At 36.0% G+C, this 93,359-nt stretch carries 83 protein-coding genes, 2 tRNA genes and 2 pseudogenes (1 of these 87 cut by a window edge); 47 read left to right on the top strand and 40 right to left on the bottom strand.

Annotation, left to right across the window (positions count from 1 at the left end):
- Positions 1-87 precede the first annotated feature (87 nt).
- Positions 88-1,290 (bottom strand): N-6 DNA methylase, encoded by a 1,203-nt coding sequence (locus ACN1CN_RS10645; protein WP_419135640.1) that lies wholly within the window; start codon positions 1,288-1,290, stop codon positions 88-90.
- 272 nt (positions 1,291-1,562) lie between these two features.
- Between ACN1CN_RS10645 and ACN1CN_RS10640 the strand changes: the two genes are divergently transcribed.
- Positions 1,563-1,862 (top strand): helix-turn-helix domain-containing protein, encoded by a 300-nt coding sequence (locus ACN1CN_RS10640; protein WP_419135639.1) that lies wholly within the window; start codon positions 1,563-1,565, stop codon positions 1,860-1,862.
- Here ACN1CN_RS10640 and ACN1CN_RS10635 read toward each other — a convergent pair.
- The 11 genes from ACN1CN_RS10635 to trxA form a co-directional block, all read right to left on the bottom strand.
- Positions 1,843-3,183 carry a tyrosine-type recombinase/integrase gene (locus ACN1CN_RS10635; RefSeq protein WP_419135638.1) on the bottom strand — a complete coding sequence of 447 codons (1,341 nt, stop codon included), beginning with the start codon at positions 3,181-3,183 and terminating at the stop codon, positions 1,843-1,845. The two genes, ACN1CN_RS10640 and ACN1CN_RS10635, sit on opposite strands and share 20 nt — an antisense overlap.
- A gap of 333 nt (positions 3,184-3,516) precedes the next feature.
- Positions 3,517-3,750 (bottom strand): hypothetical protein, encoded by a 234-nt coding sequence (locus tag ACN1CN_RS10630; RefSeq protein WP_419135637.1) that lies wholly within the window; start codon positions 3,748-3,750, stop codon positions 3,517-3,519.
- 381 nt (positions 3,751-4,131) lie between these two features.
- Positions 4,132-5,715 carry an MFS transporter gene (locus tag ACN1CN_RS10625; protein WP_419135636.1) on the bottom strand — a complete coding sequence of 528 codons (1,584 nt, stop codon included), beginning with the start codon at positions 5,713-5,715 and terminating at the stop codon, positions 4,132-4,134.
- Position 5,716: 1 nt separating this feature from the next.
- Positions 5,717-6,769, bottom strand: coding sequence for an HlyD family secretion protein (locus ACN1CN_RS10620; RefSeq protein ID WP_419135634.1), 1,053 nt, complete (start codon positions 6,767-6,769; stop codon positions 5,717-5,719).
- A gap of 83 nt (positions 6,770-6,852) precedes the next feature.
- Positions 6,853-8,142: a TolC family protein gene (locus ACN1CN_RS10615; RefSeq protein ID WP_419135633.1), complete on the bottom strand. Its 1,290-nt coding sequence runs from the start codon at positions 8,140-8,142 to the stop codon at positions 6,853-6,855.
- Between the two features lie 315 nt (positions 8,143-8,457).
- On the bottom strand, positions 8,458-9,279 hold the full coding sequence (locus tag ACN1CN_RS10610) for an AraC family transcriptional regulator (protein ID WP_419135632.1): 822 nt from the start codon (positions 9,277-9,279) through the stop codon (positions 8,458-8,460).
- A 194-nt stretch (positions 9,280-9,473) separates the two neighbouring features.
- Positions 9,474-9,547 (bottom strand) — tRNA-Asp (locus ACN1CN_RS10605).
- A 578-nt stretch (positions 9,548-10,125) separates the two neighbouring features.
- A tRNA-Asp gene (locus ACN1CN_RS10600) sits at positions 10,126-10,199 on the bottom strand.
- A gap of 86 nt (positions 10,200-10,285) precedes the next feature.
- Positions 10,286-11,212 (bottom strand): DUF58 domain-containing protein, encoded by a 927-nt coding sequence (locus ACN1CN_RS10595; RefSeq protein ID WP_419135631.1) that lies wholly within the window; start codon positions 11,210-11,212, stop codon positions 10,286-10,288.
- On the bottom strand, positions 11,209-13,788 hold the full coding sequence (locus tag ACN1CN_RS10590) for a M1 family metallopeptidase (RefSeq protein ID WP_419135629.1): 2,580 nt from the start codon (positions 13,786-13,788) through the stop codon (positions 11,209-11,211). The genes ACN1CN_RS10595 and ACN1CN_RS10590 overlap by 4 nt, the downstream gene beginning before the upstream one ends.
- A gap of 194 nt (positions 13,789-13,982) precedes the next feature.
- Positions 13,983-14,300, bottom strand: a complete 318-nt coding sequence (trxA, locus tag ACN1CN_RS10585; RefSeq protein ID WP_012023423.1) for a thioredoxin — start codon at positions 14,298-14,300, stop codon at positions 13,983-13,985.
- Between the two features lie 244 nt (positions 14,301-14,544).
- On the opposite strand from trxA, the gene ACN1CN_RS10580 reads away from it, so the two are divergent.
- From ACN1CN_RS10580 to ACN1CN_RS10545, 8 genes are all read left to right on the top strand, one after another.
- The gene (locus tag ACN1CN_RS10580; protein ID WP_419135627.1) at positions 14,545-17,007 is read left to right on the top strand and encodes an AsmA-like C-terminal region-containing protein; all 2,463 of its coding nucleotides are present in this window, start codon (positions 14,545-14,547) and stop codon (positions 17,005-17,007) included.
- A gap of 451 nt (positions 17,008-17,458) precedes the next feature.
- Positions 17,459-17,680, top strand: a complete 222-nt coding sequence (locus tag ACN1CN_RS10575; protein WP_419135626.1) for a helix-turn-helix domain-containing protein — start codon at positions 17,459-17,461, stop codon at positions 17,678-17,680.
- Complete coding sequence (locus ACN1CN_RS10570) at positions 17,670-18,749, top strand: DNA cytosine methyltransferase (RefSeq protein ID WP_419135625.1); 1,080 nt, start codon at positions 17,670-17,672, stop codon at positions 18,747-18,749. Before ACN1CN_RS10575 ends, ACN1CN_RS10570 begins: the two co-directional genes overlap by 11 nt.
- Positions 18,730-20,856 (top strand): sensor histidine kinase, encoded by a 2,127-nt coding sequence (locus ACN1CN_RS10565; protein ID WP_419135624.1) that lies wholly within the window; start codon positions 18,730-18,732, stop codon positions 20,854-20,856. Before ACN1CN_RS10570 ends, ACN1CN_RS10565 begins: the two co-directional genes overlap by 20 nt.
- 5 nt (positions 20,857-20,861) lie before the next feature.
- Positions 20,862-21,464 (top strand): hypothetical protein, encoded by a 603-nt coding sequence (locus ACN1CN_RS10560; protein WP_419135623.1) that lies wholly within the window; start codon positions 20,862-20,864, stop codon positions 21,462-21,464.
- The gene (locus ACN1CN_RS10555) at positions 21,457-22,065 is read left to right on the top strand and encodes a hypothetical protein (protein WP_419135622.1); all 609 of its coding nucleotides are present in this window, start codon (positions 21,457-21,459) and stop codon (positions 22,063-22,065) included. The genes ACN1CN_RS10560 and ACN1CN_RS10555 overlap by 8 nt, the downstream gene beginning before the upstream one ends.
- A 146-nt stretch (positions 22,066-22,211) precedes the next feature.
- The gene (locus ACN1CN_RS10550) at positions 22,212-22,850 is read left to right on the top strand and encodes an HNH endonuclease (RefSeq protein ID WP_419135620.1); all 639 of its coding nucleotides are present in this window, start codon (positions 22,212-22,214) and stop codon (positions 22,848-22,850) included.
- Positions 22,851-23,061: 211 nt separating this feature from the next.
- Positions 23,062-23,376: an HPF/RaiA family ribosome-associated protein gene (locus tag ACN1CN_RS10545; protein WP_264526063.1), complete on the top strand. Its 315-nt coding sequence runs from the start codon at positions 23,062-23,064 to the stop codon at positions 23,374-23,376.
- 54 nt (positions 23,377-23,430) lie between these two features.
- Here ACN1CN_RS10545 and ACN1CN_RS10540 read toward each other — a convergent pair whose 3' ends face one another.
- On the bottom strand, positions 23,431-24,087 hold the full coding sequence (locus ACN1CN_RS10540; RefSeq protein ID WP_419135618.1) for an oxidoreductase: 657 nt from the start codon (positions 24,085-24,087) through the stop codon (positions 23,431-23,433).
- Positions 24,088-24,581: 494 nt separating this feature from the next.
- Here ACN1CN_RS10540 and wrbA point away from each other — a divergent pair, with 494 nt between their 5' ends.
- Positions 24,582-25,742 (top strand): NAD(P)H:quinone oxidoreductase, encoded by a 1,161-nt coding sequence (gene wrbA / locus ACN1CN_RS10535; protein WP_419135617.1) that lies wholly within the window; start codon positions 24,582-24,584, stop codon positions 25,740-25,742.
- Positions 25,743-25,968: 226 nt separating this feature from the next.
- Here the strand turns inward: wrbA and ACN1CN_RS10530 are convergent, their stop codons facing one another.
- On the bottom strand, positions 25,969-26,637 hold the full coding sequence (locus ACN1CN_RS10530; RefSeq protein ID WP_419135616.1) for a hypothetical protein: 669 nt from the start codon (positions 26,635-26,637) through the stop codon (positions 25,969-25,971).
- Positions 26,638-27,011: 374 nt separating this feature from the next.
- On the opposite strand from ACN1CN_RS10530, the gene ACN1CN_RS10525 reads away from it, so the two are divergent.
- From ACN1CN_RS10525 to ACN1CN_RS10505, 5 genes are all read left to right on the top strand, one after another.
- Positions 27,012-27,503 (top strand): nuclear transport factor 2 family protein, encoded by a 492-nt coding sequence (locus ACN1CN_RS10525; RefSeq protein WP_419135614.1) that lies wholly within the window; start codon positions 27,012-27,014, stop codon positions 27,501-27,503.
- Positions 27,504-27,765: 262 nt separating this feature from the next.
- Complete coding sequence (locus ACN1CN_RS10520; protein ID WP_264526058.1) at positions 27,766-29,148, top strand: ammonium transporter; 1,383 nt, start codon at positions 27,766-27,768, stop codon at positions 29,146-29,148.
- A gap of 295 nt (positions 29,149-29,443) precedes the next feature.
- Positions 29,444-30,121, top strand: coding sequence for a tRNA (guanosine(46)-N7)-methyltransferase TrmB (gene trmB / locus ACN1CN_RS10515; protein WP_173964829.1), 678 nt, complete (start codon positions 29,444-29,446; stop codon positions 30,119-30,121).
- A gap of 40 nt (positions 30,122-30,161) precedes the next feature.
- A complete protein-coding gene (locus ACN1CN_RS10510) occupies positions 30,162-30,797 on the top strand; it encodes a LysE family transporter (protein ID WP_264526057.1) in 636 nt (211 codons plus the stop codon).
- A 167-nt stretch (positions 30,798-30,964) separates the two neighbouring features.
- Positions 30,965-31,291, top strand: a complete 327-nt coding sequence (locus ACN1CN_RS10505; protein ID WP_419135613.1) for an MGMT family protein — start codon at positions 30,965-30,967, stop codon at positions 31,289-31,291.
- A 163-nt stretch (positions 31,292-31,454) separates the two neighbouring features.
- Here ACN1CN_RS10505 and ACN1CN_RS10500 read toward each other — a convergent pair whose 3' ends face one another.
- Together ACN1CN_RS10500 and ACN1CN_RS10495 are read right to left on the bottom strand one after the other, a co-directional pair.
- A complete protein-coding gene (locus ACN1CN_RS10500) occupies positions 31,455-32,780 on the bottom strand; it encodes a sensor histidine kinase (protein WP_419135612.1) in 1,326 nt (441 codons plus the stop codon).
- A 67-nt stretch (positions 32,781-32,847) separates the two neighbouring features.
- Positions 32,848-34,194, bottom strand: coding sequence for a sigma-54-dependent transcriptional regulator (locus ACN1CN_RS10495; protein WP_291284878.1), 1,347 nt, complete (start codon positions 34,192-34,194; stop codon positions 32,848-32,850).
- 159 nt (positions 34,195-34,353) lie between these two features.
- On the opposite strand from ACN1CN_RS10495, the gene ACN1CN_RS10490 reads away from it, so the two are divergent.
- The 3 genes from ACN1CN_RS10490 (at position 34,354) to ACN1CN_RS10480 (ending at position 39,018) form a co-directional block, all read left to right on the top strand.
- Positions 34,354-35,601: an efflux RND transporter periplasmic adaptor subunit gene (locus ACN1CN_RS10490; RefSeq protein WP_419135610.1), complete on the top strand. Its 1,248-nt coding sequence runs from the start codon at positions 34,354-34,356 to the stop codon at positions 35,599-35,601.
- Positions 35,602-35,733: 132 nt separating this feature from the next.
- Positions 35,734-36,441, top strand: a complete 708-nt coding sequence (locus ACN1CN_RS10485; protein ID WP_264526052.1) for an ABC transporter ATP-binding protein — start codon at positions 35,734-35,736, stop codon at positions 36,439-36,441.
- Between the two features lie 147 nt (positions 36,442-36,588).
- Entirely contained in the window at positions 36,589-39,018 is a 2,430-nt protein-coding gene (locus tag ACN1CN_RS10480) for an ABC transporter permease (RefSeq protein WP_419135609.1), read from the top strand.
- 60 nt (positions 39,019-39,078) lie between these two features.
- Here the strand turns inward: ACN1CN_RS10480 and ACN1CN_RS10475 are convergent, their stop codons facing one another.
- The gene (locus tag ACN1CN_RS10475; protein WP_419135608.1) at positions 39,079-40,698 is read right to left on the bottom strand and encodes a L,D-transpeptidase family protein; all 1,620 of its coding nucleotides are present in this window, start codon (positions 40,696-40,698) and stop codon (positions 39,079-39,081) included.
- 418 nt (positions 40,699-41,116) lie between these two features.
- On the opposite strand from ACN1CN_RS10475, the gene ACN1CN_RS10470 reads away from it, so the two are divergent.
- From ACN1CN_RS10470 to ACN1CN_RS10455, 4 genes are all read left to right on the top strand, one after another.
- Positions 41,117-42,247, top strand: coding sequence for an Mrp/NBP35 family ATP-binding protein (locus ACN1CN_RS10470; RefSeq protein ID WP_264526049.1), 1,131 nt, complete (start codon positions 41,117-41,119; stop codon positions 42,245-42,247).
- Between the two features lie 89 nt (positions 42,248-42,336).
- Positions 42,337-42,576 (top strand): NifU family protein, encoded by a 240-nt coding sequence (locus ACN1CN_RS10465; RefSeq protein ID WP_026982674.1) that lies wholly within the window; start codon positions 42,337-42,339, stop codon positions 42,574-42,576.
- A 216-nt stretch (positions 42,577-42,792) separates the two neighbouring features.
- Entirely contained in the window at positions 42,793-43,275 is a 483-nt protein-coding gene (locus ACN1CN_RS10460) for a hypothetical protein (protein WP_264526048.1), read from the top strand.
- 59 nt (positions 43,276-43,334) lie between these two features.
- The gene (locus tag ACN1CN_RS10455) at positions 43,335-43,652 is read left to right on the top strand and encodes a 2Fe-2S iron-sulfur cluster-binding protein (protein WP_026982672.1); all 318 of its coding nucleotides are present in this window, start codon (positions 43,335-43,337) and stop codon (positions 43,650-43,652) included.
- 90 nt (positions 43,653-43,742) lie between these two features.
- Here ACN1CN_RS10455 and ACN1CN_RS10450 read toward each other — a convergent pair whose 3' ends face one another.
- From ACN1CN_RS10450 to ACN1CN_RS10435, 4 genes are all read right to left on the bottom strand, one after another.
- Positions 43,743-44,246 carry an SMI1/KNR4 family protein gene (locus ACN1CN_RS10450; RefSeq protein WP_419135606.1) on the bottom strand — a complete coding sequence of 168 codons (504 nt, stop codon included), beginning with the start codon at positions 44,244-44,246 and terminating at the stop codon, positions 43,743-43,745.
- A 121-nt stretch (positions 44,247-44,367) separates the two neighbouring features.
- Positions 44,368-45,357 (bottom strand): aspartate-semialdehyde dehydrogenase, encoded by a 990-nt coding sequence (locus tag ACN1CN_RS10445; protein WP_264526046.1) that lies wholly within the window; start codon positions 45,355-45,357, stop codon positions 44,368-44,370.
- Between the two features lie 165 nt (positions 45,358-45,522).
- Complete coding sequence (mscL, locus tag ACN1CN_RS10440) at positions 45,523-45,936, bottom strand: large conductance mechanosensitive channel protein MscL (protein WP_264526045.1); 414 nt, start codon at positions 45,934-45,936, stop codon at positions 45,523-45,525.
- A 68-nt stretch (positions 45,937-46,004) separates the two neighbouring features.
- Complete coding sequence (locus ACN1CN_RS10435) at positions 46,005-48,476, bottom strand: bifunctional UDP-N-acetylmuramoyl-tripeptide:D-alanyl-D-alanine ligase/alanine racemase (protein WP_419135605.1); 2,472 nt, start codon at positions 48,474-48,476, stop codon at positions 46,005-46,007.
- Positions 48,477-48,849: 373 nt separating this feature from the next.
- On the opposite strand from ACN1CN_RS10435, the gene ACN1CN_RS10430 reads away from it, so the two are divergent.
- Positions 48,850-49,455: a hypothetical protein gene (locus tag ACN1CN_RS10430; RefSeq protein ID WP_264526043.1), complete on the top strand. Its 606-nt coding sequence runs from the start codon at positions 48,850-48,852 to the stop codon at positions 49,453-49,455.
- On the opposite strand, the gene ACN1CN_RS10425 is transcribed toward ACN1CN_RS10430, so the two are convergent.
- A complete protein-coding gene (locus ACN1CN_RS10425) occupies positions 49,450-50,163 on the bottom strand; it encodes a porin family protein (RefSeq protein WP_264526373.1) in 714 nt (237 codons plus the stop codon). The two genes, ACN1CN_RS10430 and ACN1CN_RS10425, sit on opposite strands and share 6 nt — an antisense overlap.
- A gap of 221 nt (positions 50,164-50,384) precedes the next feature.
- On the opposite strand from ACN1CN_RS10425, the gene ACN1CN_RS10420 reads away from it, so the two are divergent.
- The 4 genes from ACN1CN_RS10420 to ACN1CN_RS10405 all read left to right on the top strand — a co-directional run bounded on the left by ACN1CN_RS10420 (position 50,385) and on the right by ACN1CN_RS10405 (position 56,656).
- Complete coding sequence (locus ACN1CN_RS10420) at positions 50,385-50,738, top strand: hypothetical protein (RefSeq protein WP_263362458.1); 354 nt, start codon at positions 50,385-50,387, stop codon at positions 50,736-50,738.
- A 157-nt stretch (positions 50,739-50,895) separates the two neighbouring features.
- Entirely contained in the window at positions 50,896-53,103 is a 2,208-nt protein-coding gene (locus ACN1CN_RS10415) for a TonB-dependent receptor (protein WP_419135604.1), read from the top strand.
- Positions 53,104-53,246: 143 nt separating this feature from the next.
- A complete protein-coding gene (locus tag ACN1CN_RS10410; protein ID WP_419135603.1) occupies positions 53,247-55,355 on the top strand; it encodes a prolyl oligopeptidase family serine peptidase in 2,109 nt (702 codons plus the stop codon).
- A 308-nt stretch (positions 55,356-55,663) separates the two neighbouring features.
- Positions 55,664-56,656 carry a Gfo/Idh/MocA family protein gene (locus ACN1CN_RS10405; protein ID WP_264526040.1) on the top strand — a complete coding sequence of 331 codons (993 nt, stop codon included), beginning with the start codon at positions 55,664-55,666 and terminating at the stop codon, positions 56,654-56,656.
- Positions 56,657-57,000: 344 nt separating this feature from the next.
- Here the strand turns inward: ACN1CN_RS10405 and ACN1CN_RS10400 are convergent, their stop codons facing one another.
- The 3 genes from ACN1CN_RS10400 to ACN1CN_RS10390 all read right to left on the bottom strand — a co-directional run bounded on the left by ACN1CN_RS10400 (position 57,001) and on the right by ACN1CN_RS10390 (position 63,268).
- Positions 57,001-57,969, bottom strand: coding sequence for an outer membrane beta-barrel protein (locus ACN1CN_RS10400; protein WP_264526039.1), 969 nt, complete (start codon positions 57,967-57,969; stop codon positions 57,001-57,003).
- Between the two features lie 177 nt (positions 57,970-58,146).
- Positions 58,147-62,682, bottom strand: coding sequence for a DNA polymerase III subunit alpha (gene dnaE, locus ACN1CN_RS10395; RefSeq protein WP_264526038.1), 4,536 nt, complete (start codon positions 62,680-62,682; stop codon positions 58,147-58,149).
- A 166-nt stretch (positions 62,683-62,848) separates the two neighbouring features.
- Complete coding sequence (locus tag ACN1CN_RS10390; RefSeq protein WP_291284891.1) at positions 62,849-63,268, bottom strand: DUF417 family protein; 420 nt, start codon at positions 63,266-63,268, stop codon at positions 62,849-62,851.
- 603 nt (positions 63,269-63,871) lie between these two features.
- Between ACN1CN_RS10390 and leuC the strand changes: the two genes are divergently transcribed.
- The 4 genes from leuC (at position 63,872) to leuB (ending at position 68,848) form a co-directional block, all read left to right on the top strand.
- Complete coding sequence (gene leuC, locus ACN1CN_RS10385; RefSeq protein ID WP_419135602.1) at positions 63,872-65,266, top strand: 3-isopropylmalate dehydratase large subunit; 1,395 nt, start codon at positions 63,872-63,874, stop codon at positions 65,264-65,266.
- 153 nt (positions 65,267-65,419) lie between these two features.
- Positions 65,420-66,016, top strand: coding sequence for a 3-isopropylmalate dehydratase small subunit (leuD, locus tag ACN1CN_RS10380; RefSeq protein WP_419135601.1), 597 nt, complete (start codon positions 65,420-65,422; stop codon positions 66,014-66,016).
- Between the two features lie 120 nt (positions 66,017-66,136).
- The gene (locus ACN1CN_RS10375; protein ID WP_291284893.1) at positions 66,137-67,657 is read left to right on the top strand and encodes an alpha-isopropylmalate synthase regulatory domain-containing protein; all 1,521 of its coding nucleotides are present in this window, start codon (positions 66,137-66,139) and stop codon (positions 67,655-67,657) included.
- A 129-nt stretch (positions 67,658-67,786) separates the two neighbouring features.
- The gene (leuB, locus tag ACN1CN_RS10370) at positions 67,787-68,848 is read left to right on the top strand and encodes a 3-isopropylmalate dehydrogenase (RefSeq protein WP_419135600.1); all 1,062 of its coding nucleotides are present in this window, start codon (positions 67,787-67,789) and stop codon (positions 68,846-68,848) included.
- A 125-nt stretch (positions 68,849-68,973) separates the two neighbouring features.
- Here the strand turns inward: leuB and ACN1CN_RS10365 are convergent, their stop codons facing one another.
- Both ACN1CN_RS10365 and ACN1CN_RS10360 read right to left on the bottom strand, forming a co-directional pair.
- Positions 68,974-69,324: an RNA recognition motif domain-containing protein gene (locus ACN1CN_RS10365; protein ID WP_068844832.1), complete on the bottom strand. Its 351-nt coding sequence runs from the start codon at positions 69,322-69,324 to the stop codon at positions 68,974-68,976.
- Positions 69,325-69,458: 134 nt separating this feature from the next.
- A complete protein-coding gene (locus tag ACN1CN_RS10360) occupies positions 69,459-69,941 on the bottom strand; it encodes a DUF6252 family protein (protein WP_419135599.1) in 483 nt (160 codons plus the stop codon).
- Positions 69,942-70,137: 196 nt separating this feature from the next.
- Here ACN1CN_RS10360 and ACN1CN_RS10355 point away from each other — a divergent pair, with 196 nt between their 5' ends.
- From ACN1CN_RS10355 to ACN1CN_RS10340, 4 genes are all read left to right on the top strand, one after another.
- Positions 70,138-70,707 (top strand): 30S ribosomal protein S16, encoded by a 570-nt coding sequence (locus tag ACN1CN_RS10355; protein ID WP_291284896.1) that lies wholly within the window; start codon positions 70,138-70,140, stop codon positions 70,705-70,707.
- A 15-nt stretch (positions 70,708-70,722) separates the two neighbouring features.
- Positions 70,723-71,247 carry a ribosome maturation factor RimM gene (gene rimM, locus ACN1CN_RS10350; protein ID WP_202702131.1) on the top strand — a complete coding sequence of 175 codons (525 nt, stop codon included), beginning with the start codon at positions 70,723-70,725 and terminating at the stop codon, positions 71,245-71,247.
- A 199-nt stretch (positions 71,248-71,446) separates the two neighbouring features.
- Entirely contained in the window at positions 71,447-71,797 is a 351-nt protein-coding gene (locus tag ACN1CN_RS10345) for a four helix bundle protein (RefSeq protein ID WP_419135597.1), read from the top strand.
- Between the two features lie 141 nt (positions 71,798-71,938).
- Positions 71,939-72,646, top strand: coding sequence for a tRNA1(Val) (adenine(37)-N6)-methyltransferase (locus tag ACN1CN_RS10340; RefSeq protein ID WP_264526030.1), 708 nt, complete (start codon positions 71,939-71,941; stop codon positions 72,644-72,646).
- Here the strand turns inward: ACN1CN_RS10340 and ACN1CN_RS10335 are convergent.
- The 4 genes from ACN1CN_RS10335 to ACN1CN_RS10320 all read right to left on the bottom strand — a co-directional run bounded on the left by ACN1CN_RS10335 (position 72,643) and on the right by ACN1CN_RS10320 (position 78,718).
- Complete coding sequence (locus ACN1CN_RS10335) at positions 72,643-73,935, bottom strand: HlyD family secretion protein (RefSeq protein ID WP_419135596.1); 1,293 nt, start codon at positions 73,933-73,935, stop codon at positions 72,643-72,645. The genes ACN1CN_RS10340 and ACN1CN_RS10335 overlap by 4 nt on opposite strands.
- A 3-nt stretch (positions 73,936-73,938) precedes the next feature.
- Positions 73,939-76,131, bottom strand: coding sequence for a peptidase domain-containing ABC transporter (locus ACN1CN_RS10330; protein ID WP_419135594.1), 2,193 nt, complete (start codon positions 76,129-76,131; stop codon positions 73,939-73,941).
- Between the two features lie 731 nt (positions 76,132-76,862).
- On the bottom strand, positions 76,863-77,060 hold the full coding sequence (locus ACN1CN_RS10325) for a hypothetical protein (protein WP_264526027.1): 198 nt from the start codon (positions 77,058-77,060) through the stop codon (positions 76,863-76,865).
- A gap of 86 nt (positions 77,061-77,146) precedes the next feature.
- The gene (locus tag ACN1CN_RS10320) at positions 77,147-78,718 is read right to left on the bottom strand and encodes a vitamin K epoxide reductase family protein (protein ID WP_419135593.1); all 1,572 of its coding nucleotides are present in this window, start codon (positions 78,716-78,718) and stop codon (positions 77,147-77,149) included.
- Between the two features lie 260 nt (positions 78,719-78,978).
- Between ACN1CN_RS10320 and ACN1CN_RS10315 the strand changes: the two genes are divergently transcribed.
- Genes ACN1CN_RS10315 through ACN1CN_RS10290 form a run of 6 tightly spaced genes read left to right on the top strand, consistent with a single transcriptional unit; the run spans position 78,979 to position 79,917 of the window.
- Positions 78,979-79,116 (top strand): rSAM-modified peptide, encoded by a 138-nt coding sequence (locus ACN1CN_RS10315; RefSeq protein ID WP_264526025.1) that lies wholly within the window; start codon positions 78,979-78,981, stop codon positions 79,114-79,116.
- A gap of 20 nt (positions 79,117-79,136) precedes the next feature.
- Positions 79,137-79,283, top strand: a complete 147-nt coding sequence (locus ACN1CN_RS10310) for an rSAM-modified peptide (RefSeq protein WP_264526024.1) — start codon at positions 79,137-79,139, stop codon at positions 79,281-79,283.
- A gap of 19 nt (positions 79,284-79,302) precedes the next feature.
- A complete protein-coding gene (locus tag ACN1CN_RS10305; RefSeq protein WP_419135592.1) occupies positions 79,303-79,446 on the top strand; it encodes an rSAM-modified peptide in 144 nt (47 codons plus the stop codon).
- A gap of 20 nt (positions 79,447-79,466) precedes the next feature.
- Positions 79,467-79,610: an rSAM-modified peptide gene (locus ACN1CN_RS10300; RefSeq protein ID WP_264526022.1), complete on the top strand. Its 144-nt coding sequence runs from the start codon at positions 79,467-79,469 to the stop codon at positions 79,608-79,610.
- 19 nt (positions 79,611-79,629) lie between these two features.
- Positions 79,630-79,767, top strand: a complete 138-nt coding sequence (locus ACN1CN_RS10295) for a TIGR04149 family rSAM-modified RiPP (RefSeq protein ID WP_264526021.1) — start codon at positions 79,630-79,632, stop codon at positions 79,765-79,767.
- A gap of 3 nt (positions 79,768-79,770) precedes the next feature.
- On the top strand, positions 79,771-79,917 hold the full coding sequence (locus tag ACN1CN_RS10290) for an rSAM-modified peptide (protein ID WP_264526020.1): 147 nt from the start codon (positions 79,771-79,773) through the stop codon (positions 79,915-79,917).
- A 15-nt stretch (positions 79,918-79,932) separates the two neighbouring features.
- Here the strand turns inward: ACN1CN_RS10290 and ACN1CN_RS10285 are convergent.
- Together ACN1CN_RS10285 and ACN1CN_RS10280 are read right to left on the bottom strand one after the other, a co-directional pair.
- Positions 79,933-80,175 (bottom strand): annotated as a pseudogene (locus ACN1CN_RS10285) (helix-turn-helix domain-containing protein); the annotation flags it as partial.
- Between the two features lie 588 nt (positions 80,176-80,763).
- Positions 80,764-80,853, bottom strand: a pseudogene (locus ACN1CN_RS10280) (tetratricopeptide repeat protein); the annotation flags it as partial.
- Positions 80,854-81,842: 989 nt separating this feature from the next.
- On the opposite strand from ACN1CN_RS10280, the gene ACN1CN_RS10275 reads away from it, so the two are divergent.
- From ACN1CN_RS10275 to ACN1CN_RS10250, 6 genes are all read left to right on the top strand, one after another.
- Positions 81,843-83,024, top strand: coding sequence for an acyl-CoA dehydrogenase family protein (locus ACN1CN_RS10275; protein WP_264526018.1), 1,182 nt, complete (start codon positions 81,843-81,845; stop codon positions 83,022-83,024).
- A gap of 86 nt (positions 83,025-83,110) precedes the next feature.
- Complete coding sequence (locus ACN1CN_RS10270; protein WP_291284906.1) at positions 83,111-83,893, top strand: DUF3050 domain-containing protein; 783 nt, start codon at positions 83,111-83,113, stop codon at positions 83,891-83,893.
- Between the two features lie 67 nt (positions 83,894-83,960).
- The gene (locus ACN1CN_RS10265; RefSeq protein WP_419135589.1) at positions 83,961-84,692 is read left to right on the top strand and encodes an SGNH/GDSL hydrolase family protein; all 732 of its coding nucleotides are present in this window, start codon (positions 83,961-83,963) and stop codon (positions 84,690-84,692) included.
- A 176-nt stretch (positions 84,693-84,868) separates the two neighbouring features.
- Entirely contained in the window at positions 84,869-85,696 is an 828-nt protein-coding gene (locus ACN1CN_RS10260) for a DUF6597 domain-containing transcriptional factor (protein WP_419135587.1), read from the top strand.
- A gap of 69 nt (positions 85,697-85,765) precedes the next feature.
- Positions 85,766-86,725, top strand: a complete 960-nt coding sequence (locus ACN1CN_RS10255) for a nitrilase family protein (RefSeq protein WP_419135585.1) — start codon at positions 85,766-85,768, stop codon at positions 86,723-86,725.
- 80 nt (positions 86,726-86,805) lie between these two features.
- Positions 86,806-87,312, top strand: a complete 507-nt coding sequence (locus ACN1CN_RS10250) for a GNAT family N-acetyltransferase (RefSeq protein WP_419135584.1) — start codon at positions 86,806-86,808, stop codon at positions 87,310-87,312.
- Here the strand turns inward: ACN1CN_RS10250 and ACN1CN_RS10245 are convergent.
- From ACN1CN_RS10245 to ACN1CN_RS10215, 7 genes are all read right to left on the bottom strand, one after another.
- Positions 87,309-88,328, bottom strand: coding sequence for a hypothetical protein (locus ACN1CN_RS10245; protein ID WP_419135582.1), 1,020 nt, complete (start codon positions 88,326-88,328; stop codon positions 87,309-87,311). The two genes, ACN1CN_RS10250 and ACN1CN_RS10245, sit on opposite strands and share 4 nt — an antisense overlap.
- Positions 88,306-89,820, bottom strand: coding sequence for an NAD(P)-binding protein (locus ACN1CN_RS10240; protein ID WP_419135581.1), 1,515 nt, complete (start codon positions 89,818-89,820; stop codon positions 88,306-88,308). The genes ACN1CN_RS10245 and ACN1CN_RS10240 overlap by 23 nt, the downstream gene beginning before the upstream one ends.
- Before the next feature lie 88 nt (positions 89,821-89,908).
- Complete coding sequence (locus tag ACN1CN_RS10235) at positions 89,909-91,429, bottom strand: polyamine aminopropyltransferase (protein WP_419135580.1); 1,521 nt, start codon at positions 91,427-91,429, stop codon at positions 89,909-89,911.
- The gene (locus ACN1CN_RS10230) at positions 91,422-91,637 is read right to left on the bottom strand and encodes a DUF350 domain-containing protein (protein WP_173965304.1); all 216 of its coding nucleotides are present in this window, start codon (positions 91,635-91,637) and stop codon (positions 91,422-91,424) included. The genes ACN1CN_RS10235 and ACN1CN_RS10230 overlap by 8 nt, the downstream gene beginning before the upstream one ends.
- Positions 91,638-91,646: 9 nt before the next feature.
- Positions 91,647-91,826, bottom strand: coding sequence for a hypothetical protein (locus ACN1CN_RS10225; protein WP_419135579.1), 180 nt, complete (start codon positions 91,824-91,826; stop codon positions 91,647-91,649).
- A gap of 6 nt (positions 91,827-91,832) precedes the next feature.
- Entirely contained in the window at positions 91,833-93,065 is a 1,233-nt protein-coding gene (locus tag ACN1CN_RS10220) for a DUF4178 domain-containing protein (RefSeq protein ID WP_419135578.1), read from the bottom strand.
- A 3-nt stretch (positions 93,066-93,068) separates the two neighbouring features.
- Positions 93,069-93,359, bottom strand: the 3' portion of a protein-coding gene (locus ACN1CN_RS10215) for an S-adenosylmethionine decarboxylase family protein (RefSeq protein WP_419135577.1). The gene runs 72 nt beyond the window's last position; only the last 291 of its 363 coding nucleotides appear in the window; its start codon lies beyond the right edge, outside the window; its stop codon occupies positions 93,069-93,071.

Below are 93,359 nucleotides of genomic sequence, written 5' to 3'. Positions count from 1 at the left end.
GTTTTTAATCGTTAATTAACCACAAAACCTGGTGGTCAATTTGCTCCGGAATCAGGTGGTCAGTTTGCTCCGGAACGGGTGGTCAATTTACTCCGGAATTAGGTGGTCAAATTGACCGGTTTTTCCAGCTGGGTCTAGTATTTGTACTTTGTGTACTTCAACTTCAGTTTCAACTTCTTTTATTTTGGCGTCCTTTGCTTTGGTTTGGGTTACTGCTTTTTTCTTGATTTTGATTTTGCTTGTATCAGCTAGACCTTGCGGTAAATCAAATTCAGTCTTTAAAATATCATCAACGGCACGAACAATAAAATTTACTACAGGTTGAGGCGTGTACCAAACTCCACGAGCTTTTCTTAATGCGGGATTGTATTCTCCTAAGAAAGTTTCGTAAAAGTGAACTACTGGGTCTTCCTGTTTGGTACTTCTACCAAAATTTTTCATGATTTTTGCTACATCCGAAGCAAGGAAAATGCTCACCAATTCATCGACTATCCATGTTAAACGGATATCTAGGTCAAAACCTGCAATGTCTTGAAATAATTTTCTAAGAAACGGATTTGATTTTGGGATAAGCTCAGCCGCTTCAATTCTTGAGAACGTTGGCAAAGTTGGGTCATGGTATCGAGCCGCAAACATTCCGTAAGCGATAGTTTGCGAATAGATATCGGCAAACGCTTTGTTGTCTATGTCGTGAATCAGCATTTGTTGAAACGAAAGCATCCGTGATTTTAACTGTGAGCGGTGTTCTTGTTCGTCATCATGATTTAGAGACTTCTCGATAACGTTAGCCATCAGTTTTGCTTTTCCCGCCATCATCTGAGCCAGTTTGGTTGGCGATTTGATGCTCTGAGTAACAGTTAATGCAAAGTTTTTAATAAGCTCTATAAACTGTTCGAAATTTTCGGTTAATGGTAAGAGAGCACCATCTTCAATTTTAGCAATAGCAATTTTGGTAGTTAGCTCACCATCTTTGTAAAAATGAAAATCCATGTAATCAGTAAAAATCAAATTTGACAACCCTGATTTATAGCGTTCAAATTGCTCTTTTAATGTTTTGCTACCCAAGTCAACTCCAATATCTTTTGCTTCAATATAACCCACGGGAATGTCCTTACGGGTCAAAACATAGTCGGGTGCTCCACATGCGACTCTAGCAGGTTCATTTGTTACCAGAACATCTGGCAAAATTGCCATGATAAGGTTTTGCAAATCGCCACGATAAGAATGTTCTCTTGCGTTTCCTGTTTTATAGAGCGTTTCGATTTTAGTCAGATATTGTTGGATGGTCATGGTAAAAATTTTGTTTGGCTAATATAGCTTTTTCCTTAATATTTTGAATATAGAAGAGCCTCAAACGTAACTTTTTTTGATTGGGTACTTGACACTATCAACTTAAATTCGTATCTTCGTAAGGATAGCACTCTCAATGCTATTTCTAGTCAAATTGGGTTGATTCTTTATTTTGGCTACTAGTGAGAAGGTAATCTTCTCAAAACCTCTAATCGAGGAAAAATAACTCTCGCTACCTTTATAAAAAACTGAGATGTGGTAGCTGTGTTTACATGTTCACTAGTAGTATTATTAACCAAGATGCGCTACAAGCGCAAATCAACAATGAAGTCGAAAGACTTACAGCAATAAGATTCGAAGAATTTAAAAATAACTTATTGCAAGAATTATCCAAAAATTATTATTTTGTTGATAATTTGTTCAACAAGAAAAAAGTAGCGGAAATATTAGACATATCCGTTAGACAAGTTGAAAATCTAGTAGATAGTGGCAAATTGAAAAAATGCGGGCTAGGTAGAAGTGTTAAGTTTAGAAACACCGATGTTAATGAATTTATAAAGTCATTAAACTAGACTTTTCATTATAGTATTTTGCCCAATGCTCCCCTAATCTTTGAGCGTGTTGTTTTGCGGTTGTTTTAATATAAGACAAAAACTGTTTCTCTGTTTGATGTCCAGTGATTTTCATTATGGTCAGAGTATCTATTTCACCGTACAAATTGGTAGCAAACGACCTTCTGCAAATGTGGGTCGTGACCAATTCGTATTTATGATAAGACCCGCTTATTTTACGATGGATTTTTTTACCATGTATATCTAGTCTTGACTTTCCGTGTTCATCTTTGATTTCCATCATTTTAGAACCGATTACTTTTTCATTAAAGCCAACTTCTCTAGCAACATCTTTTATATAGTTGTTGAGATTTTGCTCACTAATGTGTCTAGGCAAATCTCCTTTTCTCTTTTCTAAAATTAACTTAACATAAGGGTGTATAGCTATCGTTACTGGAATATTAGTCTTAAAATTTCGGTTATCTATAAAGCCATTTTTGAAATCCTTTTTAGTTAAACTTAAAAGGTCAGAAACTCTTAGACCTGTCCATACACCTATAATAAGCCAATCTCTAGCATTATCTAAGTAACTATCAAGTTCAAAACGATGTTTCATTATTTTTAAAATCTCCTCTTCATCAAAATAGATATCTTGGGTCTTTAAAGATGGTGAATAAAATTTTTTGTCTTTATAAATCGGATTTACTTTGAGACCTGAAAGTTCAACATCTCGAAGAAATGCTTTAAGATTATCAATAATGCCTCCTATAGTATTCTCTCCTAAAAACTCCACTGAACGAAGGTAATTAATCAGCTCTTTGTGAAATATCAAGTCAATTGAATCAATTTTTGCTTTTTTATTATTGTATGCTTCAAAGGATTTTAATTTGTTGGATGAATTTTGATAGTCTTGAGCAGTTCTTTTCTTCAACACCTTACCCGTACTTATGTTTGTTTTGTTTTCCGCTTCTTTTGAAAACTTATCAGAGAAGGCGGTTAAAAATATTTTTGCGTCACCATCATTTGAACTAGGTTTATTATGAAAAACATTTATAAGCTCCTTCAGCCATTTCGTAGAAATTTTAATACCTTCATGATTATCATGATTGTATTGGTCAATTATTTCAGCTTTAAGCTCAATTAATTGAGTGTTAATCTTATTTCTAAAACCATCAGAATCAAAAGTTGTTTTAATTTTTTGTTTCGGTTGACTCCATTCCTTTTTCGAAACTAAAATCCCAATTGGAGTTTGACAATCAAAACCTTTACCTTTAAACCTAACATAAATCTGAGTAGGGTCTGCCATAGAGTCTTTCTCTATCTTAAAATTAACTGTAGCCATAATTCAAAGATAAAATATTTCCCCCGTATTTCCCCCCTAATTTATGTATAAATGTGCAAGTCAGTGCGAGAATAAAAATTAAAAACGCTGTTAGATACTGATAAATAAGGGTTATTTAATAACTACATTCGAATGAATTTGCATAGAAATACATGCTTGTGCTCCTATTATCCGCACCGAAAAAAAGCTTCTGAGAAATCAGAAGCTTTTTTGTTTTCCATTAAACCCGACAGGTTTTAAAAACCTGTCGGGTTTAAAATACAAACTGTTGTCGAATTTCTTGTGTGATTTCTCCTTACGTCGAAATGACAAACTAGGCGTAAAAATCCTCCTTCACTTCACATCCAAATAAGGATCTAAAACTTCTGCCAATTTGCTCAGCCAATAAAAATGATCATCGATGCGGTTTAATTCAGACTGTATTGTTTCGCATTCCCTCATTGCACATAAGGAAAGAACATGATTTATTTGACGAATACTTTTTGCCATATCTCTAGGATCAATCGCATTATTAAAAAATTCTATTAATCTGGTTTCGGTTTCTTTTGAGAAGTTTTCTGTCGTCATGATTTCTAAATTTTAAGAACACCACAAAAATCTGCAGATTTTATTTTCATTTAGACGCATATTTGAGTCCATCTCTATTTTATTTTTTCGTATAGAAAAAGCCCGTGTAATCAGCACGGGCTTTCATCATCATCAATCGAAAAAAAAAGTCAGGATCATCACTCCCTGACTATGGGGTTATTTTAAAGACATTATCAACCAATCCAAACCTCATTTTTACACACTCGCAATTCGACAAAGATTGGCGACATTTGGAACGGAGTTTCTTGTGTGATTTGCTTCGCCTGTTCGCTATCACTCGAGTCTCATTCTTCGGAATGACAAGATGGCGCAGAAACTTTGTGCAAAAAACTCACAACTCATAACTCATAACTCAAAACTCTAGCTAATCCAAATTTTCTTTTTAAACAGGTTTGCTGTGTGTCGTAAATGCTGGTTCAAGCCAATCAAGACCACCAAAATCACTAAACTATACCCCACAACGGTATAAATTTCCATATCCGATAATAAGGTAGCCTGTTTAGCAACGGTCGTAAAAACCTTTTTCAAGGCCAATGTATTGGCATTATCGGCCGAATATCCTTTTGCTATAAAACTCTGTGTTGTTGCAGCAATGGTTTGCTGTGCTTCGGGATTTTCGCCTGTTACAAATTGGCTTAATTTCAGGAAGTGTTTTTTATTCAGGAACACCTGAGCATTCTGCATGATACAAAATCCGATAGTACTTCCCCAAAAACGTCCTGAGACTCCGATAATTCCGGAGGATGTCATCAATTTTCCCGGAACAGCCGTAACCGTAAACAAAACCAAAGGCACGAATAAAACTCCAACCGCAATCCCCTGCAAAACGTACGGAATCAAGATATCCGACAACGAAACATCAGGCACGAACAAAAACGTAAACCAAAAATGATATACCGCCAAAAGCGCAAAACCTATCATAAAAATGTATTTGGTCGCCATAGATCGCATCAGAAAAATAGCCGCTAAAACCAACCCAATTACATTCCCTAATCCGTTTATATATTGCACTCCGGCAACGCGCGACGGGTCCCAATTCCAAATCGTAAACATTACACTATGACACAAACTCAAAGTCGCTCTGGCAATATAGAACAGAAAAAACAACAGAAACCCAATTCTCAGATTCGCATATTTAAAAACTTCAAAATTAAAACTTGGTCGTTTTACCAGTAATTGCCTGAAAATAAACAACCCTCCTGTAATCAAACATATTATTAAAGAAAGAATCAATTGAGACGATTCGAACCAATACTTTCGTTCAGCATACACAAAAAAATAAGCCCCAGTTATTATCGATGTTAATACCAAAACAAAACTCAGAAAGTCAATTTGATACAACGGGATTTTTTTAGTGATTCGGTGGCTATTAAAGGTCACCAGAATCAAAAAGACGTTAATAATTTGAAGCATTCCCGAAACATAGAGCATGTATTTCCAATCGTAATGATCAAGGAACCAAACCGCGATATTCATAATAAAGGGCGTCGCCAATAAAAGCGATCCGTAATAAAACGAAAAACCAACAATAATGGCATTTTTAGAATTAAAACGTTCTACCAGCAACTGCCTCAAAATCATTACCGGCAAAGCCATTAAGATTCCTTCGAGGATTCTTAACATGATAAAAACCGCAAAATTGGTTACATATCCTGATGCAATTATCGTTACGGCAATCAAAACATACAACATCATTAAGTAGGTTTTTGCCGGAAAATAATTCGAAAACCTACTCTCGATAAGGATCGTCGCCAATAAAGTTCCGTAGGTCACACACATCGCAAACTGCAAATCCTCGGCTTCAATATCCAGAAAACTCGCAGCATAAGTCACGTTTGAACTATATACCCCCAATAAAATCATGGAATGCAGCAAGCAGACAAACAAGATAATAATGATCGCCCAATTAGGAACCCAGGACTTAAAAATACTTTTATCTTCCATTTTATTGGTGTTCGGCAATAACCGTAATATTCATTCCGGCTCTTAAAAAATCGGCTTGTTTGTCGGTTTCTTTTAATTGAATTCGAACCGGAATCCTCTGTTCTATTTTCACAAAGTTCCCTGTCGCATTATCAGGAGGCAATAACGAAAATCGAGCACCACTGGCAGGTGACAATGACTTAACAATTCCTGTAAATTCTTTGTCCTTTAAAGCATCAGCCTTAATTTGAACCTCCTGACCTACGGTTAAATACTGCAATTGCGTTTCTTTAAAATTTGCGGTAATCCATTTTTCTTTACTCACAATCGAAAGCAATGATTGCCCTTCTTTAACCATTTGTCCCGGCTGCAAAATTCTTTTTCCAACCCAGCCATCATAAGGCGCCGTGATTATGGTGTACGAAAGAAACAATGCCGCATTATCAGCAACAGCTTGCTTAGACTCAACAACCGTTTGCATGGTAGGAACATTTGCCTGCGCCTGAGAAGTACTTAAATTGGCAGACTGAATCCTCTCTCTCATTTCCTGAAAATGTGCCTGCGCCGACTCATAATCGGCTTTTACTTTTTCTAATTGCTGAGAAGTCGCTGCCTCCTCCTTCACAAGAGCTTTGTATCGGTCGTACTCTAATTTGGTTTTCCAAAGATTGGTTTTCGCTACCGCCAATTGTGATTCTCCAATTGCAGTTGAACTTGCTGTTGTCGCCACATTTTTCTGGGCTACCACACTGCTTTGTTTCGCACTTTGAACATCAGCCAAAGCCACATTCAGTTTTGATTTGTACTCTCTGTTATCAATCACCACCAAAGTATCTCCCTTGTGTACAAACTGATTTTCCTCAAAACGAACTTCCTGAACATAACCTGTAATTCTGGACATAATTGGTGTAACGTATTGCTCCACCTGAGCATCATTGGTTTCTTCATGATTTTGACTGAACACATAAAACCAAATTCCTAAAATGACTCCGCTTACCACCAACAGGCAGGCAATTATTGTTATAATAATATGAAACGACTTGTTTGCTCTGGTTTCATTTTTAATCTTTACCATAAATTCTATATCTTTTTCTATTCTCTACTCTCTTGCTTCTATTCTCTTTCTTCTATCTTCTTGCCTCTATCCTCTCCTCGATCTTAAATCTCTCCCGGCAACATCCCGGCGGTACGCAGCAGTTCGTAATGTTTCATCACAGCGTCAATTCGGGTTGAAATTTTGTTGTATTTTGCCTGTAACAGCGCATTGTCTGCATCCACCATTTCGGTAATCAAAACCAGTTGATTCAGGTATTTTAGTTTTACGATTCGGTAATTTTCATTGGCCAATTCTTCGGCTTTATCGACAACTTTAAACTTCTCAACGATTTCCTGATATTGCGTATGATTCCTGAACAACTCGTCCTGAATTTTATCTTTCACAATCTCTGACTGCATTTCCTGCCATTGAATTCTGGTCGTCGCCATCTGAACCTTAGTTTTGTTTTTATACAAACCCGAAATATCAAAACTGGCTTCAATTCCCACTTGTCCTAAGGTGTACAAATACGGATTTGGAGGAAAAAATTTGTAGTTGGGATAATTGAAACTATAGTTCCCAAAGAAATTAATACTCGGATAATAATTTCCTTTTGCCAATTTCAACTCCGTTTTTTTGATCGCTATTTCCTGACTTGAGATTCGCATTTCTTCGTTCTGCAAAGCATGATTCATATATACTTCATAAGGATCAAGGCCTTGCATTTCATCAATATTTGCCGTTGTGTCGATTGTTATTTCCTCTTGTTCCGGCAACTGAAGCAATGTTTTTAAATCATGCAGTGCAATTTTGATGTTTTTAGAATTGGTCAACGCATTCAATTCACGATCCGAAAGCTGCAATTCTGCGCGTAATACCTCATTTTTGGTTACCGTTCCGTGTTTTTTCAGGGACTGAACTTCTCTTAACCGATTTTGCTCTTCTTTGATATTCTCGGCAATGATTTGCTGAAGTTCCATCATTTTATAAATCCCCAAATAGGTCCCAATCACTTCTAACTCGATATCATTTTCGGTCTTCTCCTTTTTGATTTGAGCGATTTGATTTTCCTGATTGGCAATTTTAATCGCATTGTTGATTTTATTCCCAACATACAATGGCATTTTAAATGTTGTTCCAACCTCGTAAATCTCAGGGATGGTCCTGGTAACTTCTTTACCTTTTAAAAAACCGCCTTTAAATTCGGTAATATTGGTTATTCTCGAATAAGCGCCGTTCATCTCAATTTCCGGCAGTCGTAACTCTTTATTTTCTTTGATGTTTTCTTCAGAAAGTGTTACTTCGAGTTTAGATTTGAGAATGTTTCGGTTATTCTCTTTCGCAATTTTAATCGCCTCATTTAATGAAATCGATTTTACTTCTTGCGCATGTAGCGTGGTGAATCCGAGCATAAATAAGACATAAGCTCTATTTTTCAGGAAACACTGTAGTGCGGAAATCTGTTTTTTAAGGAACATGAATACATAAATAATTTATGATGCAAAGTTCCAGCATTTTTTTGGTGACTGATAATTCTAAAAAGTCAATAACATATTCATTTCAGACAAATGTTAAAATATTATTTCCTAACAAAATTTCACTAAAACAATAACAAACAGACTGTTATAAATAAAATTTACTTTTTGATTATTTTAAAAAACTCCGGCAGATTGAGCAGATTAAGTAGATTTATCCCTCTATATCCATGATCTACAATAGAAAATAATCTATCTGCTTTTTAAAATATCCTCTCCGTTTAAGTAATCGGAAGGACGTTGTCCGAGGATTTTAAAGAATGTATTACTAAATGTCGGCACACTACTATATCCTACTTCCTGAGCGACTTCTTTAACTGAAAGTTTTCGATCCAACAGAAGCTCTATGGCTTTTAGAATTCTTCGAATCGTATAATATTGAATAAAGGACATGTTGAGATCTTTTTGAAACAAGCGATACAAAGAGCGCTCACTGTACCCAAACTCATGCGCAACAGCTGCAAATAGGATAGTCTCCCCAAGATTATTCTCGATATAACGCAGAATTTTTCCCAAACGCGGATCTTTTGGCTGCGGTAATTCTAAAGGTAAGTTGGTCAGACAAATTTGTGGTAATATTGCTTTAATCGCTTTGGCAATGGCAAAATTCGGACTTCCTTTCTTGAGATCCCCATTCCATCGATTGGTAAAAAGCATCATTTGCAACAATAAATTATTGACCGGATAAATCCCTTCACTCTTATAAAAAACATCTTCGTCTTTTTCGACAGGAAAATACAGATTACGCATGGTAACACTTTCCGACTTTGGCTCAATACTGTGCTCCACCCCACTCGGAATCCAAATAAAATGTCTTGCCGGTAAAAAATAGGTTTTGGTTTCGGTCGTTACAAAAACGACATCACCTTCAGCATACAACAACTGTGCTTTATCGTGTTTATGTGTAGGCACAAACAATTCGCCCATCAAATCGTGGTGGCAGTAAATGCTCTTTTTATCGGCATCTACTTTTTTGATGTAATATTTATCTAATTTCTGACCGGAATATTCCATTGAAGTTTGATACGATGTCTCTTGCGATATTAAAGATAAGAAGAAATAGAATTTAAATTCCAAATAAAAAATTCCAAACTCCAACACGACTATATGTTTTATTAGAATTTGGAACTTTGAAGTTTGCAATTTATTTTAGAAAGTTTTCTAAAACAAAAAAGCCTTTCCGTTAAGAAAGGCTTCTCCCAATATTGCGGTCTGGACGGGACTCGAACCCGCGACCCCATGCGTGACAGGCATGTATTCTAACCAACTGAACTACCAAACCAACTGCGTTATTGCGAGTGCAAAAATACAACAGATCTTTGATTCTACAAGCTTTTTTTGCGAATAAATTTTAAGAAATTTTTAATTGATTAGATTCCAATATTTTAAAATTCGCCTGTCAAATCAAAAAAGAAGAACTTTCTTTCTTTTTGACTTCAAAGAACCCAAAACGGAAAGCGCCAACTCCGCAAAACTTAAAAAACTTCGCGTAAACCTTAGCGCACTTTACGGCTAAACCAAACAAGCAAAACCAAAAAATCCGCAAAGCCCATAAAAAACCTTGCGAACTTCGCGCAAACCTTAGCACCCCTTGCGGCTAAACCAAAAACCAAAAAATCCGCAAAGCTTATAAAAAACTTTGCGGACTTTACTTAAATCTTGGCGCTCTTTGCATTTAAAAACAAAAACCAAAAGTGTCCTAAATCAAAAAAGCCATCCACAAAAGTGGAAAGCTTTTCATTGGTCTAACTACTAAACCAGCTACGAGTTACAAAGTCGTAGCAAAACAACACAACTAATCTTAGATACCGTATTTGGGCAAAAAAGCCTTTCCGTTAAGAAAGGCTTTTCCCAATATTGCGGTCTGGACGGGACTCGAACCCGCGACCCCATGCGTGACAGGCATGTATTCTAACCAACTGAACTACCAAACCTCTGCGTTATTGCGGTTGCAAAGATAGTACAGAATTTCGTTTCTGCAAGTGTTTTTCGAAAAAAAATTAAATATTTTTTCAAACTTTTAGCCAAAGTTTTGTTTTTCAACCAAATATGTCGTCAATATTTTTTCAAAATCATCCCCCACATTCACCGAAACATACTTAATTTGATTCTTAGCACAGGTTAAAGACAGTTTCTTGAAATACTCCTCTGCCCTTTTTTCGTATTCTGCTTTTACATTATCCGCAAAAAGCGATACCTCTTCGCCTGATTCTAAGTCGATAAACTTGCGTGGCGTGTTATCAAAGTCAAATTTAAGCTCTGTTTTATCATCGACCACATGAAACAAAACAACTTTGTGTTTGTTGTGTTTTAAATGCTGTAAAGCGTTAAAAAGCTTCTCGTCGTCTTCTGACTGAAACATATCCGTAAATAAAATAATCATCGAGCGACGGTGAATCTTCTCAGCGATTTGATGCAGATAGGTAATCGTATCGGTGCTTTTTTTGACTTTTGGCTGCTGCAGCAATTCTTCCAGTTTATTGAGCAACATTCGATGGTGACGATCACTTCCTTTTTCGGGAGCATAATATTCGTAGCTGTCGGAGAAAACACTCAACCCTACAGCATCACGCTGCTTCTTAAGGATATTCATTAAAACAGCCGACGCCAAAACAGCAAAACCAATCTTCTTCTCATAAAAAGGCTGATTTGGTCTGAGCTCCGGATAATGCATCGACGATGAGTTATCTACAATTAAATGACATCGCAAATTGGTTTCTTCCTCAAAACGTTTCGTGTACAAACGATCTGTTTTAGCAAATAATTTCCAATCGATGTGTTTGGTGCTTTCTCCGGCATTATAGACTTTATGCTCGGCAAATTCAGCCGAAAACCCATGAAACGGACTCTTGTGCATTCCCGAGATAAACCCTTCTACCACCTGATTCGCCAACATTTCGAGATGCTGGAAACTGGAGACTTTCTCTATTTCCGATTCAATTTTCATTCGGTTTCTTTTTTAATATTTTGCGCACGATACAAACCATCGGTTGCCTGCAATAATTTTCTTTTCAAAATAGGACTAAACTCCGGATTCTCTTTCAGGAATCGCTGCACTTCATCAAAAGCATATTTCGACGAATATTTCCCAACGGTGTTATTCAGCCAGTCTTTAGGAAAAAAGATATCTCCGGTACGCTGAATTTCTTCCACCAAATCTAACGAAAATCTAATGTACTTTTGAGCACTTTCCTGACGCAACGGATGATTGATATTCGCTAAACCTACAGCAACCCAGGATTCTTTTTCTCTGTTCGCATCATCTTTTAAAGATTTCACAAAAGCATCACGAACCGATTCGTCTTTCGATAAAGACGGAAGCAGGAATTCAAATCGCTTTTGCTTGTCGGGATTTGCAATCGTAATTCTGGTTTTGTTTAAAATTTCATCTGCTTTTTCATGTTTAAATATAGCCAAATTCATAGCCATATTGGTATAATCGTCTTCATTTAGTTTTAAGCCCGGAATCACGGTTTCTTTACTCCAGATTTTATACAATTGCTCCTTATCAGTAGCCGAATAAGCAACTGAACTAAACAAATTAAACAAAGTCTTCTTGATATTACTTGGCAAACTGGCCTGCAAACGCCCATATACAATAGCTGAAAGTTCTTTTTGTCCTATACTTTGCTGTTTTTCCGTCAGGAACTTCCAGAAAACAGCACTAGTTTGATTGGTGATAATTTTCAAAACCAATTCGTTTTGTTCCTGCTGAATTCCTTTTAAAAAACAAGCAAAAGCTTTTGCAGGAGCAATATTCCCCGTTAACGTATTTTCGTAAATATTAATATAAGTCGAAGCCCTTGCCACCTCATCTTTCAATGTTAAAACAGACTCTAAATTATTCCCGTCAAGTGGAAAAACACCGTATCCAAAACCATTATAATTGTAAATAACAGCCAATGGTTTCTCAAGTCCAACGGCTTCTTTCAGCAACAGACTTTTATCTTTTATAGTAACATTGATCACTTTTACACTATTAGGATAAACCAGACCAATGTCAAAAATCTGAGGCCATACATTTGCAGATTGATCCTCTGCCTGTTGTGTAATTTCAAAAGTTAAAATTCGGTTTTGAGCATCGTATTTAATTTGATCTTTAAAAATTGCCCTTCCCGATTTATTCACCCAAACCGCGCTCCATTTTTGCATATCGAGTGGTGTTTCGGCGTCGAGAATTTCGACCAGATTGTTCCAGTCGGCATTGTCGTTGGCGTATTTTTTAATGTATTTTTCGATTCCTTTCTGAAAGGCTTCTTTCCCCATCGAAGCTTCTAACTGCCGCATCATTATGGGTGCTTTGTTGTAAATGATCGCTCCGTATAACGAACCCGCATTTTTTAGATTGGCTAAATTTTGCTTGATCGGATGTGTCCCCAGCGAACGGTCTTCACCATAAGCACTTGGATAATGAGCTGTTAAAAATTGTAGATTATGATTTACTTTCGGGAAAATCGGATTCATAATTTTGTCTGCCATAAAATTAGCAAACACTTCCTTCATCCAGACATCATCAAACCATTTCATCGTCACCAAATCACCAAACCACATGTGTGAGGTTTCGTGCGCAATCAATTTGGCACGGTCCAATTTCTCACTGTCTGTAGCGCTATTATCCAAAAACAAAGTAGATTCTTTGTACTGAATAGCTCCTACATGCTCCATTCCGCCATACTGAAAAACCGGAATTGAAGCAAAATCCAACTTCTGAAACGGAAATTTATAACGGGTATATTTTTCCAGAAAATCTAACGATTGCTGGTGCAAATTAAAGATGGTGTCAGTGCTGCTTCTTAATTTTTCTGCGTTGTTTTCGCGATACAGCATCGTCATTTCCCGATTACCGGGTTTCTTCGTCACACTTTTGAACTTTCCGGCTACAAAAGAAAACAAATAGGTACTCATTTTATCCGATTCTCCAAAAGTATAAGCGGTAAACTCTCCTTTCTCCGTTTTCTCTTTCACATCGGCTCCTGCCAAAACCGACCAGTCTTTAGGAACGGTCAAACTCAACTTATAAGTTGCTTTGATATCCGGTTGATCAAAACACGGAAATAAGGTACTTGCCCGATCCGGAACCAGTAAGGTATACAAGAAATCATCATTACGATTTAAAGATAGATTTCCTGCTATAAAAGAAATACCAATTGTATTTTTTCCTGAGTTTAAAGCTTCGGTAGGAATAACAATATGCCCATTTTCATGAACAATTGAAACCGGTTTACCATTAACCTCAATTGCTTTTATATTTTCTGATTTCTCTTTAAAATCCAAATACACACTTCGATAAGGATGATCTAATAAAGCCAATTCTAAAACAAGATTGGATTTAATTTCCTTTTCTCTCTGTCCTGGAATTTCAAATGAGAGCGTATATTTTACATTGGAAATTTCTTGTTTTCGGTAAGTCGCTAACTCCTTCGAAACGCCTTTATCTAAAAGATAAATTTCCTTTTGTTTCGATTGAGAAAAACCAATTGTAGTACATGCAAGAATACAAAGAGAGCTATAGAGAATTTTCATTTTTAAAGAAATATAAGATTCGTTAAAAATAAAAAAAGTTTGCCAGCAATTTTACGAATTGGCACGAATTAAAATTCTTTTTGCCACAGATTACACAGTAAGAATGATTTTTTTAATCTGTGGCAAAAACCTTTAAACATAAAAAAGGTCCGACTTTCGTCGAACCTTTTTTATATAAATCATAATCTTTACGATTACAACAAAGCGTCTAAACTATCTGCGTAGGTTTGTTTTGGAGCTACTCCAACTTGTTTTCCTACTACTTCACCGTTATGAAAAACCAAAACGGTAGGTATGTTACGCACACCATATTTTGCAGCAAATTCCTGGTTAGCATCTACATCTACTTTACCAACAACTACTTTACCTGCGTATTCATCGCTTAATTGGTCAATGATTGGACCAACCATTCTACAAGGACCACACCATGCTGCCCAAAAATCTACCATTACTGGTTTGTCTGATTTCAAAACTACTTCATCAAAAGTAGCATCTGTTATTGCTAATGCCATAATTTCTTATCTTTTAAAATTATCGTCTGAATTGTTTCGTTTCAAACTAGACCACAAATTTAAAAATTAAATGCAAATGAAACACCATAACCAAATTAGTTTTCATTATAAATGTATTGTCATTAATTATATTAATCCGAAAACGCAAAATCATAAGTTTTAACCTACGCAGCTGTGGATTTTATCTTTTTAGAGAAACGTCAGTTTTTTACGTTATCTTTAAAGTTCTTGAAAATTCTTCCAGATGAAAGCTACTTTACTCTACATAAAAAACTTTTTTCAATCGATTCATTTTAAAAAATATGCCAGGCGTTTTTGCTTTTTCGTTCTGGGACTTATTGCTTTACTGCTTATCACTTGTGGTGGATTGTCTGTTTATTTTAATCGGAATAAAACCGAAATTATCGCTAAGATCAACACCAAAATCAATGAAAACATCAACGGAAAATTCCATATTGGCGATTTTCATTATAAATTTCTAACTGGTTTTCCCAATTTTACTTTGGCCTTAAAGGAGGTTGAAGTCAAAGACAATCAGTGGGCCACACACCAGCATACTTTATTAAAGGCTAAAGAAATTGAGGTGCGCCTGAACATTTGGAGTTTGGTACATGACGAAATCAACATTCATAAAATCCTGATCAACGACGCAGCGATTTACGTGTATAAAGCACAAAATGGCTATTCGAATGCCGATATTTTTAAGCCGAAAAAGAAAAAAACACCGGAAAACAAATCGGATACCGAGACTACAATCGACCAGATCGAACTAAACGGAGTCCACTTTACGTTAAACAATCTGCTGGGGCATAAACTGTTTGATTTTGATCTCGAGCGCTTACAGTCAAAAGTAAATTTTGATGGGGACAACTGGCAAACCGATGTTTTTTTAAACACCCAAATTAAAAGCCTTGCCTTTAATACCGTACACGGAAGTTTTGCAAAACAAAAAGAACTCAAAGGTACTTTTTCCGTTTCCTACTCCGCTGCAAATGAAAAAATTGACGTTGTTACCAAAGGCCTGAAAATTGGATCAGATGCTTTTGACATTACCGCTTTTTTTAATCTTGCCAAAGGAAATGCACTTTTCGGAATCAATATTGGGACTACTATTTTATGGCAAAATGCATCCAATTTATTATCGGCAAACATCAGTTCTAAGCTTAACCGATTTAATTTACAAAAACCAATCGATGTTAATTGTGACATCAAGGGCGATTTTAATGCCGAAGGGGACCCCAGAATTGTTGTTCAGGCCATTATCAAAAACAACGAACTGAGCATTCCGGACGGATTGATTAAAAACTGCCACTTCAAAGGGATTTTCACCAATAATTTCAAACCTACAGCCGGTTATAACGATGCTAATTCGGCTATTATTTTAACGAATTTTGCGGGCGAATACGAAAATATTCCGCTCACGATTCCGCAATTGTCCATCAATAATCTCGAAAAACCACTGGCTACCGGAAACGTAAGTTCTGATTTTGATATCGAAAGGCTCAACGAAATAAGCAACGACAAATGGATTCAGTTTACGGCAGGTCACGCCAAAGCCAACTTAAAATTTCAGTTTGATATTGTCGATTTGTACATTACGAAACCTCGTTTTATTGGTAAAATAGATGTCGATGACGCTTCTTTTCATTATATTCCAAAAAATGTTCATGCCGTTAAAACTAATATTCACCTTGACTTTACCGAGAAAGCTTTACTGATCAAGCAAATTGCCTACAAACACAATAAGAATACGATTTTCGTAGAAGGAAAAATTGACAATTTCCTCAACCTCTATTATGATGCTCCCGAAAAAATGGTCGTAAACTGGAAGATCTATTGCCCAAATATTGATTTGAAACAATTTCTGGGCGTTTTAGCGACTTCTCAAAAAGTAAAAGCCACAGCCAAAACCACCAAAAAACCAACTATTTCAAATCATCTACGAACGGTAATCGACAGATGTGTGGTGGTCATCGACATCAAAGCCGATAAAATCAATTACAACAAATTAACCGCAACCAATACTACGGCTACGGTACAAATGATCGATTCGAGACTGGTCATTAAAAACGGTTCTCTGCAAACTTCGGGCGGAAGCATCACCTTTAACAGTGAAGTAAAACCAAGCGGAAAAAACTTCGCTTTTAGCTCAAACGCCAACGTAAATCGGGTTGATATTGCGAGTTTTTTAAAGTCGTTCAACAACTTCGGAATTCAGTCTTTTAGTCCCGGTAATATCAAAGGAAAGCTAAGCAGTCAGGCCAATGTAACCGGATTCATTAACGGCAATGGCGAATTGATCACCAATTCGATGCACGGCAATCTGACTTTCAACGTCAATCAGGGCGCTTTGTTAAACTTTGAACCTATTGTGAAAATTGGCAAGTTTGCTTTTCCATTCCGCGATGTCAAGAATATTACGTTTAGTGATTTATCCGGCACACTAAAATTGCGCGGAGAGCAGGTCGATGTAAATAATTTCACCATTAGTTCGAGTGTTTTAAACCTTGATGCCGAAGGTGTTTACTCTTTTGGGCGAGGCACCAACCTTGCTCTCACCATCCCCCTCCGAAACTCCAAAAACGACATCAAAATCGCCACCAAAGCCGAACGCGATGCCGTCCGCGAACGCGGAATCGTCTTACATCTAATGGCACTCGACGACGAAGGAAAAATGAAAATTAAATGGGGGAAGAGGGATAATTAGTTTTTTATCACATTCTTTCAACGCAATCTTGTCATTTCGATCGAAGAGAGGCCCGAGCGATAGCGAATTGACGTAGCAAATCATACAAGTAACTCGACAAAGATTTGCCACTCTGAGCGAAATCGAACAGTCATTTGCAACTTGAAATTTGTGATTTAAAATATTGTAATTTGAATATCCAGGAGCTATTTACTTCGTCAGTTCGCTTTGGCTCGTGTCCTGGTGTCCACTATATCTTTTGCGGTGAACCCCACCGCAAAAGGATACCGTTCCAATCAGGGCTAGGGGTTTTGGCTTTCATGAGAAGTTTAGAAATATTAAATAACTCGGGGCAGAAATGATTGGCGTTTTTTTATCGATTTTTTGAAAGAAAAACGCATCAATATTCCAATATGGAATACCCAGATTAAAATAAGAATATTGCTATATGGAATATTGAAAAAAAATCCTGATGAATGAAAAAAAAATCAATCAATTTATTTCGCACCAATTAGTAAAAGCACGAGAAGAAATGGGCTACACACAAATGCAGGTGCAACAAGATAAGATTATTAATCAAAGTAATTTGTCTAAAATTGAAAATGGTGCAAAAAGAATTAGTGCCGCTAAACTTTTTGTTCTAGCAAATTATTATAAAAAACCAATTACTTTTTTCTACATAAATGAAATCTAAAAAAAAACTTTTTGCAATTGATATCTTTAGCGGAGCTGGTGGAATGAGCATTGGAGCATCTATGACTGGAATCGAAGTTGCTGTTGCTGTAGAATATGATACACATGCTGCTGCAACTTTTAAGGCAAATCATCCAAACTCTGAAATAATTACGAAAGACATAAGAGAAGTTACATTTGACAAAAAATATAAAAATCCTTTTTTACTTTTTGGAGGACCACCGTGTCAAGGTTTTTCAACTTCAAATACTAAAACACGTAATTCAGAAAACACAAATAATTCATTATTTCATGAATATATTAGACAAGTTAAGGAGTTAACTCCGGAATGGTTTGTTTTTGAAAATGTTGAAGGAATCAAATCATTTGAAAAAGGAACTGTCATTACTAAACTAGAAGAAGAATTTGAAAAATTAGGTTATAAAACTAAATGGAATGTGTTAACAGCTTCTGATTACGGTGTTCCACAAAATAGAAATAGATTTTTCATGATTGGAAATAGATTGGACGTTGATTTTATATTTCCTGAAAAACATGAAAAAACCGTCACCGTAAATGAAGCTATTGAAGATTTACCTAAATTAAAAAATGGTGATTTTCATGATATTTTAGATTACAAAAAAATTGAGCCCAATTCATATGCAAAACTTATGAGAGGTGCTTCTGAGAAAGTATCACAAAACTATGTTTCAAAAAATAAAGAATATGTTTTAGAGAGATATAAACATATTAAACCAGGTCAAAATTGGCAAGCAATTCCTGAAGAGTTGATGAAAAATTATAAAAATACAAAAAATTGCCATAGTGGTATTTATAAAAGACTAGATCCAAATATTCCTTCCGTTGTTATAGCTAATTATAGAAAAAACATGTTAATTCATCCTTTTGAAAATAGAGGTCTATCAGTCAGAGAAGCCGCCAGAATTCAAAGCTTTCCAGATAATTTCGAATTTAAAGGGAATATTTCATTTCAACAACAACAAATAGGAAATGCAGTTCCTCCATTATTAGCCAAAGCTATTTTTGAACAAATTATTAAATTAACACCTAATGGCAAAAACAAAAAATGAAGATAAATTCTTAAAGTTTAACTTCGATGTAAGTGCATTTAGACTTTTAGGAAGAGAATTAATAACAGATAGAATAACTGCACTATTTGAATTAGTTAAAAATTCTTATGATTCAAACGCAAATACTGCCACAATAGAATTTATAAACATTAATCCTCTAAGCAAAGAATCGAAAATTATAATCCGTGATGATGGATTTGGCATGGATTATAGTGACATAAAAAATAGATGGATGGTAATTGGAACGAGTAGCAAACGAAGAGAAAGAACAACTCCTGAACCATACAATAGAATAGTTTCAGGAAAAAAAGGTATCGGCCGATTCGCAGTTGATAAACTTGGCGCAAAATTAATTTTAAAAACAAAGAAAAAAGGCACTAATAAATTATTTTGTTTAGAAACTGATTGGGTTAATTATTCAAAAATTGAAAATAGCCAGATGTCTTTAAATTTTGAAGATTCAAAAGATTTTTTTACAGATATTAAAAATAGATATTGGTTAGAAGATGGAGAAATTGATTCACAAGGAACTAGTCTTGAAATATCCGGAATAGAAGAAGAATGGTCAGAAAAAGATATAGATAGAGCTTATAAAGAATTATCAAAGCTCATATCTCCAAACAATGATAGTAAGTTATATCCATTTCACATAAATATAAAATCAGAATATGAAAAGTATAAAAATGTTTTTATTAAACCTCAAATAATTGATTTTGCAAGTTTAAAATTTGAACTATCTTTTAATTTAGAAAATAATACTCAAGAAATATTACAATTTAAAAATAATCAATTAAATATAATTAATGTTCCCATAAGAGATTGTGGTCCTTTAAAAACCACAATATATTATTTTGACAGATTAGCAAAAGATAAATATAAAAAGCATTTCAATGTTGAAATCGACGGTATTAAGATATATCGAGATGGATTAATAACAACTCCATTTGCAGAATATGTAGATACTCAAAACGAACAGAAAGACATATTAGGTCTTGATAAGAGAAGATGGTCAGGTTTTTTTGATAGACTTGGAACAAGAGATTTACTAGGTTATATAGAAATAACAGATAAATCAAACCCCTTTATTGTTGAATCTACTAATAGGCAAGGATTTGTAGACAACAAACAGTTCTATCAACTTAAGAAATTCGTCATTGAGCAGATTCAACAAATTGAAAATTTTTTAAAGAATCAAAGAAACTCTTCAAGAGAAACTACTAAATCTGGATTAAGTGGAGCAAGTGACAATATAAAAGATTTAAAAAGTGATATTTCTAAAATTAAAAATTCTTCAAGCCCTGAAGTAAAAGAAGTTTTAACTAACATTGAAAAAAACCTTACAAAATTACAAGGAACGGTTAATAAGAGTATTAATGATTTTAACAAATCAGAAGAAGAGAAAAAACAAATTGAAAATCTTTTATTTAGTTTAGTTTCTTTACAAACTTTTGCCGCAATGTTTTCTCATATGGCAAAGCATACTATTGGTCATATTATTACAAGTGCTGAATATTTCAATAACAATTTTCCAAATCCAAAATTAGAAGATAGATTTTTAAAAATTTCTAAAAAAATCTATTCTGAAATGATGAAATTAAGAACTGGAGTCGACTTTATGCTTAAATATGCTAAATCAGATAGCGATTTTGAGGAAATAAGTATTAAAGAATTAATTGAAAATCTTTTTAATAATATTTATGAAGATATTTTATCAAAAGAAAAAATACAAACAGAAATAATCTTAGATAAAGATTTAATTTTAAATTACAATAGAAAGGCAATTGAAGATATATTAGATAATTTAATTTCAAATTCTATAAAAGCACTGAAACATCAGACTAATAAAAAAATAAAATGTATTGGAATTGTAAATAAGAATGATTTTACTTTAATTTTTTCTGATAATGGATCGGGGATTGAAGAGCAAGATAAATATAGAATATTTGACATATTTTTTACAACAACAGCTGAAGAAGGCGGGGCAGGAATGGGACTTTATATGACTAAAACTCGAATTGAAGCAATGGGTGGAGAAATTGAAGTTATAGAAAATGAATTTAAACCTACAGGCGCTTCTTTTAAAATCATATTACCTTTTAAAAAATAACAATTATGGAAGTAACATTTGTAGTTATTGATGATACAATTTCAATTAAAGAACATCCTTTACTCTATACTTTAGAAGATAGGGGTTTTAATATTTTGTTTTTTTTGAAGCCGGAAGAAGGTTTACATTTCATTATGAATCATTTGGAACTAAATATGATTGTTCTTTTAGATATTCAATTTTCTGCAACAGATCTTGAAAATGGTCATTCAATTTTGAAAAAAATAAATGAAAAGTCAGAATTAATTCCTGTAATCCTTTGGAGCGGTATAAATGAAACAGAGGAATCATTCAGTGATTTTATTAATAATAATGCGTCAGGTTTTATTAGGAAAGACTCAACAATTCAAGAGTCATTAATCGTAATTGAAAAAGCATTAAATTTTCTAAAAACAAGTCTAGATAACATAATTGAAGATTGGATAATTCAAAAACCTGAAGATAAGGATATTCCAGTTTTTTTTACTGCTAATGGATTATCCTTATCGCTAAATCAAATTTTGTATGAAATAAGGAACCAAACTGATTTAGGAAAATCTTTTTCCAAAAAACTAAATCAGCTAACAATACATTTATTACTTCGTAAACTAGAAAAATTAAATGATTGATATTCTTTTAGCTTTTGACAACGACGACATTACTGCTGGAACATTTTTAACAGAATGTCGTGATGATATATTGAATTTTTTTAATGGTAAATTTTTTCCTTTATCTGTTATTAATAGTAACGAACTAAATGAAAAGTACATTAACATAAGTACTATTGATTTAAAGTCATTCATTTTTGTAACGTATTGTCATGGTAATGAAACTTGCTTGGCAGAAGGAGGAGCTAATATTTTTCTTTCAGAAACAATCAATATCACGAATTTTTCTAATACTTTTTTTTATACTGTTTCATGTAGTAGTGGACATACACTTGGACATGAGTTGGTGAAAAATGGTTGTCAAAGTTTTTTTGGATATAAGAATCAATTTAATTTTTACTCAGGTTTTTCCTGTTTTCAGGAATGTGCGAATTATGGTTTATTTCTTTTTATTAACGGTATGCCTACTGACGATGTTTATTCACAAATGCTCCAGCATTATGATGACCAGATCAAAAAGGTTTATAAAACAAATTCATTTATAGCTTCATTATTGTTGGATAATAGGGACGCACTTGTTAAAATTGGAAACAATATAACCATAAATGATTTAATAATTTGAACAAGCAGAAAAACCTCTGGACTAGTGAAGATTTAATACTTGCTTTTAACTTGTATCTCAAATTGCCTTTTGGGAAAATGAATAAAAGTACACCTGCGATAATTCAACTTGCAAACTTAATTGAGAGAACACCAAGTTAGATAAGCATGAGATTAGGAAATTTTGCAAGTGTTGATCCTTATCATCAAGAGAGAGGAGTTGGAGGTTTAAAAAACGGAATGAACCAAGTTCAACCAATTTGGGATGAATTTTACAATAATCAGGAAGATTTAATCTTCTTAAGTGAAGACATACTTGCTAAAGAAGAGAATACATCAATTGAAAAGAAGTTTGAAGATATCCTTTTCGACATAAAAGATCTAAAAGGACAAGACATTATTAGAGCTGTAAGAACTAGAGTGAACCAATCTGTTTTTAGGCAAATGGTTTTGTCCAATTATGATAATAAATGTTCAATCACAGGAATTGACATTCCTGAATTATTATTCGCCAGCCATATAATCCCTTGGTCTAAGAATGAAGAACATCGTCTAAATCCTGAAAACGGGATTTGTTTTTCAGTGCTTTATGATAAAGCATTTGACAAAGGTTTGATTGGGATAAATACGAACCATGAAATAATCTTTTCTGATTCAATTAAAAAGAAAAAAGAAACTGAGTTCTTCAACAGATATTTTGCTTCAATTGAGAATCAAAAAATTAATGTCGCTCAAAAGTATTCTCCGAGAAAGGAATTTCTTGAATATCATTTAGACACAATTTTCAACAAACAAACGATCTCGTAAAAAAAGCCACTTCACAGTTACATTTCTATTAGGATTCTTCAATTTTAGGAAGGACAAACTTTGCGGAATCTCTGGTGTGATTCCTCGTTCCTCGGAATGGCAAACCGAGCGCAAAAAAAGCACAATTAATTTCTTAATGTTTTATTAACCTACTTGTGTTTTTACTTAAAAAAAGATAGCTTTGAGAAACAATCATTAAATATAAACCCATATGAAAATTCAGATCAATACCGACAAGAACATCGAAGGACACGAAAGATTAGAAGCTTATTTCTCTGGCGAATTAGAAAAAGGTTTAGCGCGTTTTGAGGAAAAAATAACCCGCGTCGAAGTACATTTTGGCGATGAAAACGGAGAGAAATTTAGCTTAAACGATAAAAAATGTGTGATTGAAGTTCGTACTGCAAAATTACAACCAGTAACTGTTACAGAACATGCCGATACACTCGAAAGAGCTTTTAGTGGTGCATTGGCGAAGGCAAAAAAATCTCTTACTACTACTTTCGAAAAAATGAAAGCGTATTAATTTATATCCCATCCATAAAAAAGGCCTTATCTCTAATCCGGATAGGGCCATTTTTTATTTTAGCAAAGCCGTCATTTCTGCCCAATGCAATATTTTTACTTTCTGATCTAATTGCGCTGCACTTTTTACCATTGCTTTGGCGATATCTTCGGCCTCTATTCCTTTGTATTTGCTTAGCCCTCCTACAAACAACGGGTTGATCAATTTGAATATTCCAATGAATAGTTTTTCCATCGGTCGGCTTTCTTTTCGGTCTCCTAAAATCATCGACGGACGAAAAATATAAGTATGTTCTAAATTCAGGCTGATGATCCCCTGTTCGGTTTCCCCTTTTAATTTGGTATAAAATATAGATGATTTTGCATTTGCACCAAGTGCCGAAACCAGAAAAACAGCTTTTGCTCCGTTTTCTTTCGCCAGTTTTGCTGCCAAAATCGGGTAGTCGTGATCTATTTGATAGTATAACTTTCTATCGGGCGTTTTCTTTTGCGTGGTACCGAGAGCGATAAAAACTTCATCGGCCTGAATGTCTTTCACCACTTTGGATAAGGAATTAAAATCAGCTATAAGCGTTTTTAGCTTTGGATGCTGGATGTTTAAATCTTTCCTTACTACAATTATTACTTGCTCATAGTTGTCATTGTTCAACAAATTTTCGAGAATATAAGAGCCAACTAGCCCGCTTGCTCCATACAGAATTGCTTTTTTCATAAGTAAGGCGATTTGTTTGCTCGAAGTTAATTTTTTTTGCCACAGATTTCACAGATTAGAATGATTACTTTTTTTTTCTCGCAGATTGAGCAGATTTTTTTAATCTTTTAAACTAAAACTCCAGCGGAGTGTTATATCTATAGCTAATTTTAGTATGCGCTATTATAATCCAGCTCCGGCGGAGCGACATATAATTTTTAGTACGATTCCATATGTCACCCCGATGGGGTTCTGTTGATGTGTATTTTTTAATTTCCTATAAATTTATCGCCCCGCTGGAGCTCTAAATATATAGTTTCGATTTTTTTTATAAATATATTCGTCAGGATGGGATTTAAAATAAATTATACCCAAAAATCTTAATTAAGATAATAATAACGCTTTTTGATATTGTAAGAAGTAATTTTGCAATCCCAAAAGAGGAACTTGGTTTTTGAAATAGAACAAGTTTCTTAATTGAGATTATCCATTACAAATTATTAAAAATTACCCTCATGAAAAAGCAATTACTCGTATTATTAATCGCAGTATTTATAGGCTTTGGCGTAAATGCGCAAGTAAAATCATCTGAAACAAATGTGCTGGTTTTGATTTATTCTCAAAATGGCGGAACTTATAAAATGGGCAAGTCTATTGCCGAAGGAGTTCAGGAGTATCCAAATACAAAAGCAATTTTAAAACGTATTCCTTCTATCAATCCGAAAGAAAAATTGAATGCTGATGTAGAGAAATTACCAATTGCAACTATCGAAGAGCTTGCAAATTATGACGGAATCGCTTTTGGAAGCCCTGTTCATTTTGCTAATATCAGTGCCGATATGAATCACTTCTTCGGTCAGAGTATTCCGCTTTGGACTTCAAGGTCTTTAGAAGGAAAACCAGCCACTGTGTTTATGTCGGCAGGATCGGGAGCAGGAAAAGAAGCTGCGATTTTATCGTTTTGGAATATTCTTGCGTCTCACGGAATGGTGATCGTGCCTACCGGGATTATGGGAACAGCTACGTTAGACAAAATGGTTCCGCAAGGAAATACCCCGTTTGGCGCTACTTCATTGGCAGGATCTGTTGGAACACGTCCGTCACAAAGCGAATTGAATTTGGCTAAAGAACAAGGGAAAGCGTTGGCCAGAGTAGCTTCGGGATTGAGAAATACAGAAAGTGGTAAAGTGGTAAAAACAACTACCGTTGACGTTAAAAACGATATCAACAAAACATTAAAAGACAATAATATTGTACTTCCTGAAGCTCCTAAACCTGTTGGAAATTATGTTCCGTTTACGATTTCAGATCATAAAGTATACGTTAATCAGGTGGCTTTAAAGGACGGTAAGATTTTGAATCCGGGTAAAGTTGGCGCAACGGTTACTGATGATCAGGCAAAAGAAGCTACCTACCAAACGATGCTAAATGTAATTGCAGTTTTAAAAGAGGCTTGCGGTGGCGATTTGAACAAAGTAAAACAATGTGTACAGTTGACCGGATATTTTAATACCACTCCAGAATATACACAACATGCAGCCCTTATGAATTCGGCTTCAAACCTGACGGCTTTGGTTTTTGGAGAAAAAGGAAAACACGCCAGAGCAACCATTGGAGCGGCTTCGTTACCGATAAATTCGGCTGTTGAAATTCAGGCGATTTTTGAAATTGAGTAAAAGAATCTTTATAGATTGTTATCCTTCGACTACACTCAGGAGGACAAAATTAGAGTGAAAACTGAGACTGAAAACTGTTTTTCGCGTGAGGGATAGAGCTAAGCTACCGAAGTAGCAGCGAAAGCCCGACAGCAATATAAAAAGGGGCGACTAAGCGATTGCAATAGTCAGCCCCTTTTTATATTGGTGGCACGCCCAGATTATGATTTACACTATCCCGGCTTTCTTATGATTTTGGTAACGGTGCCCCTACTGCAATATCGCAGCGGTGTCCCGGTTTTCCGTGTGCCGGATTCTTTCCATCTGCCACAGCGGTTTGTTCTGTACTCAACAAAGCCGGAACAGCATTATCTGTTGCAGGCGGTGTTACGGTAAAGGTTTGCGAAGTAGTTCCACTTTGAGCTGTATTGGCAGCTGCCGGTTGCTTAGCCGCAGGAGAGTTTAAAGGTGCTCCAACCGGAATATCACAGCGGTGTCCGGGTTGTCCGTGTGCCGGATTCATTCCTTTGGCCACTTTTGCCGGTGTAGTAGTGGTTGTAGTTACTATATTCTGCTGACCCGGTTTTACCTGAACCGTTTGTGCTGGCTGCACAGTTGTTGTTTGTCCTTGTGTCGGAGCCGAGTTTAATGGCGCACCAACCGCAATGTCACAGCGATGTCCGGGTTGCCCGTGTGCCGGATTCATTCCGCCATTGGCACTCAAAACCGTATTTGGATTTGCAGCTGCAGCTGCAGGAGCCTGCGCAACTGAATTTACTTTTGTCGTGTCTTTTGCCAATCCCAGTTTTACCAATTCAGAATTTGGGGTATTTTCCTGAGGCTCTAATTCCTTTTTACAGGAGGTTAAAAAAATTGAGGAGAGGACCAATGAGGTGATGAGTATTTTTGGATTCATGATGTATCGATTTTAAAGCTATCAAATATACTAAATCATCTTATACCATATAAGTGATGTACGATAATTTACGTTTTGCTTGGTGATTTGGGCTCGCAAAGACGCGAATACGCAAAGTTAATGTTTCGTGCAGGTTTTAAAATAAAAACGTTGCGGAATTACTTGCGAAGATTTGCTTCGCCTGTTCGCTATCGCTCGGGTCTCCTTCGTCGAAATGACAAACGGTGCGTTTAATCCTTTTTAAGTTTTCTCTTTAAATAAAAAACTTTGCACCTCTGCATCTTTGTACCTTTGTCCCTCTGTCCCTCTGTCCCTCTGTCCCTCTGCACCTTTCAAAGAATATTTGTTATCTTTAAATCCAAAACAAACCTCTTATGAAAAAATCAATCTTACTATTATTATTTGTTACTGTTTTTGCAAACGCGCAAACTTCCGAAAAAGACAAAGTCAACCAAACTATCGATGCCTGGCACAAAGCAGCTGGTGAGGTAAAATTTGACGCCTATTTTAATTTAATGGCTGATGATGCGATTTTCATTGGCACTGATGCTACAGAAAACTGGAACAAAAAAGATTTTAAAGTTTGGGCGAAACCTTATTTTGACAAAGGAACTGCCTGGAATTTTACGGCTTTAGAGCGTCATATCTTTTTTGACAAAACCGGAAAAATTGCCTGGTTTGACGAGTTGCTTAACACTCAAATGAAAATTTGCCGCGGATCGGGAGTTTTGGTTAAAGTAGGGAAAGACTGGAAAATACAACATTATGTTTTATCGATGACGGTTCCTAATGAAGAAGTGAATGCTGCGATCAAAATTAAGGCTCCACTTGAAGACGTTTTGATTGCAAAGCTTCAAAAAAAATAAACATTTTTGGGTTTTCTTTTTATAATTCTAACTTTTCTAGCGCTTTAGAGAATGTAGTGGTGATTTCATTATAATGCAATTGGCAATTTTACCCATTTTTGAGAAGGGCAAAATAAGATACTCTCAAAAAAACGGGTCAGACTTTGCAGAATTGACTAAAATAAAAACTATACCCTTATTTTTAAAGCCTTAAAAAGAAGAATATTCATTTTTTCATAACTTTGACCCTATAAAAAATAGGGTTAAATAAAGTATTTGAAAAATGAAAATAGAAAAACGCTGGATCATTTCCTTTATTATTATAAGTATTGTATGTATTACAGGGGCCTTTTGGCCAACTGTAACCGAAAATAGTTATGTATTAGCTGAATTTGGCACAACCGATCATATCGTTCCTGCCGATGTTGCCTGGATGTTAACCTCCTGCTGTCTGGTTTTGATCATGACTCCGGGATTATCCTTTTTTTACGGCGGAATGGTGGGCAAGAAAAATGTGATTTCGACCATGCTGCAGAGTTTTATCTGCTTAGGGGTTGTAACGCTTTTGTGGGTTGTGGTTGCCTTTAGTCTGGCTTTTGGCGATCCCGTAGGTCTTAACCTCGGAGGTCATTTTTATAGTTTTTTTGGAAACCCAACTACTTTTGCTTTTATGGATTATGTGGGGGTTTTGCCTCATAAACAATTGGCCAGCACAATTCCGTTTATGCTTTTTGCCTTGTTTCAAATGAAGTTTGCGATTATCGCTCCGGCAATTATTACCGGATCCTTTGCCGAGCGCGTTCGTTTTATATCGTATTTACTTTTTATCAGTTTGTTTACCATTTTTATTTATGCACCATTGTGCCATTCCGTTTGGTATCCAACAGGTATTTTAGGAAGTTATTTTGGCGTAAAAGATTTCGCCGGAGGAACAGTGGTACACATGAGTTCCGGATTTGCCGCTTTGGCTGGTGTTCTGGTTCTGGGTAAAAGAAAAAACAAACAGCATATTCCCACCAACATTCCCTTTGTATTATTAGGAACCGGAATGTTATGGTTTGGGTGGTTCGGATTCAACGCCGGCTCGGCTCTTGCGGCCAACGGAACGGCCGCTATGGCTTTTGCAACCACTACAACCTCATCGGCAGCAGCCATGCTGACCTGGGTTTTCTTTGATAGAATGAACGGCAGAAAAGTGTCGGCTCTTGGCGCCTGTATTGGAGCTGTTGTAGGTTTGGTGGCCATAACACCGGCTGCGGGATTTGTATCGGTTCCTGAAAGTATGTTTTTTGGATTTGTAACAGCCTTGGTTTCTAATTCGGTTGTAAATTGTCGTTTCTCGAAAAAATTTGATGATACACTTGACGTTTTTGCTTGTCATGGTGTAGGGGGAATTATGGGAATGATTTTGACCGCCGTTTTTGCTCATGGCGAGGACGCAAGTTTACTGCATGGCGGCTGGAATGTATTTGCACACCATATGATGGCATTGGTTTTGGTTTCAATTTTTACTTTTTTCGGAGCGTATTTTCTCTTCAAAGTGACCAATTTTATTATTCCGCTGCGTGTTTCCGAAGAAAACGAACATATTGGACTGGATTTATCCCAACACGATGAAACGCTTGACCCTAAATTAAAAGCTATTACTGAAGTCCATTACGGTTAATTCTTTTACCACAGATAAATGGATTAAAAAGATTTTTTATGTTTTAAAACTTAAAAAAGCCTTGCTCAATCTGTGTCTTCGCGATAGCGAATCGGTTTGATCCGTGTACAAAGGTCACGCAAAATCAGACGCTGATTATACGGGTTTGCTATCGCAAAAACGCTGATAAAAACGGATTCTTTCTAAAAATTTAAAACTTGAAGAATTCTCAAAATTTGCAACAAAAAATTTAAAAACATACGACCTGTATTCAATTCGTTTATATTCCTTAATTTTGCTGAAAATTTTTGTAAAAGTGGGAAGTAAAAATAAACTAAAAAGATTCAGAGAAAACGAAACATTTCAAAACGTTTTTCAACCAACCAGAGAAGAAGTTGTAGGTGATTTAATGCCTTTGAAAGGAAAATGGAATTCTGATTTCTTTAAAAATGACAATCCATTAGTTTTAGAATTAGGATGTGGAAAAGGAGAATATTCTGTTGGATTAGCAGAAAGATATCCAAACAAAAATTTTATTGGAATTGATATTAAAGGAGCCCGTTTCTGGAGAGGTGCTAAGACCGCTGTAGAAAACGGATTACACAATGTTGCATTTGTTCGAACTCAAATCGAATTGATCAATCATATTTTTGCAGACCATGAGGTAGACGAAATCTGGATTACTTTTCCGGATCCGCAAATCAAATACAAAAGAACAAAACACCGTATGACCAATTCGGAGTTTTTGAAGTTGTATAAAAAAATCCTCAAAAAAGACGGAGTCGTAAACTTAAAAACCGACAGTGAATTTATGCACGGTTACACACTGGGATTACTTCACGGCGAAGGTCACGAGGTTTTATATGCCAACCACAATGTCTATAAAAACGAAGGAAGCCCGGAAGAGGTTACTGCATTCCAGACTTTTTATGAGAAACAATATTTAGAAATTAACAAGGCAATTACGTATATTCGTTTCAAAATTAAAGACTAATTTAATTTAAAAACGTTTTTCAAACCCATTAAACAACTGAATGGCATTACTTACCCCATTACTTTCAGGTTTTCTTGCCGCTTTCATTGGGATTATTCCTCCAGGTCTGATCAACATGACTGCAGCCAAAGTAAATTTGAAAGAGGGTAAAAAGAATGCCTTATGGTTTGTTGCCGGGGCTGTACTGGTGATCTTTTTTCAGGTTTCTATAGCCGTTTTATTTGCGCAGGTGATCGACAATCGACCGGATGTGGTGACCTTGTTGCGTGAAGTAGGATTTGCTATTTTCTCGGTTTTGACGATTTACTTTTTGTTTATCGCGAAAGAACCCAAAGCCAAAAAATCAAAGATTAAAAAGAGCAGTAAAAAAAGCCGTTTCTTTTTGGGAATGCTGCTTTCCGGACTGAACTTTTTTCCAATTCCGTATTATGTGGTAGTGAGTATTACACTCGCTTCTTACCACCTTTTTGTATTCGAAAACAACATTATTTTTACCTTTGTATTCGGATCTGTTTTAGGCTCATTTGCTGCTTTGTACAGCTACATCGGTTTCTTTGGAAGAATCGAAAAGAAAACAGATTATCTGATGCGAAACATGAATACGATTATTGGAAGCATCACAGGATTAATAGCGCTACTAACGCTTTTTAATATTTTGAATTATTATTTTAGTTAGAAAAATTATAGAGCACTAATCAAAAAGATTTCTTTTTATTACGCTTATAAAATTTCAAAATGATTAATTTTATCATGATGAAAATACTATAATTTTCATGCCGATGCACTAATAAAGCGGACAAAAAAATCCCTTTAATCCTTTTAATCTGTGGCAAAAACCAATCTATGGCTGAAGATAATTTTTTTGAAAGAGTTTATGAGATTGCCAGGCAAATTCCGCACGGAAAAGTAACTTCATATGGTGCAATTGCCAAAGCTTTAGGCACCGCCCGCTCTGCCCGAATGGTAGGCTGGGCAATGAACGCCTGTCATAACAGAGATGATGTTCCGGCACATCGTGTGGTTAACCGAAAAGGTCTTCTGACCGGTAAACATCATTTTGATGGAACCAATCTAATGCAGCAGCTACTCGAAAACGAGGGCATCGAAGTGATAGACAATCAGATTATAGATTTTGAAAAACACTTCTGGCAACCCAAAATCGAACTTTAAAGTTTTTTAACCGCAAGGAACGCAAAGAAAGCGCAAGGGACGCAAAATTTAGTCCCAAACGGCTCTGCACCCGTCTTCCTTCTGCATCTTAAAGCCCAAAGAGGACAATCATAATTTGATTGTGTGAACCGTATATTTCTTATTATTTACTCTTTGATCTTAACTAAATCAGACAAATCACAAAGCTGGTTCGGTCTTCATCGGTTTGATAACTCAGATAGCCTCCATGCGCTTCGATGATATTTTTGGAAAGCGTTAGTCCAATTCCGGCACCATCTTTTCTGGTGGTAAAAAACGGCAGAAAAACTTTATCCCTGATCGCTGTATCAATTCCTTTTCCGTTATCCGAAATGGTAATAAAAAAACGATTGTTTTCGGTATGGGCCGACAAAAACATTTTCTTCTCCTTCTTTTCTTTCAGGGCATAAATACTATTTGTGATTAAATTGATAATCACCTGTTCCATCTGACTTTTGTCAATTAAAATCGATCTGGGGCTATTGATATCGTTTATCAGTTCGACATTTTCCGCTTTTAAAATAGGACTCATCACCCGAAGACAATCTTCAAAAAGAGCATTTATAGGTGTCATTTTTTTGGTCGGAGTTGGCAGCATCGCCAGTTTTCGGTAGTTTTCGACAAAAGCCTGCAAGTGATCGCTCCGATTGATAATGGTCGAAATACTGCTTTTGATGTCCTCAAAATCATCCTCTTCCAGTGCTTCCTGATCTACGATTTGGAGTAAATTCTGCGAAAGCGCACGAATTGGTGTTAAGGAGTTCATTAACTCGTGCGAAATAATTTTCATCAGATTAATCCAGGCTTCTTTCTCCTTTTTCTCAATGACCCGCTGAATACTGTCCAGCAAAATAATGAAATACTCTTTGTCGTACGTTTTTGTATGCGAGGTTTGAAGCATAAAAGTCTGCAAATCCTGATCTTCAATTTTGATCGAAATAGCCGATTTCAATTCGGTAAAGCCCATTTTTTCAATTTCCTCACAAAGAGATGGCAGGTAATTTTTAAGGTATTTCCAATGGCTTACTTTTGGCACCTTAAATAAGTTGGAAAAGCAATCGTTCATTAAAAAAAGATTCCAATCCTCCCCTTCTTTCTCGAGAATTAAAGTAGCGGTATCAATGTTGTTTAAAATAGACTGATAGATGCGTTCTTTTGAAGTCTGTTCCTGTCGCTGAAACCTTAGCTTATCATACAACAAAAACAAATTCCTGAAATTGTCTGTTTTGTGTTCTTCGGGGAAATTACTCGAAAAATCATTCTGTAAGATCGAAAGAAGCATTTTATCGTAAAACAAAGACTGATTTTTAACAAAAAAGTACATTTCGGCCAATAATAGTAAAACCACAAAACCAACCAGAAGCGCATTGTAATAAAACATTTTGTAAATGAGAAAGACACAAAAGAAAAAGGGGATCATGACGAGCAGCACCCTTGCAAACAAAGCGTTATAAAATTTCCAGTTCTTCATTATTTTATTTTTTAGTACCGCAGCTTAAAATACATTCCTTAAAGTCTGCCTCAAATCACTTTTGAGTTTAGGTGTTTTTTAGGTCGTATTTCTCAATTCTTCGGTACAAAGCTGCTCTTGACAACCCAAGTTCTTCGGCTGTTTTACTGATGTTTCCGTTGTTTTTAAACAATGTTTTTTCGATAGCGGTTCTTTCCATTTCAGACAATGGGTTTTCATCATTTTCATGAATTTCCTCGAAATCCAAAATGTCCAGATTGGTCACCGAAATGGTATGATTATCGGCTAAAATTAAAGCACGTTCAATTTTATTCTCGAGCTCTCTAATGTTTCCTTTCCAAGGATATTTTTCTAAATATGGGCCCACATTATCCTCAAAACGCCAATTCTCCTGATTGTATTTTTCGGCAATCTTATCCAAAATAAAATTAGCCATCGGAACGATATCGTCTTTTCGTTCTCGTAAAGAAGGCAAATAAATCTCCATCGTGTTGATGCGATACAGCAAATCTTCTCTAAAAGTTTTATTTTTCACCTCTGCTTTTATGTCGGCATTTGTAGCCGCAATAATCCTTACATTTAGTGGTCTTGCTTTGCTTTCTCCCAGACGGGTTACGGTTTTAGTCTGTAAAACGTGCAGCAATTTAGATTGCAGATGCAACGGAATATTCCCTATTTCATCGAGAAAAATGGTCCCTCCTGAAGCCGTTTCAAATCTTCCGGCCGTATCGGTTTTTGCATCTGTAAAAGCACCTTTAGCATAACCAAAAAGTTCGCTTTCGAACAAATTATCACTTAGCGACCCCAGATCGACATGTACAAAAGGCTGTTCTTTGCGTTCTGAATTCAGATGGATATATTCTGCAAAAACATATTTTCCGGTTCCGTTTTCACCCAATATCAAGACGTTGGCATCCGTTTTAGCCACTCTTTCGGCAATCGAATAGGCTTGTTTAATTTTTAAAGAAGTTCCTGTAAAATAACTTTTACTCGTTTTTTCTACGATTTCTTTTTTGCTGTTTTTTCGGCTCTCCGTTACCGCCTTATCAATGATCTCAAGTAATTTTTCATTGTTCCAGGGTTTCAAAACATAATCGAAAGCCCCAATTTTGATCCCTTCAACTGCGGTATCAATTTTACCAAAAGCAGTCATTAAGATTACAATCGTCTGCGGCGAAAGTGTTTTTATTTCCTTCAGCCAATGAATCCCTTCACGTCCGTCTTCAAAACCAATCCGGTAATTCATGTCTAACAAAACCACATTTATTTCATTTTCGCTTAAAATCGAAATGATTTTTTTGGGACTGTTTGTCGTAAAAATGGTTTCAAAATGTTTTTTGAGGATCATTTTTGCCGAAAAAAGAATTTCTTCCTGATCGTCAACGATTAATATTTGGGCTTGTTTTTTTCGCATGCTGTCTTTTTTTGTCCGATTCTGAACGGTCAACTGTTCATTTTCGAACACTTCTTTTTTGGATGGTTTTTAAAGCTTCTTTAAAATCAATACTTTACAGATAATAATTTTTATGGCACAGTATTTACCTATTGGTAATCAGTAAATTATTTAAAGAAAATGGACAAGTTAATTCCTCGTAAAAATAGAAAATTTAGATATCTCACAATAGCAATTGGAGTTTTTTTAGTTTTGGCAACAATCGTATTTTTCTCGTTTAATACCAAAAGAAGTCTGAATGTAAAAGCAGATGAGCTGAGCATTCAGAAAGTCGAAAAAGCCTTCTTTGAAGATTTCGTTGTTTTTCAGGCTAAAGTAGTACCTCTTAATGTAATGCTTGTGAATGTTACCGAGGGCGGATCTGTAAAAGAAATTTTTGTCGAAAATGGCGCTATGGTAACCAAAGGCCAGTCGTTAGCCCGTTTGTTCAATCCAAACACCGAATTGAACTACCTGACTCAGGAAACGGCAATTATCGAGCAAATCAACAATCTAAATACAGGGAAACTAAACATTAGAAATCAGGAGCTAAACCTAAACAAAGACCTGGTTTTAATCGAACACGATTATAATGATGCCAAAAGGCTGTACGATATGAATGCGAAGTTGTTTGAAAAGGATGTGATTTCAAGAAATGACTGGAATAACTTTAAAGAAAGCTTACGTTTTCAAGACGAACGCAAGAGAACCATTCAACAAAGTATTCAAAAAGAAAAACAAACCAATCAGGTTCAGATTTCTCAAATCAACCGTTCGATTCAGACCATGGAGAAGAGTCTGGACATTTTAAGAAACAATAAAAAGAACTTTTTAATCACAGCACCTGAAACGGGCAGGCTGACTTCTTTTCAACCTGTTTTGGGAAAAACTTTTCAGGCGGGCGAAAGTATCGGAAGAATCGATTCTAAGCAGGGGTATAAATTAACCGCCGATGTAGATGAATTCTATCTCGAAAAAGTACGCGAAGGCTTAAAAGGTCAGGTCGAGTTTCAAGGAAAAAATCTGGAAGTTTTGGTTACAAAAGTGATTCCGGAAGTAAAAAGCGGGCATTTTACCGTTGAGCTGGCTTTTGTCTCCAAAGAAAACATCACTTTGCAGGACGGACTTAGTTTTGGTGTGAAACTAATTCTGTCCGGAAAAAACAAAACACTTGTTGTTCCAAAAGGAAGTTTCAATCAGGAAACAGCTGGAAAATGGATCTTTGTCGTAAAAGGAAACAAAGCCGAAAGAAGAAACATAAAAATAGGCCGTGAAAACCCATCGTACTATGAAGTGCTGGAAGGTTTAAAAGAAGGAGAATCGGTCATTACATCATCTTATACCGATTATAAAGATATTGAAGAATTGTCGATTAATCGCGCTCAGTAGGAGTTTTTAGTCGCAGTTTTCAGTCGCAGTCGCAGTTTACAGTTCACAATTAACATTTTACATTTTACAATACATAAAGTTTCAATCATCAATCAAAAAATAGAATTAACAACAACTAAATTTTTAAAACTTATGATAACCATACAAAACCTAACCAAAGTTTTTAGAACAGAAGAAGTAGAAACAGCAGCTTTAAGCGGCATTTCTTTAGAGATAAAAAAAGGAGATTTTTTAACCATAATGGGACCTTCGGGTTGTGGAAAATCGACTTTACTGAATATCATTGGGCTTTTGGACAGTGCATCAGGCGGGAGCTACAAATTATTAGATCAGGAAATGATTGGTTTAAAAGAGAAAGGAAGAGCAAATGTCCGCAAAGAAAACATTGGTTTTATTTTCCAGAATTTCAACCTGATCGATGAGCTTTCGGTTTATGACAATATCGAATTGCCTTTGATTTACAACAATGTAAAAGCTTCAGAGCGAAAACAAAAGATTGAAGCTATTGCCGAGAAACTAAATATCTCACACCGTCTTAAACATTTCCCGCAACAACTTTCGGGAGGACAACAACAAAGGGTTGCCGTTGCAAGAGCGCTGGTAAACGATCCTAAGATTATCCTGGCCGATGAGCCAACCGGAAACTTAGATAGTAAAAATGGTAATGAGGTGATGGAACTTTTAACCGATTTACATGCTAAAGGAGCTACCATTTTAATGGTTACCCACTCTGATTATGATGCTTCATTTTCGCAAAAAACGATTCATATGAAAGACGGTGTAATATTTTCTGAAAAATTCAATCAGCGTAATGTTGATGTTTTTATGGACGCTAAATAAAAATAAAATGATCAAATTTATTGTAACCGCAATCATAATCCTGATGGGATTTGTTTGCAAAATACTATCAACTCTATAAAGCCTGACCAATAGCAAAACCTGTAAGACTATTTTAAGAGCTACCATAACAACTATAAAAAATACAATATGATTTTTAACTGGTTTAAAATATTTATATATCATTTGAAGCAAAACAAATTGTTTTCGTTTTTAAATGTCCTGGGATTAAGCATTGGAATCTCGGGAGTAATTTTCGCCATTTTATACTGGAATAACGAAAATGCCTATGATCAATGGAATCCTGAAAAAGATAACGTCTATCAGGTTTTGAATAAAATTGGAGCAACAGGAGATACCTGGGCTTCCAGCAGTATTCCTTTCGGAAGAACCTGTAAAGCAACAATTCCCGAAATAGAATCGATCTGTTTTTTTAATTCCTGGTACAACAACGATATGATTAAATATCAGGGGCAAAAATTCTTTCACAAAAAAATTGCTGTTTCCGACAATGGCTTTTTTGATATGTTTCCGCTACCTATCGTAAAAGGAGCCAAAACCAATATCCTGAAAGAGAAAAACAGTGTGGCATTATCAGAAGAAACCGCAAAATTACTTTTTAAGAACGAAGACCCAATTGGCAAATCAATTACCTATAATTACAAAGATTACACGGTAAAATCGGTTTATAAAATCATAGCGCCTTCAGCTTTTGAACCCAATTACGTTTTTAGCGGAGTTGCCCGTGATGGCGACGAGCAAAGTTGGGGTAACTTTAATTATGGCTTAATGATTAAAGTTAAAAAAGGAACTGATATTGCAACTGTTTTAAAGAAAATACAAAATGTAGATTACGTTAACCGAACTTTGAAAGATGCAAAAGCCAACGGACAGACTCCAGAGCAATATGTAAAAGAAAATGGGCAGACAACTGTAATATTAGATAAATTAAGCGATACGCGTTTGCACGGTACAAAATCGTCACAGGGAGCAAATCTTCCGGAAGGAAAAGGAAATCTGCAATTGCTTTATATCATGGTCGGTCTCTCTATTTTGATTCTGGCGCTTTCTTTGGTGAACTATATCAATTTAGCGACAGCTTCAGCAATAAAACGCGCTAAGGAAGTGGGTGTTCGTAAGATTGTGGGAGCCACTAAAAAGCAGATCGTCCTTCAGTTTATTTTCGAAACCGCGATCATAGTAGTTTTAGCCATTATTTTTGCTCTGGCAATTGTAGAGCTTTCTCTGCCGCACTACAATACTTTTTTGAAAAAATCCCTGACTATGAATGGCAGTGAATTTTACCTACAACTTCTTTTTATATTTGGATTAGTAATCGTTCTTGCAGGTGTTTTTCCTGCCGTTTACATCTCAAATTTCGAAACGCTTAAGGTTTTAAAAGGAAACTTCTCCAGAAGTAAAAGCGGTATCTGGATTCGAAATTCGATGCTTATTTTCCAGTTTGGTATTGCAGCTTTTTTTATTATTGGTGCCTTAATCGTGAATTCACAGGTAAGTTATATGATGAACAAAGATCTTGGTTTTAGTGGAGATCAGGTCATCAAAATTCCTTTTAATTATCAGGAATACGACAAGAAATTCCTTAAATATCAAACCACCAAACAAGAACTTTTAAAAATGCCGGGGGTTACCGATGTATCCACCTTTGCCGGTTCTTTTGGAAATAGCACCAACTCCAGTTCAGGATTTACACACAATAGTATTTTTGTACAATCCCGAAATGTCGAAATGGATTTTGGTTTTCTGGATATGATGAAAATCAAAATCGTTCAGGGACGTGATTTGTCTCCAAAATTTGCTTCGGATACCATTGATAACTGGCTGGTCAACGAAACTCTTGTTAAAACATTAGGAATTAAAAATCCTATTAATACAGTTATAACATCGGGTTGGGGAAATGAAAAAGGAAACCTGAAATTTAAAATTGTTGGGGTTGTAAAGGATTTTCACATCACAGGATTACAGGATAAGGTTCCTCCAATGGTTTTCATCAATCTTAAAACTTTAAAGTGGAATAATTATGATAATATTTATGTAAAAGTTTCTCCTAATAATTTAGATCAAACCCTATCAAAACTAGACAAATTCTGGGCGAAAAACATCAATCAGGATTATCCTTTTGAATATGAATTTGTCAATAAAGGCTTTGCCCGAACCTATCAGGAACAGGTGAAACAGAAAAACCTCTTTTTCATTTTAAATCTTGTGGTCATCATCATCGCCATTTTCGGATTGTTTGCTTTGGCTTCTTTCTCGATGGAACGAAGATTGAAAGAAATCGCCATTCGAAAAACATTAGGAGCAGAAACAGATGCTTTACTAAAAGAACTATCCAGACAATATGTTGGCTTTTGTTTACTGGGATTTGTAATTGGCATCATTCCGGCATATATTTTGCTACAGAAATGGCTGGAAAACTTTGCTTTCCGAATTGGAGTGTCAGTAATTCCATTTAGTATCGCTTTGGCCTCTCTGCTGGCTTTAACACTTATGATTGTGTTAGCCAAAGCCTATCAGGTAACCAAGATCGATATCTTAAAATATTTAAAATACGAATAAACTTGTAGACCATTTTTTTAAGAAACCCGCCCAATCATCACGATCGGGCGGGTTTCTTTTTTATTTTGAAACAACAGAATCTGAATACAGTAACTTATCTAATTGTTTATCCCTGTCGTAAACATCCGGATAAAAACCAATTTCTCCGTCATCAGTTACCCAGGCTGTAAAATACCCAATGTAAATTGGGATTTTGGTTTTCAGCATACAGGTGGTTTCTTTTTCACCGCTCATGGCCTTATCTATTTTATCGACAGGCCAGTCCGGATTATCCTTTAAAATAGCGAGCGCCAGATTTTTTGCTTCTTTAACATTGATGCAGCCATGACTGAAAATACGTTTTTCAAAATCAAATAAGCTTTTTGCCGGAGTATCATGCAGGTAAATGTCATTTGGATTTGGAAACATGAATTTAACCAGTCCGAGTGAGTTTTTAGGACCCGGTTTTTGTCTTACGTTCCCTCCGTTCCATTCCATATTATGATCTGCCAGATAATTTTTATCTTCCGCCATTTTTAATTTCAGCTCATTTTTAATGATACTCTGCGGCACATACCAGTACGGACTAAATACAATTCGATCCATATTACCACTAAAGATCACCGTTTCGGTCATTCGGGTTCCCACAAAAACATCTGAAACGAGTTCGTATTTACCATTTTTCACATAAATCAGCCTAAAAGACGGGATGTTAACCATTACATACTCATTAGCCTTTGCTAATGCGGTTGGAATCCATCGGCAGCGCTCCATATTTAACATGATGGTTTTAATACGATTCCCAATTGGTTCATTCATTTGGTTAATGTGATCGCGGGTGATCGCATAATTCAATTTAAGCCCGTATCTTTTTTTATACTTTAAAACTCCGGCCATCATCTCTTCATCATATACCGCTCTTTTAGAATCTTGTGCCAAATCGCCCACCACAAACAAACGCTGTCTGATTTGTTTGACCGCAACACCACTATCAAAAGGCTTTAGGTCTTTATAATTTATGCTGTCGATATCAATTTTTGTCCATTGATTGTTTTTTTCAATGTTTCGGTATCTTTTCAACACGGCTCTAAGTTTGTAGTATTGCCCAAATAAAAGAGTCTCGTCTTTGTTTAAACGGTCGGGATCTACCATAAGCGAGTCTAGTATTTTAGAATACGAAATGCTTTTGGCCGGAAGGAACCATCCTATTTTTTTTAGTGTCGCGGGATCAACTCCTGAATAAACATTGCTTGCATAAAACACATACATATTAGACAGCAAAAGCTCGGTGTCGATTTGAGGAAGATCATTCGTTACGTTCTCGTTAAAAACATCATCTACCAAATTCATATAAGGCATCGTAGCCTTAATTCCCTGCTCGTTGAGCAATCGCACCTTATGATACAGCAGCGCACCAAACTCGCTCACACTCTTGTCATCGTACCAGATCGTCTTAAATTCCTTTTTCTTATACAGATCCAAAACGTCATTCTGGTATTTTTTCAGGTTGGGATATTTTTTATAAAACTGGCCGATTGCTTCTGCATCAACAATAGCTTTAAAGAAATACCTGTTGGATGCAAAAACATTCTCAAGCTCCCTGACTTTATGCTTTACATGGCTTTCTTTAGCAGAAGGTTCAAAAGAAAACAGCAAAAAACTAACGGTAATGATTACAGATAAAGAAGTAAAATTTCGCATATTTTTCAGATTTAAATTTTAGAAAATAAACTTTATTCAAAAAATACCGAAAACCTATAATTTACCCAAAGGCAAGTTTTCAGATACTTTTTAGAATATTTAAAAATCGCAAATTTAGGGCACTCAAATATAGCTAAGATTATTGACATTTTAACGATCTTATTCTTAATTTTTCATCTGTTTGCAGGTACTGTTTTTTGCTTTTTTTTGCCTGTAAATACAATATGACTCGTCCTTTTTTTCGTTCCGAAATCAAAAACAGTTCCCAAGAATCATTTTGAGCAATCTCAATATCAATAAATACAATTTAAAAAGGGTTTGAATCCGAACATAATCTGTTATCTTTGCAGTCTGAAATCAGTTTAAATAAATACAATACTTTAAATCGGTTTCAATCAATCGAAAATAGTCCATTAAAATGAAATTAGACAGAAAAGAAATTCTTAAAGCTCTAGAAACAATTACTATAGCGGGAGAAGGAAAAAATATGGTTGAAAGCGGCGCTGTTGCCAACGTCATTACTTTTGGTGATGAAGTTGTTGTTGATTTGGTGTTGCATACACCGGCAATGCATATCAAAAAAAGAGCCGAAGATGATATCAAAAAAACAATTCATGAATTGGTATCTCCTGAAGCAAAAATCAAAGTAAATATCAAAGTAGAAACTCCGGAGAAAAACGAAATTAAAGGTCGTGCTATCCCTGGAATCAAAAATATTATTGCGGTTGCTTCCGGTAAGGGAGGAGTTGGGAAATCAACTGTTACTGCAAATCTTGCTGTAACACTTGCCAAAATGGGCTTTTCGGTTGGGGTTCTTGATGCAGATATCTACGGACCATCAATGCCAATCATGTTTGATGTTGAAAACGAAAAACCGGTTTCGATTACTGTTGACGGAAAATCAAAAATGAAGCCTATTGAGAGTTATGAAATCAAAATACTTTCTATTGGTTTCTTTACAGCTCCAAGTCAGGCTGTGATCTGGAGAGGTCCGATGGCTGCAAAAGCGTTGAACCAAATGATTTTTGATGCCGATTGGGGAGAATTAGATTTTATGCTAATCGATTTGCCTCCGGGAACCGGAGACATCCACCTTTCGATCATGCAATCGTTACCAATTACAGGAGCTGTGGTAGTAAGTACGCCTCAGGCAGTGGCTTTGGCTGATGCTAAAAAAGGAGTGGCAATGTTCATGCAGGACAACATTAATGTACCTGTTTTGGGAATCATCGAGAACATGGCTTATTTTACACCGGCAGAATTACCTGACAATAAATATTATATCTTTGGACAAGAAGGAGCAAAAAATCTTGCCGAAGACTTAAATGTTCCTTTTTTAGGAGAAGTTCCAATTGTACAATCTATTCGTGAAGCTGGTGACTATGGTCGTCCGGCTGCTTTGCAAACTGCTTCGGCAATCGAAACTGTTTTTGAAGAAATCACCCGAAATGTTGTACAGGAAACTGTAAACAGAAACGATAGCTTACCTGCAACTGAAGCCATAAAAATTACAACTATGGCAGGCTGTTCAGCAGTAAAAAAGAATTAATATAATGAGATAATGAGAAAATTAGATAATTAGATAATTGTTTACACTATCTAATTATCTAATTGACAAATTTTCTAATTGATAAAATTATGACAACAGAAGAATTAACAAGCAACGTATTATTGGCTCTTGACGAGATCAGACCTTTTTTAAATTCTGACGGAGGAGACATTACGCTTATTTCGATAGACGATGACAAACATGTTAAAGTTCGTCTTGAAGGAGCATGTATTAGCTGCAGTGTAAATCAGATGACCCTAAAAGCGGGAGTTGAGACAACTATAAAAAAATATGCACCGCAAATAGAAACTGTGGTGAATATAATGTAATAAAAACGCGATTTTTCTCAGCAGATCGATTTTACCGATTTAACAAGAATAATAGCGCTTTGCATGGTTTGATTTGCAATTTCACAAAAAAACAGCATTATTTAAACGAGTTATTACATAATTAGCAAAAAATAATACAAATATTTAAGAGTTTTAGTTAAGGTATTGTGACATATTTATTTAAATTTGTCACATAACCCTTAAATCTTAAATTTTATGAAGAAGTATTACGCTCTTTTTTTATTATTATTTTGTGTTTCTGTAAACTATGCGCAACAAACCACTCAGACGCTAGTTGTTGATAAAGCCTGGCTAAATGAATCTGAAGAATGGTCGGATTTTAAATACGCCGGTCAGATCGTATTTTCGACTAACGCGAATGATGAAGAAGGAAGTCTTAGAATAGGAAACTATGATTTTCTGTTCGACATTTGTGGCGGAAAAGCAAAATTCTCCAACAAAGCGACTTATAGTGTTGCACAATTCTCACACCCGAGAAAAATATCTGTTACAACAGACAAACAAGGCGTGATGAATTCAACCTACGAAGGTACTTTAGTTTTTCAATCTGATAAAGACTACTATTCCGTAATTGCTATAGTTACCATACTGGAGAAAAACGGAAATACACTTGGTGTAAAAATGCACCTTAAAGAAGGCAGCAAAAAAGAATACGCATTTAGTATCAAAAACAGTTAATATAATTAAGGATTTTTTCACGTTATAAAATCCGAATCAGTAAAATTCCACTAATTAAAATGGATGTATTAATAAAGATTAAAGATCGAGAAGGAGTTATACACGAGTTACAAGCTCCAACTGATATGGCAATGAACATAATGGAGTTGTGCAAAGCATATGAGCTTCCTGTTGAAGGAACCTGTGGCGGAATGGCCATGTGTGCTTCCTGCCAATGTTATGTTTTAAATGATGTTGCGTTACCAGAAATGGGGGATGAAGAAGAAGCCATGCTGTCGGAAGCATTTTATGTTAAATCAAATAGCCGCTTAGGTTGTCAGATTCCAATTACTACTGAATTAGAAGGTCTGGAATTAGAACTAGCCCCGGAATATTAAAGCACAAAAAAAGCGAGAACTAAAATTCTCGCTTTTTTTATGGCTGTTGCGTTAATAAACCCGACAGGTTTAGAAAATCAGGTTTACTTTTTATTCTTTGATACTATTCGGATTAAAAGGCTCAAATTCTCTTTCAGAAAATGCTTCTGTAAGGATTCCTGACGAACACAGCCAGGTTATGGTCTCTTCAAGCGTATTCCCTGCTTTATAGATCATTTCGCTATGCCTTGGCAGAATAAAGTATTCGCTTTTTAAAAGAATAATCTCGTCACCATCGTAGGTATCTCCAATTCTAACAGAACCCAGCACTTCCTCTTTAGTAAGCACCTCTTTTCCTTCGTCCCAGAACCAATACTCAGTGATGCGGCTTTTCCATCCTTCCAACGTTAGTACAATCGTTTCAGGAAGATAAATCCTTACGTAAGTTCCACCAAGTATTCCACTCCCAAATTCTGAAACGTATGCTTTGTAATCTTCATCGAAAGTAATATTTAAGGTTTTCTCACAAGCCAGAATCTCTTCTTCATCGGCCACGAACAAATCGGTTTTATTGGTCTTGTAATTGGGTATGATTTTATAATTATCGAAGTTCATATCATTGCTATTTATAGTAGCTAATTTATGGTTTTTAATTGAAATTTAAGCATCAAAAAAACCGCAACTGCACTGCTGCAATTACGGTTTTCTCTTTATAACAATTTTATTTAATCTCTGTTTATACCAAACCGGCTGCAATTAAATACTCAGCGATTTGAATGGTGTTGGTTGCAGCTCCTTTTCTCAGGTTATCGGCAACAATCCATAGGTTCAATGTATTTGGCTGGCTTTCGTCACGACGAATTCTACCCACAAAGACATCATTTTTACCCTCTGCATATAATGGCATTGGATAAGTAAAAGTATCTAAATTATCCTGTACCACTACTCCATCAGTATTGTGCAGAATTTCACGAACTTCGTTTACATCGAAGTCATTCGTAAACTCAACATTTACTGCCTCGCTATGTCCGCCAACAACTGGTACACGAACTGCAGTAGCCGTTACTCTGATGGTGTTGTCTCCAAGAATCTTTTGAGTCTCACGAACCAATTTCATCTCTTCTTTAGTGTATCCGTTTTCTTCAAAACTGTCGCAATGTGGAATAGCATTTCTGTGAATTGGATATTTGTAAGCCAACTCTCCCTGAACTCCTGCGTACTCATTTTCCAACTGTCTTACTGCTTTTACTCCAGTTCCGGTGATCGACTGATAAGTAGAAACGATAATTCTTTTAATATTGTATTTTCTGTGCAAAGGAGCCAATGTCAACACCATTTGAATGGTTGAACAGTTTGGGTTTGCAATAATTTTATCTTCTTTGGTTAAAGTCGAAGCATTGATTTCCGGAACTACTAATTTCTTAGTCGGGTCCATTCTCCAAGCCGATGAATTATCAATAACAGTTGTTCCGGCTGCAGCAAATTTTGGTGCCCATTCCAGTGAAGTCTCTCCTCCGGCTGAAAAAACCGCAATATCAGCTTTCATATCAACTGCTGTTTGCAATCCTACCACTTTATATTTTGTTCCTTTGTATTCGATTTCTTTTCCTACTGATTTCTCAGAAGCTACAGGAATTAACTCGGTAACAGGAAAATTTCTTTCTGCTAAAACTCTAAGCATTACTTCGCCAACCATACCAGTGGCACCTACAACGGCTATTCTCATTTTTATATTTTTAGTATGAATTAATCTATTTCGTTATGCAAAAGTATACATAATAAAAGTCAAAACAACGCTCTTCACAAAAAATAACAAAATGTTACAAAACAAACAAAAACAAAAAAACCGCCCCAATTAAGGAACGGTTAAGTTAGACTTAGTGTAGCGGAATTATTTTTTAAGCAAATCTCTAATTTGCGTAAGTAGCTCTTCTTGAGTTGGTCCGGCAGGTGCCGCAACCACAGGTTCTTTTTTCTTCGCTTTTTCAGCAGCTCTCAGTACAACAAATACGAAAAACGATATAATTACAAAATTAATTATCGCCTGAACTAAATTTCCATACGTAATTACTGCAGCTCCGGCGGCTTTAGCAGCTGCCAAATTTGGATACGCATTGCCATCCAGTGTAACAAATTTTTGAGTAAAATCAATTCCTCCTGTAAGTAAACCAACAACTGGCATAATAATATCGTCTACAGCAGAACCCACTATTTTTCCAAATGCACCACCAATAACGACAGCCGTCGCTAAACTAAGCACATCACCTTTTAGCAAAGAAGCTTTAAAATCTGCAAAAAATCCCATAATCGATTATTTTAGTTTATACTTAATTGATCTCGAAAATACACAATTTTCCTGACAATTTGTTAAGATTATCTAAAAAACACTCTTTTTACCCGTTGCGAGATGCTGGTCATGATTTCGTAGGGTATTGTTTTTAAGGCTGTTGCCATTTCGACAACCGTCGGATTTTCTCCAAAAATGATTACTGAATCTCCTTCTTTACAATCAATCTCGCTTACATCTACCATGAGCATGTCCATACAAACGCTTCCTAAAATGAATGCTTTTTGATTCTTAATCACCACATAACCTACCTGATTGCCCCATAAACGCGAAATTCCGTCTGCATAACCAATAGGAATTGTAGCGACTCTGGTTTCTTTCTGTGCCATAAAACGGCGTCCGTAACCCACGCTGTCTCCCGACGGAATTGTTCGCACCTGAGAAATAATCGATTTTAAAGTTCCCACATTTTCGAGGTACTTCTGCTCGGCCGGATCGTTGGATACACCATACAAACCAATTCCCAAACGCACCATATTGTATTGCGCATCCGGAAAGTTACTTATTCCGGAAGTGTTCAGAATATGGCGAATAGGGTTAATATTTAAGGCTGTAATTAATTTTACGGACAAAGTCTCAAACAAACGAATCTGAGATCTCACAAAATCAAAATGTTTTTCCTCATCACTGGTTGCCAAATGCGACAGTACACTTTTTACTTTTACGGTCGAATTTCCTCTCAGAGTTTCAATTAATTCACCTAAAGTGTCTTCTTCAAAACCCAGACGGTGCATTCCGGTATCCAGTTTGATGTGAATCGGAAAGTCTTTTAAATTCTTTTCTCTGGCAATTTTCAAAAAGGCTTTTAGTCCCTTAACACTATAAATTTCGGGCTCTAAATGGTATTGTATGATTGAAGGAAAGCTGGTCGATTCCGGATTCAGAACCATGATTGGCAACTTTATCCCGCCGTTTTTAAGTGAAATCCCTTCATCGGCAAATGCCACTCCCAAATAATCTACCTTGTGATGTTCGAGCAATTTGCCAATTTCCAATCCTCCATTTCCGTAACCAAAGGCCTTAACCATGACCATCAGCTTCACACCGGAAGCTAGTTTTGATTTATAATAATTGAGGTTATGACTAATCGAATTCAGGTTAATCTCTAGTATCGTTTCATGGGTTTTCTCTTCCAGCAAGGACACAATTTCTTCAAACTGAAATGATCTCGCTCCTTTGATTAAAATGGTTTCATTTTCAAAGTTCAGACTTTCAATTTGCGTAATAAATTCGACTGTATTCTGAAAAGTGGTACAATTCGAAAATTTAGAGGCAAAGGAAGAAATGGTTGCTCCGATGGCTATAACGCGGTTTATTTTATTGTCTGCAATTAACTGTGCTACTTTTGTGTACAGCTCTTCATTAGAAAATCCACTTTGAAAAATATCCGACAGTATAACCGTTTTTGAAGCGTTTTTTTTCTGCTGGCTTTCTAAAAAGTCCAATGCAATTTTTAGCGACTGAAAGTCTGAACTGTAACTGTCATCGATAATACTGCAATTGTTGATTCCGTTTTTAACCTCAAGACGCATTTGTACCGGATACAAATTTTGAAATCGATTTTGAATGGTTTCCGCATCGTACTTCAGATAAAGCATGACCAACAAACAGGAGATCGCATTTTCGATGGAGGCCGAATCACTGAATGGGATTTCGAAATCGAAAATTTCATTCCCATAACGGGCCTGAATACTCGTTGTTTCGTCTTCATTCACCCGCTTCACCACAAAAACATCTGCCGATTCCTCAGTAAAACTCCATGAAAAAAGGACTCTTTCGGGTAAAACATATTCCTGCTCTAGTTTCGCCAGACAGGTATCTACAAGTTTATTATTCTGATAGATAATAACGGCCGAATTCTTAAACAGCAGTAATTTTTGATCGATTTTTTCTTCCAGATTTTTAAAACCCTCATCATGTGCCGAACCAATGCTCGTTAAAACTCCAATATTGGGTTTAATGATTCTTTCGAGCTTCTCCATTTCATTGACCGTCGATATTCCGGCTTCGAAAATACCCAGGTTATGTTTTTCATTAATCGCAATTACAGACAATGGAACACCTACCTGAGAGTTGTAACTTTTAGGGCTTCGGATAATATTATAGTCGGGACTCAACAGAAAATTCAGCCATTCCTTTACGATCGTTTTACCGTTGCTTCCGGTCAATCCGATGATAGGAAATGTAAACAGCTTGCGATAATAACCCGCAAATTCCTGTAAAGCCTGCAACGTATTTTTGACCACTAAAAAACTAGCTTTCCCCTTTACATTCTCCGGGATATACTGTACCACAAAATTCTGAACTCCTTTGTCTATAAGTTCTTCTATATACAAATGAGCATCATTATTAACCCCTGACAAGGCAATAAACAAAGTTTTAGAACCGTTTTGTAGAGAACGGCTGTCGATCGAAATGTGATCAACGAAAACATCAGAATCTGGACCCATCCATTCGGCTTCGAGAACCGGAATCAGGCTTTTTATATTTATGCTCATTAAGATTTTCTTTTTGTCAAATTTAAAAAAAGGTTTGCCAGCAAAATCACAAATTTTCACTAATTATTTGTGGTGATTTTTGCCACAGCTTGCTAAAAAAAGTTTGCCGCGAATGGCACGAGTTGGTACTAATTCTTTGTGTGTTTTTGCCACGAATTACATGACTTTTCGCTAGTTCTTTGCGGTTACTTTGGCCACAGATTAAAAAAGATTTTCGCAGATTTTTTCTTATTCAACAGATCGATCTGCCTGAAACAAATGTCCGTCGCATTAAAAAAATAGGGCGCAAGTTAAAATTTGTGCTAATTTGTGCAATTCGTAACAAAAAAACATTATTTGTTTATATTTGCTTAACACCACTAAATACAACGTTTTGAAAAGAATTCTGCCTACATTTTCCTATATCTTACATCCTATTTTTATATCGATGTATGCTACCCTGTTTTATCTTTTTTGCAAGCAGGATCTCTTTAGTACTCAGGAAAAATATTATGTGTTGTTTCAGATTCTGATCATCACTATTCTGGTGCCCATACTGTTCTATCTTTTGCTTCGTTCGACAGGACATGTAAATTCGGTTATGGTTCACGAGACCTCACAACGCAAAATCCCTTTAATTTTACAGTGTTTTTTATATATTTTACTGGTCAAAAGAAGCATTATCATTACCCGATATCCTGAATTGCACTTCTTCTTTCTCGGTGCTTTGTTTAGTACTATTTTGGCTTTGATTTGCTCGTTGTTTAAAATAAAAGCAAGTTTGCACATGATGGCCATCAGCGGATTCACCATTTTTGTGATTGGGCTAAACATACATCTTCAGATGCAAAACCCTTATTGGAGTGCTTTCCTGATTTTAATGACGGGAATCGTTGCTTCTTCACGCTTAGAAATGGAAGCCCACTCGCCTAACGAACTGGTAATAGGAACTTTTATTGGAATTTTACCGCAGCTCTTGTTTTTGTATTTGTGGTTATAAAATGTAGAATATCAATCCGGCATTAAGCGTTCTTACGTTAATATTTTGTCCGGAAACCGTTGTTACGTCTTTAAACAAAGGACTTAATCCATAATTGAGATAAAGGTTCCAGGTGTTATACCCTACAGCCAGATATACGCTGTATTGCAATTTGTTGATATCCGGATTGTTCGAAATTTTAAACGTTTCTTCCCCCGTATCTAAAATGGATTTGTTAGAGAATACATAGCTTACTTTAAATCCGCTATAGATTCTCCAGAATTTAGTACTTTCATAAGTCGAATTTCTCCAGCGAAATTCTATTGGCAAATCAACCGAATATTGTTTGTATCTGTTGGACGAAATATCATTATAATCGGTTACTTCATAGGTCAAAGCTCCATCTGCCCCTTTGGCGATGGTTAAATTTTGATTATAATTCTGATAACTCAAACCTAAACCAGTAGCAATGGCAACGGTTCTGCTTTTATTGACTGGCATGTCACGCAGGAAACCGGCAGAAAGTCCGGCAGAAAATTTATTTTGTTTAAGCCCCTGCGGAATCTTTGTCAGAAGATTATAGGTAACCGAAAAATAAAACTGATCTTCCCGATACAAAGAATCGATTTTAACCACAGGCTTCACTTCTGGCTTTACCTCCGGTTTAACTTCCTGGGCAAAAGAATTAAAAAACGATACTAAAAACAAACAACTAAAAAGTAATCGCATATCGTATTTTGGTTTTAAAGAGTTTTTCAAGTAAACGTTTTTTAGGAGAGTTTTATTTCAATTACAAATATAATATAATGCTAGTTCAGGATACAATTTGAATGTCATTATTCGCTTTTCGATTCCGAAAAAATGCTTTTTCTAAACTTTTTTCAATGAATCGTTAACAGAATCTAAAAAATAAATCTATTTTTCTCCTTTCTTTTATACCTTTGCCCTTGATGAAAAGAAAACAACTCATACTAAGTGTTTCTTTGGCCCTGATGGTATTGTTCTCAATATTCTTTCAGTCCATACACAGTTATGAGCATATTGTAAAGCAGCTTTCAGAAAAACAATGCCACCACGATTACAATGATCCAAGTGGTGAAATAACACATCAGCACCATAATTATGACTTATGTTATGTTTGTCATTTTGCTTTTGGCAGTTATGTTGTTCCCGAAGAAATGGCGCTTCAGTTTCACCATTTCGATAACGAAATTCCCTATTTCTTTACGCTTTCCGAACGAATCTTTTCATTTTCAGAAAGTGCCTATTTATTGCGCGGACCTCCGCAAGCTATAGTTTCCTAAATTTCGAAATACACGAAATCAATTCTAAATCTTTTTATCTAATTCTAAAAAATTAGTGAATTTCCCCATCCTGAAACTTTCAGGATCGGCAAGTTTTACTATTCATTTTAGTTTCTGATGAAGAGGCAAATTCAATTAACTATAGCATCATTTTCAAATGAAAAAACTAATATTAGCCCTTATTTTAGGGTTTACGGGCATCCTTTCTGCCCAAAATTCGGTATCGGGAACTGTAATCGATCTTCAAAACAAACCCTTAGCCGGCGTATCTGTTTATGCAGCTGAACTACACAAAGGAACTACAACAGATGAAAACGGAAAATATGAATTTAAGAATCTCCCAAACGGCAGTTTCCGACTTTCTTTTACCATAATAGGTTATACAACACAAAGCAAAACAATTGCTAAATTACTAAAGGAAAACACCTTAGACATTACCCTTACTGAATCTGTTTTTGAAATGGATGAAGTGGTGGTGTCAACACCTTTCAACAAACTGCAATCGCAGAACGTAATGAAAGTGGAACACGAAAGCATTAAAACATTACAACAAAAAGGAACTTCCACTTTAATTGAAGGTTTGGCGACTATTCCCGGAGTTTCTCAAATTTCTACCGGAACTTCGATTGGAAAACCGGTGATTAGAGGTTTAAGCGGAAATCGCGTTTTGGTGTATTCTCAGGGAGTTCGTATCGAAAATCAACAATTTGGTGACGAACACGGACTGGGTCTTAATGATGCCGGAATAGAAAGTGTTGAAGTCATCAAAGGGCCTGCCTCTTTATTGTATGGCTCTGATGCCTTAGGTGGTGTCTTATATTTTAATCCGGAGAAATTTGCCGATGCCAATACGTTTAAAGCTAATTTCAGTCAAAAATATTTTACCAATACACAAGGAAGCAATTCTTCTATCGGACTAAAAACCTCAACGGACAACTGGAAGTTTTTAGCCAGAGGAAGTTTCAACACGCACTCTGATTACAAAATTGCCGATGGCGACCGCGTAACCAATTCCCGCTATAACGAAACCGATTTTAAAACCGGAGTTGGATACAGCAATTCCCGTTTTTCAAGTGTTTTACGATACAATTACAACAAATTAGACATTGGAATTCCGGAAGAAGGAATCGCAGAACAATCGTCAAGCAAAAATACAATGTTCCCAAGACAAGGCATCTTCAATCATTTATTAAGTTTGAACAATGTGATTTTCTTTGAAAACTCAAAACTGGATGTTGATTTAGGTTATATCGCTAATGACAGAAGCGAATTTGAAGACAGCAACAACGCTTCTCTTCACATGAAACTGAATACTCTTAATTACAATGTCAAATATCATTTCCCAAAATTCGGTAAAATCGAAACTATTGTGGGCGTTCAGGGAATGCACCAGACCAATAAAAATTCAGGAGAAGAATATTTAATTCCGGATGCAACTACCAATGATTTTGGTGCTTTTGGAACTGCAAATTACGAATGGAACAATAACGTTTTACAAGCCGGACTGCGTTTCGACAACCGAAAAGTAACTTCTGAAGCACACGGAACTGAAGGTGAAGAAGGTTATTTTCAGCCTTTAGACCGATCATTTGACAGCTTTAATGCTTCTTTAGGATATAAAACAAAGCTTGCCGAGCCACTAACACTTCGATTGAATGTGGCTACAGGTTTCAGAGCTCCAAATTTAGCCGAGCTAACATCAAACGGAGTTCATGAAGGAACAAACCGCTACGAAATTGGAAACGGCAATTTGAAAACCGAACAAAACGTTCAGACAGATTTAAATCTGGAATACAAAAATACTCATTTTGAATTTTTCATCAACGGATTTTACAATCACGTAAACAACTATATCTACACTTCTCCAACTGGTGAGGTACGCGATGAGAATGATGTTTTTGCTTATGTTCAGAACAATGCCAAATTGTACGGAGGAGAAGCAGGATTGCACTTTCACCCGCACCCACTAGATTGGTTGCATTTTGAAACCAGTTTTGAAACCGTTACCGGTAAAAAACAAAACAATGATTACCTGCCTTTAATTCCTGCCAACAACTGGAACAATACTTTAAGAACAGAGTTCAAAATTAAAGACTGGTTTGAAGAAGGATATGCTTCTTTAAACGTTTCTTCGACTTTTAGTCAGGATAAAGTAAGTGGTTTTGAGACTGCTTCAAAAGGGTACACTTTGGTGAATTTAGGTTTTGGAGGAACAGTAAAATTAGGCAAACATGCTTTTGATGTTAACCTGAACGGAAACAATTTATTTGATAAAAAATACATTGCGCACCTATCCAGACTAAAAACGGACGGTATTCCGAATATCGGACGAAATATTGTACTTGGAGTTAACTTCAATCTGTAACATTTTTAGACCCTATGCGACCTATAGCTTAAATCAGTTAAATCCTGACTAAGCAAGCTTATATGTCGTATAGGGTTTAACTTTTTATCCTTATTATTTCACAACAAAAAGGCTATTTTTGCTATAACTGTTAAACACAAATTATGAAAAAAACATTTCTTCTAATGGCAATCACAACTGCAGGGATTTCATTCGGGCAAAACAAAATCCAATATCCCGAAACTAAAAAAGGCGAAACTGTTGATGTGTATTTTGACACTAAAGTAAGCGATCCGTATCGTTGGCTTGAAGATGACAAATCAGCTGAAACAGGAGCCTGGGTAAAGGCTCAAAACGAGGTAACTTACGGTTATTTAGATAAAATTCCATTCCGAGATGAACTTAAGAAACGCATGGAAAAATTATGGAACTACGAGAAAATCAGTGCTCCATTTTTAGAAGGAAAATTTACGTATTATTCTAAAAACAACGGACTTCAGAATCAATCTGTAGTATATAGAAAAGGGAAAGACGGTAAAGAAGAGGTTTTCTTAGATCCGAATACTTTTTCTAAAGACGGAACAACTTCTCTTGGTGGATTAAATTTCTCTAAAGACGGCTCAAAAGCTGCATATGCTATTTCTGAAGGAGGAAGCGACTGGAGAAAAGTAATCATCATCGATGCGATCTCTAAAAAAGTTTTAGAAGATACTTTGGTGGATGTAAAATTTAGCGGCGTTTCATGGCATGGCAACAGTGGGTTTTACTACTCTAGTTACGACAAACCAAAAGGAAGCGAATTATCTGCAAAAACTGATCAGCACAAATTGTATTTCCACAAACTGGGAACTTCTCAAAAAGAAGACAAAGTGATTTACGGAGCCGATCAAAAACGTAGATATATAGGTGGTTACGTTACTGAAGATGATAAATATCTGGTAATTTCTGCGGCCAATTCTACTTACGGAAACGAGTTATTCATTAAAGACTTAACGAAAGCGAATAGTCCGATTGTAACGATTGTTGACAATTTTAACAGCAGCAATCAGATTATCGAGAATGAAGGAACTAAATTGTTTATCGAAACGGACTTAAACGCACCAAACACGCGTGTGGTTACCGTTGATGTAAGCAATCCGAAACCTGAAAACTGGAAAGATTTTATTAAAGAAACGAAAGACATCCTGTCTCCTTCAACAGGTGGAGGATTCTTCTTTGCCAATTATACCAAAGATGCCGTTTCGTTTGTTCAACAATACGATTACAGCGGAAAACTAATCCGTGAAATCAAACTTCCGGCAGTAGGAACCGCAGGAGGATTTGGAGGAAAAAAAGAAGAGAAAACGTTATACTACAGCTTTACAAACTATACAACTCCGGGAACAATTTATTCTTTCGAACCAAAATCAGGTAAGTCAGAAGTATATCAAAAACCAAAAGTTGATTTCAAAAGCGAGGATTACGAATCAAAACAAGTATTCTATACGTCAAAAGACGGAACAAAAATCCCGATGATTATTACGTATAAAAAAGGACTAAAATTAGACGGTAAAAACCCAACCATCCTTTATGGATATGGTGGATTCAACGTTAGTTTAACGCCAAGTTTCAGTATTGCAAATGCCGTTTGGTTAGAAAATGGAGGTGTTTATGCGGTTGCCAATTTAAGAGGTGGTGGTGAATATGGTAAAAAATGGCACGATGCAGGAACTAAATTGCAAAAGCAAAATGTGTTTGACGACTTTATTGCTGCAGGTGAGTATTTGATTGCACAAAAATACACTTCTTCTGACTTCCTTGCTATTCGCGGAGGTTCTAACGGAGGTTTGTTAGTTGGAGCAACTATGACACAACGTCCTGATTTAATGAAAGTAGCCTTACCGGCTGTTGGTGTAATGGATATGTTACGTTACCATACTTTTACTGCTGGTGCAGGTTGGGCTTACGATTACGGAACTTCACAGGATAACAAAGAAATGTTTGAATACCTTAAAGGATACTCTCCGGTACAAAACGTAAAAAAAGGCGTTCAGTACCCTGCAACTATGGTAACAACCGGTGATCACGATGACCGTGTAGTTCCTGCACACAGTTTTAAATTTGCTTCTGAATTGCAAGAGAAACAAACAGGAAACAATCCGGTTTTAATTCGTATTGACGTAAAAGCGGGTCACGGAGCAGGAAAATCTGTTGCTGCAACAATTCAGGAAAGCGTAGACATCCAAGCGTTTACACTTTACAATATGGGCTTTAAAGCTTTACCTAAAAAGTAATACTTTAAGCTAAGTTTTTTTAGCCGCGAATTCACGAATTAATTTTGTGAGTTCGTGGCTTTATTTTTTTAGCTACAGATTAAAAGGATTATGGTGATTTTTATAAGCTGTGTGTCTATTAATCTGAATAAAAAATAATTCGTGAATTCATGGCTGTTTTTTTTTTGCCACAGATTAAACGGATGATTATGATTTTTAATCTGTGAAAATCATTTTAATCCGCGGCTAACCTTTATAAATCTGCTGAAAAAAAATCGTGTAATTCATGGCAAACTTTTTAAATTTGAAAGAACTAAAAAACTAGAAAAATGAAAATTGTAAAATGGGGAATTATAGGCTGTGGTAATGTAACTGAAGTTAAAAGCGGTCCTGCTTTTCAAAAAGCTTCCAATTCGGCTTTAGTTGCTGTTATGCGCAGGGATGCAGCTCTGGCTGAAGATTACGCCAAACGCCATAATGTCCCTAAATGGTATTCCAACGCCATCGATTTAATTAACGATCCTGAAGTTGATGCCGTTTATATTGCGACACCTCCATCATCTCATAAAGAATATACCATTTTATGCGCCAAAGCCGGAAAACCTGTTTACGTGGAAAAACCAATGGCTTTGAATTTTGAAGAATGCAATGAAATGATCCGTGTTTGTAAAGAACACAATGTACCACTATTTGTTGCCTATTACAGAAGACGTCTTCCAAGATTCCTAAAAATAAAAGAACTAATCGACCAAAACAAAATTGGAACTGTCAGACATGTCAATTGCGTTTTATACCATTCGTTTGAAAAGCGTTATGACGATGAAATCAATTTGCCCTGGACGGTTTTACCGCACATTTCCGGTGGTGGAATATTTGTTGATTTGGCTTGCCACACTTTAGATTTTCTTGACTTCGTGTTTGGACCTATAAAATCAGTTCGCGGACATGCCAGCTCACAACTCAAAGCCTATCCGGCAGAAGATTCGGTTTCTATGTCTTTTTTATTCGAGAACGGAATTCACGGAACCGGTTTGTGGAATTTTGCCAGTTTTGAACGTTATGACAATACGGATATTGTAGGCGACAAAGGAAAGATTTCGTTCTCTACTTTCGGGAATGATCCCATTCATATTCAATATACAAATGGTGAAAAAGAAAGTATCACGATCGAAAATCCGCTTCACATTCAATTGCCACTTGTTGAAACTGTGGTTGCTGAAATTTTAGGCAAAGAGGATTTTTCTCCATCAAAAGGAACAACAGCCGCAAGAACCACCTGGGTAATCGATGAAGTTTTAAAGGAATTCAGGAACTCAAAATAAAGGGACTGGCAGCTTTGCTTAACGCAGATTTTTTCCTGTTATCATTAGCCTTAACCACAACCTTGTCATTTCGACGTAAGGAGAAATCCCACTAGCAGCTCACCAAAGATTGGCAAATTTCTATGCGGAGTTTCTTGTGTCATTCCGAAGAATGAGGAATCCACTAGCAGCTCGCCAAAGATTGGCGATTTTCTATGAGGAGTTTCTTGTGTGATTTCTCCTTTTAGTCGAAATGACAAGAAACAAGAGAAATGACAAAAAGCAAAAGAAATAACAAAAAACAAAAAAGAGGATATTCGTTACGAATATCCTCTTTTTTAAAAAACTAAAAAACTTTTATAAAATTATAGGCTGTATTTAAGACCTAAAGTCAATCCTAAACCTGAAATTCCAACGTAAGAACTTAATTCGTTCATTGGTTTAGTAGAATCGTATCCTGCTGCATTATATTCTTTATTGTTAGAGCTTCCGTCTAAATGATCTACATATTTAGTATGAATTGCAGAATATGAAGCCGTTCTGAAAGCAGTAGTTTCATTTAATTTATCTACACCATTTTCAGTATATATTGTAGTTTCTTTCGTTTTTCCGTGTACAGTAAAGTTACGGTATTCTAATTCAGCGAAAGCAGAAATGTGTTTTCCTAATTTATAAGAAGTTCCTAAAGACGCCATAAATCCAAGTGTTGGATTTGGTTTAACTACATCTTTTGAGAAAGCATTTGTTGAAGCAACTTGATTAGCTCCTACAAAAGTAGAATATTGTCTGTCTGTTTTAATATCTAATGTACCATGAACCGGAACAATAACTCCAACTTTAGTATACGGTTCAAAACCATGAGATTCTCCTAAAAACATTACAATTGCCGGTGCTAAATCAAATGCTTTAATTTCACCATTTGCTGTAAAACTTACATAAGTAGCTGCCGGGCTAACAGCTGGATTATATGAAATAAGTCTGTTTGTTGTTTGAGACATTGTTTTTTCATTACTAACATAGTAGTTTGCTGACATCTCAACTCCTAAACGTGCTGAAAATCTATAACCAGCAGTAACTCCACTTCTGAAACCTTGTCCAAAAGATCCTGTAACACTTTCTCTTGATGCTAATTTATTATTTGCTAAAGTACCTGCATAAACATCTCTGTTTGGCAATTGACCTCCAACAACAGGAAATTCTGTCGAAGCAGTTTGATTAAAATAAGATCCTCCTAATTTAAAATACCAGCTTTCTGGTTTATCCGCTTTTTCTGTTTGCGCCATTGTGGCCATAGAGCAAACTAATAATCCTAATAAAAATAGGTTCTTTTTCATAATTTTGATTAAATTAATTTTTACAAACATAGATTATTTTAACATAATCCTGCCGTTTGCAATGTTAGACTTGGAACGAAATCGTTGTAATTTTGAGCAATATTACTAAAAAACTATTATGCATGCATAATTTTAACTTAAAAAAAATGCATTCTTTTAAATTTTAACTGTTAAAATTTAATTTAGCTTAAAATTGATCTGCATTTTTTCCAATTCCATCAATAACTCAGTTGAGATTTTAACTTTTAACCTGCGGCTTGGCATTGTTAATTTGGTCACGACCTTTATTTCTTCGACTTCGTTTACTTCCTGAATTTTTGTTTCTTCAATACCATCTTCCCGATCATTTTCTTCTACAAAAACAGCATCTTCCGTTTCTTCAAAATCTGTTGGCGTTTCTACCTCAACCAGTCGCTTTACTTTTTCTAATTCCATGATCTCAAAAGTCACTGAATTATCGCCTTTGTTTTCACTAAACAAATGACTTAATCTATGAATAAATTCGGCGCCCAGATCTTTTATGTTCAATAACAAAATCAACTTTTTAGCAAAAGCCTCCAGAATATCCTGCAATTGCCTTATTTCAACAAACTGCATTCTTGGATCCGATTTTTTACCGGTGTCATGATTGACCCAGCCGTCTTTTATTAATATTTTGATGAAAGCAAAGTTGTTCTGAATCAGGAAATGGCGGAATTTTAAATATTCTTCACCAAAAATCTTAAACTCATAACTTTCGTCATAACCTTCTAAGTTAAATACCGCCCAGCCCTTTCCATTTTTGGCCACACGATGCTGAACATTGTTTATGATTCCGGCAAAATTTAGATTTTTACCCACAAATTCGTTCATGCTTTTCAGAGATTCTAAGCGGTTATTGCAGAAATACTTCATCTCGAATCTAAAATCGTCCAGCGGATGTCCTGAAATATAAATTCCGACTACTTCTTTTTCCTTTGCCAGTTTCTCCATGGTACTCCAGTCTTCACACGGTGGTACAACAGGCTCAGCAATCTGCACTTCACTGGCTTCTCCAAATAAACTTACCTGTGACGAGTTTTCGTTTTCCTGAAATTTCGATCCGTAACGCATCGCTTTTTCATAAAACGTTATTCCGTCGCCATCATCATGAAAATACTGCGCTCTTGTTGTTCCTTCAAATGAATCGAAACCTCCTGCCAGCGCCAGGTTCTCAATTGCTTTTTTATTGGCAGCACGCAAATCAATACGCTTAGCCAAATCAAAAATCGATTTGTATCTTCCGTCTTTTCTGTTTTCTACAATAGTTGCAACGGCTCCGGAACCAACTCCTTTAATAGCTCCCATTCCAAAACGAACCGCATATTCGTCATTTACGGTAAATTTATAGTAAGATTCGTTTACGTCCGGTCCTAAAACCTGCAAGCCCATTCGTTTACATTCTTCCATAAAAAACGACACTTGTTTGATATCGTTCATGTTATTCGAAAGAACCGCCGCCATATATTCTGCCGGATAATGCGCTTTTAAGTAAGCGGTCTGATAAGCAATCCAGGCATAACAAGTCGAGTGCGATTTGTTGAAGGCGTAACTCGCAAAGGCCTCCCAGTCTTTCCAGATTTTCTCCAGAACTTTGGCATCATGACCTTTTTTTGCGGCCTGCTCCACAAATTTAGGCTTCATCTTGTCCAGTACGTCCTTTTGTTTCTTACCCATCGCCTTACGCAAAACGTCGGCCTCACCTTTTGTAAAGTCAGCCAGCGATTGCGACAAAAGCATTACCTGCTCCTGATACACCGTAATTCCGTAGGTTTCTCCTAAATATTCTTCACAGGCATCTAAATCGTATTTGATTTCCTCTTCTCCATTTTTTCTTCGAACGAAAGATGGAATATACTCCAAAGGTCCCGGACGATATAGGGCATTCATTGCAATTAAATCTCCAAAAACCGTAGGCTTCAGATCCTTCATGTACTTCTGCATTCCGGGCGACTCGTACTGGAAGATTCCAACCGTTTCTCCTCTTTGGAACAGTGCATACGTCTCCACATCATCAATTGGAAATGTATCGGGATCCAGATCAATTCCGTTTCTATATTTTACCAGTTTAACGGTGTCTTTTATCAGGGTAAGGGTCTTCAGACCCAGGAAGTCCATCTTCAGCAATCCTGCACTTTCTGCTACCGAGTTATCAAACTGGGTCACATACAAATCAGAATCTTTTGCTGTGGTAACGGGAACGAAATTCGTAATATCCGATGGCGTAATGATTACACCACAAGCGTGAATTCCGGTATTTCGCATCGATCCTTCAAGAATTTTTGCCTGTTGAATGGTTTCTCCCGCCAAATCATCTTCATTGGCAATGGCGATTAATTCTTTTACATTGTCGTATTCATCAGAACGAAGTGCTTTTTTAACTTCATCCTCGCTTTCTGAAATAAAACGCGCTAAATTCCATTTGGAAGGCATCATTGCCGGAATCAGTTTTGCAATTCTATCGGCTTCAAACAATGGTAAATCCAGTACACGAGCCGTATCACGAATCGCAGATTTGGTTGCCATTTTACCATAGGTAATAATTTGCGCTACCTGATTTTGACCGTATTTATTAATTACGTAGTCCATAACACGACCACGACCCTCGTCATCAAAATCGATATCAATATCGGGCATCGATACACGATCCGGATTTAAGAAACGCTCAAAAAGCAAATCGTACTTAATCGGGTCAATATTGGTAATTCCTAAACAATACGCTACCGCAGAACCGGCAGCAGATCCACGACCGGGACCCACCGAAACGTCCATATTTCTGGCTTCGGCGATGAAATCCTGAACGATCAAAAAGTAACCCGGATATCCGGAGTTCGAAATGGTCAGGAGCTCAAAATCCAAACGTTCCTGGATAGACTCTGTAATTTCTCCGTATCGTTTTTTTGCGCCCACCATAGTAAGATGGCGCAAATATTTGTTCTCTCCCCTAACACCTCCATCAGCTTCATCTTCGGCAACCACAAACTCTTCCGGAATATCAAATTTAGGAAGCAATACATCGCGATAAAGTGAGTATCCTTCCACTTTGTCTATGATTTCCTGAATGTTAATGATCGCATCCGGCAAATCGGTAAAGAGCTTTTTCATCTCTTCTCCCGACTTGTAGTAGTACTCCTGATTCGGTAATCCGTAACGATATCCACGGCCACGGCCAATTGGTGTCGCTTGTTTTTCACCATCTTTTACACACAGCAAAATGTCGTGGGCGTTGGCGTCTTCCTTATTTAAATAGTAAGTATTATTGGTGGCAATTAATTTGACATCGTGTTTTTTCGAAAATTCAATCAGTGTTTTGTTTACACGGTTTTCATCTTCCTGATTGTGACGCATCACTTCCAGATAAAAATCATCTCCAAATTGTTCTTTCCACCAAATCAAAGCTTCTTCGGCCTGGTTTTCACCAATATTCAGAATTTTACTCGGAATCTCTCCGTATAAATTCCCCGACAACACCATGATGTCTTCTTTGTATTTTTCAATAATGGTACGGTCAATCCTCGGAACATAATAAAATCCGTTGGTAAAGGCAATCGACGACATTTTGGCCAGATTGTGATAACCGTTTTTGTTTTTGGCTAATAATACAACCTGATTACCATTGTCTTTTTTACTTTTATCCAGGTGGTTCTCACAAACATTAAATTCGCAGCCCACAATCGGTTTTATCTCTGTTTCCGTAGGCTCTTCACCTGCTTCTACCAAAGCTTTGTTTTTTGCTGATGCCCCTTTATTGTGATTCATAACGGCGCTCACAAAGTGAAAAGCTCCCATCATGTTTCCGGTATCGGTCATGGCAACAGCCGGCATTCCATTCTTGGCAGTAGCCGCAACGATATTTCCAATTCCTATCGTTGATTGCAATACCGAAAACTGCGTATGATTGTGCAAATGCGCATATTTTGCTGCTTTAAAATCTTCTCTGTCAGAATGCGAAACGGCAGGTTCTTTTCCAACAGATTCTAAAGCCTTTAACTGCTCTCTAATTTTATCCGAAGCAGCCTTTAAATTGATATGTTTTAATCCGATTAACGGAAATTCCTGTGGATTTCTGTTTTGAAATTCCTTAAAATAATCTTTAGGAACATCCAGCTCTTCTTTGGTAAAAACTTCTCTTCTGATTAACTCCAGGAAACAACGCGTAGTTGCCTCAACGTCGGCAGTTGCGTTGTGCGCTTCCGCGAAAGGTTTATTGAAAAGAAAGCTGTGTAACTCGGTTAAGGTTGGTAATTTAAACTTACCTCCACGACCTCCCGGAAGCTGCAATAACGAAGCCGTAACCTCGGTACAGGTATCCAGAACCGGCATCGAACTCATAGGAGAATCCACGCCCATTCTGTGGAATTCGGCCCCCATAATATTAACGTCAAAACCTAAATTCTGACCAACAATAAACTTGGTTTTACTTAAAGCAATATTGAATTTCTCCAAAACCTCGGCCAGGGTGATTCCGTCCGCATCAGCCAATTCTGTCGAAATTCCATGAATACGTTCTGCATCGTACGGAATATTAAATCCGTCAGGCTTCACCAGATAATCCTGATGTTCTATCAGCTGCCCCATTTCGTCATGAAGCTGCCATGCGATCTGAATACAGCGAGGCCAGTTATCAGAATCGGTTATTGGAGCGTCCCAACGTTTTGGTAATCCAGTAGTTTCGGTATCGAATATTAAGTACATAGGTATAAAAAGACAAATTTAAAATTCCAAATTCTAAGTTTCGCATCTCCTAAATCACTGATTATATGAGTTATAAAAAAAGTTGAGATACAAAATTGAGGAAGTTCAAATTTAGTCTTTTTTTAGAGAAAGAATGTAGGTTTTTATCAATACCGCTCAATATTTTTTATTCTTTGCCTTTTACAAAAACCAGCAGCGAAATTGCCAGATACGGAATGTCTTTTAAAATAAAAAAATCGGTTACAGGAAACCCTTCAACCATTTTAAAAACACCCGGAGTGGTTACTAAAAAACTCAGTGTCGTTACAAATATAATCACTGACGCAAAACCGGCATAAAAACCAATTCTTCTTAAAAATAAAGAAGCCAACAGACCAATCCCGGTCAGTACTTCAAAAATTCCGATAAGATTTGAAACCTGCTGCACCGACATTACTTTGTACATCCAGCCCATGGCAAAATGATTTTCAACCAGTTCTTTTATCGCTCCGGCTTCGACCGCCGTAAACTTAAAAAGCCCAACCCAGACTAAAATAATCACAGTTCCCACAACTCCCAGTTTGTACGCAAATTCATTTAAATTCATGATATTATTTTTAAAAATTAGAATAGTCAAAATTAACCCTTGCTTTTAGAAGCAAATGTCAGATAGCCGTCATTAGCGGTCAATTTGTTTCCAAACAATCCTGCTTCTTTTCATTTATTTTCATTCTAAAAAACAAAAAAATACAGTTCTTGGATGTCGTATTATTTCCATTAAAATTTTACAGCCAATCAAACCCGTCAAACGCATTGAAACCGCTTTAAAAAGTGTTCGTATTTGACCTTTCACAAACTCAAAAAAGAATTAAAAATTAACAATTATTGTCGTTTTTATTGATTTTGTTACATTTTTAAAACCAAAAAACCATATTTCATAGTGATTTATAGGGGATTCCGCCGACTATCAAAAACAAAAGCCGTTCGTTAAAAATTAATCCGAAAAAGAAAAATAAAACCCATTTGGTATTCCTTTTACGGTCCAAAATTGATCGTACGAAAGCCAATCGCAATTTGTATTTTCAGTTTGGGTATCGTATATAATGGAATATTGAAATTGACCACTTTGCAGCTTTTTCTAATTTTGCTTTCCTATTATATAAGCAGGAAGTTGCTGTGATTATAGAAATTACAATTAAAAAAATAAAAAATGAGTAAGACATTATTTGACAAAGTATGGGATTCACATGTAGTGCGTAAAATTGAAGATGGACCAGATGTGTTTTTTATTGACCGCCATTTCATTCACGAAGTTACAAGTCCTGTTGCTTTTTTAGGATTGAAAGCCAGAGGCGTTACTGTTTTATACCCGGAACGTACTTTTGCAACTGCAGACCACAATACACCAACGATTAACCAACATTTACCAGTTCAGGATCCGTTATCAGCCAATCAGCTTCAGGCTCTTGAAGACAATGCCAATGAATATGGGATTTCACACTGGGGATTGGGACATATTAAAAATGGAATTGTGCACGTAGTAGGTCCTGAAAACGGAATTACTTTGCCAGGTGCTACTATTGTTTGCGGAGATTCACACACCTCTACTCATGGTGCTTTTGGAGCTATTGCTTTTGGTATCGGAACCTCTGAAGTTGAAATGGTACTTTCTACTCAATGTATCATGCAGCCAAAACCAAAGAAAATGCGTATTAACGTAAACGGTCAATTAAGCAAAGGCGTTGGCCCAAAAGACGTTGCTCTATATATTATTGCTCAGTTAACCACTTCTGGCGGAACGGGTTATTTTGTTGAATATGCCGGAGATGTTTTCGAAAATATGACGATGGAAGGCCGTATGACGGTTTGTAACCTTAGTATTGAAATGGGTGCGAGAGGCGGAATGATCGCTCCTGATCAGACTACTTTCGATTTCCTTGAAGGAAAATTATATGCTCCAAAAGGAGAAGCCTGGACTAAAGCTGTTGCCTACTGGAAAACATTAAAAACGGATCCGGACGCTATTTTTGACGCCGAATTGAACATCAATGCTGCAGATATTGAACCAATGATTACTTATGGTACTAACCCAGGAATGGGAATTGGTATCTCCAAACATATTCCGAATGCCAACCAGGTTGAAGGCGGTGCCGAAACTTACAAAAAATCTTTGGCTTACATGGGATTCAGTGAAGACGATGTGATGATTGGAAAACCAATTGATTATGTTTTCTTAGGAAGCTGTACCAACGGACGTATTGAAGATTTCAGGGCTTTCGCCGAAATTGTAAAAGGAAGAAAAAAAGCAGATAACGTTACAGCCTGGTTAGTTCCCGGTTCTCATGTTGTGGAAGCTCAAATTAAAGAAGAAGGTATTTTAGACATTCTTACGGATGCCGGTTTTGTATTACGTCAGCCGGGTTGTTCTGCCTGTTTAGCGATGAACGACGATAAGGTTCCTGCCGGAAAATATGCAGTAAGTACCTCTAACCGAAATTTTGAAGGCCGTCAGGGTCCCGGTTCAAGAACCTTATTAGCAAGTCCGATTATGGCTGCCGCTGCCGCTGTTACCGGAAAACTAACAGACCCGAGAGAGCTCTTTTAATTCCTGCTATAAGCTTTAAGCAATAGGCTTTAAGCTTATAACAGATTTTCAAAAAAAAGGCTCACAGCTTATAGCTCACTACCTAAAGCAAACAAAATAATACACTGTAGGAAAAGCCTAAAGCTTATAGCCTACAGCCTAAAGCAAACAAAAATGGCATACGATAAATTTAATATACTTACCAGCAGCGCGGTGCCGCTGCCAATTGAAAACGTAGATACCGATCAAATCATTCCGGCTCGTTTTCTAAAAGCAACTAAACGTGAAGGCTTTGGAGACAACCTGTTTAGAGACTGGAGATACAACGGAGACGATACTCCAAAAGCTGATTTCGTTTTAAACGATTCAACTTATAGCGGAAAAATTCTTGTTGGAGGAAAAAACTTCGGTTCAGGATCTTCAAGAGAACACGCTGCCTGGGCAGTTTACGATTACGGATTTAGAGCTGTAGTTTCAAGTTTCTTTGCCGATATCTTCAAAGGAAACTGTTTGAATATTGGAGTTTTACCGGTTCAGGTGAGTCCTGAATTTGCAGATACCATTTTCAAAGCAATCGAAGCTGATCCTAAAACTGAATTAGAAATCAACTTACCGAATCAAACGATTACTTTGTTGACGACAGGCCAACGGGAATCATTTGCAATTAACGGTTACAAAAAGAACAACATGATCAATGGTTTTGACGACATTGATTATTTACAAAATATTAAAGAAGAAATTGTGGCTTTTGCCGATAAACTTCCTTATTAAAAAATCAAGTCCAGTCCCTTGAGGCCCGGTAGGTTTTTTTTTAAATCTGTCGGGTCTTTATCACTTAAACCAAACAACACAACAACAATTTACCTGTAGAAAGGAATTTCGAAAATCAATATGGAAAAGAGAAAAATTGAAATAATGGATACAACACTCCGCGACGGCGAACAAACCTCGGGAGTATCATTTTCTGCTGCAGAAAAACTGACCATTGCACAATTACTATTGGATGAATTAAATATTGACCGAATCGAAATAGCCTCTGCACGTGTAAGCGAAGGAGAATTTCAGGCCGTAAAAGGCATTACCACCTGGGCAGCCGAAAAAGGATACATCGATCGCATCGAAGTTTTATCGTTTGTAGATGGCGGCGTTTCAATAGAGTGGATGAAAAAAGCAGGTGCAAGAGTCCAGAATTTATTGACTAAAGGTTCATTGAATCACCTCACCCATCAATTAAAAAAAACACCCGAACAACATTTTGCTGAAATTGCACACATCGTTACTTTAGCAAAAGAAAACAATATCGATACCAATGTGTATTTAGAAGACTGGAGCAACGGAATGCGAAATTCTCCTGACTATGTTTTTCAATTTCTGGATTTCCTGGCAACTCAACCTATTAAACGAATTTTACTTCCGGATACGCTGGGGGTATTAATTCCGTCTTTGACTTTCGAGTTCCTTTCAAAAATCAGAGCCCGATACCCTAAAATCCATTTTGATTTCCATGCCCATAACGACTACGACTTAAGCGTTGCCAATGTTATGGAGGCCATAAAAGCCGGTATCAACGGACTTCATGTGACCGTAAACGGAATGGGCGAACGTGCCGGAAATGCACCGCTCGAAAGCACAGTAGCCGTAATAAACGACTATCTGCCAGAGGTAAGCATCAACATCAAAGAGACCTCTTTATACAGCGTAAGCAAACTGGTAGAAACTTTTACAGGTTACAGAATCCCTGCCAACAAACCAATTGTTGGAGACAATGTCTTTACCCAAACTGCCGGAATTCATGCAGACGGAGACAATAAAAACAATTTATACTTTAATGATTTACTTCCGGAGCGCTTTGGAAGAAAACGAAAATATGCTTTAGGAAAAACTTCCGGAAAAGCCAATATCGAAAAAAACCTTCAGGAATTAGGTTTAAAACTGAATCAGGAAGATTTGAAGCTGGTTACCCAAAGAATTATCGAACTGGGCGACAAAAAAGAGACCGTAACAAAGGAAGACCTTCCCTACATTATTTCTGATGTTCTGGACAGTCATACCTATGAAGAAAGAATAAAAATCGAGTCCTATATATTAGTGCACTCCAAAGGAATGCGTCCGTCAACGACTTTATGCCTGAAATTCGGAGATGAAATCATCGAAGAGAATGCTCAGGGCGACGGTCAGTTTGACGCTTTTATGAATGCCTTATCCAAGATCTATAAAAGCAAAAAACTAACGCTTCCTAAGTTAATTGACTATGCGGTAAGAATCCCCCCGGGAAGCAGCTCTGATGCTTTGTGCGAAACTATTATCACCTGGGTAAACAACGAAAAAGAATTTAAAACAAGAGGTCTCGATTCGGATCAAACAGTCGCAGCCATCATTGCTACTCAAAAAATGTTGAATATAGTTACCTAAAAAAGCTACTAAGTTGCTAAGAATCTAAGGCACTAAGACTTAAAAAACAGTCGTTCAGAAGTAAAAAAACTTAAAACCTTAGCAACTCAGAACCTTAGAACCTTAATAAAAACGAAATACAAAAAAATAATGAAATTTAATATAGCCCTTTTAGCAGGAGACGGAATTGGTCCTGAGGTCATAAATGAAGCCGTAAAAGTATCTGATGCTATTGCAAAAAAATTCAATCACGAAATAACATGGACACCAGCCTTAACAGGAGCATGCGCAATCGATGCGGTTGGAATTCCTTATCCTGACGAGACTCACGAAATATGCATGAAAGCCGATGCGGTTTTATTTGGTGCAATAGGGCACCCAAAATACGATAACGATCCAAGCGCACCTGTTCGACCGGAGCAAGGTTTGTTACTGATGCGTAAAAAATTAGGATTGTTTGCCAATGTACGTCCAACCTTTACTTTCCCTTCTTTAATTGACAATTCTCCTTTAAAAAGAGAAAGAATCGAGGGAACTGATCTGGTTTTCTTAAGAGAGTTAACAGGAGGAATTTACTTTGGAGAAAAAGGAAGAAGAGACAACGGAGATACTGCCTTTGACAACTGCATTTATACGAGAGCCGAGGTGCAGCGCTTAGCAAAAAAAGGTTTTGAACTGGCGATGACCCGCAGCAAAAAATTGTGCTGTGTTGACAAAGCAAACGTTCTGGAAACTTCCCGTTTATGGAGAGAAACGGTTCAGGCAATGGAAAAAGACTATCCGGAAGTTACTGTATCTTACGAATTTGTAGACGCTGTTGCCATGCGTTTGGTACAATGGCCAAATTCATACGATGTCTTGATTACAGAGAATCTATTTGGTGACATTTTAACCGATGAAGCTTCTGTAATTTCAGGCTCTATGGGATTAATGCCTTCTGCCTCTGTTGGAGAACACACTTCTTTATACGAACCAATTCACGGATCTTATCCACAAGCTACAGGATTGAATATTGCAAATCCACTGGCTACTATTTTATCCGCTGCCATGATGTTTGAAGATGCCTTTGGATTAAAAGACGAAGCTGAGGCGATTAGAGCCGTTGTCAACAAATCTCTTGAAGAAGGAATTGTGACAGAAGATTTAGCTCCAAAAGGCAGTAAAGCATACAAAACCAGCGAAGTTGGAGATTGGCTTGTTGCTAACTTATAATTGATTATTTTGTTTCAGGTTTCACGTTTCAAGTTGCCGGAACTTTGAAACGTGAAACCTGAAACTTGAAACAAAAAAAAGGGATCAACGCAAGTTGATCCCTTTTATATATTTAGAAAAAAATATTAATATCCTCCTCTGTTACCACCACGGTCATTTCCACCACGGTTGTTTCCGTAACCTCCGCGAGAATCACCTCCACGGTTGTTATTGAAGCTTCTTCTCTCACCTTCAGGTTTCGGCTCAGATTTATTAACTACAATTGCACGACCTTGAACAGTAGCTCCGTTCAATTCATCAATTGCTTTTTGAGCTTCAGCATCGTTTGGCATCTCAACAAAACCAAAACCTTTGCTTCTTCCTGTAAATTTATCAGTAATGATTTTAACTGAATCTACTGCTCCGTAAGCCTCGAAAGACTCTCTTAAATCTGCTTCCTCAATACTGAATGGAAGGCTTCCAACAAAAATGTTCATATGTACTTATTTATAATAATGTAGCAAATGTAGTCTTATTTTTCTGTAATCTACTATATATTAGTTTATTTATGTTTTTATTTTGATTTAAAAAAACAGAAATCAACAAAACCAAACCGTCGCAAATTAAAACGCTAATTTTCAAATGTTGTCGAAATTGGAATTTTGTAAAAAACACCTTCTGTAAAACTAACTTTTGATTTTTCGGTATTCTTTTCATCCTCATTCAAGGCCGTAAATTTAAACGTTCCTGAGATCGTTTTGTTCTCGGCATTATACTCGGTAATCACAATTTGCCCATCTCCTTTATTCATACCTGTAGAAAACCGGGATGGTGTCGATGATTGTGTATTTAAGTAAGTTGCGATCGTTATATTGTCACGCCCCAGTATGTAGGTTTGTGCTGTTGGCTCCGGAACTTTTAAAATTACTTTTTCAAATCCGAGATCACCCTCGATAATAAAACCGCCGTTCGCAGTACTGGAAGCATTATAATTCGCAGCACGCCAAAACACATTCTCCTTTAAACTTTGGAAGGCAGGATTATTAAATTTTACATCTTCAGAACAAGAGGAAACGATAAAAAGCAGTAATACCAAAGAAATTATTTTTTTCATATCACGGTGAATTTGAGGCAAAAATACCTCATTTAAGAATAATTAATTAAAAATTGAAGTTAAAAAGGACAAAAAGCCATAGAAATACAGCTGAAATGCATTTAATATGATTTCGAACGTATAATTCATAAAAAAATTATATCTTTGCGCCCTTAATTAACAGGGGTCGAGTACCTCAAAATTTAATCATACGATTATGTCAGTAAAAATTAGATTACAAAGACACGGTAAAAAAGGAAAACCTTTTTACTGGGTTGTAGCTGCAGATGCACGCTCAAAAAGAGATGGTAAATACTTAGAGAAAATCGGTACTTACAATCCAAACACAAACCCGGCAACTATCGACTTAAACCTTGATAGCGCAGTTAAATGGTTACACAATGGTGCACAACCAACTGATACTGCTAGAGCAATTCTTTCTTACAAAGGTGCTTTATTGAAACACCACCTTGATGGAGGTATCCGTAAAGGAGCTTTAACTCAAGAGCAAGCTGACGCTAAATTAGCTGCTTGGTTAGAGGCTAAAGCTGGAAAAGTTGATGCTAAAAAAGACGGTTTAACAAAAGCACAAGCTGATGTTAAAGCTAAAGCTTTAAAAGCAGAACAAGAAGTTAACGCTAAACGTTTAGCTGCTGCAGCTCAGGCTGAAGCTGACGCTATCGCTGCTGCAACTCCTGCAGCTGAAGAAGTTACTGAAGTTGAAGCTGATGCTACTGCTGAAGAAGCTCCTGCTGCTGAAGAGAATAACGAAACAACTGAAGCATAATTTTAGCCAGCGAGAATGCGTAAAGAAGAATGTTTTTATTTAGGTAAAATCGCTAAAAAATTTAGTTTCAAAGGTGAAGTTCTGGCTTATTTAGACACGGACGAACCTGAGTTATACGAAAATCTGGAATCAGTGTTTGTTGAATGCAACAAACACTTGGTTCCTTTTTTTATTGAAACAAGTTCTTTACACAAAAACGATTTCTTAAGAATCCGTTTTGAAGATGTAAACACAGAAGAAGATGCAGACGCCCTGCTTGGTAATGCGATCTATCTTCCTTTAAGCATGTTGCCAAAACTTTCCGGCAACAAGTTTTATTTCCATGAAGTAATCGGTTTTGAAATCGAAGACCAGCGTTTAGGCGTTTTTGGAAAAATCGCTGCTGTAAATGATACGACAGCACAACCTCTTTTTGAAGTTTTGAATGGCGAAGTCGAAATGTTAATTCCGATGATCGATCAATTCCTGGTAAAAATAGACCGTGAAAACAAAAAGGTCATCATGAATTTGCCTGAAGGATTGGTAGAGATGTATCTTTGAGTCTAGAAACTCCAATCTTTTTTAAATTCCAAAGCTCAAATTCCAAATTCCAAGCCTAAAAAGAAATTCCAAATTCCAAAGGGATACAAACTTATTCATTAATATGTTTTTGAAAGAAAAAACTTATATTGATTGTTTTTTTGCTACCTTTAAATCTTGACAACTAAGGTTTTAAATTAAAAAAAATGGAGTTTATACGATGAGCAAACCGTACGATTTAGAAGAGAGAACTTTTTTGTTTGCAAAAGAATGCAGAAACTACATCAGAAGTCTATCAAAAACAATATCAAATATTGAAGATGGCAAACAATTCATAAGATCATCTGGTTCTGTTGGCGCTAATTATATTGAAGCAAACGAAAAGCTTGGAGATAAAGATTTAATATTCAGGCTTAAAATTTCCCGAAAAGGGGCCAAAGAATCTAAGTATTGGCTGAGATTATTACACGAATTAAATCCTGATCAGAGAATCGCTTCAGACTCTTTATTATTCGAAATAGAAGAATTGCGAAAAATTCTATCGGCAATAATCACTAAAACATCAAAATAATTAATTAGAATTTTAGTCTTATTTTTGCATCTTAAAATAAGCCTCCCACACACAACTTAAATCGGAACTTAGATCTTCTTCTTTGGAATTTCCTCCTGTTTGGTTGGAATTTGGAATTTAAAAAAATTGGAATTTCTCTATATGTTTACATTCAAACAATTTTCAGTTCAACAAGACAAAACCGCTATGAAAGTGGGTACAGATGGTGTTTTACTGGGCTCCTGGGCACCCATAAGTCATAATCCATTTAGCGTTTTAGACATTGGAGCCGGAACCGGAATTATTGCTTTGATGCTGGCGCAACGCACTCCTGCGGAGCAGATTGACGCACTTGAAATTGATGAAGATGCTTACGAACAGGCTGTTGATAATTTTGAAAACTCTCCGTGGGGAGACCGCTTATTTTGTTTCCATGCCGGATTAGATGAATTTATCGAAGAACCGGAAGACGAATACGATTTGATTGTTTCAAATCCTCCTTTTTACTCTGAGAATTACAAAACCGAAAACGAACAGCGCGATCTGGCACGTTTTCAGGACGCAATGCCTTTTGAAGAATTAATCGAAGCGGCTGATTTATTGCTTTCAGAAAACGGAATTTTCGCCGTAATTCTTCCCTATAAAGAAGAAGAAAAATTTGTTGCCCTGGCCAAAGAATCAGAATTATACCCGATCAAAATTACACGCGTAAAAGGTACTCCAACTTCAGAGATTAAAAGAAGTTTGATTGCTTTTAGCCGAAATGAAGTCCCGGAAACAGAGACAGATGAATTAACGATCGAAATCGAAAGACATGTCTATACTCCGGAATACATTGAACTCACTAAAGATTTTTACCTGAAATTTTAAACCTGCTCAAACATACTTTTAAACTGATACAGAATCCTCTCGATTAGGCGTAAATCTTCGGTTACAATTTCGGCGCTTCCTTTCATTTCCTGCTGAAAAACAATTTGTTTTTTATACGACGTTTCCAGTCCGTTTGGAAGTGCTACGTCCAATAATAAATTTCCATCTTTATCAGGAACCAGAGAGATGTTTCGGATTTTTCCTTTTAGCACTCCAAATTCCCTGTCGCGAAAATTCGCCAATCTAATGTTGACCATCTGACCTACTTTTATTTTCCCCGAATTTAATGCCGGTGCCTTTACCTTACCTACAAAACCATTTTTAGTATCCGGAATAATCGAAAAAACATTATCGCCAACACTAATGGTTTGATTCTCTGTCCAAACCTGCAGAAAAGTAACAACTCCGCTTACAGATGATTTTAAAGCATAGGCCAGCTCCCAGTCTTTTATAACTTTTTTAAGCTGATAAAAAGACTGCGCCATATTTCTTCCCAAAGTAACTTCTTCCTTAGTACCACTGATTTGCGAGTTCTGACTCAATTTGGAATTGGTAATTAAAGCCGACTTTAACTGAGAAATAGAAGACAAAAGGCCTCTGTAATTCTTTTGCGCCTGAAGATACCCCAGTTTTTTAGCTTCCATCTCCTGCGCAGAGATGATTCCTTTATTGAATAAGGTTTCGAATCTTGCAATTTCATTTTTCTGAAGCTGTAATTCGCTTTCGTTAATTACTTTTTGCTGCTGCAAAATTTCCAATCTGTCTTTGATCTGAACTTTCTCCGAAATCTGCGCCCGATTTTCGACTTCAAAGGGCTGTAAATTTTTATTTAATTGTTCGGCCTGATAGTCTTTCTGAAAAACAGCAAAAGCGCTTTCAATCTCGCCCAATTGGGTGTTTTTCAACAATTCAAAAGGAAAAGCTTTTTTCGGATCGTTAATATTGTATTCTGCAATAATTTTCTCCAACAAAAAAACATCTTTATAATTGGCCGTGTTTTCAATGATGGCAAGTGTACTGTTTTTGGAAACAATCGATTTGTCTTTGACCAGAATTGCTTCAATACGGCCCGAAGATTTGGAAACTATTTTCTCTGGAGGAATATTGGTTGTAATGACGATCTGAGTCGTAACAACATCCGGATATTTGATAAACCAGGACACGAAAAAAAGCATAGAAATGATCACAAATATCAGTACGGTACCCCAACGAATCATCCAATGCGGTACTTTGGTGAGAATGTCCTGAACTTCTTCACTTCTTAGTTCAAATGTAGTATCTTTTGTCATGATTTAATTTCCTAATTGCAATTGATTCTTAACCAGTTCGAAATAATTTCCTTTTTGCTGTACCAAAACAGTATGGCTGCCAATTTCAATGATTTTTCCTTTGTCTAAAACCACAATTTGGTCGGCATTCATAACTGTGCTTAAGCGATGCGCAATAACCACAACAGTTTTGTCCTTAAAGAAAACATCGAGTTTTTGCATTATTTCTTTTTCATTGTTCGCATCCAATGCCGATGTGGCTTCGTCAAAAAACAATATTTCGGGATTTTTATAAACTGCTCTGGCAATTAACAAACGTTGTTTCTGCCCTGTACTCATTCCCAACCCTTCAGAACCTATTTTGGTATTGTATCCCAATGGTAAACCTGTAATATATTCTTTTATGTTGGCTACATCAGCCGCATAAACCAAGCGCTCTTTATCTACTTTATCAACGCCAATTGCGATGTTATTTGCGATGGTGTCACTAAAAATAAAGCCTTCCTGCATCACAGCACCAATATTGGATCGCCAGGCTTTTTGCGAGATATTTTTTAATTGTGCATTTCCAATGTTGATCTCGCCTTTTTCTGGTTCATAGAATTTCAACAGCAGTTTCATCAAAGTTGTTTTTCCGCTTCCACTGACTCCTACTATTGCCGTTACTTTGTTGGCGGGGATTTTCAGCGTTAAATCCTCCAAAACAGAAATGTCCGAACCTAAATACCGATAAGAAAGGTTATTGATATCGATATCCGAATCAAAAGGAACATCATTGGTTTGAAAAACTTCCTGTTGTGTTTCGTCTTCTTTTTCATGGATTTCCGACAATCTGGCCAACGATATTTTGGCATCTTGCAGCTCTCTGACAAATTCGATTAGCTGAGTGATAGGACCGTTTAAACTTCCCACGATCGAACTGATAGCCAACATCATCCCCAGTGTGATGGAACCATCTATTACCAGTTTTGCCGAAAGAAATATAATAAAAATGTTTTTTAACTCGTTGATTACAGAAGAACCAATCGTTTGTGTCTGCTCTAAAACTAAGCCTTTTATTGAAACTCTAAAAAGTCTTGCCTGTATGTACTCCCAACCCCAGCGTTTTTGTTTTTCGGCATTGTGAAGCTTTATTTCCTGCATTCCATTGATCAGCTCCATTACTTTGCTTTGCTCGCTGGAAACTTCAGCAAAACGCTTGTAATCCAGTACTTCTCTCCTTTTTAAGAATAAGGTAATCCATCCAAAATAAAGCAGGCTGCCCGCAAAAAACACCAAAAAGATCTTGAGATTAAAGTAAGCCAGAACGCCTCCCATAACAACCATATTGATGGTTGAGAACAAGACATTTAATGAGGAAGTGGTTAGAATTTTTTCGATTCTGTGGTGATCGTTAATTCGCTGCATGATATCGCCTGTCATTCGCACATCGAAAAACGAAATGGGCAGATTCATCAGTTTAATAAAGAAATCTGAGATTAGTGAAATATTGATTCGGGTAGAAAGATGTAACAGAATCCAGCTTCTGATCAACTCCAAACCAGTTCTTCCCGCAAAAAGGAACAATTGAGCAAAAAGTATCAGATAGATAAAATGAATGTTCTGATTCTGAATCCCAACATCAACAATACTTTGGGTTAAAAACGGAAAGACCAGCTGTAATAAAGTACTTGCCAGCAGCCCTATACTTAGCTGTATTAAAAAGGACTTGTACCGAAGCACATATTGCGACAACAATCCAAAACCAAGTCCGCGATTGTCCTCTTTATCAAAATCAGACTGGAAAAATTTAGGCGTAGCTTCAATCAACAATGCTATTCCTTCCTGGGTAGATTCATCGGCATTGTTTCCAATCCAAAATTTAATAAAATCTTCTTTATTGTATTCAATCAGGCCAAAAGCCGGATCGGAAATATAGTACCTATTTTTTTTAATTTTGTAGAGTACTACATAATGATTTTTGTTCCAATGCAGAATACAAGGCAATGGCGCCTCTTCTAATCTTTCCAGATTTAATTTTACGCCTAAAGTTCTAAAACCAATTTTCTCAGCTGCATCACTCAAAAAAAGCAGATTACTTCCTTCACGAGTTGTTTCGCTGAAATCTCTCAACTCCTGTATATTGATTGTTTTACCGTAATGCTTTGCTATTATTTTTAAACATGTTGGCCCGCAATCTTTATAATCGACCTGCCTATAATTGGTGAATTTTTTCAATTTAATTTAGAGTTAATCATTTATATGCAAATATCCCTGCCATTCTTTCTCTTACAAAAATATAATATTTACCCGCCAAAAATTCGTAATTAATTGTTTTTCCTTTTGATTTATAGTTAAAAAAACTTCAATCCACTTTGAAAACTAAAATTATTAAAATTATCAACCTCTGATCTAAAATACGAGCTCCAATTTACCTGCTCCATTTGTTCCTGCTGAAAAGCGATAGCACCACCCTATCACAATATTAAACCAATTAAATCATTTAGAGCCTTTATTCCCGTTTTTTTATCCTCTGCTACTAAAACTACCACTTATACATTTCAGCTAATCAAACCTCTGTCTCTGAATCTCTCCGTTGACTTTACGAGTACATTTAAGATACAGAAATCAAAAATGAACTAAACACCTAAAAATAAATTCAAAAAAAAACAGAGAAGAAATTAATCTTCTCTGTTTAGAGTATTTAAAAACATATTTATTAGAAATATAATTTCTTTAGGACATGGCACTGGTTAACCCTAACCAATTAAAATCAACACAGTGACCAATTTCCTAAGAATCCCTACACCAATCATCAATGTCGGGAAATTTGCTCAATGTTCCACGATCGAGCGCCTACAAATTAAAAAAAACATGACTAAATTCTAAAAAAGGCTATTTCATACTTCTATTAAAACGCTAAAAATTAATATCAAAAACAACTTGCGTCATTTCTTATCCTTTTAGGACTATAAGCAATCCGGAAGCACTGCCGGTATTGTACCATTCGAACAAATCGAATCACAGGCTACCAGAGTAGACGAACCTTTACCCGGGCAAACACAACATTTTTTCGGTGGATTTATCGGCTGTCCTCCAACGATACCTTTTTGCTCGTATGCACTTAGCCTTTGAGCACCTTCTAAGTTTAAAATGATTTTTAACATAACTAAAGGTTTTTGTTTTTTGAATTCGCACCTCAGTCATTTTAAGACAGCTGAAGTTTCTGTCTGTTGTCACTATTTCTTAAATACTACGCTGTTTTTTCCAAAACCATCGTTTCTTTCGTTTCTTTCTCTTCAATATAATCGTTCAGAAAATATTTTAGTTCACCCAGTTCATACTCTGCCGGAAAAACTTTATCGTTTACAATTTTAATAGGTGTATAATTAAAATCATTCTTAGCACACCATTCGTATTGTTTGTTTATCTCCTGACTGATCATCATGCTTACTGAATCAACATGCCATTTTTTCAACCATTTTTTAAGGCTCATATTTTTAATGTGCCAATCTGAAATCGCTTCCACTGTTTTACCCGGTGTAGCTCTGTTTATGGTTAAAAGCCTCTCAACAACTACTTTATACGGGTTATCGATATTTTCAGGATTCACGTTAAACAATACATTCAGGTTTATCTTATCCGGAAATCTCAAGACTAAATCAAATGCCTCCTGAAATGTTTTATGGCAATGTGCACAACTAGGGCTAATGATTACCGATAGTTTAACAGCAGCATTTCTATTTCCAAAATTCAAGCCTCTTAAATCCTCAAGTCCATTTGCATGCGGCACTTTTTTAGATAAGAAGTTCAATAAAGAATAGTTTCTTTTAAACTTTTTCATCTCCTTAAGCGAATTTTCAGTTCCCAAAATGCTGGTTATGATTGTTTTCAAAACTGCCCAGATCGGAACTAAGAGTACCAAAGAGAACAAGAATGGAAAGATTTCGGCAAAACTAAAACTCAACGTAAACAGATCTGACGCAAACCATATCACACTTTGTACAAAAATCAAAGCAGACACCATTAAACACATTACGCACCATCTTTGAATCTCAAATTTTTGAATCCAAATCGAAGACACTATAACCGGTATGGCCAATAAGCTTAAAAAACCAACAAAAATTGACGATTCTAATGGTTTAACCAAAATTGCAATCAAACTGGCTCCAAAGAACATTAATGGCAGGTCTGGAAAACTAATCCATTTACTTTCATTTCCTTCTTTATTATTGATAACAGAACTGCAAGACGAGTTTGAACTCAAATTGCAAAGTTTTGAAACAATAGTATTCTTAAACCCTAATTTTTCCTGAACAATAAAAACGCTTACAATAAACCCTAAAATAGAGGTCGCTAAAAAAACGAGACTGAATGAACTGTAAGTATTATAAAAAAATGACAATCCAACTAATAACAAAAGCGGTAAACCATATTTCAACCAGCTGAACTCCATTTTTAAATTATCTCTCGCAACAACATTGTTTGGTTCAATTGCAACTATAACTCCATTCCAGTCTAATAAGAACTTTTCATACGCCATTTTATGACTTCCTTTTTTCACTGTATTGATTCGAACAAAATTTTTTGCCTTTTCAACCAATATTAACTCTTCTTTGAAATAAGCCAAAAAATTTGAAGGCAAATCTACTATTTGCTCCTTCGGAACTCTTATCGCAGCATTCTCTACAGACAGTAAATCCAGAGAATCTGTTATCGCAAATAAACTAGGATAATTTGGATGAGAAAGAAACAAATCTTTAAACTCATTTTTGATCTCCGAGTACTTGTTTATTTGTAGAAATTTTTGGACAAGTTTTAACATCTTTTCGAGTCTTTAAAATCATAATTACACTGCAAATATTGTTGTTTTTATTGAGAAAAAAGCGCTAGTAGTACACATTTTATTAATTATACTACATACAATTTATAAATTATATCAGTCTGAATGAAACAATTAAATAATTGATTATCAATTAATTAACTGAAAAATATTTTGTTAAAAAGCCCAAAAAGCCTATTCTCGATTAAGCGTTTTCCTTTTTATATAGTTTTGGTATATCAATAATCCTAATACTAACAAACATGATAAATCAAGCGCAAAAATTTGAAGATTTTCAATTAGAAAAACTATCTAAAAAAGAGCAAAAAACGGTTCGCGGAGGAGATGATTCTAATGTTCCTGGAGACACAATTAGAGGCAACGGAAAAGGGTCTAACTAATCATTAAAAATCAAAAAAAGATGGAAAATAAAAAATTAAACATCGAAGATTTCTCCCTTAGTACACTTTCAAAAAAAGAACAAAAAACGGTTAGAGGTGGAGGAGAAGAAGAACAATCTTGTATTCCTGGTGACACTATCAGAGGAAATGGAAAAGGGTCTACCTAACAACTAAAATTCTAATAAAATGGAAAATAAAAAATTAAACATCAAAGATTTCACCCATCATACGCTTTCAAAAAAAGAACAAAAAACGGTTAAAGGTGGTGGAGAAGAAGAATCTTGCATTCCTGGTGACACCATCAGAGGAAACGGAAAAGGATCTACCTAACAATTAAAATTCTAATAAAAATGGAAAATAAAAAATTGAACATCGAAGATTTCACCCACAATATACTTTCAAAAAAAGAACAAAAAACGGTTAAAGGAGGAGGAGAAGAAGAATCTGGTATTCCTGGTGATACCATCAGAGGAAATGGAAAAGGATCTACCTAACAACTAAAATTCTAACAAAATGGAAAATAAAAAACTAAATTTCGAAGCTTTTACAAGCAATACACTTTCAAAAAAAGAACAAAAAGCGGTTCGAGGAGGTGATAATGATACTAACAGAGGTAATGGAAAAGGGTCTACACAACCAGTAAATATTTAAAAAATGAAAACGAAAAAAATAGAATTCAAAAATTTTGAAAACGAAAAATTATCAAGAAGAGAACAACAAACAATTGGGGGCGGTGACGATCCTGGTGATACTATCAGAGGGAACGGAAAAGGAAGTACCGATGTTGAAGGGCATCCTTGATTCAAACAAATTGTTTTAGATATTGTTCGCAAATTGAGCTGGGGACACTCCAGTTCTTTTGCGAAATGATTTAGCAAAAGAAACCGCATTTTTAAAACCAACACTTTCTGCAATGGCCTGAGTTGAATATTTACGATACATATGATTTGTAATCATTTCATTAATCACATAGTTAATTTTCAGCTCATTTGAATATTCCCCAAAAGATTTACCAAATCGTTTGTTTACGACATAAGACAAATAGGTGGTGTTGGTTTTTATTTTTTTAGCCACGTATGGCAGCGTAAAATCGGCATGTAAATATTCCTGTTTACTCTCTAAAGCCAACAGTTTTTCTACAATTTTATTCTCTTTTGCCTCATCAATACTTAAATTGACATTCTCTTTCTTAGACTGTATTTCTTCAGATTCAAGAATGGTCTCTCGTTCCGGTTCGGGCTCGTTTTTCTTTTCTAAATTAGCTTTGAACTCTTCAATTAAAGCATTCATCTTTTTATGCGCCTTATTTTTATCGCGTATGTTTTTGATCAGCAGAAAGACAATTCCTATAAATAAAACGACATAAAATACTTTTAGTGCTTTGTTCAGAAAAACGTCGTATTTGTATTTCTCCTGAATGGTAACCATCTCATTAGTCAAATCGCCAACGCCAAGTTTGTAATTTACTTCTAAAACCTCATCATTTAATTTTGATTCCGATTTTTCGTAATTATCCAGGTAAATTTTTGAGTGTTTATAAGCCAGTTCAGGCTCTTTAAGGATGTTGTAAATTTTTGCCTGATAGTAATTGGACTTCAGATGATCAACCTGATTCGTTTTAGTAATGTTCCCTATTGAGTCTGATTTTTTAAAGAACACCAATGCTTTATCATACTTTTTGATATTAAAATATAAGTCACCCAAATTATAATGAGTTGTACATAAAATATCCAGCATACTGTTTTGATTGGCCAAAAAGATGATGTCATAGTAGGTCTTTTCAGCATTTTTGTACTCTTTCAGTTCGCTGTAAATATTACCTAAACTAAGTTTTGCCACAATCTTATTGTCGGGAAAATTTTGAGAGTAACTAATGGTTTTTTGATAGAAATACTCGGCAGAGTCCAGTAAAATCTTCTTTTTAGGATCTTTCATATAAAAACTCTCATATGATCCTGCTAAACTTAGATTGATATTACTCTTATTATTGAGGTATTGCTGTTTGGTATAAACGCTTTCGTTTTTATCAACAAATTCGCTGAGACTCCGTAAGTCCTTAATGGCAAGCCGGTAATTACCTACAGCAACATTTATAGCCGCAATGTTACTCTTAAATTTTACAATTTGAATAATATCGTCGATCTGTATCGAAAGCTTTATGCCCTGCTGATAATTTTCGATGGCGTCGCTATAGTTCTCTCTTTTCCATTCGGATAATCCGGCATAATTGTACAAGTAGGACCTAAGTTGTGTTTTTTCCTGCCCATCGGGCATTTTTTCTAAGGATTTTAAGGCTAACTGGTATTTTTCTTTAGATTTTGCTGTATTTCCTTTTAACTGAATCAAATAAGACAATGCTGCATTAGCAAAAGCCAAATGTTTATTACTATTGGATTTCGCCAACTGACTAGCATATACAATCGAACTGTCAACATTGGCATTTGCCGTTAGTCGAATTTTGTCTTGCAATATTAAGTACTCCTGTTCCGTAAAAACCTTTTTCTCTTGAGAAAAGGTATTATTCAGAACAAAAAAGAGTATAAAAGAGATGATCAGCCTCATTCATTTTGTTTTTGAATCTCAAAAATAGCTTATAAATTCGCAATAAACTAAAATTAATTTGTGTTTATACTATTTTTCTTCTCCAGTATTTATAAAAATATAACAATTTAACTGTATTTTGTTATATTTATATTACGTAGATTTGTATAATAAAACTAACAAAAATGAAACCAGACCTATTTCAAGCACCGGATTATTACAACCTAGATGACTTATTGACAGACGAACACAAATTAGTTCGCGAATCAGCACGTGCCTGGGTCAAGAGAGAAGTTTCTCCTATTATAGAAGAATATGCCCAAAAAGCAGAATTTCCAACACAAATTATAAAAGGACTTGGAGAAATTGGCGGTTTCGGACCTTATATTCCGGTAGAGTACGGAGGTGCAGGTCTGGATCAAATTTCTTATGGTTTAATCATGCAGGAAATAGAACGTGGAGATTCAGGTGTTCGATCGACTTCTTCAGTTCAGTCTTCCTTAGTAATGTATCCTATTTGGAAGTATGGAAATGAAGAGCAACGAATGAAATACTTACCCAAACTGGCTACCGGAGAATTTATGGGATGCTTTGGTTTGACAGAACCGGATCATGGTTCTGACCCGGGAAGTATGATTACTAATTTCAAAGATATGGGAGATCATTATCTTTTAAATGGTGCCAAAATGTGGATCTCAAATGCTCCTTTCGCAGATATTGCGATCGTTTGGGCAAAAGATGAAGAAGGAAGAATTCACGGTTTAATCGTTGAACGCGGCATGGAAGGTTTTACAACTCCTGAGACACATAATAAATGGTCGCTTAGAGCTTCTTCGACCGGAGAATTAATTTTTGACAATGTAAAAGTTCCTAAAGAAAATCTATTACCAAATAAATCGGGACTTGGCGCACCTCTTGGATGCTTAGATTCCGCACGATACGGAATTGCCTGGGGAGCCATCGGAGCTGCTATGGATTGTTACGATACTGCTTTACGTTATGCTAAAGAAAGAATTCAATTTGGTAAACCAATTGGAGGAACGCAGTTGCAACAGAAAAAATTAGCCGAAATGATTACCGAAATCACAAAAGCACAATTATTAACCTGGCGTTTAGGTGTTTTACGTAACGAGGGAAAAGCTACTACTGCACAAATCTCGATGGCCAAACGTAATAATGTGGATATGGCCATACACATTGCACGAGAAGCAAGACAAATGTTGGGCGGAATGGGTATTACAGGCGAATACTCAATCATGCGCCATATGATGAATCTTGAAAGTGTGATTACTTATGAAGGAACTCATGACATTCATCTCTTGATAACCGGTATGGATGTAACTGGAATTCCAGCATTTAAATCATAAACATCTATTAAAATATATACAAAACCAATACAAAAAGCTTCTTCTTAACGGGAAGCTTTTTATATTTGCACAAAAAAAATACGCAAATGAATATTGAAACTATAAACAATAGCATTCAACCTCAAAAAGATCAACTTTTACAACATTCATTATACAATAAAATCCAAAGCATTGATGACTTACATCGTTTTTTAGAAACTCATGTTTTTGCTGTTTGGGATTTCATGTCATTATTAAAAGCATTACAATCTAAGCTTACCTGTACTTCTACGCCTTGGTTTGCTACAAAAAATCCGGAAACAAGATACTTAATCAACGAAATTGTTTTGGCAGAAGAAACGGATTTAAGTATTGATGGAAAAAGACAAAGTCATTATGAAATGTATCTTGAAGCCATGGAAGATTGTGGTGCCGATACAAGCGGAATCAATACCTTTTTGGCTGAAGTAAATTCGTTGCACAATATTTTTGTTGCTATAAAACAAAGTTCCTTACATCCTGATACAAAAGCTTTCTTAGATTTTACTTTTAGAGTAATTGAAGAAGGAAAACCGCATCAAATTGCTGCGGCATTTACTTTTGGAAGAGAAGATTTGATTCCGAGTATGTTCACGGCAATCCTGAAAAATTTCCAGAAAAACCTTCCTGAAACCGATTTAAGCAAACTTTTGTACTATTTTGAAAGACATATCGAATTGGATGCCGACGAACACGGACCAATGGCCATGCAGATGATTTCTGATTTATGTGAAGATGATGCCCAAAAATGGAAAGAAGTAGAAGAAATTTCGATTCTGGCATTAGAAAAACGAATCGGACTCTGGAACGCCATCGAAGAAGAAATTCTGATGAAAACGGAGATGGTCTAAAAACCAAATCAAGCTATTTAACGTAACTATTTGTTTAAAATGGGCCGAAATTTAATTTATCTAAATTATGAAACTGCATTTCAAACAAATAGTTATTGTTACCCTTTCTATATTCCTCTTGAGTTGTAGTGCTGACGAAACGACTTCAGAAACTCCTGTCGCTCCAGTTACCCCACTTACCGGTTCTATAAAATATTTGGCTCTTGGAGACAGCTACACCGTTGGACAAAGTGTTTGCGAAACCTGTGGATTTCCTGAACAGTTAAAATCAAGTTTAACGGCAATTTATCCGCAAGCCAGCTTCTCGTTAAAAGTTATTGCAACCACCGGATGGACCACTACTAATTTAATTTCGGCAATAAATACCCAAAATCCCGATCCTGTTTACGATATCGTTACCCTTCTTATTGGAGTGAACAATCAATATCAGGGGAAAAGTTTTTCGATCTATGAAAAAGAATTTCCAGAACTCGTAAATAAAGCAATTGTTCTGGCAAAAGGAGATAAAAAAAAGGTAATTGTTATCTCAATACCTGATTATGCCTATACTCGTTTTGGAGAAGTACAGATGGGTGGACAAGGTGAGCGAATTTCAAGCGAAATCGATCAATACAATAGCTTTGCCGAAAACTACTGCAAACTCAATGCTGTTGTTTTTGTTTCGATAACTGATATTTCGCGTAAAGGTCTGACAAATCCTGAACTCGTAGCCGGAGATGGCTTACATCCTTCAGCCAAAGCTTATACTTTATATGCAGATCGTATTTTGCCCAAGATAAGAGTCGCTTTACAGAATTGATATTTTGAGCTATTCCACAGATAAAATAGTATTATAAAAAGGAGTTCCAACAAGAAAACCAAAAAACCATAATTGAAAAAATATCCTTAATTTTATCAAAAGTTATTTCGTCATCCATCAAAAATGATCTTCTAAAATTGACCGTAACAGATTGCGTTCCATCAATTCTTTAAACCATGCAGATTTCACCATCAGAAGAATTATCGCCTTACATTAAACATTATCTTTTTTTAGATCATAATGAAATGGCTGTGCAAAAACTTCGTCTGTTTTCTGATGGCAATACGGGCATTGTATTTTCCTTAAAAGGCAAACTCAGTTCTGATTTTAATGATTGCGGAGTACACAACCACTTACCTGATTCTTTTTTATACGGACAGCTTACCGGATTTAAAGACATTTATTCAAACAGTGAAATCAATTTAGTCATTGTTGTTTTTCAGCCAAACGGGATTCACCAATTGCTGGGAATTCCGGCTTATGAATTTCTGGATGCGATAATTTCTATTGACGACATTTTTGACCAGAACGGTTTGATTCTTCAGGAAAAACTGTCCGGACACTATACGATTCCAAAGAAAGTTGCGCTACTAAATCATTTTTTCGGCACCTATATTTCGAACAAAAAGGGTTCTCACCAATTAATCGTAGAAAGTTCGATTCGTTTCATTACTGCCCACAAAGGAAGTTTTAATGTAAAACAACTGGCTAAACATACCGGTTATACCGAAAGGCATCTGGAAAGGAAGTTCCAGGAATCTATCGGATTAAATCCGAAGAAGTTTGGAAACATTATAAAACTGCATTATTTTTTAAAATTACTAAAAGACAAAGCTGCCGATACCAATCTCACGAGTCTTTGTTACAATGCCGGATTTTCGGATCAGTCACATCTGATCAAAGAATTCAGGAAACATACCGGAATAACTCCAAAAGAATACCTGAACAATACCGGAAAATTAACCAATAATCTCCTCAAAACCGCTCCACCTATTGTTTTCTAAAATGTCGGTTTTGTACAATTTCTAAAATAGGACTAGTGCTACTTTTGTCTCAAATCAATAGTATGCATTATGAAAAATCTAAAAATAGCCACCGCTCAGTTCGAGAATAAAAGTGGTGACAAAACGTATAATTTAGCTGTAATTGAAAAACTTTCGCAACAGGCAGCGAGCCAGGGTTGTGATGTTATTTCGTTTCACGAATGCTCGGTAACCGGTTATACTTTTGCACGACATTTATCAAAAGAACAAATGTTAGACCTCGCAGAATTAATTCCGGATGGAGAAAGCATCGTGAAATTGACTGAAATTGCCCGAAACAATAACATCGTGATTCTGGCGGGTCTTTTTGAAAAAGATGAGTATGATCATTTATTCAAAGCTTATGTGTGTGTCGACCAAAACGGTTTAGTTGCCAAATACCGAAAACTGCATCCGTTTATAAACCCACATCTCACTCCGGGCGATCGTTATTGTATTTTTGAAATTAAAGGCTGGAAATGCGGAATTTTAATTTGTTACGACAACAACATTATCGAAAATGTTCGTGCTACCACTCTTTTAGGCGCAAAGATCATTTTCATGCCGCATGTTACCATGTGTACGCCCTCTACCCGACCAGGTGCTGGTTTTGTTGCTCCGCAACTGTGGGAAAACCGCGAAACCGATCCTACTTCTCTCCGACTGGAATTTGACGGAATGAAAGGCAGAGACTGGCTAATGAAATGGCTGCCCGCGAGAGCCTATGACAATGCTATTTACGCTGTATTCTCCAACCCAATCGGTATGGACGACGATCAGCTGAAAAATGGTTGTTCGATGATTATTGATCCTTTTGGAGATGTTTTGGCCGAATGCCGCTCTTTTGACGACTCTTTTACGACTGCAATACTAACTCCTGAAAAATGTACTCAGGCTGGTGGCAATCGTTACATAAAAGCAAGAAGGCCAGAATTGTATCGCGATATTATTGGTCAGGAGCATGAATCTGAACAAAATGTGGTATGGCTCGATGTTCCTAAAAAAAGTTAAAACTGATGTTTCGTGGGACTTTACGCTGCTTAAAGATTTACCTTTGAAGGATTCATTAATCTACAGCATATCCCTCAATCATGGAATTTTTTAAAACTACAAATGAAGATATCGATGCCGTTTTTGCTCTTTACAATGCGGCTACATCCTATCAAAAAACGGTCAACAACAAAAGCTGGAGAGGTTTTGAAAGGGCTCTTATAGAAAAAGAAATTGCCGAGAATCGTCATTTCATCATCAAAGAAGGAGAGGAAGTAGCCTGTACATTTGTTCTTACTTTTAATGATCTCATTATCTGGAAAGAAGCCAGTGCCGATCCTGCCGTTTATCTACATCGTATTGCTACGAATCCAAAATTCAGAGGGCAATCGTATGTCAAAAAAATTATTGATTGGGCAAAAGAATACGCCAAAGAAAACAACAAAAAGTACATTCGTCTTGACACCCACAGCGGAAACGAAAGAATAAACAAGTATTACACCAGCTGTGGTTTTGAATACAAAGGTATCAGCACCATTGAATGGACAAGTGAATTACCGGAACATTATAAAGAGGGTTCTTTTAGTTTGTTCGAGATTAAGCTTTAGTTTTTAGATTTCCAGATAAAGCCATCTAAAATATAGTGTGTAAATTGAGGTACACTCAGAAGCGGCACTAATAGAAATTGCCATCCTGAAAAATCGAAATTACTTACCGTGATATTTTCATTCCAAACGAAAAACTCCCAGAGAAACTCTTCTGAAAAAGCAATTAACACTAATATACCTATGTAAATTAAAATGCCATTGTATCTCTTTAAATAAGCCAAAGCTCCTATTTCTTTGCTGCTCTTCCCGTCAATTTCTTTGAAGTACACTAAAGCCATATAAGGAATTCCGTGTGAAACCACATTTAGCAGAGTAAAAATAAGGTCGTCGTTGAAGTAAACAATTCCAAAATACCACGAAAGTACAGTTCCCAAAATAATGCTATTTTTAGGGATATTAAAGAATTTAGTTTTAACGGAAACGATTGTGGTGCGAATAACGTAAAGAGATAGAATGGCAATATAAGCCCAAAACAAAATTTCTAAGATTGCTTGATTTTCAAAACGAAAGAATTCATTTTCAACAAACCAGTTGAATTTTCTTTTAGAAGAAAAAAACCAAAACAACATTGGGTAAACTGTAGCCGCATAAATCGTCAGGTTATCCATCCAGGCAGAGACTCTGGTTTTCTCTTCCTTGCGTGCATACAATCGCATGAAGCCATATTGCTGCCGAATAAAATGGAAAACAGCCACATACGCCAGAAAAGACCAGAAAACTAAGCTTCCGAAAGAGAATAAAACTAAGCCGGTAAGAAAACAAATAACAGGCAAAAGAATCAATCTTTTCCTGTCTTTCTGAAATTCACTTTTTACAAAATAGGTTTTAAATAAAGTAGCATAAACGTGTGCGACGTCAATAAAAACAATTAGAAAAAGCCAGGTATAAAACGAGTAATTATTTCCGATCGAAGTGATATAGTTCTGAAAAACAAAAATAATTGCCAGCACAAAAAATGACGGACCAATGATAAACAATGAGTCTGTTTTTGCTTTATGAATCCAGGGTTGTTCCATCTAATATTTTATTTACTGCATTAATTCCCTGGTGAAAAGCTTCCTCAAAGATTGAAATTCCCGATAAATCAGAGTGAGCAAAATAGATTCGGTTTTCAATATTCTGTGAAGCCTTCTTTTTTGCATCTCCGAAAATAAAATCAGGTACCGCAGAGATCATACCGTGTCCTAATAAAAAAACTTCCATTTCTTCGGTATCATTTTCAATATCCGGATGGGCAATTTTCAAATCATTAAAAACAACCTGTTTCCAATATTCTTTGTCTTTTTTATAAATTTCTTTACGCATTTTCTTCAAATCCCCGGACGAAAAACTATAGTAATAGGTAATCACTTTTTTATCCTGAATCTGATTTAATGTCTGATGTTGCGCGTAAACATAACCTAAGCCTTTTGCTTCATAAATCACATTATCCCAGGAAAGCGGAAAACTTAAATTATCGGTCAGATTATTTACAACTAAAGTCGCCAAAAGCCAGGGGGTATAGTGAAACTGTTTTGTAAATTGTTTTCGGTCTTTGATGAGATATTGGTTTACAAACTGAGGTGTTGCCATAATAACTTTATCTGCTATTATCTCAATAGAAGTCTTTTTGACATCATCAAATGCTTTAACAACAACTTTATTTTTCTCGATTTTCACCTCGTAAACCAAATGATTTTTCAGTGTTTTTTGTGACGTGTATTTCTTAAGATGCTGTGCCAATCTCGCATTTCCTTCCGGCCATGTCAAAACACTATCGCTTTTTTCTGCGGCTGCATCTTGTTTTCTTCCGGCAAAATAATGAATCCCTGCCCAGGCTGAAACAAAGGCAATTCCTAATCCAAAATCGTCCTTACAGCAATAATCAATATAATTAAACAATGGCTCTGATTTGAAATTATGCTCTTCAAACCATTGCTGCATAGTAATTTTATCCAATGCTCTTGTTTTTTCATTTTTAGAAGAAAGGGAAACTGGTATATCGAATAAGTACTTCTGATCTTCTCCTTTTGCAATTCGAAAGGCATCCATTTCTTTAAAGAAACGCTGAAATTCTTTATGTTCTTCCGGAGAGTTTCCATCCTTTGGAACAACGCCTTCCTGCCAATTATTTTTATAAAACAACCGTTCATCCGGTGCAAAAGTCAATTGCAATTCATCAAAAACAGGAAGTCCGTTTTTATCGTAATCCAGAATAATTTTCTCTTCTTCAAGAAAACCCAGAAGTTCTTTGTCCTCGAAATTTGGAAGCGGTAAATAATGTGCACCCAAAGGGTATTTTGAATATTTATTCTCCCCATTAGAAGAGTTCCCTCCCAAATGATTCGCCATTTCAATTAATAAAAAATCGGAGATTCCTTTTTTATGAAACTGACGTGCGGCGCTCAAACCTGAGATTCCACCACCTATAATTAAGTAAGGGATTTTTATTTGTTGTTGTGGCTTCGGAAAGTCTTTTATCCACAAACGGTGTCCTAAAAGATGATTTGTTCCTGATAACCGAATCATCAGAACCGCTATTTTATCGGAGCAAAATTGTAAAAAAGGAATTAAAAGCAAAGATGCCGCAATTCCCTTTACGAAATTTCGTCTTCCTCTATTGCAATTTTCCCCATTCTTCATCAAAATAGCGTACTAAAATCTGGTTATCCAAACGATTGATTTCTATTTGATTCGAAATCATATCGTTGGTAAAATAATTGAATCTGTCAAATTGATAATTGTAAAATTTCAATCCCGGGCTTTTTCGTTTCACATCATTAAAAGTGGTTCCAAAACCATTGATTGCAATGGTATATCCCCATTCTCCAAACGAAGGAACATAAGCGTGATAAGCATCAACCTGTGGAAAAACCTGCATCACTGTTTTATTGATACACCAAAATGATTTTGGAGCAAAATAAGGCGAAGTGGTTTGAATGACAACTGCCGCATCGGGTTTTAAGATGCTTTTTATAGTTTGATAAAAATTCAGAGAATATAACTTTCCCAGACTATAATTCGACGGATCTGGAAAATCTATAATGGCAACGTCAAACTTCTCGATACAGCTTTTTGCCCAGATATAAGCATCGGTATTTACAACTGTAACTTTCGGATTGTTTAATGAATTTTGATTGAATTTCGTCAGGACCGTGTTAGTTTTAAAAAGTCTGGTCATCCCTTCATCCAGATCGACTAAGGTTACTTTTTGGACTTCTTTGTATTTCAGGATTTCCCTAACCGCCAATCCGTCACCTCCTCCTAAAACCAAAACGTTTTTTACCTCTTTAGCCATTGACATTGCCGGATGAACTAAGGCTTCGTGGTACCGGTATTCATCTGCTGAACTAAACTGGAGATTGTTGTTTAAATACAACCTGTAATCGCTTTTGTTGTGTGTTAAAACAATTCGCTGATAAGGTGTGGAGTTGGTATAAATTATATTTTCTCCATATAATTTTCCTTCTGAATAAGATAAAATTACATCTGAAAAAATAAAAACTGTAAGCAGAACTAAAAAGGAAAGAATAGCTTTTACTTTTAAGAAGTAAGGCTTTTTTAATTCTTTGGTAAGCAAAAAACACAACACAATGGCTATGCTGACATTGATCATTCCAAAGAAAAGAGAGGTTCCCATTATTCCTAATTTGGGAACTAAAACCAAAGGGAATAGTATTGAAGCCAGCAAAGCTCCAATATAATCGAAGGTAAAGACATTAGAAACCAAATCTTTGAATTCGACTTTGTCTTTTAAAATATTCATCAAAAGCGGTATCTCTAATCCGACCAAAAAACCTGTTACAAAAACAAACAGGTACAATATGAATTGAAAGGATTCGACACTTTCGAACAATAGAAATAAAACTACCGAACTCAAACCGCCTATCAAACCAACCAAAATCTCGATTTCGACAAATGTATTGAGCAGATTTTTGTGAAAAAACTTTGAAAAAAAGGAGCCAATACCCATCGAAAACAGGTAAACTCCAATTATAAATGAAAATTGTTTTACGGAATCGCCTAATAAGTAACTTGCTAATGTTCCTGCGACAAGCTCATAAATAAGCCCGCAGGTTGCAATAATAAATACGGCAAACAGCAAAAGAAATTCAAACCTAAGAAACTTTTTACCCATGAATTGCTGCACTAATGATCATCGAAATCCCGATGATGAATGCAGCCAGAACAATTGCAACGGCAACATTATTTTTCTCCCCAACTTCTTTCCAGGTGTTTTCAGGAGTGATTTTTTCGATAATTAAATAAGCTGCCAATAAAATGATAATTCCTAAAAAAGAAAAAATGACTGAATTAACCACTGGTTGAACATGTATTAAATCCATAGTAAAGTGTTATTTGTGATAAAAACGGTTATAAGAAGTACGGCTTCCCGTTGACTTGTAATTTTCTGTGCTTTCACAGTCGCAAATTCGATTTCCTGCCATTGCAAAATAAAGATAAACTCCAAAGCAAAAAAGTCCTATTGCTAGTGAAGCGGCATTATTAAATATAAAATCCGAAATTTTTTTCATAACTGTTTATTCCTCATAGCGAGAATAAGAACTGTCTTCCCATCTCCCTTTTTCAAAATTATAATTAAAAAACCATATTATTAAGTAAATGATAATCATACCAATAACAACCATCCAGACATTCCTGCTTGAAGGTTCATTCCAGACCACATTTACACGCATTTCGCTATTAATAACATCTTCTGGCGCTTTCATTGGTGTTATTAGAAGATGGTATTTGCCTGCTTTTACACCGCAAATATTAAATTCTTCAGAATTATTCCCTTCTGTCCAGGACTCTCCGTCCGTATAGCCATGATAATATTCGATGTCTTTGTTTGCATAAATTTCATCATTGGTCACTTCATTTACTAAAGCGACATTCAGATTGGCCCATGAATTATCAACATCGGTAGAAACTTTAATGGTCAATGGTGCCGAACCTCCGTTCAGAATAAAAGCATCACTTGTAACTTCTTTATTATCAAATTCGGTAAATTTTATTGATTTAGAAAAAACATTCTGTTCGAATTGATCCTTATAGATATACCAGTTGGCCGTAATGATCAGTAAAGCAATAAAGCAGAAAATAATTCCGGTATTTCTGAGATCAAATCCATAGGGCTGAACCATATTTGTACCAGACTGATACGGTAAAGTAATGTTCTTAAAAGCCTTTTTTATTTCTCCTTTTTTAATGTATTCTCCGTAAAAAGCGGTTTCAACACCATTCATTCTTTCGACAGAAATCATGTACGGCGGTCTTATGTACTCCACTAAATGAATATTCCTGTTCTGAGGCAATTCGAAATCGAAAAACCCCTGAGCATTTATAATTGCAGCATCTGAATATTCAAAAATATTATAGTCTTTGTTATCGTGTTCCAGAATTAAAGGATGCTTTTTTACCTCAAAAACCTCTTCCATTTGAGTTAGTAAAATCCAATGTCCCTGAGTAAGTGAAAGATAAATAAATTCATTTTTATGATTTTGGAGTATAAACTCGGTCCACCTGTAATCAGGATGAACCCTTTTTACCAAAATGCCTATAACTTTATATTCGCTTCCTTTTAAAAACCCCACATCGCCTATCGCCAAAGGAAAATCATTGATTGTCGTTTTATATTGCGATTTTCTGCGGAACAGTCCCTCTTTGTCGCGAGCATATAAACTCTGACATTGAGGACAGACAAAATTTACAACCTCAAAACCAACCTGTAATTCGGTTTCTGTATTACAATCGTAACAAGGAATTTTCATATACTAACGGTTAATTTCAAAATCTTTAATAATTTTTCCTTCAAAATAGCTAATGTAATCTGTCATCACATCTTTAACTTTCTGCGAGTTATCCTGTAGATAGTTACACAAATAAACATCCAGTGTCAATTGGTTGTATTCGGGCCAGGTGTGTATGCAGATATGCGATTCTTTTAAACAGAATGAAATTGTAAAACTATTGTTGTCAAAATTGTGCACAATCACTCCCACCTTCTCCAATTCATATTTTTCTAAAATAGAATGAGTTACAGAGACAAAGCCCTGACTATTGGT

The organism is Flavobacterium sp. T12S277 (genome assembly GCF_048514875.1).
GTDB lineage: Bacteria > Bacteroidota > Bacteroidia > Flavobacteriales > Flavobacteriaceae > Flavobacterium.
The sequence above is the reverse complement of the archived record's forward strand: the minus strand, read 5'-3'. Positions and strand labels throughout refer to the sequence as shown.

Excerpts from the sequence above, each read along its gene's own strand:
- ACN1CN_RS10645 (WP_419135640.1), bottom strand. The coding sequence starts at position 1,290 with ATGACCATCCAACAATATCTGACTAAAATCGAAACGCTCTATAAAACA.
- ACN1CN_RS10640 (WP_419135639.1), top strand. The coding sequence starts at position 1,563 with ATGTTCACTAGTAGTATTATTAACCAAGATGCGCTACAAGCGCAAATC.
- ACN1CN_RS10635 (WP_419135638.1), bottom strand. The coding sequence starts at position 3,183 with ATGGCTACAGTTAATTTTAAGATAGAGAAAGACTCTATGGCAGACCCT.
- ACN1CN_RS10630 (WP_419135637.1), bottom strand. The coding sequence starts at position 3,750 with ATGACGACAGAAAACTTCTCAAAAGAAACCGAAACCAGATTAATAGAA.
- ACN1CN_RS10625 (WP_419135636.1), bottom strand. The coding sequence starts at position 5,715 with ATGGAAGATAAAAGTATTTTTAAGTCCTGGGTTCCTAATTGGGCGATC.
- ACN1CN_RS10620 (WP_419135634.1), bottom strand. The coding sequence starts at position 6,769 with ATGGTAAAGATTAAAAATGAAACCAGAGCAAACAAGTCGTTTCATATT.
- ACN1CN_RS10615 (WP_419135633.1), bottom strand. The coding sequence starts at position 8,142 with ATGCTCGGATTCACCACGCTACATGCGCAAGAAGTAAAATCGATTTCA.
- ACN1CN_RS10610 (WP_419135632.1), bottom strand. The coding sequence starts at position 9,279 with ATGGAATATTCCGGTCAGAAATTAGATAAATATTACATCAAAAAAGTA.
- ACN1CN_RS10595 (WP_419135631.1), bottom strand. The coding sequence starts at position 11,212 with ATGAAAATTGAATCGGAAATAGAGAAAGTCTCCAGTTTCCAGCATCTC.
- ACN1CN_RS10590 (WP_419135629.1), bottom strand. The coding sequence starts at position 13,788 with ATGAAAATTCTCTATAGCTCTCTTTGTATTCTTGCATGTACTACAATT.
- trxA (WP_012023423.1), bottom strand. The coding sequence starts at position 14,300 with ATGGCATTAGCAATAACAGATGCTACTTTTGATGAAGTAGTTTTGAAA.
- ACN1CN_RS10580 (WP_419135627.1), top strand. The coding sequence starts at position 14,545 with ATGAAAGCTACTTTACTCTACATAAAAAACTTTTTTCAATCGATTCAT.
- ACN1CN_RS10575 (WP_419135626.1), top strand. The coding sequence starts at position 17,459 with ATGAATGAAAAAAAAATCAATCAATTTATTTCGCACCAATTAGTAAAA.
- ACN1CN_RS10570 (WP_419135625.1), top strand. The coding sequence starts at position 17,670 with ATGAAATCTAAAAAAAAACTTTTTGCAATTGATATCTTTAGCGGAGCT.
- ACN1CN_RS10565 (WP_419135624.1), top strand. The coding sequence starts at position 18,730 with ATGGCAAAAACAAAAAATGAAGATAAATTCTTAAAGTTTAACTTCGAT.
- ACN1CN_RS10560 (WP_419135623.1), top strand. The coding sequence starts at position 20,862 with ATGGAAGTAACATTTGTAGTTATTGATGATACAATTTCAATTAAAGAA.
- ACN1CN_RS10555 (WP_419135622.1), top strand. The coding sequence starts at position 21,457 with ATGATTGATATTCTTTTAGCTTTTGACAACGACGACATTACTGCTGGA.
- ACN1CN_RS10550 (WP_419135620.1), top strand. The coding sequence starts at position 22,212 with ATGAGATTAGGAAATTTTGCAAGTGTTGATCCTTATCATCAAGAGAGA.
- ACN1CN_RS10545 (WP_264526063.1), top strand. The coding sequence starts at position 23,062 with ATGAAAATTCAGATCAATACCGACAAGAACATCGAAGGACACGAAAGA.
- ACN1CN_RS10540 (WP_419135618.1), bottom strand. The coding sequence starts at position 24,087 with ATGAAAAAAGCAATTCTGTATGGAGCAAGCGGGCTAGTTGGCTCTTAT.
- wrbA (WP_419135617.1), top strand. The coding sequence starts at position 24,582 with ATGAAAAAGCAATTACTCGTATTATTAATCGCAGTATTTATAGGCTTT.
- ACN1CN_RS10530 (WP_419135616.1), bottom strand. The coding sequence starts at position 26,637 with ATGAATCCAAAAATACTCATCACCTCATTGGTCCTCTCCTCAATTTTT.
- ACN1CN_RS10525 (WP_419135614.1), top strand. The coding sequence starts at position 27,012 with ATGAAAAAATCAATCTTACTATTATTATTTGTTACTGTTTTTGCAAAC.
- ACN1CN_RS10520 (WP_264526058.1), top strand. The coding sequence starts at position 27,766 with ATGAAAATAGAAAAACGCTGGATCATTTCCTTTATTATTATAAGTATT.
- ACN1CN_RS10510 (WP_264526057.1), top strand. The coding sequence starts at position 30,162 with ATGGCATTACTTACCCCATTACTTTCAGGTTTTCTTGCCGCTTTCATT.
- ACN1CN_RS10505 (WP_419135613.1), top strand. The coding sequence starts at position 30,965 with ATGGCTGAAGATAATTTTTTTGAAAGAGTTTATGAGATTGCCAGGCAA.
- ACN1CN_RS10500 (WP_419135612.1), bottom strand. The coding sequence starts at position 32,780 with ATGAAGAACTGGAAATTTTATAACGCTTTGTTTGCAAGGGTGCTGCTC.
- ACN1CN_RS10495 (WP_291284878.1), bottom strand. The coding sequence starts at position 34,194 with ATGCGAAAAAAACAAGCCCAAATATTAATCGTTGACGATCAGGAAGAA.
- ACN1CN_RS10490 (WP_419135610.1), top strand. The coding sequence starts at position 34,354 with ATGGACAAGTTAATTCCTCGTAAAAATAGAAAATTTAGATATCTCACA.
- ACN1CN_RS10485 (WP_264526052.1), top strand. The coding sequence starts at position 35,734 with ATGATAACCATACAAAACCTAACCAAAGTTTTTAGAACAGAAGAAGTA.
- ACN1CN_RS10480 (WP_419135609.1), top strand. The coding sequence starts at position 36,589 with ATGATTTTTAACTGGTTTAAAATATTTATATATCATTTGAAGCAAAAC.
- ACN1CN_RS10475 (WP_419135608.1), bottom strand. The coding sequence starts at position 40,698 with ATGCGAAATTTTACTTCTTTATCTGTAATCATTACCGTTAGTTTTTTG.
- ACN1CN_RS10470 (WP_264526049.1), top strand. The coding sequence starts at position 41,117 with ATGAAATTAGACAGAAAAGAAATTCTTAAAGCTCTAGAAACAATTACT.
- ACN1CN_RS10465 (WP_026982674.1), top strand. The coding sequence starts at position 42,337 with ATGACAACAGAAGAATTAACAAGCAACGTATTATTGGCTCTTGACGAG.
- ACN1CN_RS10460 (WP_264526048.1), top strand. The coding sequence starts at position 42,793 with ATGAAGAAGTATTACGCTCTTTTTTTATTATTATTTTGTGTTTCTGTA.
- ACN1CN_RS10455 (WP_026982672.1), top strand. The coding sequence starts at position 43,335 with ATGGATGTATTAATAAAGATTAAAGATCGAGAAGGAGTTATACACGAG.
- ACN1CN_RS10450 (WP_419135606.1), bottom strand. The coding sequence starts at position 44,246 with ATGAACTTCGATAATTATAAAATCATACCCAATTACAAGACCAATAAA.
- ACN1CN_RS10445 (WP_264526046.1), bottom strand. The coding sequence starts at position 45,357 with ATGAGAATAGCCGTTGTAGGTGCCACTGGTATGGTTGGCGAAGTAATG.
- mscL (WP_264526045.1), bottom strand. The coding sequence starts at position 45,936 with ATGGGATTTTTTGCAGATTTTAAAGCTTCTTTGCTAAAAGGTGATGTG.
- ACN1CN_RS10435 (WP_419135605.1), bottom strand. The coding sequence starts at position 48,476 with ATGAGCATAAATATAAAAAGCCTGATTCCGGTTCTCGAAGCCGAATGG.
- ACN1CN_RS10425 (WP_264526373.1), bottom strand. The coding sequence starts at position 50,163 with ATGCGATTACTTTTTAGTTGTTTGTTTTTAGTATCGTTTTTTAATTCT.
- ACN1CN_RS10420 (WP_263362458.1), top strand. The coding sequence starts at position 50,385 with ATGAAAAGAAAACAACTCATACTAAGTGTTTCTTTGGCCCTGATGGTA.
- ACN1CN_RS10415 (WP_419135604.1), top strand. The coding sequence starts at position 50,896 with ATGAAAAAACTAATATTAGCCCTTATTTTAGGGTTTACGGGCATCCTT.
- ACN1CN_RS10410 (WP_419135603.1), top strand. The coding sequence starts at position 53,247 with ATGAAAAAAACATTTCTTCTAATGGCAATCACAACTGCAGGGATTTCA.
- ACN1CN_RS10405 (WP_264526040.1), top strand. The coding sequence starts at position 55,664 with ATGAAAATTGTAAAATGGGGAATTATAGGCTGTGGTAATGTAACTGAA.
- ACN1CN_RS10400 (WP_264526039.1), bottom strand. The coding sequence starts at position 57,969 with ATGAAAAAGAACCTATTTTTATTAGGATTATTAGTTTGCTCTATGGCC.
- dnaE (WP_264526038.1), bottom strand. The coding sequence starts at position 62,682 with ATGTACTTAATATTCGATACCGAAACTACTGGATTACCAAAACGTTGG.
- ACN1CN_RS10390 (WP_291284891.1), bottom strand. The coding sequence starts at position 63,268 with ATGAATTTAAATGAATTTGCGTACAAACTGGGAGTTGTGGGAACTGTG.
- leuC (WP_419135602.1), top strand. The coding sequence starts at position 63,872 with ATGAGTAAGACATTATTTGACAAAGTATGGGATTCACATGTAGTGCGT.
- leuD (WP_419135601.1), top strand. The coding sequence starts at position 65,420 with ATGGCATACGATAAATTTAATATACTTACCAGCAGCGCGGTGCCGCTG.
- ACN1CN_RS10375 (WP_291284893.1), top strand. The coding sequence starts at position 66,137 with ATGGAAAAGAGAAAAATTGAAATAATGGATACAACACTCCGCGACGGC.
- leuB (WP_419135600.1), top strand. The coding sequence starts at position 67,787 with ATGAAATTTAATATAGCCCTTTTAGCAGGAGACGGAATTGGTCCTGAG.
- ACN1CN_RS10365 (WP_068844832.1), bottom strand. The coding sequence starts at position 69,324 with ATGAACATTTTTGTTGGAAGCCTTCCATTCAGTATTGAGGAAGCAGAT.
- ACN1CN_RS10360 (WP_419135599.1), bottom strand. The coding sequence starts at position 69,941 with ATGAAAAAAATAATTTCTTTGGTATTACTGCTTTTTATCGTTTCCTCT.
- ACN1CN_RS10355 (WP_291284896.1), top strand. The coding sequence starts at position 70,138 with ATGTCAGTAAAAATTAGATTACAAAGACACGGTAAAAAAGGAAAACCT.
- rimM (WP_202702131.1), top strand. The coding sequence starts at position 70,723 with ATGCGTAAAGAAGAATGTTTTTATTTAGGTAAAATCGCTAAAAAATTT.
- ACN1CN_RS10345 (WP_419135597.1), top strand. The coding sequence starts at position 71,447 with ATGAGCAAACCGTACGATTTAGAAGAGAGAACTTTTTTGTTTGCAAAA.
- ACN1CN_RS10340 (WP_264526030.1), top strand. The coding sequence starts at position 71,939 with ATGTTTACATTCAAACAATTTTCAGTTCAACAAGACAAAACCGCTATG.
- ACN1CN_RS10335 (WP_419135596.1), bottom strand. The coding sequence starts at position 73,935 with ATGACAAAAGATACTACATTTGAACTAAGAAGTGAAGAAGTTCAGGAC.
- ACN1CN_RS10325 (WP_264526027.1), bottom strand. The coding sequence starts at position 77,060 with ATGTTAAAAATCATTTTAAACTTAGAAGGTGCTCAAAGGCTAAGTGCA.
- ACN1CN_RS10320 (WP_419135593.1), bottom strand. The coding sequence starts at position 78,718 with ATGTTAAAACTTGTCCAAAAATTTCTACAAATAAACAAGTACTCGGAG.
- ACN1CN_RS10315 (WP_264526025.1), top strand. The coding sequence starts at position 78,979 with ATGATAAATCAAGCGCAAAAATTTGAAGATTTTCAATTAGAAAAACTA.
- ACN1CN_RS10310 (WP_264526024.1), top strand. The coding sequence starts at position 79,137 with ATGGAAAATAAAAAATTAAACATCGAAGATTTCTCCCTTAGTACACTT.
- ACN1CN_RS10305 (WP_419135592.1), top strand. The coding sequence starts at position 79,303 with ATGGAAAATAAAAAATTAAACATCAAAGATTTCACCCATCATACGCTT.
- ACN1CN_RS10300 (WP_264526022.1), top strand. The coding sequence starts at position 79,467 with ATGGAAAATAAAAAATTGAACATCGAAGATTTCACCCACAATATACTT.
- ACN1CN_RS10295 (WP_264526021.1), top strand. The coding sequence starts at position 79,630 with ATGGAAAATAAAAAACTAAATTTCGAAGCTTTTACAAGCAATACACTT.
- ACN1CN_RS10290 (WP_264526020.1), top strand. The coding sequence starts at position 79,771 with ATGAAAACGAAAAAAATAGAATTCAAAAATTTTGAAAACGAAAAATTA.
- ACN1CN_RS10275 (WP_264526018.1), top strand. The coding sequence starts at position 81,843 with ATGAAACCAGACCTATTTCAAGCACCGGATTATTACAACCTAGATGAC.
- ACN1CN_RS10270 (WP_291284906.1), top strand. The coding sequence starts at position 83,111 with ATGAATATTGAAACTATAAACAATAGCATTCAACCTCAAAAAGATCAA.
- ACN1CN_RS10265 (WP_419135589.1), top strand. The coding sequence starts at position 83,961 with ATGAAACTGCATTTCAAACAAATAGTTATTGTTACCCTTTCTATATTC.
- ACN1CN_RS10260 (WP_419135587.1), top strand. The coding sequence starts at position 84,869 with ATGCAGATTTCACCATCAGAAGAATTATCGCCTTACATTAAACATTAT.
- ACN1CN_RS10255 (WP_419135585.1), top strand. The coding sequence starts at position 85,766 with ATGAAAAATCTAAAAATAGCCACCGCTCAGTTCGAGAATAAAAGTGGT.
- ACN1CN_RS10250 (WP_419135584.1), top strand. The coding sequence starts at position 86,806 with ATGGAATTTTTTAAAACTACAAATGAAGATATCGATGCCGTTTTTGCT.
- ACN1CN_RS10245 (WP_419135582.1), bottom strand. The coding sequence starts at position 88,328 with ATGGAACAACCCTGGATTCATAAAGCAAAAACAGACTCATTGTTTATC.
- ACN1CN_RS10240 (WP_419135581.1), bottom strand. The coding sequence starts at position 89,820 with ATGATTCGGTTATCAGGAACAAATCATCTTTTAGGACACCGTTTGTGG.
- ACN1CN_RS10235 (WP_419135580.1), bottom strand. The coding sequence starts at position 91,429 with ATGGGTAAAAAGTTTCTTAGGTTTGAATTTCTTTTGCTGTTTGCCGTA.
- ACN1CN_RS10230 (WP_173965304.1), bottom strand. The coding sequence starts at position 91,637 with ATGGATTTAATACATGTTCAACCAGTGGTTAATTCAGTCATTTTTTCT.
- ACN1CN_RS10225 (WP_419135579.1), bottom strand. The coding sequence starts at position 91,826 with ATGAAAAAAATTTCGGATTTTATATTTAATAATGCCGCTTCACTAGCA.
- ACN1CN_RS10220 (WP_419135578.1), bottom strand. The coding sequence starts at position 93,065 with ATGAAAATTCCTTGTTACGATTGTAATACAGAAACCGAATTACAGGTT.